This window comes from Rhizobium aureum (genome assembly GCF_030182495.1).
Lineage (GTDB): Bacteria > Pseudomonadota > Alphaproteobacteria > Rhizobiales > Rhizobiaceae > Rhizobium > Rhizobium tropici_C.
Window position 1 is genome coordinate 227,453 of the sequence record NZ_JAQJCI010000005.1, and the last position, 112,929, is coordinate 340,381.

Consider the following 112,929-nt stretch of genomic DNA (forward strand, 5'->3'; position numbering starts at 1 on the left):
ATCGTCAAGTCGGGCAATGCATTGCTGACCATCATCAACGACATTCTCGATTTTTCGCGCATCGACACCGGCGACATGCATCTGCGCAAGATGGCATTCGATCCCGCCGAAGCTGTCGAAGACATAGCGACGCTGCTGGCCGCCGCCGCATCGGAAAAGAATGTCGAGCTGATGGTGCACATCGCTCCCGGCGTGCCGGCGGCGATGCTCGGCGATGCCGGCCGCTTCCGCCAGATCGTGACCAATCTCGTCGGCAATGCGATCAAGTTCACTGAACGCGGCCATGTGCTGGTGGAGCTGAACAGCCAGCCTGCGCCGGACGACAACATATTGCTCGTGCTCCGCATCGAAGATACCGGGATCGGCATTCCCGCCGAGAAGCTCGATACGATCTTCGACAAATTTTCGCTGGCGGATTCTTCCTTTGCGCGGCGCCTTGAAGGATCAGGTTTGGGCCTTGCCATTACGGCAGGCCTCGTCGATCTTTTCGGTGGTTCGCTGTCGGTCGAGAGCGAATGGGGCAAGGGATCGGTTTTCACCGTCCATTTGCCCATGCCGCTGGTCGCCTTGCGCGGCAAGGCTCCGGAGCTGCCGGCCAACGTGAAGCGCGCCGGGATCCTGATCGTGGAAGATGATGAGATCCATCGGCGCATCTTGACGGAGCAATTGGTGCAATGGGGCTTCGACAGTCATGCGGCCGAGGACGGCAAGACCGCGCTTGCCATTCTGGATGCCGCGTTCAACATGGGCGTATCGGTCGACGCGATCATCGTCGACTACAGCATGCCCGGCATGAACGGTTATCAGATTGCGAGTGCGGTACACGCCGACGCACGTTTCGAATCGTTGCCGATCGTATTTCTGACATCGATGGGTGTCGCCAGTCGCGATAAGGATTTTACCGCCGTCAATGGTCAGGCGCATCTCATGAAACCCGTGCGTGCCAATGTCCTGCGCAACACGATCATTGATGTCGTGCGCGCGTCGCGACGGAAAAACGCGGGCGAACAGCCGGGCTCCACCGCCCGGCCGTTGCCGATTGAGGCGGAGGCCGCAGCCGCAATCGAAGCCGCCGACCGGATGACGCCGGCTATACCTGGCAACACCATCGACGTTCTCGTGGCCGAGGACAACGAGGTGAATCAGATTGTCTTCACGCAGATCCTGCAGGCGACGGGACTTCGCTTTCTCGTCGTGGAGAACGGCCAGGCGGCGGTGGACGCATGGCGTCAATTGCGGCCGTCGTTGATCCTGATGGATGTTTCCATGCCGGTCATGAACGGCCATCAGGCGACGCGCATGATCCGGCAATTCGAGGCACAAGCCGGGCAGGGATGGCACGTGCCGATCATCGGGGTAACGGCACAGGCATTGGACGTCGATCGCATCGCATGCATGCAGGCGGGCATGGACGACTGCCTGTCCAAACCGATCAGCCCGGAACTTCTCGAAGCGAAGATCCAGCGCTATCTCGGCGATGCCGTTTTCCAGGCCGATCGTTCCAACAGCTAGGGTTGAGATCGATGGACCCGGGAAGGTCGGCGAGCTTTCGGCCATTACGTTGGTCGGCGTTCTCAGCCATCGGTCGAAACGGTAATGGATCTCCATGCTTCGATCTCCTGTTTGAGACGCTCGATCCTGTCCGTCACAAGTCCAAGGGCGTCGCTGCCGAGCAGGAGCTGCGGCGGAGGCGCGTCGGATTCGATCAAGTCCAATACGGCGGCCGCGAGCTTGTCGGGATCGCCGAGCTGCTTGCCGCTTTTGGCCTGCCGCGCCTGGCGGATCGGGTCGAACAGCGCGTCGTAGTCGGCGATCGAGCGCTCGGTCCGGACCATCGAGCGGCCGGCCCAGTCTGTCCTGAAAGAGCCGGGGCATAGGGCGGTGACCCGAACGCCGAACGGGGCCATTTCCGCACGCATGACTTCGGAAATGCCTTGAAGGGCGAATTTGCTTCCACAGTAATAGGCGATGCCGGGCATGGTGATCATGCCGCCCATCGAAGTCACGTTGACGATGAAGCCGCTACGCCTTTCGCGGAAGCGCGGTAGGAAGGCCTTTGCGACCGCAACCGCGCCGAAGACGTTCACGTCGAACTGGCGCCGCATCTCCTCGATGGGCGACTCTTCAAGAATTCCCTCGTGGCCATAGCCGGCATTGTTGATCAGAACGTCGACTGGTCCATGGTCTTCTTCCACCTGTCGCACGACGTCGGCTATCCGGTCGAATTCCGTCACATCGCACAAAACGGACCGGGCTGCCGGCAAACGTTCTGCCAGATCTGCCCGCGACTGTTCCGAGCGGACGGTGCCGATAACCTTATGGCCGTTCCGGATCGCGGCGGCTGCGATTGCGAAGCCGAAGCCGGAATTCGCTCCGGTGATGAAGAAAGTCTTCTGTGACATGATAGATGTTCTCTTCTTGATTGGTTGATGCTTATGACTGATAATCTTCCAAATTGTTGTTAGCGATCGCGAAAACTATGACTATCTTGCCAAATCCTATGAATAAGAAGGACCAATGGTCGAGGCGTCGGGAGTTGGTGGAGCTGGCGGGCCTTCTTGCTCCTCGCCAGGGATACAACCCGACCGGGCTTGCCGGCGTGCGCCTTCTTAGAACCGAAGCGGTCCTTCATGACGTTCCCGTGCTCTACAAGCCGGGCGCGGTATTCGTGCTGCAGGGCCGAAAGCAGGGCATGCTTGAGGGCGAAGTCTATCTCTACGATGAGGAGCACTATCTGGCGATATCGGTACCCGTTCCGTTCCGCATGGAATCCTCGGCCAGCCCAGACCGTCCCTTGCTCGCGGTTTACGTCGAGTTCGATATGCTTCTGGCTGTAGAGATCGCCTCGGAAGTGGGGATGAGACGCTCCGAGCCGAAAGCCGGCAAGGTGCGAAGTCTGGTATCGAGCAGAATGGAGCCGGTTATCGAGGATGCCGTGCTGCGTATGCTGCGGGCGCTGTGTGATCCCGTCGAACTCGCGGTTCTTGGGGCAGGCATCTTGCGCGAGCTGCATTACCGGGTGCTCGTCGGCCCGCAGGGCGGCGCGATGATCTCGGCCCTGCAGCAGCGGGGCACATCCGGGAGGATCGTGCGAAGCCTGGTGCGGTTGCGCGAAACCTACGGTTCGGAGATTTCGGTCGCTGCGCTGGCGCATGAGGCGGGCATGAGCATTCCCTCCTACCACGTCCATTTCAAGGCCCTGACGGGCAGCAGCCCGATACAGTATCTAAAGGCCATGCGGCTCCACGAGGCGCGGTTGATGCTTGCGCGCCAGGACAAGACGATCGCCGAGGTCGCTACATCGGTCGGCTATGCCAGCCCCGCGCAGTTCAGCCGTGACTTCAAGCGACACTTTCGGCGGACGGCCTCGGAGGAGGCCAATTGGGTTCGCCAGCATCTGGGCGAACTGGCCTGAATGCTCGCGACAATCGTCTTCCGACCTCAGGCCGGCTTGACGCCGCAGAGCATTTCGCGCTTGCCGGCGAAGCCCTTGCGCCGCTCCACGATAAATCCTGCAGCCTGCAGGTTTCGCCTTACGAAACCGGCTGCTGCATAGGTGGCGAAGGTGCCGTTCGGAGCCGTCTTGTCATGGAGTGCCTGCATCAATTCCGGCGACCACATGTCGGCGTTGCGGGAGGGTGCGAAGCCATCGAGATACCAGGCATCAAAGCCCGGTTCGGCGCGACTGACGCCTTCGAGAGCCGGGCCGCAGACGACGCTGAGGCGCGTATTTGCATCTAGCCTCAGCGACACGACACCCTGCGGGTTGTTCGGCCATGCTGCGGCAAGAGCCTGGCGCTCCCTATCGATTTCAGGCCAGTGCGACAGCGCGCGGTCGATCTCCTCTGCTTTCATGGGATAGAGTTCGAACGACATGACGTGCAGTTGTGAGCCCGGGGCTGCCTGCTGCCGCCACTGGCGCCATGTCTCGCAGAAGTTCAGTCCGGTGCCGAAGCCGAGCTCGCCGATGAGGAAATCCTGCCGCCCCTGCCAGCGGGCGGGCAGGCCGTTGCCAGCCAGGAAGACGTGCCCGCATTCCAGGCGGCCGTCGGTCTGGCAATAAAAATGATCGCCAAAAGCCGTCGAATAGGGCATATCGCCGTCGCGCCATTCGAGCTCCGGGCTTGCCACAATGGTTTCGGACGTCTCAGTCCGATCGGAAACTGGATCTGTCATGGAAAGAGCCGATAATCCCACACGACCCGTCGGTCAATCATCTGTCGATCTGTTGATCGTCGGCGGCGGGATCATGGGCCTTTGGGCGGCCGTTCATGCCGAGCGTCTCGGCATTCGCGCCCTGCTCGTGGAAGCCGGCCATTTCGGGCAAGGGGCGAGCGGCGGTCTGCTCGGTGCGCTGATGCCGCACATGCCGAACAAATGGTCTGACAAGAAGCTGTTTCAGTTCGATGCGCTCGTCTCCCTGGAAGAGGAAATCGCAGTATTGGAGGCAGAAACCGGGCTTTCGGCCGGCTACCGTCGCGCCGGCCGGCTGATCCCGCTGCCGAAGCCGCATCTCAGGCAGATTGCGCTTGGGCATTCCCGAGATGCGGAAACGCATTGGCGCCAGGATGAACATGAATTTCACTGGCATGTGCTCGATGCGGCGCCCGTTTCAGGCTGGATCGACCCCGCCGCCGGCGAAAGCGGTTTCGTCTTCGATACGCTTGCGGCGCGGGTTGCTCCGCGGGCCTTGCTGAATGTGCTTCGGAGGTATCTTGCCGGAGCCACGCACGTGCAACTTGCCGAGGGTGTGACCGTCGAAAGCATCGATCCAGCCAGAGGACTGGCGACCTTGAGCGAAGGCGATATCCGCTTCGATCGCTGCATCCTTGCTGCCGGCCATTGGTCGTTTCCGATTCTCGACAGGTTGACGGAAGGCCGCAAATCCTCGCTTGGCCAACCGGTGAAGGGGCAGGCGGCCATGCTGAAGGCCGATGTCGACGGCAGCCTTCCGGTTATCTTCCGCGATGGCCTCTATATCGTTCCGCATGAGGACGGATTGGTCGCGGTCGGCAGCACGAGCGAGAATCACTTCGACGACCCGTTGTCGACCGATGGGCAGCTTGACGATCTTCTGGCGGCAGCGCGCATCATGGCGCCGGTGCTGGCCGGTGCGGAGGTGGTGGAACGCTGGGCCGGCCTGCGGCCGAAGGCGGTCGATCGCGATCCCATGGTGGGTGCGCATCCCGACCATCGGTCGTTGATTGCGTTGACGGGCGGCTTCAAGGTGAGTTTCGGATTGGCGCATCGGCTGGCCGAGGCGGCGGTGCGGCAGGCGGCGGATATGGCTTGTAGTTTCAAATTGCCGCAGAGTTTCACTTTAGCAAGTCATATTTCAGTCATATCACATAAAACGTGAAGTCACGCCCCTTTCGGGTCGTTAATCTGTCACGCAAATCACCTATCTCCTTGGCCATCGGTGCCGGTTCGGCCTGTTGGATGTTGCGCCCTGGAGGGAGATTTTATGCGCTATGCCATCTGCTTCACACCGTCTGCGAGCGATCCGCTGACGCTTGTGGCGGCGAATTGGCTCGGGCGCAATGTCTATTCCGGCGAGATGGTCGAGCCGCCTGCGGTCCGAGGGCTCGGTATTCATGAGATTGCCTTCTATACCGCCGTTCCCCGCCGCTATGGTTTCATGGGCTTGCTGAAGGCGCCCTTCCGGCTGGCGGACGATATGTCCGAGGCTGCGCTGTTGCGTGACCTCATGCGGTTTTCCGGCTCGGTCGCGCCTTTTGAAATTCCCCAGCTGGAGGTCGCGCGGCTCGGCGGAGCGCTGGGCCTGGTTCCGTCCACACCCAGCCAGCAGATGCATTTCCTGGCGGCATCCCTGGTTCAAGCCTTCGACCAGTATCGCGCGCCATTGACCGAGGCGGAGATCGAGCGGATCGATCCGGACGGCCTTTCGGCGACGCAATTCGCCAATCTGCACCGCTGGGGCCATCCGCACGTGATGGACGAATTCCGCTTCCAGATGATGTTGACGGGTACCGTCGGCCCGGCTGATCTGCAGCGCATGGAGCAGGCATTGCGCGACTTCTTCGAGCCGGTGCTTGCCGCACCGGTTCCCGTATCCAATATTGCGTTGATGATGGAAGATGGTTCCGGCGGTCCCTTCCGCGTGCATTCGCTGCATCCGATGGGAAAGATCAGTGCCCGGAAAATCGCGTAGGATAGCGCGGCGGCCCACCATTGAAGAGAAAGTGATTTTCCCACTTTCCGTCTCGACTTTCGCTGTGCGGATGCTACCGTCCGCTGATCAGAGAAGGTGCTTCAATGTCGGAAAACTATTCCCGCAATCTCATCGGCTACGGCCGTAACACGCCGGATCCAAAATGGCCCGGTGACGCCCGCATCGCGGTGCAGTTCGTGATCAACTACGAAGAGGGCGGAGAAAGCTGCATTCTCGACGGCGATCCGGCTTCCGAAAACCTGCTCTCCGAGATTGTTGGTGCGGCACCCTGGCCGAACCAGCGCAATCTCAACATGGAATCGATCTACGAATACGGCGCTCGTGCCGGTTTCTGGCGGCTGTGGCGCATGTTCACAGAGCTCAAGGTGCAGGCGACCGTCTATGGCGTGACGCTCGCCATGGCACGCAATCCGGAGGCGGTCGCCGCGATGAAGGAAGCAGGCTGGGAGATCGCCAGCCACGGCTATCGCTGGCTGGAATACAAGGATTTTTCCGAGGATCTGGAGCGTAAGCACATTCTCGAAGCCGTGCGGTTGCACACCGAACTGACCGGCGAGCGGCCCTACGGCATGTACCAGGGCAAGCCGTCGGACAATACGCTGCGGCTCGTCATGGAGGAGGGCGGCTTTCTCTATTCGTCGGATTCCTATGCCGATGATCTGCCCTACTGGGTCGACGGCTTGAATGGCAAACCATTTCTGATCATCCCCTATACGCTTGAGACCAATGACATGCGCTTTGCGACACCGCAGGGCTTCAATTCCGGCGACCAGTTCTTCATCTATCTCAAGGATGCCTTCGACACGCTCTATGAAGAAGGCAAGCATGGCAGCCCGAAGATGATGTCGGTTGGCCTGCATTGCCGCCTGGTCGGCCGCCCCGGCCGCGCTGCGGCTTTGCGGCGGTTCATCGAATATGTGCAGAAGCACGACAAGGTCTGGATTCCGAAGCGTATCGAGATCGCCCACCACTGGTATGAGAATCATATGCCCGGGGGAGAGCGCTAACATGATGTCGCGGGCCGATTTTGTCGGCCGCTTCGGCGGCGTCTTCGAGCATTCTCCCTTCATTGCCGAACGCGCCTACGATGCCGGTGCTATCTCCGAGCCTCTGACCTCGGGCGGCGTGCACGCCGCTTTAGCGCGGTTCTTCCGTGCCGCAAGCGAGACGGAGCGGCTTGGTGTGCTGCGGGCTCATCCGGACCTAGCGGGCCGGCTGGCGATTGCCGGCGAGTTGACGGAAGACAGCCGCAAGGAGCAGGCCGGCGCGGGGCTCGATCGGCTGAGCCCTGCGGAGCATGCGCGGTTCACCGAACTCAATGCCGGCTACGTGAGCAAGTTCGGCTTTCCCTTCATCATCGCGGTCAAGGGACTCGGCAAGGAGGATATCCTGACTGCCTTCGAAACGCGGATCGATAATGACCGGGATACGGAATTTGCGACGGCAACGGCCCAGGTGGAAAAGATCGCATTGCTGCGCCTGCAGGCCATGCTTCCCGAGGGCTGATAGCGCGCTGTTTCCCAAGCCGCTCATGATTGAGTATTTCACAAACTGAGGCTGTGTCATATGAGCCTGGATCGGCTAATCGCCCACCTTGATAACATGCAGCGGGCCGTGTCCGAGGCAGATCAGTTCCTTCGCGGAATTGATCAAGACGCGTTTTTCAAGAATGTCGAGAAGCAGCGCGCCGTCGGGATGACACTCCTGATGATCGGCGAGGCGGCCGCGCGCATTGGAGAGGAATATCCGGAATTTGTCGTTGACCATCCGGAGTTGCCTTGGCATGAGATGCACGACGTCAGAAGCAGAATTGCGCAGGGCTATTTCGACATCGAGGTGACGAACCTGTGGGACATCGCGCAAAAATCTCTTCCGAAATTGTTCTCTCAACTGGATTCCATTCGCCATTGGCGCGCGGAAGGCGAATGATCATCGAATGACACGGCATCTTGAAATTCTTCCACTGACGAAGGCCGCGTTCGCGCCTTTCGGCGATATGATCGAGGCCGATCCCGCAACGATGCGGTTCATCAATGGCGGTACGACGGAGCGTTTTCATGCGCTCTCCAGTGCCGAGGCCATCGGCGACGGTGCGCGGGTCATCCTGAACCTCTTTCGCGGCCAGCCGCGTGCCTTTCCTTTCACCATCGAGATGATGGAGCGCCATCCTTTCGGTAGTCAGTGTTTCGTGCCGCTGAAAGGCCGGCCGTTCCTCGTCGTCGTTGCGCAGGATGAGGGCGGCAGGCCCAGCAAGCCGCAGGTCTTCCTGGCACGTGGCGACCAGGGCGTGAACTATCGGGTCAATACCTGGCATTACCCGCTAATGGCGCTCGAAGAGCAGAGCGATTTCCTTGTTGTCGATCGCGACGGGCCTGGAAACAATCTGGAGGAATATTTCTTCGAAACGCCCTACATCATCGGAGCGCCGACGTTATGACCGGACTGACCACACATGTACTCGATACCGCTCTCGGCAAGCCGGCCGAAGGCCTGGTGATCGATCTCTTCAGGATCGAGGGCGATATCCGCACGCATCTGAAGACGGTAACGACCAATGCCGACGGGCGTGTGGATGGCGGCCCCATCCTGATCGGCGACGGCTTCGTTGCCGGCACCTACGAATTGCTGTTTCGGGCCGGAGATTATCTGAGGGCCAGCGGCGCCAAGCTGCCTGAGCCGGCTTTTCTCGATCTCGTGCCGATCCGCTTCGGTATCGCCGATACGACGGCGCATTACCACGTGCCGCTGCTGATCTCGCCTTACGGTTATTCCACCTATCGCGGGAGCTGAGGCATGCGATTTGCCGCCATAGCAGACATCCACGGCAATCACCTTGCGCTCGAGGCGGTGCTTGCCGATATCCGCAGGCAAGGCATTACCGAGATCGTCAATCTCGGCGATTGCTTCAGCGGGCCGCTTACGGCGGGCAAGACGGCCGATATGCTGCTGGAACTGAATGCGCCGACGGTGCGCGGCAATCACGATCGATATCTGATCGAACTGGCGCCCGAGGCGATGCATGTTTCAGATCGAGCAGCGCATTCTGAACTGACGGAACGCCACCTCGAATGGCTGCGCGCCTTGCCCATCAGTACAGTTTATCGGGATGAGACCTATCTTTGCCACGCGACACCAGCCGATGATAATGTCTATTGGCTCGAATCCGTCTCTTCGGACGGTCAGGTCTATCTGAAGCCGATCGAGGAGATCGAGGCACTTGCCGCCGGCATCGATTTTCCGCTGATCCTGTGCGGGCATACTCATATTCCGCGCGCCGTCCGGCTCCGCGATGGCCGCCTGATCGTCAATCCCGGCAGCGTCGGCTGCCCTGCCTATGACGATGACCTGCCTTATCATCACAAGGTGGAAGCGGGAAACCCCTTCGCCTCTTACGCTATTTTGGAAAAGACCGGCAACAGCTGGCTGCCGGTCTTCCGGCAGGTGGCTTATGATCACATGGCGATGGCGACGCTGGCGGCGCAGAATGGTCGCGAGGAGTGGGCGAGCGGTCTGGCGACGGGCTGGCTGCGCTAGAGCATGTCGCGCAGAAGTGTGCAGCGGTTTTGCGGTAACGGCATGCGCTTTTAAAGGTCAGCCAAGATCGACCGATCCACCGCCTTGATATCCTGCTTGCCGCAGAGTGCCATGGAAATATCCAGCTCCTTGCGGATGATCTCTAGCGCGAGCGTTACGCCTTCCTTGCCCATGGCGCCCAGACCATAGAGGAAAGGGCGGCCGATGTAGGTGCCTTTGGCGCCGAGTGCGACGGCTTTGAGCACGTCCTGGCCCGAGCGGATGCCGCCATCCATATGCACTTCAATCTTGTCGCCGACCGCGTCGACGATCCGCGGCAACATGCTGATGGAGGAGTGGGCGCCGTCGAGTTGGCGACCGCCATGATTGGAGACGATGATGGCGTCTGCGCCGGTATCGACGGCCGCCTTCGCATCCTCGACGTCAAGAATGCCCTTGATGATCAGCGGGCCGCCCCATTGCTCCTTGATCCAGGCGACATCGCTCCAGGAGAGCTTGGGGTCGAACTGCGAATGAGTCCAGTGCGACAGCGTCGTCATGTCGGAAATATCCTTGGCATGACCGATGATATTGCCGAAGGAATGGCGCTTGGTCTTCAGCATGCCCATGCACCAGCCCGGTCGCATCGCCATCTGCCAGAGGTTTTTTGCCGTCATTTTCGGCGGCGCGGACAATCCGTTGCGGATATCGTTATGGCGCTGGCCGAGGATCTGCAGGTCTGCCGTCAGCACCAGCGCCGCGCATTTTGCCGCCTTGGCGCGATGGATCAGGTTCAGGACGAAATCGCGATCCTTCATCACATAGAGCTGGAACCAGAAAGGCTGCTTCGTGACCGAAGCGATGTCCTCGATCGAGCAGATGCTCATGGTCGAGAGCGTGAAGGGGATGCCGAACTCTTCCGCCGCCCGCGCCGCCAGCATTTCGCCATCGGCGTGCTGCATGCCGGTCATCCCCGTCGGCGCCAGCGCCACCGGCATGGAGGCCTTCTGACCGACCATCGTGGTTGCGACCGACCGACCGGACATGTCGACGAGCACGCGCTGACGCAGCTTGATCTTGGCGAAATCCGCCTCGTTCGCCTGATAGGTCGATTCGGTCCAGGAGCCGGAATCGGCATATTGGAAGAACATTTTCGGCACGCGCCGCTGCGCAAGCGTTTTCAATTCGGCGATGGTCAGCGGCACGGTCATGGCTCTTTGCCTTCCGGAAGGTTATATGGAGGTGGGTTGGGATTGCCTCATTGCAGGATGGATTTCATCGGCTTTCCAGCAACATAGGTTTCGATGACCGCCCGGTCGTCGCCCATGGTCTGAAGCAGGAACAGCTCTTCGGTAAGGCTCTTCGTCACCTCCATCTTCAGCGCCATGGCCGGCGTCGCGGCCGCGTTGAGGACGATCAGGTCGGCTTCAGTGCCGGCATCGAGCGTGCCGATCTTGTCGACGAGGGAGAGGGACTCGGCATTGCCGCGCGTCATGTAATAATAGCTTTCCAGCGGGTTCAGTCGCTCGCCGAGCAGCTGCTGGATCTTGTAGGCCTCGTCCATCGTGCGCAGCATGGAATAGCTGGAGCCGCCGCCGATATCGGTGGCGACGCCGATGCGAACGGGCTTCTCGCGACGAGCGAGCGCCTTCAGCGGGAAGAGGCCGGAGCCGAGGAAGAGGTTCGAGGTCGGGCAATGCACCGCAACCGCACCGGCCTCGCTCATGGCATCGGCTTCGCGGTCGGAAAGGTGGATCGCATGGCCGAACAGGCTCTTGGGGCCGAGCAGTCCGTAGCGGGCATAGATATCGGTGTAGTCGATCGCGTCCGGATAGAGCTCGCAGGTAAAGGCGATCTCGTCGTGATTCTCGGAAAGATGCGTCTGGATATGCAGGTCCGGAAATTCGCCGGCAAGCGCGGCCGTTGCCTCCATCTGCGCCGGTGTGGAGGTGATCGCGAAGCGCGGCGTGATGGCAACGTGATTGCGGCCCTTGCCGTGCCAGTCCGATATCACCTGACGGGTTTCGTCATAGCCCATCTCGGGCGTATCAAGGAGGCCCTGCGGGGCGTTGCGATCCATCATCACCTTGCCGCCGACCATGCGCATGTTGCGACGGATGGCTTCGGCAAAATAGGCGTCGGCGGAGGTTTTATGGACCGAACAATAGGCAACGGCCGTCGTCGTGCCGTGGCGGATCATCTCGTCATAGAAATGCTTGGCGATACGCTCCGCATGTGCGCTTTCGACGAAACGGCATTCCTCGGGGAATGTATAGGTGTTCAGCCATTCCAGAAGGTTGGCGGCGTAGGAGGCGATCACCTGCATCTGCGGGAAATGCAGGTGCATGTCGATGAAGCCGGGCAGGATGAGATGCGGACGGTGGTCGATCTCGGTTATGCCTTTCGGGGCGTGCGCCTTGATATCGGCATAGGCCCCGGTCGCGACGATCAAGCCGTTTTCGATCAGCAGGCCGCCATCGCTTTCATAAACGTAGCTGTCGGTATCATCGAGGCTTTGCGGCAGGCGCTTGAAGGAAAGCAGGCGGCCGCGCAGAAGGGTGGTCATTGGCTCTTTTCTCCGATGGAGCTTTCGAACCAGGCGACCAGCAGCTTGCGCTCCTCCGGTGTGACGTCGGTGACGTTGCCGGGCGGCATGGCATGGCTGCGGCCGGCCTGGATATAGATCTCCCGGGCATGCATAGCGATTTCCGCGTCATTTTCCAGCGTTACGCCTTTCGGCGCACGCACAATCCCCTCATAGACAGGCTCGGCCGCATGGCACATGGAACAGCGCGCGGAGACCATTTGCTTGACCGCCGGGAAATGGGCGTCCGAGGCGAACTGCTGGAAGGCGGGGGCGATCGCGTTGGCTTCCTTCTCGCCGGTCAGCACCTTCGGAACGGTCGAAAGCCACATGATGATGATGAAGAGGACGATTGTGACAATCCAGGTCCAGGTCGGGCGGCCCTTGCGAGCATGCGTTGTGTTGAACCAGTGGCGGATGGTGACGCCCGTCAGGAACACCAGCGCCGCTATCACCCAATTATAGGCCGTGCCGAAGGCCAGCGGATAGTGGTTCGATAGCATGAAGAAAATGACGGGCAGCGTCAGATAGTTGTTGTGCAGCGAGCGCTGCTTGGCGATGCGGCCGTATTTTGGATCCGGTGTGCGGCCGGCAATGAGGTCGGCGACGACGATCTTCTGGTTGGGAATGATGATCATGAAGACGTTGGCTGACATGATCGTCGCGGTGAAGGCGCCGAGATGCAGGAAGGCGGCGCGGCCGGTGAAGAGTTGCGTATAGCCCCAGGCCATGAAGACCAGGACGGCGTAGAGCACGATCATCAGCCCCCAGGTATTGTTGCCGAGCGGCGATTTACAGAGCAGATCGTAGACGATCCAGCCGCCGGCAAGCGAGGCAAGCGAGATCAGGATGGCGACGGGGACGCTGACGTCGAGCACATGCCGGTCGATGAGGAAGAGATTGGCGCCGCCGTAATAGACGATGCACAGCATCAGAAAGCCGGAAAGCCAGGTGAAATAGCTTTCATATTTGAACCAGGTCAGATGCTCCGGCATCTGCGCGGGGGCGACGAGATATTTCTGGATATGATAGAAGCCGCCGCCGTGGACCTGCCATTCCTCGCCATAGGCGCCGGGCGGAAGATGCGGGCGCTTCACCAGCCCGAGATCGAGCGCGATGAAGTAGAAGGACGAACCGATCCAGGCAATGGCGGTTATGACGTGGAACCAGCGGGCAGCAAAGGCGAGCCACTCCCACGCTATGGCGTATTCATACATTCAGTTCCCCTTTTCTTCCTCCGACTCGACACCTTGCAAAATGTTGAGAGCGTATGGAAGAGGGGTGTTTGATATGTCGGTAAAAAGCCGCGGCCTTGTCTAGCGCCCAGGATGCATTAGATCAGATTGTGGCAGTTTTTTAATAAAATGCCTTCGGCTGCTTGGAGCGGGCCGTGTCCGCGGCGGCCACCTATTTTTTTCGACGGAGAATTGCCCATGCGAGGTATTCTGGCGTTCGTATTTTTTCTTCTCTCTACAGCCTTCGCCCTGGCGCATGAGGCGCCCTCCGGCTGGACTTACGACCCTTATTGCTGCAATGGCGACAGCAAGACAGGTGATTGCGAGATGATCCCGGCGCGCACCGTTACCATCGTGCCTGGCGGCTATCGAGTGACGCTCAATCCCGGCGACCATCGCTACGTAACGCACGCGCACATCTTTAATCTGCCACAGCAGAAAACGATGCGCTCGCCGGACGGAGCCTATCATCTCTGTCTGTTCCCGGATGAAAACACGCCGCGCTGCTTTTATGCCCCCGACATGGCTTACTAAGCACTGGAAAGTGGCGCAGCTATCTCGTTATTTCCGCTGGTTTTGGAGTGATAGCTGCTGCGCGGATTTCCTGGAATTACTCCAGCGGCATGCCGAATTCGCCGAGGATCCAATCCCGGAAGGCGCGGATGCGCGGCGTATGGCGCCTGTTTTCGGGGTAGGCGATCCAGTAGTCGGTATTGTCGGATGAAAGAATATCGAAGGGCTGGATCAGTCGGCCAGAAGCCAGATCATCCGCATAGAATTCCGGAGTGAGGATAGCGACACCCTGGCCGGCCAATGCGGCGCTCGCCTCGAAGGACTGGGCGCCGAGCCTGCTGCGCGGCCGGCCCTGAAGGCCGGGGTCGGGAACGCCGGCCTCCCTAAACCATTGGGCCCACCATGGATCGCCTGCGTCGATGATGCGAAGCTTCAGGAGATCTGCCGGCTCGTGAATGCCGCCAACCGTCTCAGCGAGCGCTGGACTCAGCATCGGCGTAAAATAGACCTTCATCAGCAGATGCGCGCGCAGTCCCGGCCACTGGCCACGCCCGGCACGGATGGCGATGTCGGAGGCCTCCCGGGCGAAGTCGATGAGCGAGGCTGAAGTGTCCAGCCGGACGGCGATATTCGGATGCTTGAGCTGAAACGATCCGACATGACGAGCCAGCCATTGCGAGGCGAAGGTGGGTGTCGAATGAATGCGCAGCGTCGTTTCGGCGTCGCCGCTGATGGAGGCCATCGCCTCCTGCAGCATAGCAAAGGCTTCCGCGACTTTCGGTGCGAGTTGTTCCCCGGCCTCGGTCAACAGGATCTGCCGCGGGCGGCGCAGAAATAGAGGCTCGCCCGTCGTCTCTTCAAGCAACTTAATCTGATAGCTGACCGCCGTCTGCGTCATGCCAAGCTCTTCGCCGGCGCGGGTGAAACTGCCGAGCCGGGCTGCGGCTTCGAAGACGCGCAAGGCATTCAGCGGGAAGCGCTTTGAGAGCTTCATGGATAAGTTCTCTTTATGTATCCAGACGATAGTTCGATTGGAATTTCAGCATTTTTCGCGCCAAACTGCAATTCATATCGCTGATCTGACTGAGGTGTTGTCATGGATTGCTATGTCGTGGAACAAGCAGAAACCGCAAGGCCCGGTATTCTGGCTCGTCTTCTGGAATCGTTGGCGCAGGCCCTCGTCAAGCATGCAGAGCCCTCGCTGCATCTGGATCTCGACGACATGCCGGACCGCCTAAAGCGCGACCTTGGATTTCTCGATGGGCGCGAGCCGCATTATGACGATAGGTCGCTGCTGTAAGTCATGAGTGGAGACCGTTGATATGTGGAGAGTGCGCACCCCCCTTCTCCCCAGCGGGGAGAAGGCGCCGCCAGGCGGATGAGGGGTGGCCGCCAAGACCACCAAAATTCATGAATTCAAATAGATAACCCCCTCATCCGACCCTTCGGGCCCCCTTCTCCCCAAGGGGAGAGGAGCTTATGGTGCTCGTCCGCCTCCATATGCGATAGCCCTGCCCACAAGGGGGAGATGTCAGAGGGGGCTGCGTCAAATGTAGCTCCCTCCTTTGGCGGGAGGACAATTACATCCCCTTCAGCCCCTCGACCGCCATCAGCACGCGCTCCGGCGTTGCAGGGGCATCGAGGCGCGGGCAGATGCGGTAATCCGCGACGCTGGCGACCGCCATCGATAGGGCCTCCAGCACGGATATGCTGAGCATGAAGGGCGGCTCACCTACGGCCTTGGAGCGGCCGATGGTCGCCTCCGCATTTTCGGACCATTCCGCCAGCCGGACGTTGAAGATCTTCGGCCGGTCGGAGGCGAGGGGGATTTTGTAGGTGGACGGCGCGTGCGTACGCAGCCGGCCCTTGGCATCCCACCAGAGCTCCTCGGTCGTCAGCCAGCCCATGCCTTGTACGAAAGCGCCTTCGACCTGGCCGATGTCGATCGCCGGGTTGAGGGAGCGGCCGACATCATGAAGGATGTCGGTGCGGTCGATCAGATATTCGCCTGTCAGCGTATCGATCGACACTTCCGAGCAGGCGGCGCCATAGGAGAAATAGTAGAAGGGCGTGCCGCGGCCGGCCTTGCGATCCCAATGGATCTTCGGCGTCTTGTAGAAGCCGGCAGCGGAAAGCTGAACGCGGGCGAAATAGGCCTGCTTGACGAACTCCGCGAAGGGAATTTCCACCTCGCCGACGCGCACGCGGTTGGGAAGGAACTGCACGTCTTCCGCGCCCACATCCCATTTCTCGATAGCGAAGGCGACGAGCCTTTCCTTGATTTGGCGAGCGGCATCGAAGGCGGCCATGCCGTTCAGATCCGAGCCGGATGAGGCGGCCGTCGCCGATGTATTCGGCACCTTGCCTGTTGTTGTCGCTGTGATCTTCACCCGGTCGATATCGACCTGGAAGCTGTCGGCCAGAACCTGCGCCACCTTCGTATAGAGGCCCTGGCCCATTTCGGTGCCGCCATGGTTCAGATGGATGGAGCCATCCTGATAGATGTGCACCAGAGCGCCGGCCTGGTTGAAAGCGGTCATGGTGAAGGAGATGCCGAATTTCACCGGCGTCAGCGCGATGCCCTTGCGGATGAAGCGGCTGGAGCGGTTGAACGCGATGATGGCGCTGCGGCGCGCCTGATAGTCGGATGTCTGTTCGAGCTCGTCGACGACGCGGTTGATGATGTTATCGGTGACCTCCTGGTGATAGGGGGTCAGCGTTCGGCCGGAGCCCGGCTGGCCATAGAAATTGGCGCGGCGGATTTCGAGCGGGTCCTTGCCCAGCGCATAGGCGATCTCCTCGATCATGCGCTCGCCGCCGACCATGCCCTGCGGGCCGCCAAAGCCACGGAAGGCGGTGTTGGAGACGGTATGCGTCTTGAGCGGTTTTGAGACCAAATGCACATGCGGGTAGAAATAGCTGGAATCCGCATGGAACAACGCGCGATCGGTGACTGGGCCGGAAAGATCGGAGGAGAAGCCGCAGCGCGCGGCGTAGGTGGCGTCGACGGCGTTGATGCGGCCGTCGTCGTCAAAGCCGACCTCGTAATCCACGAGGAAGTCGTGTCGCTTGCCGGTCGCGCTCATGTCCTCGTCGCGGTCGGGGCGGAATTTGACGGCGCGGCCAAGCTTCTTGGCGGCGACGGCGGCGAGCGCTGCGAACTGGTTGCCCTGTGTTTCCTTGCCGCCGAAGCCGCCGCCCATGCGGCGTACATTGACGGTGACGGCATTGGACGGGATCCCCAAGACATGGCCGACGATGTGCTGGATTTCGCTCGGATGCTGCGTCGACGACCAGACGGCGACTTCGTCGTCCTCGCCGGGGATCGCCATGGCGATGTGGCTTTCGAGATAGAAGTGCTCTTGGCCGCCGATGCGCATCTGCGCCTTGATGCGGTGCTTGGCGTTGGCCATCTCGGTTTCGGGTTCGCCGCGCTTCAGCGTCATCGGTTCGTAGACAAGCGGTGCGCCATTGACGAGCGCGCCGTCGATATCGCTCCAATGCGGCAGATCACGATAATCGATCTTGGCGAGGCGGGCGGCACGCCGGGCGGCATCTCTGGTTTCGGCGATGACGGCGAAGATCGGCTGCCCGTGGAATTCGACCTTGGTCTCGGCAAGCAGCGGTTCGTCATGCATGCCGTTGGAGCTGGTGTCATTGACGCCGGGAATATCGGCGCCCGTGAAGACCCAGACGACGCCCGGATATGCTTTGACAGCCGAGAGATCGATGCCGGCGATCTCGGCATGAGCACGGTCGGAAAGGCCGAGCGCGCCATGCAGCAGGCCGGCCGGTTCGGGAAGGTCATCGATATAATCGGCGGCTCCGGTGACATGCTTGTGGGCGGAATCATGGCGCAACGAGCCATGCATCGAACCGTTGATGACCTTACGCTCTTCGAAGGTGGATTTGTCCATGGCTCAGGCCTCCGCGGTTTCCCTTCTCCCCAGCGGGGAGAAGGTGGCCGGCAGGCCGGATGAGGGGGATGCATCGCAAAGCGATGCATGTGCCGAAACCAGATGAAAGGATGCTTGCTCTTTGCCGCGTAACCCCCTCATCCGCCCTTCGGGCCCCTTCTCTCCGAGGGGAGAAGGGGGAAGGAAGCGGCTGCCGTCGTCCGGCGAAAGGTGCCATGCCGTGTCCAGGAAATATGGTCGAATAAATTCGCAATTCGTCATCATGCCAGCACCTCGAAACGCTTCAATTCCTGCGGCGCGCCTGATGTCTCAAGATAGAAGCGGATGAGAAGGTTCTTGGCGGTCAGCTGGCGGTATTCAGCCGAGGCGCGCCAATCGGTCAGCGGCGTGTAATCGCTGTCGAAGGCATCGCGTGCGGCGGTAACCGTCGCCTCCGTCCAGGGCTTGCCGATCAATTCTGCCTCGACCGTGCGGGCGCGTTTCGGTGTGCCGGCCATGCCGCCGAAGGCGATACGGATATCTTCGACATTGCCGTCAGCATCCAATGACAGATGGAAGGCGCCGCAGGCGGCCGAAATATCCTCGTCGCGGCGCTTGGAGATCTTGTAGACGGCGAAATGCGCATCTTCGGCAGGATAGGGTACGAAGATATTCTCGACGAACTCGCCGGGATTGCGATCCTGCTTGCCGTAGTCGATGAAGAAATCTTCCAAGGGCAAGCTGCGCGTGCCGGCAGTCGAGCGCAGCGTCACCGTTGCACCGAGCGCGATCAGCGGCGGCGGCGTGTCGCCGATCGGCGAGCCGTTGGCGATATTGCCGCCGATAGTGCCCATGTTGCGCACCTGCTCGCCGCCGATGCGGTCGATGAGGTTGGCGAATGCCGGGATCTTTTCGCCGATCACAACAAAGGCGCGACTGTAGGTGACGCCGGCACCGATGGTCAGCCCTGCGTCTTCGACGACGATCTTCTGCAGATCGGTCAGATGATTGATGAAGACGACCGGGTTCAGCCGGCGCATCTGCTTGGTGACCCATAGGCCGACATCGGTCGAGCCGGCAACGACAGTTGCCGTCGGCTCGTCGGCAAGCACCTGCGCCAGTGCCGAGACGGAGCCGGGCACGATGAGGCGATCCTCGCCCTCGGAAATCTCGATGGTATCGCCGCCCTGCATGGCCCATAGACGGGCGATGATATCGGCTCTGGTCTTTTCGAGAGGATCGAAGAGCGCGCTCGGCCGCTTCTGGCTGACCTGCTCGGCCGCCTTGACGATCGGCTCGTAGCCCGTGCATCGACAGAGATTGCCCTGCAGCGATTTTTCGATCTGAGCCCGGCTCGGCTTTTCCGTCGTTAGCCAGAGGCCATAGAGCGACATGACGAAACCCGGCGTGCAGAAACCGCATTGCGAGCCGTGGCAATCGACCAGCGCCTGCTGCACCGGATGAAGCGTGCCGTTCCGGGCGGCGAGATGCTCAACAGTAACGACATGGGTCGCATGAAGCGAGCCGACGAAGCGGATGCAGGCATTGACGGATTCATAGTGCAGCCCACCATCGATCAGGCGTCCCACAAGCACCGTGCAGGCGCCGCAGTCGCCTTCCGCACATCCTTCCTTCGTTCCTGTCAGCCGCCGCTTGAGGCGCAGGAAGTCGAGCAGCGTCTCGGTGGGGCGCAGGCTGGATAGCGTGATATCCTCGCCGTTGAGGATAAAGCGGATGCTGTCGCTCATGTCGTTCCCGTTTATCATTCGTTTGTCGGGGCCGGATGCGCAGACGAATCCGGCCCTAACCGTCTATGGTTATTCCGCGGTCCAGCCACCGTCAATCGAGACGTGCGTGCCGGTCACCTGACGTGCCTCGTCGCTTGCAAGGTAGAGCGAGAGGGCGCCGATCTCTTCGGCCTTGACGAACTCGTGCGTCGGCTGGGCCTTGAGGATGACTTCGTTCTTGACCTGCTCCTCGGTCATGCCGCGGGCCTTGGCGGTATCCGGGATCTGCTTTTCGACAAGCGGGGTCAGCACGTAGCCGGGGCAAATGGCGTTCACCGTCACGCCGAATTCGGCGAGCTCGAGCGCTGCCGTCTTGGTCAGACCTAATATACCATGTTTTGCCGCGACATAGGCGGATTTGAAGGGCGAGGCGACCAGGCCATGCGCCGAAGCGATGTTGATGATGCGCCCGTATTTCTTCGCCTTCATCAGCGGAATGGCGGCGCGAATGGTGTGGAAGGAACTGGAGAGATTGATCGCGATGATCTGATCCCATTTCTCGATCGGGAAATCCTCGATCTTCTCGACATGCTGGATGCCGGCATTGTTGACGAGGACATCGACGCTGCTAAAGGTGGCGTTGGCGGTCGCGATCAGATCGGCGATCTCGGCAGGTTTCGTCATGTCGGCCGGATGATAGATCACCTTGCCGCCGCCGGAAGCTTCGAGCTTGGTCTTGATCGCGTTGATTTCCTCGGGCTTTCCGAAGCCGTTGATGACGACGTTATCGCCCTTGGCGGCGAAGGCGGCCGCGATGGCGAGGCCGATACCGCTTGTGGAACCGGTGACGACAACTGTTCTTGCCATGATCTTCTCCTTGGACAGCGCAGCTTCCTGCTGCAGTGCAAAACCGTTTCAGCCTAGTCCCAAACCCGCGGAGATGGCAATCGTAATGCTGCCGGCCCTTTGGCCACGATGCCGTGAACAGGAAAGCGCATATTTCAGCGAAAAATTTCGTTTTGCTTTCTTTTCACATTCGTTTTGCTCGCGTATCTGTTGTTTCGGGATGCAATAGGCGGGAGGAACGCATGAGCGGTTATGTCTTGGCGATCGATCAGGGAACGACGTCGACGCGGGCTATCGTTTTCGACGGCAAGATGAAGGTTGCCGGTGTCGGACAGAAGGAATTCACTCAGCATTATCCGAAGCCCGGCTGGGTGGAGCACGATCCGGAAGAAATCTGGTCCTCCGTTCTCGTCACCGTCCGCAAGGCCATTGAGGCTGCCGGCATCACCGCCAAGGACATTGCCGCCCTCGGCATCACCAATCAGCGCGAGACGGTCGTCGTCTGGGATCGCGAGACGGGCAAGCCGATCCATAATGCCATCGTCTGGCAGGACCGCCGCACGGCGGGCTATTGCGAGAAACTGAAGCGGCAGGACCTCGAAAAGCTCTTCACACGCCGCACCGGCCTGCTGCTCGATCCCTATTTTTCCGGCACCAAGCTATCCTGGCTGCTCTCCAATGTGAAGGGCGCGCGTGCCCTTGCCGCCAAAGGCAAGCTGTGCTTCGGCACCATCGATACCTTTCTGATCTGGCGGCTGACTGGCGGCAAGAGCTTCGTTACCGATGCGACCAATGCCTCGCGGACGCTGATGTACAATATCGGCGGAAACGAATGGGATGAGGAGCTACTGGAAATCCTACGCGTTCCCGCTGCCATCCTGCCCGAGGTGAAGGATTGTGCCGACGATTTCGGCGTGACCGATGCCACGCATTTCGGCGCGGAAATCCCGATCCTCGGCGTTGCCGGCGATCAACAGGCGGCGACGATTGGCCAGGCCTGCTTCGAACGCGGCATGATGAAGTCCACCTATGGCACCGGCTGCTTCGCGCTTCTCAATACGGGCGCGGACATGGTGCGGTCGAAAAACCGCTTGCTAACCACCATCGCCTACCGGCTGAACGGCGAGACGACCTATGCGCTCGAAGGTTCGATCTTCATCGCAGGGGCTGCCGTGCAATGGCTGCGCGACGGGCTGAAGGCCATTCAGCGCGCCTCGGATTCCGGCGAACTGGCGGCCAAGGCCGATCCGCTGCAGGAGGTTTATCTGGTGCCGGCCTTTACCGGCCTCGGCGCACCGCATTGGGATCCGGATGCACGCGGCGCGATCTTCGGGCTGACACGCAATACCGGACCTGAGGAAATCGTCCGGGCGGCGCTGGAGGCCGTCTGCTATCAGTCTCGCGATCTGCTGGATGCCATGCACAGGGATTGGCGCAACGGCAACGGACAGGAGACGGTACTGCGCGTCGACGGCGGCATGGTCGCTTCCGACTGGACGATGCAGCGGCTTGCCGATCTGCTCGATGCACCGGTCGACCGCCCTACGATCCTCGAAACGACCGCACTGGGTGCCGCCTGGCTTGCTGGCAGCCGCGCCGGGGTCTGGCCGGATCGCGCAGGCTTCGCCAAGGCCTGGGCGCGCGACCGGCGGTTCGAGCCCAGCATGGATGACAAGACCCGAAACGCGAAGCTCAAAGGCTGGAAGAATGCGGTGTCGCGCACCTTGAGTACACGGCAGGGGTGATCGGCCTTCATCGGCTGCTCACCCCAGGTTATATCGTGTAAGATTTCTTTATTTTGCTTATATAAGGGCACGCAGCGATACTTGTCTTGTTCGTGGCTCAGGGAGGATTCCAGGCCACATTTCGCCGGACCGCACTCCTCGAGGGCGGACGCCTTCTTAAGAGACGATAAAGCGAATAATGGCTGCTCAATTTTCTGAACTGAAGAAACATTACTACCGGCAGATCAAATATCATTTGACTCGGCCGAAGCCGCCAATGCTGGCCGAGCGGTTCGATGGGCCTGTTCTGGTCGTCGGCTCGGCGCCGGTTTCGAACAAGCCGGTGGATTTCGATGAAAGCTTCAAGGTCATCACTATTAATGGTTCACAGACGGTGACGAAGGGCTGGGGGATCGAGGCGCCCGATGTGACGCTCGTCCAGTTTAATCAGATCGAAGGTACGAACACCAATGCCGTCGAGGTGCGCCGCGTTCTGAACGGCGAACGGACCAAGATGCTCTACGTCCTGCTCTGGCGGAAAGAGCTTCAGCGGCTGGAAGAGGGGTTGCGGAGCTTCAATTACAGCTACGACAAGCTGGAGATCGTCAATCGCTACAAGCGTATGGCGCTGCTGGACCGGGTCGGCGGGGTAAAGTGCAGCGAGCTCGGCGCGGACGACAAATGCTCCAACGGCATCAACGCCGTGCTCTTCGCGCTCTATAATGGCGCGACCGAGGTCATCATCACCGGCATCAATCCCGATTCCGGCGGGCATGTCTACAATACGGAGAACCTGGCGCGGCTGCATGTGCGCAAGGACCGCGAGGTTCTCGAGCGGCTTCTCGAGCGCGGCTATCCGGTGTTCACCACAGATCCCGGCGTCTCGCAATCCGTCGGTCTGCCGCTATGGACGGGCAGGGGGAGGGCCGGTCGGACGGTGGATGCCGATGCCAAGGCCAAGCGGCCGGCACCGATAACGGCTGCGGCCGTCATCAACCCTTGAGCTAAGGGCTCGCCAACGGTCAATCTGTAGCTGACGCTGGTCGTGATTCCGTGCCAAGATCGCGGCTTAGAATCACTCGATTGCGCAGAGGTCAGTCCAATGCTGATGCCGCCGCCACTACGGCCGGGCGACAAAGTGCGCTTTGTGTCGCCCGCAAGTTCGCCCGACAGGGATATGGTTCTGAGGCATGCTGAAATCCTGAAAGGCTGGGGGCTTACGGTCGATTTCGGTGAACATGCCTTTCATAAACGAGACTATCTTGCCGGCACGGACGAGGAGCGGCTGTCGGATATCAATGGCGCTTTCCGTGACCCAGAGGTTCGGGCGGTTTTCACGACACGCGGCGGCAAGGGGTCGTATCGGATTGCCGATAAACTGGATTTCGCCGCTGTGCGGCGCGACCCGAAATTCGTCATCGGCTTCAGCGATATCACCGTATTGCATCTCAGCCTCTTGAAGAGTGGCCATCAGATCGGCATTCATGGAGCCTTCTTTTGCGGACCGAATGACGATGGTGTCAGCCCCTACACGCGTGAGGCATTATGCCGGACGATGATGACAACCGAAGATATCGTCATCGAAGCTCGTCCGCATGAACCGACGTTCGGTCTGACGACAGGCGGGACGGCCAGAGGGCGACTGATCGGCGGCAATCTGGATACGGTTGCGACTTCGGCCGGTTGGGCGCTGCCGGATTTGAATGGCGCGGTTCTTTTGCTAGAAGCCGTTCATATGTATCGCGGTCAGGTGGACCGCCAGATGACCATGCTGCGCAAGGCGGGGCATCTAAATGGTTTGGCAGGGGTCGCTATCGGCCAGTTTACTAACTTTGAATTCGACCGCCCTTATTCGGTGATCGATATCCTGCGCGAACATCTGGCCGAACTAAAGGTGCCGATCCTCGGCGGCTTGCCGCTCGGGCACGGCGATAGCCCGGCAAGCGTTTTTATCGGCGCTGTGGCGGAGCTTGATGCGAAGGCCGGTATCCTGGCGATCCGGCATGGGAACATCTGAGGTCATCTTCGATATTTTTTGACGTAGCCTGTCGGAGCAGGTGATATTCCTTCGTCTTTAAAGGGAGAAGGGAATCTCAATGCTTTACGCGATCCTATGCTACAACGACGAAGATACCGTGTTTGCCTGGTCCAAGGAACAGGAAGACGCGACGATGGCGCGGTTGATTGCCGTGCAGGAACCGCTCAGGGAGGCCGGCAAGCTTGGCCCGGTGGCACGCTTGATGCCGACGACGGCGGCTACGACCCTGCGCAAGGGCAAGAACGAACCGATCGTGATCGACGGCCCCTTTGCGGAAACGAAGGAGCAGTTGCTCGGTTTCTACGTCGTCGACTTCGAAACCCTTGACGAAGCCATTGGCTTTTCGAAGGAGCTTGCCGCGGCCAATCCCGGCGTCGGCTCCTATGAAATCCGTCCGCTTTACGTCTTCCGGCCGGGAGCTGTTGCAACATGACCGACATTGCCTGGATCGACATCGCGCTTACCAACGCCCGGCCACAGGTAATGGGCGCGCTTTTGCGCTACTTCCGCAATCTCGACACCGCCGAGGAGGCCTTTCAGGAGGCCTGCCTCAGGGCCTTGAAGACCTGGCCTGATAAGGGGCCGCCGCGCGATCCCATTGCCTGGCTGATCTTCGTCGGCCGCAATAGCGGCATCGATACGGTGCGCAAACAGGCCAGATTGCAAAGCCTGCCGGATGAAGAGGCGATCTCCGATACGAGTGATGTGGAGAGCGATCTGGCCGAACGGCTCGATGGCTCCGGATATCGCGATGATATCCTCCGGTTGCTGTTCATCTGCTGCCATCCGGATTTGCCGGCGACGCAACAGATCGCGCTGGCGCTGCGTATCGTTTCCGGCCTTTCGGTGCAGCAGATCGCCCGGGCCTTCCTCGTCAGCGAGAGCGCAATGGAGCAGCGCATAACCCGCGCGAAGGCGCGGGTCGCCGCCGCTGGAGTTGCTTTCGAGACGCCAGGTGCGGTCGAGCGCAGCGAACGTTTGGCACTCGTCAGTGCCATGATCTATCTCATCTATAACGAGGGCTATTCGGCCGGTGGAACGCATCGCGAGGCTGCCGCCTTCGCCGATGAGGCGATCCGGCTTGGCCGGCTTCTGTTGCGGATCTTTCCCTCGGAGCCGGAGACCATGGCGCTGCTGGCGCTGATGCTCCTGCAGCAATCGCGCAAGGATGCCCGGTTCGATGCCAATGGGCAGATCATCCTTCTGGAAGATCAGGATCGTTCGCTTTGGGATCGGACGCTGATCGACGAGGCGCTGGCGCTGCTCGACAAAGCGATCCGCCACCGCAAGCCCGGCCCCTATCAGGTGCAGGCGGCGATCGCAGCGCTGCATTCGCGGGCGAAGCGTGCCGAGGATACGGATTGGGAGCAGATCGACCTTCTCTACCAGATGCTGGAGCGGTTGACGCCGTCACCCGTCGTCACGCTCAATCGTTCGGTCGCGCTCTCCAAACTGAAGGGGCCGGAGGCGGCTCTGGCGCTGATCGCGACGCTGGAAGCACAGCTCGACAGCTATTTCTACTTTCATGGCGTCAGGGGTGGCCTGCTTGTGCAGCTCGGCCGCGCGCAAGAGGCGCGTGTCGCTTTTGACAGGGCGATTGCGCTCGCCCGTTCGCCTGCCGAGGCCGCCCATATCCGATATCAGCTCGACCGGCTGAGCGCGGATGCTCTTGCAGCTACAAAATAATCGAAAAATTTGCGTCTGTGCTGTCGGGAAACGGCAGGCTCGAACGTCATTCGTGTATGGGCCGAGCAGGCCGCGTCAAACAATAAAGAGGAGCAAGATATGACTGAACAGAGCCAACGCCACGAGCTTTCCCTGACCCGCGTCATCGACGCACCACGAGACAAGATCTTCCGTTGCTGGACCGAAGTGGAGCTTCTGAAGCAATGGTTCGCGCCACTGCCGTGGACGGTATCGGCAGCCAGTATCGACGCTCGATCCGGCGGCTCAAGCTCGATCACCATGCGCAGCCCCGAAGGCGAGGATTATCCGGGTAACGGCGTCTATCTGGAAGTCGTTCCCAATGAGCGGATCGTCTTCACCGACGCTTTCACCAGCGCCTGGGTGCCGTCGGCAAAGCCCTTCATGGTGGTGACGATCCAGCTCGACGATCTCGGTGGCGGCAAGACCCGTTATACCGCGACCGTCCTGCATTGGTCCGCGGAGGATCGCGAGGCGCATGAGAAGATGGGCTTCCATCAGGGATGGAGCCAGTGCGCCGATCAGCTCGCGGCACTGGCGGCCAAGATCTGAATTTCCGATTCAATTCCGGAGGATATGGCAATGTCTTATGTAGCTGATTCATCTTTGCCTTCGGTTACGCGCGCGCAGCGCGTGGCCGGTATGATCCTGAGCGGACTGGTCGTTGCCTTCCTGCTGTTCGATGGCGTGATCAAGCTCGTTCCGCTTCCGGTCGTCACCGAGACGATGGCGGGGCTCGGCTACTCTGCCGATCCGGCGCTGGCCCAGCTGCTTGGTATCATCACGCTCGGCTGCGCCATTCTCTATGCAATCCCGAGAACGTCGGTCCTTGGCGCCATCCTGCTGACGGGCCTGCTCGGTGGCGCAATCGCGACGCATTTGAGGGTCGGCAGCCCGATCTTTTCGCATCTGCTGTTCGGCGTCTATCTCGGCGTAATGGCCTGGGGCGGACTTTATCTTCGTTATGAAGCGGTTCGCAAAATGATTCCGTTCTTTGATCGAAGCTTTTGATTTCGGATTCGATTTGCTAAGGCTCGTCTCTCAATAAGTATGGAGCGCGCCATGCCACAGGTGATCATCGCGCCGGTCAAACAATCCGATGCGGACGAGCTGATCGCCGCCAATATCGCCAGCCGCGCCCATCATGTGCCCTGGGCCTATCCCTTCCTCGATCGCGATGGTTTCGACGCCTGGTTCGGCCAGACGGTGACGGGGCCGAACCTGGGTCTGGTGGCGCGCGATCCCGGCTCCGGCGCCATCGTTGGCGTCGTCAATATCAGCCAGATGGTTTGGGGAGGTTTTCGCAGCGCCTTTCTCGGCTATCACGGCATGGTAGGTTTCGCCGGCCAGGGGTTCATGACGGAGGCGGTTCGGCTGGCCGTGGCGCACGCATTCGATGCGGTGGGCCTGCATCGCGTGGAGGCCAATATCCAGCCGGGCAACCATCCGTCCATTGCGCTGGTCAAGCGGCTGGGCTTCCGGAAAGAGGGGTTCTCGCCGAAATATCTGAAGATCGGCGGCGTCTGGTGCGACCACGAGCGCTGGGCATTGTTGGCAGACGATCCGCGCTCCTGAGCTCTTTCGGAATTCGAAAGTCGCGCTATCTGGCAGAAAGCCCAAAAAGACATTGACTGCGCGAAGGGAAGGGGCGAAAGCGACCTTGAGCCTCTCGCCAAACCGCTGCTGAGAGAGCGAGAGTGCCGGAAGCCGTAAATGATCGTTTCGACCGAAGAAGAACTGACCAAGCTGAAAGATATCGGCCGCATCTGTGCCAATGCGTTGCAGGCCATGGCCGCGGCACTGGAGCCGGGCATCACCACGCTGGAGCTGGACGCGATCGGCCGAAAGGTGCTGGAGGATGCCGGTGCGCAATCGGCACCGGAATTGGTCTACAAGTTTCCCGGCGCGACCTGCATCAGCGTCAACGAGGAAGTGGCCCACGGCATCCCAGGAACGCGCGTGATCCAGGCGGGAGATCTGGTCAATCTCGATGTTTCCGCCGAGAAGGACGGCTTCTTTTCCGATACCGGCGCATCTTTTGCCGTGCCGCCGGTCAAGCCGAAGATCGAGCGCCTCTGCCGCGACGGCAAGAGGGCGCTATGGGTCGGCCTCAATCAGGTGAAGAGCGGTGCGCCGCTTGCGAAGATCGGGCAGGCCGTCGGCGCTTTCGCGCAGAAGAACCGCTATACGTTGATTGCCAATCTCGCCAGCCATGGCATCGGCCGCTCCCTGCATGAAGAGCCCGCCGAGGTTTCCACCTGGGCGGACCCTTCCGAGACGCGGATCATGGAGGATGGCCTGGTCTTCACCGTCGAGCCGTTTCTCTCGCTCGGCGCGAGCTGGGCGGAGGGAGGCGACGATGCGTGGACGCTCTATGCCGAACCGCAGGCGCCAACGGTCCAGTACGAACACACCATCATCGCCACCCGCAACGGGCCGATCATCCTGACATTGCCGGATAAGTGACGTCCTAAAGCGCATCGCGAATCCTTCAGATTCACTTCCCGCGCTTCAGGTCTTTGATTTTGCGCATGCCGTTGTCGCAAAACCGCTGCGCACTTTTGCGCGACATGCGTCGCTCAATCGTCAGCCTTCGGCTCGTCCTGGCCCTTCGTTTCGCCGCGGATGATATCGGCGGCGGCGCGCTCGAGGATTGCCGCGATGCGCGCGCCTTCAGCCTTGCTCCACGGGAATTTCGAACGAAGCGCGGAGCGCAGCAGATGGCGGGCGCGATGGACGTCACCGGCGCCGTGGCGATCGAACGGATTGTCGCGGCCGTCCTCGTCGTCACCGCCGAAAACCTCGCGGACGCGGGCCATCTTCTCGCCGATGGAGGTGAGCTTGGCGAGCGTTGCCTCGACCAGATCGCGATTGTCGTCGACGCGCTTCTGGCCGATTTCGGTGATGCGGTAGAGCTTCTTCGTGCCGCTCACCTCGACTTCAGCCTGCCCCGTCTCTTCGAGATAGGTGAGGGCGGGGTATATGACGCCCGGGCTCGGCACGTAGAAGCCGCCGGAGCGGTCCTCGAAGGTCTTGATCAGTTCATAGCCATGGCGCGGCTGTTCGGAAAGCAAAGCGAGGATGATGAGCTGCAGGTCGGCCGCATCGAACTTGCGGCCGGTGCGAAACCCGCCGCCGAACATGCCGCCCTTGAAGCCTCTCATGAAGTCTCTCCTGTGCTCGCCGCGCGATTCACGGCCTCGGCCATGTCGTAGGATATATGCCTCGACCATGTCAAAGCCATCTCCGAACATGCGATCTCTGAAGCCTCTCATATCGTTTCTCCTTGAAGGGTGAGAGTTTATATCGTTAGTCATGTCGTAAGATATATATCGTAAGATAGTTTTCTGCAAGGGGAGCTCAGTCAGAATAGAGGGTCCGAAAGGGAATGCGTTCCATATGGGGAAGGAATTCATCCAATAGGTGAAATTTCGCAGCTGAACAACTGCATCACGATCGTGGGATAAGCGATTACATCTACGTAAGAATAGGCCTCCGGCGGTTGCCGCTCCCGGCGAACTGTCCTAGGCTCGCCTCAAATTGACGTCATGTGTGGTTTTTAACCGCCCTCATAGGAAAGCTGCGCCTCCCGTGTTTCACTCGTTCTTCCCACAGCCGAAGCTGTTTTTCTCGTCCCTGCTGGTTTGGACCGTCGTTTGCCTTGCTATCTGGTATTTGTTTGGAGCGAATCTCGCGGCAAGCGTCGGCATCGTAACGCCGCCAGAGGGCAGTGAGCCGTATGACCTGACGTTTTTCTTGGTCGCCAGCAATGTGTGGTTCTACAGCTACTTCCTGCTTTGCGTGATCCTGTTCTGCGGAGCGTGGCACATTTTAGCCAGGAATCATCCCTGGAAGAACTGGTCGATCTGGGGCTCGGCGCTGATCGTTCTGGTAACTTATTTTCTGGTTCAGGCCGCAGTCGTTTTGAACAACTGGCGCCTGCCGTTCGGCAACACCTTGCAGAACGCACTCGCCAAGCAGGGCGCGACGACCGCATGGGATTTCTATAATCTGTTCATCCTGTTTGCGCAGTTGGCGTTTCTGAGGATGTTTCTTCTGGTGATGACGGATTTCTTCACCAGCCACTATATTTTCCGCTGGCGTACGGCGATGAACAATTTCTACATGTCGAAATGGGAAAAGCTCCGGCATATCGAGGGCGCTGCCCAGCGTGTTCAAGAAGACACGATGCGATTTTCGACAATTCTCGAGGGCTTGGGCAGCAGCCTGATCAATTCAGTGATGACGCTGATTGTCTTCCTGCCGATCCTTTTCGCGCTTTCGAGCTATGTCACGGATTTGCCAGTCATCGGCCAGATTCCGCATACGCTTTTTTGGCTGTCGCTGTTTTGGTCTGTCTTCGGCACGCTTTTGCTCGCAATTGTCGGTGTCAAACTGCCAGGGCTCAATTTCCGCAATCAGCGCGTCGAGGCCGCCTATCGCAAAGAGCTTGTCTACGGTGAGGATCATGCGGATCGCGCTCAACCCGCAACCGTCACGGAACTTTTTGCCAATGTGCGGCGCAACTATTTCCGATTGTACTTTCACTATCTGTATTTCAACATCGCCCGCTATTTCTATGTTCAGGCCGATGGCATCTTCCTGACCATCATGCTCGTGCCCACGATCGTGGCGGGAAAGATCACCTACGGCATCTATCAGCAGATACTGACGGCCTTCGGGCAGGTCAGCGATTCCTTCCAGTATCTCGTCAGTTCCTGGACCACGATCATCGAGCTGCTGTCGATCCACAAGCGTCTGAAAGCCTTCGAAGCTGCGATCGACGACGAGCCCCTGCCGAAGATCGATCAGACCTATCTGGAGCGTGAAGCGGGCGTCATCCACGCCGACGGCTGATGAAAAGGCTCCGTAGACTTTTCGTTGGTTAGAACATCCGGGCCATCCTCGCCCTTCGACAAGCTCAGGTGAGGATGGAGCGCGTTGTTGCGCGAAGCCAGTTCAATATCCAGCCTTGTGCAGGGGCGCCCTCATGGTGGGAAGGCCTGGAAGGCCGTCTCGAACCACGAGGGCTTAGCCCGACGGCTCCTCATCCTTGCTGGGACTTGCCTCTGGCGGCGATCAGCGGGATGGCTTCGGAATAGCTGACGCAGGCGACGTCCTGCTTGTGGCAGACGTCGCTGACGAAGCGGTCGAGCGCGCGCCAATAGGCGCCGTCGTTCATCTCGACGAAATGGAAGCCGAGCTGCAGCGGGATGCGCTCGCCCTCATATTGCTTGTTGAAGGCGGCTTCGAAGGCGTCGAAGGTGCGGTCCTCATAGGTCTTGGCGTTCGCTTTGTCCTCGGCGCCCTTCGAGTGGCGCACATAGAGATTGTAGTCCATGCCGATGACCGGACGGTGTTCCGGACCCTCTGGGATCAAGGGCAGGCCGAAGCGGTAGATGCCGTCGACCACCTGCGGCAGGGCAGGCCCTTTGGTGACGAGGCTTGCATCATACTGGAAGCCCGCCTCCTTCTCCGCCGGCACAAGGCCGTCGCTGGTGGAAAGGTAGGGCGCGCGGAATCCCCTAACGTCGTTCGTGGCGAAATCTTCCCAGCCCTGTGGTTCCTTGTCGGCAAGGCCGACATTCTTCCAGGCGTCGCGAAGAGCGATGCGCGCATCCATGAATTCTTGGCTCCAGTCGGCAGCACTCCAGCCTTTGCCGTCGAAATGGCCGCAGGCATGGCTGGAGATATCGTGGCCCTCCAGATGGGCGCCCCAGATGTTGGCGATGCGGGTGCGCACATCGTCCTCGCTCTTGGCGAAGCCGACATTCGATTTGCCTGGACGCTGTTTCGGCCCCTGATAGGCCTTGGCCTGCGCCTTGTTCATCAGGAAAGTGCAGGAAAGAAAGTAGGTGAAGTGCGCGCCGTTGCGCGAAGCGATTTCCCGGCTTCTGGTCCACAGCGCATTGTCGTGAGCGCCGTCGAAGGAAATCATGACGAGTTGCCTGGGCTTGCCGTCCGCATGGGCTGCGGCAGGAAGAACAAGAGAAAACGCAACGGAGAAACAGGTAACTAAGCGAAACATGGGCACCGAATATTGATTTGATGAGCACGGTTTTGCGAAGGTCGATCTACGATATCGATGGCGTGCTCCGGATGGCCTCCTTCCTTTCGCGCAAATGCGGCGAAGCTGCGGTGATGCTGGCATTTTTTTGCCACAGCCGATAAGGATGTCATTACAAGATCGTAGGGGGCTTCATTCATGGCATTGCTTATTCTTGGCATTGTTCTTTTTCTCGGCATCCATCTGATCCGCGTCGTTGCTCCAGGCTTGCGGAGCTCGATGATCGCAAGCATTGGCGAATCCGGCTGGAAGATCGCCTATTCGATCGCAAGCATCGTGACCCTGATCATCCTCATTTACGGCTTCGGCCAGGCGCGGGACATGACGCCGATCTGGTCGCCGCCTTTCTGGATGAGCCATATCACCATCCTGCTGATGCTATTCGCGATGATCTGTCTTGCCGCTTCGCTGCTGCCGGCGGGGCACATCGCCGTCAGGACGAAGCATCCGATGGTGCTGTCCGTGAAGATCTGGGCCTTGGCGCACCTGCTCTCCAATGGCGATGGTGCCGCGATGCTGCTCTTTGCCGCTTTCCTCGCCTGGGGCGTGATCCTTCGCATTTCGCTGAAGCGGCGCGAGCGCGCCGGCGAAACCACCCTGCGTCCGTTCGTCTCGGCGAAATACGATCTCTATGCCGTTGTCATCGGCGTCATTGCCTGGGCTTTGATCATTTGGAAGCTTCACGCGTGGATTATCGGGGTTTCGCCGCTCGTTATGTGACGATTTCTGCCGTTCCCCCTTACATCAGCCGCAAAATGGAGTAGAAGGCCCCACTAAACCTAAGCTTTGAACTATTTGGCCTGGGCCGGAGACGAGAATGGCATTCAATGACGATAGCTTCATCCGCGAGGTGAACGAGGAACTGCGTTCGGACCAGCTACGGTTCGTATGGCGCCGTTTTGGCAGGCTGATCATCGGCGGCGCCGTGCTCACCGTTCTCGGCACCGCGGCCTATAGCGGCTATCGCTATTGGGCGGGCAATCAGGCCGGCAGCGGCGGTGACCAGTTCATCGCAGCTCTGACGCTGGCCGACCAGAACAAGACTGACGAAGCGCTCGCCGCGCTGACGGCAATCGAAAAGAACGGCCCCGGCTCCTATCCGGTGCTGGCGCGGTTGCGCGCCGCGACGCTGCAGGCGCAGAAGGGCGACAAGGCAGCCGCCATCGCCGCTTTCTCCGCGATCGGCAAGCAAACGGATATCCCGGTCGTCGTCCGCGATGCGGCGCGTCTGCGTGCCGCCTATCTTCTTGTCGACACCGGCACTTACGATCAGGTTGCCGCCGAGGTGCAGGAACTGGCGGTGCCAGCCGACGCCTTCCGCCATTCGGCGCGCGACGTTCTTGGCCTTGCCGCCTATAAGGCCGGCGATTTCGCCAAGGCCCGGCAGTGGTTCCAGGCGATCGTCGACGATCCGCAGAGCCCGCGCAACGTCGCTAACCGCGCCCAGATGCTGCTCGATCTCATCACGGCATCCGGCAAGGCTCCGGTCGCAAAAGGCTGAAGGATCGTTAAATGAGCTTCACGGTCGCGATCGTCGGTCGCCCGAATGTCGGCAAGTCCACACTGTTTAACCGTCTGGTTGGCAAGAAGCTGGCGCTTGTCGACGATACGCCGGGCGTCACGCGTGACCGCCGCCCCGGTGACGCCAAACTGATCGATCTGCGCTTCCGTATCGTCGATACCGCCGGTCTTGAAGAGGCACAGGATGAATCACTTCAGGGTCGCATGCGCGCACAGACCGAGGCTGCGATCGACGAGGCGGATCTGACGCTCTTCGTCGTCGACGCCAAGATGGGCCTGACCCATATCGACAAGACGCTCGCCGAAATGCTGCGCAAGCGCGGCCGGCCTGTCGTGCTCGTTGCCAACAAATCCGAGGCGCGAGGCTCCGATAGCGGCTTCTATGACGCCTATACGCTCGGCCTTGGCGAGCCTTGTCCTATCTCGGCCGAGCACGGCCAAGGCATGATGGATCTGCGTGACGCGATCGTCGAGGCGATCGGGCCTGAGCGCGCCTTCCCGGAAGAGGAAGACGAAGCGGAGACGAATGTCAGCATTCCGCGTCCTGCCGTCGGCGAAGATGGCGAAGAGATCGACGAAGAGCCCGTCTATGACGAGACGCGGCCGCTGCGCGTTGCGATCGTCGGCCGTCCGAATGCCGGCAAGTCGACGCTCATCAACCGCTTCCTTGGCGAAGACAGGCTGCTGACCGGTCCCGAAGCCGGCATCACCCGCGATTCCATCTCCGTCGACTGGAGCTGGCGCGGTCGCACCATAAAGATGTTCGATACGGCCGGTATGCGCCGCAAGGCGAAGGTGACCGAGAAGCTGGAGAAGCTCTCGGTTGCCGATGCGTTGCGCGCCATTCGTTTTGCCGAAACCGTCGTCATCGTCTTCGATGCGACCATTCCCTTCGAGAAGCAGGACCTCCAGATCGTCGATCTCGTGATCCGCGAGGGACGTGCCGCCGTGCTCGCCTTCAACAAGTGGGACATGATCGAGGATCGCCAGGCCGTCCTTGCCGAGCTGCGCGAAAAGACCGACCGGCTGTTGCCGCAGGCACGCGGCATTCGCGCCATACCGATTGCCGGCCAGACGGGCGAAGGGTTGGACCGCCTGATGCAGGCGATCGTCGATACAGATAAGGTCTGGAACAAGCGCGTCTCGACTGCGCGTCTCAACCGCTGGCTCGAGACACAGCAGGTGCAGCATCCGCCACCGGCGGTCTCGGGCCGCCGCATCAAGCTGAAGTACATGACGCAAGTGAAGGCGCGGCCTCCGGCCTTCATGATTTCCTGCACCCGCTCGGATGCCCTGCCGGAATCCTATGTCCGTTATCTGATCAACGGTCTGCGAGAGGATTTCGCCATGCCCGGCGTGCCGATCCGCATTCATTTCCGTTCGTCGGAAAACCCCTACGAAAACAAGAAGAAGCGGTAATTTTCTCAAGCGGCGCCGGATGGATGGCCTTCGCTCAGGCTGCGTTCTTGCTGAGCGCCTCGCGCAGCATCGTGATTTCCGCCTTCAGACGTGTCAGTTCGTCAGGCGTTTGCTCCGTAGCATCCAGAATGCACGGGGGAACTGTTGCCGCCTTCTTTTTCAGCGCTTTGCCTTCGTCGGTAAGGTGGATCAGCACTTGTCGCTCATCTTCCTTGCTGCGGATGCGCTGAATGAAGCCGGCGGCTTCCAGGCGCTTCAAAAGCGGCGTCAGCGTGCTCGATTCCAGGAACAGCTTTTCGCCGATGCCACCGACGGTCTGGCCATCCTCTTCCCATAATGTCACCATGACGAGATATTGCGGATAGGTGAGATTGAGCGCATCAAGCATCGGCTTGTATAGCCGATTCATGGCGTGGTTGGCCGAATAGAGGGCGAAGCAGATGAAGTTATCCAGCTTTAACAGGTCGTCGGTCATCTCAAGTCCTCCCTGAGAAGTCTTATGTAGATCGTGCGATAAATAATTGTACACCTAAAAAGGCGCTGGAGCTACGGATTTCTTCGGGATTTGAAAAGCCGGCTTCGGATGGCGGCGCACTTCCAGCCCGGCAGCCACATCCACCCCTATGGCAGGTGCAACGAGATCCGCTGGCCAGACGCTCGGGCTTGCGATCACGGGTGGGCGCTCTCGGTTATCTGGCGCAGGATGACAAAGGATTCAATATCGAACCCAAATGAAGTGGGGGCTCAATGCTTATGAGCCCGACCCCGGTGGTTGGCGATCCGGACGTTGCCGATGAACTGTGTGGTGGCGGCTTCCCAGGAATAGCTGAGCGCCAGGGAACGGGCCGCCTCGCGCGAGCAGGAGAGGGCGGCAAGGCAGGCCGTTGCCAGATCGGCATCCACGACGCCGGCTGCCCTGTCGCCGGCGAGAATATCCGCAGGCCCGGTGACGGGATAGGCTGCAACCGGGACGCCGCTTGCCAGCGCTTCCAGAATGGCATTGCCGAACGTGTCGGTCTTCGACGGAAAGACAAAGACGTCGGCTTGGGAATAGGCATGCGCCAGTTCCTCGCCGAATTTGGCTCCCAGAAAATGCACATCGGGATAGAGCTTCTGCAGGTCCGCCCGCGCGGGACCGTCGCCGACCACTACTTTCGATCCGGGCAGGTCGAGATCGAGAAAGGCCGGCAGGTTTTTTTCAAGCGCCACGCGGCCGACGGTCATGAAGATCGGGCGGGGCAGACCGAAGGGATTGTCTTCCTGGGGCTGCGGTCGAAACAGCGAGGAGTCGATGCCACGGCTCCATGGCAGCAGATTATGAATGCCGCGCTGCCTGAGCTCGTTTGCAAGACTTGGTGTCGCCACCATGCAGCCGTAGCCGGCGTTGTGAAACCATTTGACGAAAGCATAGAGCCAGCTTTGCGGTATCGGCAGGCGGGCGGCCACATACTCGGGAAAGCGGGTATGATAGCTCGTGGAAAAGGGCATGCCGTTTCGCAGACACCAGCGCCGCGCTGTCAGCCCAAGCGGGCCTTCCGTGGCAATGTGCACATAGGTCGGCCGCATCGCCTCTATTCTCGAAGCGACCTTGCGATAGCTGGCGATCGAAAGCCGGATTTCTGGATAGGTGGGGCAAGGGATATTGCGAAAGCCGTCCGGCGTAATCATGGAGACTTCGATCCCCATGCGGGTCAGTTCGCGATTGGTGTTCTCGATCGAACGGACGACGCCGTTGACCTGCGGATGCCAGGCATCGCTGACAATAAGCAGGCGTTCGGGTACTGCGACAGGTGTCGCCGCCTGGGTCCAGGTGGTTTGATCGATGTCCGACAAGCGTTGCAACATGCCCAAAACAGTCCATCCGCACCGCATCCTCGTGATGACGGTGCCAGCGATTGCGGTGTTTCAAACATGATTCCCGCGCCCACTCTATTGTGAGGCGTGTCCATGATGGAAATATTACAGTGTCTATTTGGCGACTTTCAGCTTCTGCGGAGAAACGAGCGCGCCGTATTCCCGAATGACCTTCGCCGCGATTTCGGCGGCGAAGCCGGCGGCGGCAACCGCATCCTGATGCTGCAGATAATGCGCCAGAAATGCGCCGTTGAAACTGTCGCCGGCGCTGGTGGTATCGATGACCTTGGCGACCTTGACCGCGGGAACGAGTGTCTCGTCGATGCCATCGCCGATGGTCGCACCTTCAGCGCCATTCTTGACGACGACCATGTTGGCGCCGTACTGCCGGTAACGGCGAATGGTGGTGGCAATGGAATCGTCGCCGAAATGCACAGCCTCGTCGTCAAAGCTCGGCATGACGAGTGTTGCCGCGCGTGCGCCTTCCGCGATCATGGTGTGCATGGCATCCAGGCTCGACCATAGGCGCGGACGCAGGTTCGGATCGAAGGCGACGAGCTTGCCGGCCGCCTTGGCGCGGCGCAGTTCCGCCAGCAGGGTGAAAGCGTCTTCGCGCGACAGGATCGCCAGCGTGATACCGGAGAAATAGAGGACGTCGGATGCCTCGATTGCAGTGCGCAAGGCGTCGCCGTCGGCGGCGAGCTGGCGGGCGGCGGAGCTGTCGCGCCAATAGCTGAAAGAGCGTTCCCCGTCCTTCAGATTGATCATGTAGAGGCCGGGCGTCTTGCCGCGAAGGCGGCGGATACTTGCTGTGCCGATGCCGGCGCCGGCCATGAAGGCGATCATTTCGTCGGACATGGCGTCGTCGCCGAGTGCGGTGAAATAGTCGATCGACCAGTCTGCCGGCAGGCAGGCGCGGGCATACCAGGCGGTGTTGAACGTGTCGCCGGCAAAGCCCTTGCGCAGGTGTCCGTCATCGGCTTGCGACAGTTCCACCATGCATTCGCCAATCGATAGAAAACGCCCGCCCAAGACTGCCTCCCGCATTTTTGCCTTGGTGCTGCATACGCGCAAGCGGCGGCGGGGGCAAGGTGGACGGCGGCTGCCGCCGCCCACTTTTGCTGGATCTGCTTTACGGCCGGTCCATGTGATAGCAGGCCGCCGTCTGGCCTGGGCGCACGTGCTCGGTCGGTGGCATCTTCGTGCGGCAGATATCCGTCGCCTTCCAGCAGCGGGGCGAGAAGACGCAGCCCGGCGGCGGATTGAGCGGCGAGGGCGGGTCGCCCTGCAGGCGGATGCGCTCGCGGCCGCGCGCCAGCTTTGGATCCGGAATAGGTGCGGCGGAGAACAGCGCCTGCGTATACGGGTGGGCCGGATGATCGAAGACCGTCGCGGCTTCGCCCGCTTCCACCACCTTGCCGAGATAGAGCACCAGCACGTCGTCCGAGATCAGGCGCACGACCGAGAGGTCATGGCTGATGAAGATCAGGGTGAGGCCGAACTCCTTGCGCAGGCGGCGCAGAAGCGTGATGACCTGTCCCTGGATCGAGACATCGAGGGCTGAAACCGGTTCGTCGCAGATGATGAGCTTCGGCCGGGTGATGACGGCACGGGCGATGCCGATGCGCTGCGCCTGTCCGCCCGAGAACTCATGCGGGTAGCGGTTGATCATCTCGGGAACGAGGCCGACCGCCGCCATGATTTCGCGGACGCGATCCTGCCGCTGCGCCCGGGTCAATTTCGGTTCGAAGACGGTCAGCGGCTCGGCGATGATGTCGCCGACGGTCATGCGCGGATCGAGCGAGGCGATCGGGTCCTGGAAGATGATCTGCATGTCACGGCGTGCGGCGCGCATCTCTTCGTCGGTGAGATCGAGAAGGTTGCTGCCCTGCCAGAGGATGCGGCCCTTCTGCGCCTTGATCAGCCGCAGGATGGAGCGGCCGAGCGTGGACTTGCCGCAGCCGGATTCACCGACGATGCCGAGCGTCCGGCCGGTCTTCAGCTCGAAGCTGACATCGTTGACCGCAGTCAGGATCATCGGCGGTTTGAAGAGGGATTTCGATGGCAACTCGAATTCGGTCGTCAGATGCTCGACCTTCAGAAGCGTTTGCTCAGCCATGGACGAGGCTCCGTTCCTGATTAGCCGAAAGGGGATGGAAGCAGGCCGCGCAACGGCGTGGCGCCAGCGGATCGAGCGGCGGCGCCGCATCCAGACAGTCGTCCTGCACATGCGCGCAGCGTGGCGAGAAGGCACAGCCGCGCGGCAGGTGCATCAGGTTCGGCGGCCGTCCAGGGATGACGGTGAGATCGTCGACATCCTGGTCGGGCCTCGGGATCGCCGAGTGAAGCGCCGCCGTATAGGGATGAGCCGGACTTTCGAACAGCTCCTCCACCGGCGCTTCCTCGACGATACGGCCGGCATACATGACGGCAACGCGATCGGCGAGGCCGGCGACGACACCGAGGTCATGGGTGATCATGACGAGCGCCGTGTGCATTTCCGCCGTCAGCTCATTGAAGAGATCGAGGATCTGCGCCTGGATCGTCACGTCGAGCGCGGTCGTCGGCTCGTCGGCGATGAGCAGCTTCGGCTTGGTGAGCAGCGCCATGGCGATGACGATGCGCTGGCGCATGCCGCCCGAAAGCTCGTGCGGATAGAGGTTGAAGCGACGGGTCGGGTCGGGGATGCCGACACGCTTCAGCATGTCGAGTGCTGCTGCCGAGGCTGCGCGCGCCGTCAGGCCGCCATGGACCTCGAGCTGCTCCGTCAATTGCCGCGATATGCGCAGCGACGGGTTAAGCGCGGTCATCGGGTCCTGGAAGACCATGGCCATATCCTTGCCGCGCACATGGTCGAGTTCGCGCGGCTTCAGCGTCAGCAGATCCTTGCCGTCGAGCAGCGCCTGGCCGCTGGTGCGGCCGTTCTTGGCGAGCAGGCCCATCAGGCCGAGGAAGGTCTGGCTCTTGCCGGAGCCGGATTCACCGACGATGGCGATGCGCTCGCCGCGGCCGATCTTGAGGTTCATCTTCGAGACCGCCGCCACTTCGCCTTCAGGCGTGCGGAAGGTGATGGAATAGTCTTTGAGTTCGAGAAGGGTGTCTGTCATGTCAGCGATCCTTCGGATCGAATGCGTCGCGCAGACCGTCGCCGATGAAGAGCAGGCTCATCAGCAGCGCGACCAGGAAACCGGCCGGGAAGAACAGCAGCCAGGGCGTCGTCTCCATGCCCGCAGAGCCTTCAGCAATCAATGTGCCGAGAGACGTCAGCGGCTCCTGAACGCCGAAGCCGAGATAGGAGAGGAAGCTCTCGGTCGCGATGATTTCGGGAATGGTGAGCGTCGCGTAGATGACGACCGGACCGACGAGGTTCGGCACGATGTGTTTTAGGATGATCTTGAACGACCGCTGGCCTGAAGCGCGTGCGGCCTCGATGAATTCCCGCTGCTTGATCGACAGCGTCTGGCCGCGCACGATACGGGCCATGGTGAGCCACTCCAGTGCACCGATCGCCGCAAACAGGAGATAGACGTTACGGCCGAAGATCACCATCAGCAGGATGACGAAGAGGACGTAGGGCAGGGCGTACATGATATCGACGAAGCGCATCATGATCGCGTCGACGCGACCACCGAAATAGCCGGCGACGGCGCCGTAAAGCACGCCGATGACGACCGAGACGAGGGTCGCAACAAGTGCGACCGTTAGCGAGACGCGCGTGCCGTAGAGTGTGCGCGCCAGCAGATCGCGGCCATTGCCGTCCGTGCCGAAATAGTGGCCAGCGGCGAAGTCCGGAGCGCCGCGGAACGACGTCCAGTCCGGATCCTCATAATTGAAGGGCAGGAAATACGGGCCGAATATAGCGACCAGAACCAGCACGGCCAGTATGACCAGCGAAAGTGCTGCCGCCTTGTTGCGCAGGAGACGACGCATCGCATCGCCGGTGAGGGAACGCCCCTTGGGTGCTAGCCCCTCTGCCGAAAGCAATTCCGCTTCCAGCAATTCTCTCTTGGCGGAATTGAGGATCATCGCATTCTCACTTTCGGGTCGAGCCAGGCATAGGCGATGTCGACCAGCAGATTGAGGACCACGATCAGGACCATGTAGAAAATGACCGTGCCGAGGACCATGCCGTAGTCGCGGTTCAGCGCCGCGCCGACGAAGTAGCGGCCGACGCCGGGGAGGCCGAAGATGCTTTCGACCACCAGCGAGCCGGTGAGGAGATAGCTTGCCGCGGGTCCGAGATAGGAGACGACGGGCATCATGGCCGGCTTCAGCGCGTGGCGCATGATCGTCAGTCGCGGGCCGATGCCTTTGGCCTTGGCGGTGCGGATGAAGTTCTGGCCCATCACCTCGATCATCGAGCCGCGCATCAGGCGGGAGATGCGGGCCGCGTGCGGCAGCGTCAGGACGATAATGGGCAGGATCAGGAACTTGATCGAGCCGTCGCCCCAGCCGCCGACCGGCAGCCAGCCGAGCGTGTTGCCGAAGATGAGCTGCAGGATGGGAGCGATGAGGAAGCTCGGCATGACCAGGCCAATGAGGAGACCGCCGCCCAGCCAGTAATCGGCCGCGCGGTTTTGATAGAGCGCCCCAAGACAGCCTATGAAGATGCCGACGATGGTCGCGAGCACGAAAGCGGCGCCGCCGATGGTCAGCGTATAGGGGAAGCCGGACATGATCTGCTGGGTGACGGTGAAGTCCTGATTGGCGAAGGAGGGGCCAAGATCGCCCTTCATGACGTCGCCGACATAGATCAGGTATTGCTCAACCAGGGGCTTGTCGAGGTTGTAGTGAGCCGCGAGGTTGGCTTTGACTTCCGGCGGCAATGGCCTTTCGCCATCGAAGGGGCCGCCGGGAGCGAGGCGCAGAATGAAAAAACACACTGTCACGGCAATCCACAAGACGGGGATTGTCGACAGCAAACGACGGAGAGCATAGCCAAACATGATCTTAAACGGCCCCTCCCGATTGTGTCCGGGAGGGGCCTGTTCCCAATTATTCTTTGATCGACAGCCAGCGCGTGCGGTGGATGTCCTGGATATTGTCGACGAAGCCCTGGACCTTCGGGGCGACGATGTTCTGGGAAACGTAGTAGTAGATCGGGATCGCGGCGCTGTCGTCGAGGGCCAGTTGCTCGGCCTTCTTGTAGATTTCGGCGCGCTTCTTGAGATCGGTTTCTTCATTGCCCTGCTTGATCAGAGCATCGTAGTCCTTGTTGCTCCAGCGGCCGTAGTTCATTTCGACGCCGGTGGAGAGCAGGTTCAGGAAGTTGATCGGGTCGTTGTAGTCGGCGAGCCAGCCGGCACGGCCGATCTGCACCTCACCGCGCTGCATTTCATCGTAATGCACCTTGGTTTCGGTGTTGTAGAGCTCGATATCGACGCCGAGCGGCTTCCACATGGCGGCGATCGCAACTGCGATGCGCTTGTGGTTGTCGTTGGTGTTGTAGCGCAGCTGAGCCTTCAGCGGATGATCGGGGCCGAAGCCTGCTTCCTTCAAGAGCTTCTTGGCCTCTTCGACCTTCTGCTTGTAGGGCTCGTCCTTCCAGCTGACATAAGCCGGCGTGCCGTAATTGGCGGTGCCCGGCGGTACCCAGGAATACATCGGCAGTTCGCCTGTGCCGAGGATCTTCGGGCCGATGACTTCGCGGTTGACGGCCATGGAGAGAGCCTGACGGACGCGCTTGTCGTTGAAGGGCGGCTTGGTGGCGTTCACGACGTAATAGTAGGTGCCAAGGAACGGCACCACATGCGCCTGGCCGGGAAGGTTCTTCTGGATCCAGTCATACTGGTCGGCCGGGAAGGAGGTCAGAATATCGAATTCGCCGGCGCGATAGCGCTTCAGGGCGGCGGCCTGGTCTTCCAGCGTATAGTAGTTGACGTTGTCGATCTTGATGTCCTTGGCGCCGTAATACTGGTCGCTCTTGACCATGCTGACATGCGAACCAGGCACCCATTCGGTGGGCTTGTATGGGCCGTTGGTGACGATATTGCCGATCTTGACCCATTGGTCGCCCTTGGCTTCCACAACGTGCTTCGGCAGCGGATAGGCTGTGTAGTGCATCAAGGCGTTGAGGAAGTAGGGTGTCGGGTTTTCAAGCGTGATTTCCAGCGTCTTGTCGTCGATCGCCTTCACGCCGAGCTGGGTCGGATCCTTGATTTCACCCTTGTTGATCTTTTCCGCATTCAGGATGGTGTATTGCAGATAGGCGTATTGGGCCGCGGTCTTCGGATCCATCAGGCGCTGGAAGGCAAAGACGAAGTCCTGAGCCGTCACCGGTTGGCCATCCGACCATTTGATGCCGTCGCGAAGCTTGAAGGTATACACCTTCTGATCGGGAGAAATAGTCCAGCTTGCAGCCTGGCCGGGAATTGGGTTGTCCTTAGGATCTTCGGTCACCAGCCCTTCGAAGATATCGCCGTCGATGCGGTTCTCCCAATCGCCGGAAATTTTTTGCGGATCGAGCGAAGTCGGGTCGCCGCCGTTGTGGATATTGAGGGTCGCGGCATGCGCCGAAACGCTCAATATCGTGCTGACGAAAGCCGCAGCGATAAATTTTCTGGTGATATGCGCCATATGTTTTCCCACCTTTCTGGAGTTCTTGTCCTTGTTTTACAAGGGTGTTTTTGATCCGCAGGTGACCTGTACGTGCAGGTCAATGCGCGAAGTTATCGAAAGCGACGTCGCTTTCAAGCCCAAAAGAGTAAGGCTTGCTTAGTGTGTGAATTTTCATATTGGTAATTCTTTAAAATTGATACTGCGAATTTACCCGCCCAGGTAGCCGAGTTTGGCACGCGGCGGATTGCAGCTTGCCGCTTGCGGCGGAGTGTGCAAACTGAGGGGCCGATGCGATATCGAGGCCATTTGATGAAATCGACGAATAAAGCGGCGGGAGCCGATTGGTGGCGCGGGGCCGTGATCTATCAGGTCTACCCGCGGTCGTTTCAGGATACGGATGCCAATGGGCTCGGCGACATCAAGGGAATTACCCGCCGCCTGCCTCATATTGCCGCATTGGGTGTCGATGCGATCTGGCTGGCACCGTTCTTCACCTCGCCGATGGCCGATATGGGCTATGACGTCGCCGATTATTGCGACGTCGATCCGATCTTCGGCACGCTTGCCGACTTCGACGAGATGATGGCTGCGGCGCATGAACTCGGCCTCAAGGTCATCATCGACCAGGTCATTTCGCATACATCGGACCGGCATCCCTGGTTCGTGGAGAGCCGGGCAAGCCGCGACAATCCCAAGGCGGACTGGTATGTCTGGGCCGATCCGAAGCCGGACGGCACGGCACCCAACAACTGGCTGTCGATCTTCGGCGGCCCCGGCTGGGAATGGGACGGCGTGCGCCGGCAATATTACCAGCACAATTTCCTCACCTCGCAGCCTGACCTGAATTTCCACAATCCGGAGGTTCAGGATGCGGTGCTGGCGGCGGTGAAATTCTGGCTCGACCGCGGCGTCGACGGCTTCCGCCTGGATACGGTCAACTACTATTTCTGCGATAGGAAGTTGCGGGACAATCCGCCGGCGCTTGTCGCAACGGGCGGGCTCGATGCCCCCGAGAGCAACCCTTACGGGATGCAGAACCATCTCTACGACAAGACGCAGCCGGAGAATATCGGCTTCCTGAAGCGGTTCCGGGCCTTGCTCGACCAATATGAGGATCGCGCGACCGTCGGCGAAGTGGGGGATGGCGCGCGCTCGCTGCAGACCGTAGCCGCCTATACCAGCGGCGGCGACAAGCTGCATATGTGCTATACCTTCGATCTGCTGGGGCCGGATTTCACTCCGGCGCATTTCCGCCGTTGCGTCGGCGATTTTCAGGATAATGTCGCCGATGGCTGGGTCTGCTGGGCTTTCTCCAACCATGACGTCAAACGCCATGTCAGCCGCTTTGCGGAGACGGAGGAAGAGCAGCCGCGCGTCGCGAAGCTCGCGATTTCACTGCTATCAACCCTGCGCGGCTCGATCTGCCTCTATCAGGGAGAAGAGCTCGGCTTGCCCGAAGCGGAGCTTGCCTTCGAGGATCTGCGCGATCCCTACGGCATTCGCTTCTGGCCGGCCTTCAAGGGGCGCGACGGCTGCCGCACGCCGATGCCCTGGGAAGCCAGCCGCGCCCATGCCGGCTTCACCACCGCCGACAAATCCTGGCTGCCGGTTCCCTACCAGCACGCAGCGCTTGCGGTCGACAAGCAGGAGGCGGACGAAGATTCCGTGCTGCATCATTACCGGCAGACGCTGGCCTTCCGCGCAGAGTACGCCGCCCTGCGTGACGGCGATATGACCTTTCTCGATACCGAGGAACATGTCCTTGCCTTCACACGTTCCAAGGGCGGCGAGACGCTGCTGTTCGTTTTCAATCTCTCGCGCACGCCGGTGAAGGTCGCTTTGCCCGAGGATGTCAAGCTCGGTAAAACTATCGTCGTGCCGGGGTTCGGTACGGCGGATGCAGGATCGGCGGTGGCGCTTGCCGCATTGGACGTCTATTGCTGCAAGCTCACCTGATCAGCCGATCAATATGAACTTGTCGACATCGACCAGGCCTTTATCCGATATCTTCAGATGCGGGATGACGGGCAGGGGTAGGAAGGCGAGCTGCAGGAAGGGCTCTTCCAGCGTCGCGCCAAGGGCATAGGCTGCCTGGCGCAGATGGTGCAGCGTATCGCGCACGCTTTCATAAGGCTCGAGGCTCATCAGGCCGGCGACGGGCAGGGCGATTTCACCGGTCACGACGCCATCCTCGACGACGACGAAGCCGCCATTGATATCGCTGAGGCGGTTGGCGGCGAACGCCATGTCATCTTCATTGACGCCGACGACGCAGATATTGTGGCTGTCATGGCCTACGGTGGAGGCGATCGCGCCTTTCTTCAAGCCGAAACCCTGGACGAAACCGTTTGCGTGGTTGCCGTTCTTGCCGTGCCGCTCGATGACGGCGACCTTGATGATATCGTTGCCGAGGTCGATATCGGTCTGGTTGCCCTTGGCCGGCAGGCGATAGCGGCGATGTTGGGTGATAATCTTGCCAGGCGTCACGCCGATGACCGAGGTTTCGCCTTCCGTTACCGGCACGCCGAAATCGGCGGCGTTGATCGGGCGGGCCTTGACGCTGTCGAGGCCGACGGGGGCGACGGAATTACGGGTCGCGAAGAGTTCGGGGGCAACGCGGCGGCCTGCGGAGAAGACGATCTCGGCCTTGCAGCTTTCCAGGCTGTCGATGACGACAAGATCCGCGCGCCAGCCGGGCGCCACCAAGCCGCGATCGCGCAGACCAAAGGCGCGCGCGGCTGAGATCGAGGCGGCGCGGTAGATCGCCAGGGGCTCGACGCCGTGGGCAATCGCCGTGCGGATCATGTAATCGAGGTGACCCTGTTCGGCGATGTCGAGCGGGTTGCGGTCGTCGGTGCAGAGCGCCAGATGAGGCGACAGGCGCTCGGTTATAATAGGCATCAGCGCGTGCAGATCCTTGGAGACGGAGCCCTCACGCACGAGGATATGCATGCCCTTGCGGATCTTTTCCAGCGCCTCTTCTGCCGTGGTCGATTCATGCTCGGTGCGGATGCCGGCCGCGAGATAGCCGTTGAGATCGTTGCCGCGCAGCAGGGGAGCATGGCCGTCGATATGGCCATCCTGGAAGGCTTCGAGCTTCGCCATGCAGACGGGATCCTTGTGGATCACGCCGGGGAAGTTCATGAATTCGGCAAGGCCGATCACCTTCGGGTGGTTGCGGAAGGGCAGGAGCGTCTCGATCGGCAGATCGGCGCCCGAGGTCTCCAGATGCGTTGCCGGCACGCATGAGGAAAGCTGGACGCGGATATCCATGATGGTTTCCAGCGAACAGTCGAGGAAGTAGCGTATGCCTTCGGTGCCGAGCACATTGGCGATCTCATGCGGATCGCAGATGGCGGTGGTCACGCCATAGGGGAGGACGCAGCGGTCGAATTCGAGCGGGGTCACCAGCGAGGATTCGATGTGAAGATGGGTGTCGATGAAGCCTGGTACGACGATGCGGCCGGCGATATCGATTTCCTCACGACCGGGATAATCGCCGCAGGTCCCGACGATACGGTCACCGCAGATGGCGATGTCCGAGGCCACCAGCTCTCCCGTCACCAGATCGAAGAAACGTCCGTTCTTGAGAACAATGTCCGCAGGCTCCCGGCCAACGCCCTGGTCGATATAGCGTTCGAGTTTGGTGGTCATGGTGTTTTTCCTGCATTTGCCGTGATTCCGGATAGCCCCTCACCGTAGCCCTCTCCCCGTTGCACGGGGAGAGGGAACTCTTCGAGTTCGCCGATCGTATCGTGATCTATGAAAAGCGACCTAGATATTATTCTGTAAGATCTCGCGGAGCTTGCCGAACAGCTCGTCGATATGATGTTTTTCGATGATCAGCGGCGGGGAGAGCGCGATGATGTCGCCGGTGGTACGGATCAGCAGGCCCTTTTCGTAGGCCTTCAGGAAAGCGGTGAAGGCGCGCTTGGTCGGCTCGCCGGCGATGGGGTCGAGCTCGATGGCGCCGATCAGGCCGGTGTTTCTGATGTCGATGACGTTTGGGCAGTCCTTCAGGGAATGCAGGGCATCGGCCCAGTAATCGGAAAGTTCGGCCGCGCGCGTGAGCAGCCCTTCTTCCTTGTAGGTGTCGAGCGTCGCAAGCGCTGCGGCCGAGGCGATCGGATTGCCGGAGTAGGTGTAGCCGTGGAAGAACTCGATCATATGCTCGGGTCCCTGCATGAAGGCGTCATGGATCTCCGAGGTCACGAAGACCGCGCCCATCGGGATGACGCCATTGGTCAGGCCCTTGGCTGTCGTGATGATATCCGGCTTCACATCGTAATATTGGGCGGCAAAAGGAGTGCCGAGGCGGCCGAAACCGGTGATAACCTCGTCGAAGATCAAGAGGATGCCGTGCTTTGTGCAGATGTCGCGCAGCTTCTGCAGGTAGCCCTTTGGCGGAATGAGGACGCCGGTGGAGCCGGCCACCGGCTCGACGATGACGGCTGCGATGGTCGATGCATCATGCAGCGTAACGATGCGTTCCAGTTCGCTGGCGATATCGCCGCCATGCTCCGGCTCGCCGCGGGTGAAGCTGTTCTTGCCGGGGAGATGCGTGTGCGGCATGTGATCGACGCCAGTCAGCAGCGTGCCGAACATCTTGCGGTTGGTGACGATGCCGCCGACGGAAATACCGCCGAAATTGACGCCGTGGTAGCCGCGCTCGCGGCCGATAAGGCGGAAGCGCGAGCCGTTGCCCTTCACGCGGTGATAGGCAAGGGCGACCTTCAGGGCCGTCTCGACCGATTCAGAGCCGGAATTGGTATAGAGGACATGATCCAGGCCGTCAGGCGCGATATCGACCAAGCGGTTCGCCAGCTCGAAAGCCTTGGGATGGCCGAGCTGAAAGGCGGGGGCATAATCGAGCTCGCCGGCCTGCTGGCGGATCGCCTCGGTGATCTTTGGGCGGCAGTGTCCGGCATTTACGCACCACAGGCCGGCGGTTCCATCCAGAACCTGGCGGCCGTCATGGGTGGTGTAATACATATCCTTGGCGCTGACGAACAGGCGCGGTTCCTTCTTGAACTGCCGGTTGGCGGTAAACGGCATCCAGAAGGCGCGCAAATCATTAGGGGTGGCATTCAAACGGTCCGACATGCTGTTCTCCAACGGCCATTCGGGGGCCATTTTCCCGATCGCGGCGCTGCGCCACGTGATTATATTTACTGCCTGGTCAAATTATCAGCCGGCCTTTTTGCGTCAAGGCAAAGATGGGGCCCCAAAGAGGGAGGCTCTGGATCGATGGTACCAAGGCGGAGCCTGTTCGACAGGCTGAAGCGCGCTTGCGCGGCTACCTTGGTGCAAACATGAAAAAAGCTGGCAAGTCCGAGGACTTGCCAGCTAAAAATGGTAAAACACCTGGTAATGAAAGCAAGTCGATCTTTCGGGGTCTTTAAATGTCCCCACGGATCGTTCGTCGGCAGACGCAGAGCCCTTGAAAGCTCTTAAGCAGCCGATCTACTTTTTTCCGGCTCACAATAAATGTCTTCCAGCGTTTCAAGAACCCGGATGACGGATTCCGATGTGCTGGAGTAGTAAATCGTTTGAGCATCACGGCGTGTCTTCACCAGCTTTTGGGCGCGCAGCTTCGAAAGATGCTGGGAGAGCGCTGACTGGCTTAGTCCGACCTGATTGGCCAAAACGCCAACGGGAACTTCGCCTTTAACAAGACTGCAAAGGATCAAAAGACGCTTTGGGTTCGCCATTGCTGATAGTAATGCTGCCGCAACATTGGAGTGTTCGGCCAAATTTCTTGTCTTCATGTGTTAATCTTCCCAATGCGGAGCGTACATCAGAAATTGTGCTGTTTCTAAACCGGCACCTAACCGATATCTAACAATACCAAGACGGGTCGAAGATTGTATATACCTAAATTTAAGGTATCGAGTATGCTATTTTAGGTATGTATGTATGACGTCGCGGCAATAGCGTAAACGGCGCCTGATGTGCCCTTCACGGACTGAATGCGCCCAAAATAGGTCGATTATGAGCGCTCCCGACCGCAAATATGCCGATTTTGGTCACGAAGGGGTTGCATTCTACCAATAATGGTCGATGCCGCCCGGAGCTGCCTGCCTACTAATTCTCGCACTATTGTATGATTTTTTGCCGACCGATTTTGCTTTCGGCTCAAGGCATCAACAGGTCCTTTGAGGACAAAATATACGCCTTTCCGAAGCCTCCGTTGAGGCTGGCGTCAAGCGGAACGAGACGGAAGAAGCAGAAATCCGGAAAGTCGATATAGAGCTTGGATTTCGGGTGACGATCGAGGAAGCGGTCGCGAATGCGTTCATGCGCTTCGCTTTGGCGGTCGATGCGCTTAGCGTCGCATCGCACGGTCAAGCGAGGATGGGCGAGGGGATCTCCCCTGCCGGGTTCACCGAAAAGCACCGAAGCCCGCGGGTCCTTTGCCAGAGCCTTGGTATGCGAGGAGAGACCGGAGACCAGAATGACGGGAACGCCGTCGGTATCCATCGCAATGAGAACGCGGCTCACCGAAGGAAAGCCGTTCTCAGGGTCGATGACGGCAAGCGCCGCATGCGCGGCCGTATGCATGAGGTCGCGCGCCTGATTGCGCGCTTCCTCGTCCGTTTCCCTGATCACCGATGGCTTGTTGCTCATGAACTGCTCCGTGGATCGAGGAGCAGCCGTGAACGGGCTACTCCTTGCGCCGATGGCTGGTGAGGCCGGCCACCACATCTTGCGCCGAGATCGTTCCGATAATCGTGCCGTTGTCAACGACGCCGATATTGCCCGGCTGGCGCGTCAGAGCATCGAGAATATCGACGAGCGGCGTAGCAGCGGTTGCCGTGGCGGTGACGGAGCCGGCGTTGGCGGAATGGCCGACGCCCTGCTGCATGACGTCGCGTGCCGTCAGCATGCTGATCGGATTCATGTGCTGCACGAAATCGGCAACATACTGATCCGCCGGATTCTTGACGATCTCCTGCGGCGTTCCGCACTGGATGATGTGGCCGCTTTCCATGATGGCGATGCGGTTGCCGATGCGGAATGCCTCGTCCAGATCGTGGCTGACGAAGAGGATGGTGCGCTTCAGGCGGCGCTGGAATTCCAGAAGCTCGTCCTGCAGGCGGGTGCGGATCAAGGGATCGAGCGCGGAGAACGGCTCGTCCATCAACAGGATCGGCGCGCCGGTCGCAAAGGCGCGGGCGAGGCCGACGCGCTGCTGCATACCGCCCGAGAGCTCATTGACCTTGCGATTGGCCCATTGGGTGAGATTGACGAGCTGAAGCTGCTCGTCGACGCGCTTCTTGCGCTCAGCGTCCGGCACACCGGCAAGCTCGAGCCCGAAGCCGACATTGTCGGCGACCGTGCGCCAGGGCAGCAGCGCGAACTGCTGGAACACCATGGAGACGGTATGCATGCGCAGATCACGCAACGCCTTGGGGCTGCAGGTGTAAGGGTTGATCGGGCCGTTCTTGGTGTTGACGACGACATCGCCGCGCACGACCGGCGCAAGGCCGTTGACGGCACGCAGCAGTGTCGATTTCCCCGAGCCCGAGAGACCCATGAGCACGAGGATTTCACCTTCCTCGATCTCCAGCGAGGCATTGGCGACGCCGAGCACCATGCCTGTGGTCTTGCCGATTTCATCGCGCGATTTGCCCGCGTCGACGAGTTTCAACGCGGCATCTGGGCGATCGCCGAAGATGATGCTGACATTCTTGAAGCCGACAGCGACGGTCATGAGCGATCTCCTTCGCCGGGGGCACGGAACATGCGGTCGAGAATAATCGCCAGAATGACGATGCAGGCGCCGGAATCGAAGCTCTTGGCGACGTTGACGCTGTTCAGCGCGCGCAGAACCGGCACGCCAAGGCCCGGCGCGCCGACGAGGGCGGCGATAGACACCATCGAGAGCGACAGCATGATCGTCTGGGTCAGGCCTGCCATGATCTGCGGCGTGGCGAAGGGCAGCTCGACCTTGCGAAGCACCTGCCGCGGCGTCGCACCGAAGGATTCAGCCGCTTCCACCAGCGAAGGCGGTGTGGAAATGATGCCGAGGCGTGTCATGCGGATCGGAGCGGGAATGGCAAAGACGACGGTGGCGACCAGACCCGGCACCATGCCGAGGCCGAGCAGGATCATGGCCGGCACCAGATAGACGAAGGTCGGAATGGTCTGCATCAGGTCAAGGATCGGCCGCATGAAGGCATAAAGCCAGGGGCGCCGCGCTGCCGCGATGCCGAGAGGCACACCGACGAGCATGCTGACAAAGGTGGAGGCCAGCACCAGCGCGAGCGTTTCGGTCGTTTCCTTCCAGTAACCCTGGTTGATGGTAATGAGCAGGCCGATGAATGTCAGGGCCGTGACCGCAACGCTGCGGCGCATCCAATAGGCAATGGCGGCGAAGACGACGACGACGATCAGCGGGTGCGGTTTCTGCAGGAGGAAAAGCAGTGCGTTAATCACATGCGCGACGACGAACGAAAGACCGTCGAAGAACCATGTGACGTTGGTCGTCAGCCAATCGACGACGGCTTTGGCCCACGGCCCGATGGGAATGCGGTAATCGGTTAACCAGTTCACGTCTTTGCCCACGATTGGGGGCGGCGTTTCCGATTGTTTCTTATGATGCCGGAGGTGCCGCCGAATAACGGTCTGTCACGCCACACGGCCGTTGTCCGGGCGGTGGCGGGACGCGAAAGCAAGCAGTCCATGCGCGGAAGAGAAAGGGGCGGTTCAGCCGCCCCTTCATCCACCTATGTTACAAGCCAAGCTTGGCCTTGACCGCCGCCAGGCCGTCGCCACCGTCCTTGGTGGTGACGCCGGCAAGCCAGGGTGTGACCGCCGACGGATTGGCCTTCAGCCATTCCGTGGCAGCCGCTTCCGGCTCCTTGCCGTCGTTCAGGATCTTGCCCATGATTTCGTTTTCCATCGGCAGCGAGAAGACGAGATTCTTCACGAAGGCGCCGACGTTCGGGCATTCCTGCAGGTAGCCGGCCCGGACGTTCGTGTAGACCGTTGCGCCGCCGAAGTTCGGTCCGAAGACGTCGTCACCGCCGGTGAGATAGGTCATCTTGTAAGTGGTGTTCATCGGATGCGGGGCCCAGCCGAGGAAGATGATCGGCTTGCCTTCCTTGTCGGCGCGGGACACCTGGGCAAGCATGCCCTGCTCGGAGGATTCGACCACTTCGAAGCCCTTGAGGCCGAAGGAGTTCTTGTCGACCATATCGATGACCAGGCGGTTGCCGTCATTGCCCGGCTCGATGCCGTAGATCTTGCCGTCGAGATCGTCCTTATGGGCGGCGATGTCCTTGAAGTCCTTAATGCCGAGTGCAGCGCCCTTTTCGTTGGTCGCCAGCGTGTATTTGGCGCCTTCCAGATTGGCGCGGACGGTTTCGACCGACTTGTCCTCGGCGAACGGCTTGATGTTCTCGGCCATGGAGGGCATCCAGTTGCCGAGGAAGACATCGATGTCCTTGTTCTTTAGCGACTGGTAGGTCACCGGCACGGCGAGCACCTTGACGTCGGTGTCGTAGCCGAGAGCCTTCAGGAGGATGGAGGCGGTCGCCGTGGTGGAGGTGATGTCGGTCCAGCCCACATCGGCGAAATGTACGGTGCTACAGCTTGCCGGCTCGGCGGCGGAGGCGGCCGTGGCGCCGAGTGTCAGTGCGGAAAGAGCTGATGCGAAAGCGAATACAGTAAGGGTCTTTTTTATCATTGCGTGACTCCCAGTCTAACGTTCCCAAGCAACCATCAATAACCGACATTTTCAAGCGACCACAGTGTATTTGCGGCGGTTTAAGGGGGCTGATTGCGACGCCTGCATTTTTCAGCGCGATCGTTTTCAGCGCATTCTTAGCAAACCTATAGATCCTGAATCCTGTGGTTTTTGCCGTGGATATCTTTCCTTATCATCTCGCAGCACCCATGAAGCATTCAAGGAGAATGTCATGGCCAAGCTCTATTTCCATTATTCGACGATGAATGCCGGCAAATCGACCATGCTGCTGCAGGCGGCCTATAACTATCAGGAGCGCGGCATGCGCACCGCCGCCTTCATCGCAGCTCTCGACGATCGCGCCGGCCGCGGCACGATCGCCTCCCGCATCGGCCTTACGATGGATGCCATACCGTTCGAGATCGGCGATGATCTCTATGTCATGGTCGAAGACATGCATGCGAGCGAGCCCCTGAACTGCGTCTTTGTCGATGAGGCTCAGTTCCTGACGCGCGAGCAGGTGTGGCAGCTCGCCCATGTCGTCGATCGTCTCGGCCTGCCGGTGATGGCCTACGGCTTGCGCACGGACTTCCACGGACACTTGTTTCCGGGATCGCAGGAGCTGCTGACCATCGCGGACGAATTGCGTGAGGTGCGGACGATCTGCCATTGCGGCCGCAAGGCGACGATGGTCGTGCGGCTGGATGCCGCCGGCGAGGTCGTGCGCGAAGGCGCGCAGATCGAGATCGGCGGCAGCGACAAATATGTCTCGCTCTGCCGCCGTCACTGGGAAGAGGCGATCGTCTGCGAGTGACGGCATGTGGCCGGCGTGACGCGGCAGGAATTTAATCGAGGGGACGATGAAACTGCTTTGCCTGGCGCCGGCCGTCATCATGCTTGCCGCGGCGTCTTCGGCGCTTGCTGATGGAGATGCGGTTGCGGGTGCCATCGTTTTCAGGAAATGCGGCGCCTGCCATACGGCGACGGTGCCGGAAAACCGCGTCGGACCCTCATTAATGGGCGTTGTCGGCCGGCCCGTCGCAAGCGTGCCAGACTATGCCTATTCGCGGGCGATGAAGGCCTTCGGTGCCGATGGCAAGGTTTGGGACGAGGCCTTGTTGCGCGAATACCTGCCGGGGCCGCAATTCCTGGTCAAGGGCACCAGAATGACGTTTCTGGGCCTCAAGAGCGAGAGGGATCTCGACAATCTGATCGCCTATCTGAAGAATCCGGCGGCGGCGCAATAGTCCTTTCGAGCATTTTCCTCGCCGGCGGTACGCTCTGTGCGCTTCAAGCTCTCGGTTTTTCGCATGTTGTTACCGCAAAACCGCTACACACTTTTGCGCGACGTGCTTTAGTCTCACTCCTCGGGTAGGGAGAGATGCTTTCATGGTCAGACCTCATTCCTTCGACGGCATGCTCGACAAGGCAAGCGCGGCACTTGATGACGCCATCAACAGCGCAAACGCGGCCGTCGCGACGCTGGCCGGCCATGCCAGGGGCGAGGGACGCAGCGGCGCCATCAACTTTCCCATGGAGGAAGTGCTGGTGCGCGAGGCTGTCGAGCTGCTCGAGCGCTGGAAATCGCTCGCTTCATCGCTGGTGAAGGAGCTCGATCGCGCAACGCAAGAGGCCGATCTGCAGCATCGGCGGTTGTTCGACGAGAAGATCGGCCTTGAAGATGCGAGCCTGCTCGGCAGGAAGCTGGCGCGCGGGCCTTCGAAGCCTCAGACGATCATCACCGAGCTCGAAGTGGTTCTTGATGTTTCGGCCGAACTCGATCTCCTGTTCAAACAGGCAAGGCCCGCCTTGTCGCGCTGCTTTCATGATTGCGAGCGCCATCTCGAAGGCGTGATCGAGCATCGGCGGAAACTCGATTTCGATATAGAGGAGGTGCAGCGTCGGGCCAATGTCCTGACGGAGAAACTCATGTACCAGCGGCGCAATCGTCCTTCCTCGCGCCACGCCGATTTGCAATCCGGCTTGGAGGCGGATTATGGCGATCTGCTTGCCGAGCAGGACGATATTCGGCGGCAGGAGGCCGGGCTTCAGTCGCGCCGAACGGCCGGGCAGCGCCTGATCGATATCTATGAGGGCCTGGCGGCATCCCTGAATGTTCAGGTTGCCGCCGTCAGCGCCATGGCAGCCAAATCGGCTGTTGATATCGAGCAACGGATCGCCTTGCTCAAGGCGTTGGCGTCAAACGCGAATAGCCACACCCCCGAGGCTGCGCGAACGGCCGCGGTCGAAGACTTGATCCGGGCCTTCGAGGCAAACATACTGGCCGGGCAGGATCTGGCTGCGCGCAAGGCGCATGTCGATGCCGTGTTCAAGAGGCGGCTGGAGCCTCACCTGCCGCCCGTGTCCGAAGATGCGGGTGAAACCGCCGGCGATGCGCAACCGGAGGGATGATTCTGTCCGGCATCGAAAATTCGGCGCAGACGGTTGTTGTTTTTCTCAAGAACACATATTTGCTGAAACGCGAATGGCGATAAGGCCTATCCTATGAAAATCGAAAGGGATTTTCGGAAGGGCCGGTGTGCAGGTTCAGTGTGGTGCGTCCTTCGCGTATAGGCAGGACGCGCGGTTGCGGTTTTGGAGGCGTTGGTCCATGCTTGACTCGATCACAGCGTTCTTGAAGCGGATCTGGGCCGCCATTGCACGATGGTTGGGCTTGGTTTTCGTCGGGCTCGCATGGCCGTTTCTTGCCGCGCGCGGCTGGTATCGCCACAGCAACTGGCTGATCAAGCTGCCCATCGTCGCTTTCGTGACGCTGCTTGCTGTGCTTTACATCTATTTCATCTGGCAGACGCAGATCTGGTCCGGGTTCAATCCGGCCTATCCCGACGTCTACAAATTCTCCGAACGCAAATTCTCCGCCGGAGAGGAGTTGCCGGCGCAGGCTGCGGCTGCGGCGCCGAAGTCGTGCCAAACCTCGGCAGTCGTGGATGTCGCTGCCGATCTTACCGATTTCAACGTCAACCAGAATGCCTGGATCTCCTCGATGCTGCTCTACAAGCTCGGGTTCTTCGGCGTTTCATGGGATGACACGCCTTTCCTCGACAACAAGGCATCCTTCCAGAGAGGCGTAAACTCGGTGGTCCGCCGCACCTCGGCAGAATTGGTCGACACGCTCGGCCGTGTGCGCGGGACGTCCGGGATCAACGGCGATCTGCAAAAGGCGCGCGGCAACCTGCAGTTCGACGAATCGAGCTGGTATTTCGGCCTGCATCCGTTCGGACCGAAGACGCCAACCCCAAGCTATTATCGCGCCGCGATCACTAACCTGCGCAACTTCAATACCGATCTCAGCAACTGCAAGGTGGTTTTCGACGGACGCGCGGATAATCTTCTGCAGTTTCTCGATCATGTCGCCGGCGACCTTGGCAGCACGGCAAATATCCTGGCGGACCGATCGCAAAACTACAGCTATGGATGGTTCGACACGCGCGCGGACGATCGGTTCTGGTTTGCCTATGGCCAGCTTTATGCCAATTACGGCATTCTGAGCGCGGCCGGCGCGGATTTTCAGCAGGTGATCGCGGAACGCAACATCGGCAGGCTCTGGAACGATACGCTCGGGATGCTGCAGACGGCGCTCCGCATTCAGCCGATGATCATTTCCAACGGCCGCGAAGACAGCTCGTTCATGCCAAGCCACCTCGCGACGATGGGCTTCCACATCCTCCGGGTGCGTTCAAACCTCGTCGAAATCCGAACGGTGCTTGGAGGCCGCTAAGGGCGAGGCGGATATTGAGCGGAGCATTTCGAGAGCGGAGCCGTCTTCGGTCCGGACTGCCTAAAATAAAAAGATGAAACGTCGGCGCGATCTGAAGAAAGCAAAAAGTTGCTTAGCTGATCAACTTGAGGCGGATGGCCTTGGCGACGAGCTGCGTGCGATTAACGCAATCGAGCTTCTTGATAGCGTTCATCATATAGGCATTGACCGTATGGTCGGAGAGGGAAAGGATCTGGCCGATTTCGACCGAGGTCTTGCCCTGGGCCGTCCAGCGGACCACTTCGAGTTCGCGGGCCGAGAGCGAATGCGGCACGGCGCTATCGCTGCGCTTCAGACAATTATAGGAATCCAGCGCCTGCAGCATGATCAGCGTGAGTTCATTGATTTCGCTTTGACCGAGGCTGTTGCGATTGCCCATGAACCAGAAGAGAAGACGCTGCCCATCCGGTGAATTGACCGGAACGATCACGCTCATTGGGCAATTGTAGTTGATCAAAAGCATATGGAGCTCGCGCGGAAGATCGCTGTCGAGTTCGAGGTCTTTTTCCAACAGATGCCAGGAGCGCGGCAGCACCGAGTCCCGCGTGCGCAGCAACATCGGGCAGCGCCGCACCAGCTGTTGACGATCGAAATCACGCACGAACTGCGCCGGCACGGTACCTTCGATCAGCAGCGGCGTCATCATGGTATCGTCAGGAACCGGGGCATTCATGAATGCCATGTAGCTGAAGCCAAAAGCTAACCCCGCCTGCTCCAGCGCCAGCGCAAACGCTGCTTGTGTCCGAGCAGCAGCGAGCTCGGCAGAAAGCAGCAATTGTCTCTCGGCGGTGATGATATAGGACATATAGGTTGAAGCGCCCACAGCGTGTTATCGTTATCAAATACCGGATTTATGAGTGAATGCTAGACGCAAAAATATCACAGGACCAGAAATAATTTCATTTTCATATATTTTAATATTCGGACGTGTGTATTTACATAAATCTTCGCCCAGAAAGGGCATTAAACGCAAAAAAATGCTGTTTCGCTGATCTTATAACGACGGCGCTGTACAGATGCCGGTGTTGCGGTGTCAAGGACGGACGACCGAAGAGCGTCTCGGAATAGCGAAAATCTATCTGAAACGACCCTTCAAATGCCACGACGGCGACCGCCTGAAGGTCGCAATTTGATACAGGAGGGGGCGTCCTGCATCGCGATATTTGCCGCCTAAGTGTTGCGACGAATGGAAGAAAAGGTCGAGGTGGTGCCTGCGCAGTGTGCATGCATGGCCGTCTGCTTCCATCTTGCAGCCGTTCTCCGTCTGGCAGTTTTCGACGCCCCTGGGCCAGCCGTTTTCGCAAATGATGCGCCATTGCGCCGGCATGCCTTGCGAAGGCCCAAAGCGGTTGCTATCGGTCTTGGCAAAGCAATCGCTTCCAGGCGTATATCTCATGAATTTTCGTTTTTTCCCGCAGCTTGCGATGCGGTGCTGCCGAACGGCGTTGCGGATTGTCACGGCCGTTTCGCTTCTGCTCGTTGCGCCAGCCTTTGCCGAAGCGGCGGATGGCACCGGCGGCACGCCGATGCGCTTCCTGCTCGTCCACGGCGAGATGGGCCAATGCCGCGCCGACAATACGTGTCCGGACTGGATCTCCGCCGAGGGACAGATCATGTCCGACACGCCGAGGAAGCTGCAGAAATTCCTGAAGCAGCTTGGCAGTCGGCGATTGCCCATCGTGGTCAGTTCGCCGGGGGGCGATGTCAAGGCGGCGATGGAGATGGCGCGCACCATCCGCAAACAGAAGCTTTCGATCGCCGTCGGCCGCACCCGCTCGCGGGCATGTCCCTATGCCGAGCCGATCTGCCCGGCAGCCTTTGCCGAGGACGGTTCGATCAAGGGACAGGCCTTTTCCGCAGACGCGATCTGCTTTTCGGCATGCCCGCTGTTTTTCGCAGGCGGCGTCCAGCGTGTTTCCAGCCCCTTCGCATTGTTGGGCGTCCACCAGATCACCACGACCTATAGCGAGGTGCGCGTCCAATACCGCACTGAATATGAAATGGTGGATGGCAAGCGCAAGGTGCTTTCCAAGAAGGAGATCGGGCGGAAATTCGTCGGCAAATACGACACGACGAAGCTCGACAAGGCCCAGCGGACGCGGTTGGTCCGCTTCCTCGACACGATGGGTGTCGACAAGGGACTTGTCGATGTGATGCTTGGAACCGAGCCGAGCGGGATCCATCTGATGTCGCAGATGGAGGCGCTAAGGCTGAAATTGACGACGGAACTTGCCGATGCGGACGCGCTGGTTTCCGCGCGCAACTGCAAGGACGGGCAATCGATCTCCGATTGCGCCGCACCCCCACCGCCGATGAGCAGCGCTTCGGCTATGGCCGGCAAATAGCCGATTTTGGCGTCAAGCGTCCTTGGCTTTGCTTTTCGCCATGATCCTTTCCAGAAGGCCCAGCAGTACCGCCGAAACGACGAAGGCGAGATGGATGATCGTGAACCACATCAGCTTGGCGTTGTCGTATTGAGTAGCGTTCAGGAAGATCTGCAGCAGGTGGATCGAGGAAATGGCGACGATCGAAGAGGCGACCTTGATCTTGAGGCTGCCTGAATCAAGCTTGCCGAGGAAGGAAACCTCACCTTCGGCTTCGTCGAAACGACTGACGAAATTTTCATAACCGGAAATCATCACCATGACGATCAGGCTCGCCACCAGGGCGGCGTCGATAAGGCCGAGGATCGCCAGGATCATGTCGGCTTCTTCATAGACGAGTGCGTTGATCGCGACCTTGTAGAACTTATAGGCGAACGAGACGGCGTAGACGGCGAGCGAGGCGGCAAGACCGAGATAGAAGATCACCAGAAGCCAGCGACTGGAGAGAATGATGCGCTCGACCAGCAATTCCAGGGATTTCATATCTTTTCCTTCTTTCTCGGTTGCATTTGGAAGCCGAAAATAGGCATGTCCCTGTCCCGCGACAAGGCGGCCTCTTTCGCAGAGGACAGTATGCCGTTGCTATTCACACTTGATACGTATTGGTTTATCCCGACAGGGAAATGACCGTATATTTGGGGCGAATATAATGGCGGCGGTGGCATCGGATATCGAAATCGCTCGTGCGGCGAAGAAACTGCCGATTATCGAGATTGGTGCCAAGCTCGGCATTCCCGCGGAAGATCTCGCGCCCTACGGCTACGACAAGGCAAAAATCGGCGCCGGGTTCATCGCATCGCTAGCCGACAAGAAGGATGGCAAGCTGATCCTCGTTACGGCGATCAACCCGACGCCGGCGGGCGAGGGCAAGACCACGACGACGGTCGGCCTCGGCGATGGCCTGAACCGCATCGGCAAGAAGGCCGTCGTGTGCGTGCGCGAGGCATCGCTCGGCCCCTGCTTCGGCGTGAAGGGCGGAGCGGCCGGCGGCGGTTACGCGCAGGTCATTCCGATGGAAGACATCAACCTTCATTTCACCGGCGATTTCCATGCGATCACCTCGGCCCATAATCTGCTTGCGGCGCTGATCGACAACCACATCTATTGGGGTAACGAGCAGAATATCGATATCCGGCGCATCACCTGGCGTCGCGCGATGGATATGAACGACCGCGCATTGCGCGATATCGTGTCGTCGCTCGGCGGCGTCGCCAACGGTTTTCCGCGCGAGGGCGGCTTCGATATCACCGTCGCCTCCGAGGTCATGGCGATCCTCTGTCTGGCATCCGACCTCAGGGATCTGGAAAAGCGGCTCGGCAATATCATCATCGGCTATCGCCGCGACCGCACGCCCGTCTATGCCCGCGATCTGAAGGCCGACGGTGCGATGGCGGTGCTTCTGAAGGATGCGATGCAGCCGAACCTCGTCCAGACTCTGGAGAACAATCCGGCGCTCGTGCATGGCGGCCCTTTTGCCAATATCGCCCATGGCTGCAATTCGGTGATCGCCACGCGCACGGCGTTGAAACTTGCCGATTATGTGGTGACGGAAGCCGGCTTTGGTGCCGATCTCGGCGCCGAGAAATTCTTCGACATCAAATGCCGCAAGGCCGGCCTTTCACCGGATGCGGCCGTTATCGTTGCGACCGTGCGGGCGCTGAAGATGAACGGCGGCATCAAGAAGGACGATCTCGGCAAGGAGAATGTCGATGCCCTCGTCAAGGGCTGTGCCAATCTCGGCCGGCATGTCGCCAATGTCCGCAAGTTCGGCGTGCCTGTCGTCGTGGCCATCAATCATTTCGTTTCGGACACGGAAGCCGAAATCGAGGCGCTGAAGAATTATGTCGCGCGGCTCGGGGCCGAGGCGATCCTCTGCCGGCATTGGGCCGAGGGCTCGGCGGGGATCGTCGATCTCGCGCATAAGGTGGTCGAACTCGCCGAATCCGGCCAGGCAAAATTCCAGCCGCTCTATCCGGACAATCTGCCGCTCTTTGAGAAGATAGAGATCGTCGCCTCGAAAATCTACCATGCCGGCGAGGTGACGGCCGACAAGGCAGTGCGCGATCAGCTTCGGTCCTGGGAGGACCAGGGCTATGGACACCTGCCGGTCTGCATGGCGAAGACGCAATATTCCTTTACCACCGATCCGAACGTTCGCGGCGCGCCAGAGGGGCACATTGTGCCCGTTCGTGAAGTGCGCCTCTCGGCCGGCGCGGGTTTCGTCGTCGTCATCACCGGCGAGATCATGACCATGCCCGGCCTGCCGAAATCACCTTCGGCCGAAAGAATTTTCCTCAATGATCATGGCTATATAGAGGGGCTGTTTTAAGTTCAGAATCTGATTCAACCGGGGTCGTTTGAACTCAGGAACTTTGCCGGTCCGACATCACCTGCAGCAGAATGCGATGCGATTGAAGGGAGAAAAACCGCGCGTTCGCTTGACGCCACCGGCAGCAGGATCGACAACGGACATCGGCATCACCGGATGGAAGAGCGGAGGCAGATCATGACTGCAGACAGCCGTGCCAGCTTGGCCGATATACGTGCCTTCCATGCGAAAATGATGGCCGCCGCCGGCAACTCGGCGGATGAAAGGCTGGAACAGGCCTTCCGCCAGGTGCCGCGTGAAGCCTTCATGGGGCCGGGACCCTGGCAGATCGTGGTCAAGGGACGCTATCTCGAAACGCCAAGCAGCGATCCCGCCTTTCTCTATCAAAATGTTCTGGTCTCCCTGGATAGATCGAAGGGCATCAACAATGGCGAGCCGTTTCTCCATGCCGCCTTCCTGGGTGCCGTCGCGCCCAAGCCTGGCGAAACCGTCGTTCAGATCGGCACGGGGACGGGATACTACACCGCCATTCTCTCAACGCTGGTGACACCGGGCGGACATGTCCATGCCATCGAGATCGATGAGGCACTGGCCGGCCGCACGCGAGACAATCTCGCCTCCTATAAAGACGTTTCCGTCATCTGTACCGATGCGACTTCGTTCGAGCTTCCGGATACGGATCTGATCTATGTGAGTGCCGGCGTGGTGGCACCGCCGAAGTCATGGCTGCAGGCGTTGCGACCCGGAGGGCGGCTCATCGTGCCCTGGCAGGCGAATGAGAAGGTCGGGCTTGCCGTGGTCATTACGCGAGAGGATATCGGTTTCAGCGCTCGTGCTTTGATGCCTGCTTATTTCATTCCATGCATCGGCGCATCGGATCCGGCCCAATCCATTAAAATTCCAAATGGTGGTGAGGCTCGGTCCATCCAGTCTATCTGGCTGACCGAGGAGCGCGCGCCCGATGAAACGGCGGTTGCGATCTACCGGGATGTCTGGTTCTCAAATGCCGGCATCCGAGCTTGATCGAGCCGGTATTTTGACAATGTCGAACCATCGATTGATCGGCGTGCTTTTCAAGCCATTCCAGGAAAAACGCGTAGTGGTTTTTGTCCTCTAGTGGCAGTAGCGAAAGCCGCCATTCCTTTCGATGACATCGAGATGGAAATGCGTTTCGTGGGCAGCGTCGCTTTCCGGGTCGAGGACAGTGGTGAAATAAAGGCAGGCAGAGGCGCTGGCTGCACGCTGGAACGCGCCTGTCAGCGTCGGATCTTCGCGGCGCGGCTCAATCGCGATGGTCTTGCCGTTTTCGAAGGTGAAGCTCGCGACATCGATGGCGTTGCCACGGGCATGTTCCGAGATCTTGCCGGTCGAGGCATTGTTGCGTAGGCGGCAGATATAGGTCGAGGCCTGATTGATGGCGACGATCTTGCCGTTGTCCAATGCGGCGGCTGATGGGAGCACGCTCTCCTTCATCCATTGGGCCAGTGCCAACGCCGCTTCGCAGCGCATCGTTCCTTGAGGTTTGAATTCGATCCCCGGCAGCGGCGAAGAAAGCGAGATCGGCTTGTCGATGCCGCAGCCGTTGCCGTCGTCAATGCGGGGAATTTCCTTGAAGATTGCTCCCATCGCGGTCAGTTCCTTCAGGCACGCCTGGTGTTCCTCGTCCGGCTCGGAGGCGACGGTCGGGGGCGGGCGAGGGGGACCTTGCATCTCGCCCGTCGTCTGCTCCTCAGGCGGAGTTGCCGGCTTGTCCTCTGGTTGGGCATCCGGCTTTTCCGGCGGAACGACAGGTTTGTCAGGAGATGCTGCCGGCTTCTCCGCCGGGATCGGCGGCGTGCCGCTCGGCTGAGCCCGTTGCTGATCCGGCTTTTGTTCTGGGAGCGGACCGGTCTGGGGAAGAGAAGCGGCCATAAGTAAAATGACGGCAGAGGTTAGTGAAATGCTTCTAAACAACATCAAGTAAATCAGCCAATTCTAATGATGATGTCATCAGAACGCTTGAGGTCGCCATTTCGTTGCAATTCAGCAACGTTCGTCTTCCGTCTTTAAACATGATAATTCTATTCATGATTATATGGATGAGATATATTGACAATAATAGTCATGTTTTTTATGCGGCAGAAAGAAGGCGAAATATTGCCGTCTCATCAACAAAACTGACCTAGCCAGCCCCTTGCCTGCATTCGACGCAGCAACCAGCCAGCCCGGTGAAGCAATTCGAAAGGAATGGTTATGGTTGTCCGGCGCTCACGCTCGGTCCTCTTGGCATGCACCGCGTTTCTGGCCCTTGGGCTGACGACGACATCTTTTGCGCAAACAGCCGCTCAAAATGAAGACGCGGCGGGTGAAGCCGCCACGGGGGATCGAGTCACCAATCTGAAGCCGATCGTCGTGAAGGGCAAAGGCAAAGCGAACAAGGATGTGCTCGCCGACTCTCCGACCACAAGCGAGACGACGGCCAAGGACATCGACGACAAGCAAATCACACGTATCGAGGACCTCGGCCGCAGCACCGAAGTCGGCGTCGGCTTCAACCGCGCTACCGGCGGCGTCAATATTCGTGGCCTCGGCGACGACCGCGTGCTGACCACCGTCGACGGCATCCAGATTCCTTTTCTTCTCGATGCCTCCCGCGAATCCGACGGTGGCATCAACAGCTTCGATTTCAACGCGCTTTCCAGCGTCGATGTCGTGCGAGGCGCCGATTCCAGCCGTGCCGGTTCGGGTGCTCTTGGCGGCGCCTTCGTGCTGCGCACGCTGGAGCCGGAAGATCTGATTGCGCCCGGCTTTACCTGGGGCGGAGTCTTCAAGTTCGGCTATAATGGTGACGATCGGAGTGTCGGCGGTGCCGCAGCCGTTGCCAAACGCATCGACAATACCGCCGTTCTCTTCCAGGGCGGCTACACGCATGGTCATGAGCTTGAGAACAACGGCGATGTCGGCGGCTATTCGACCAAACGTACCGAGGCTAACCCGGCCGACTACAATCAGAGAAGCGGCCTGTTCAAGATCCGTCAATATACCGACGCCGGTACCTTCGGCATCACGGCCGAGCACTACAACAAGGATAAAACCACCGATCTGATGACCCTGCAGAGCCCGACCGGAAACTTCCGGCCTGGCAATTACAACGGGACAGACAATGTCGAGCGCAATCGCGTGTCGCTCGATTACAAATATGAAGCCGATAGCGCTGATTCACTGCTTGATACCGCCAATGCCGTCTTCTACTGGCAGAATCTTGTGCGTGAAACCGGTACTGCGGGCTATCGGTACACGTCCGTTATCGGCGACTATTCCCGCCTCAATGAAATGGACGACCGCAGTATCGGCTTTAGCGGCAACGCGGCGAAATCTTTCGACACCGGTAACCTGCATCACCAGCTCACTTTCGGTCTCGATGTCGCCTTCGACAAGGTTCACCAGTATTCGGCCGGCAAGGATAGCTGCGCCAACCCGCGCTGGCGCGCGACTTGCGCCTTCCTCCACACCAACCAGTCCGACATGCCCGATGTCGATGGCAAGCGCGTCGGCGCCTTCATCGACGACAAGATCGAGCTGGGATCCAGCAACTTCTATCTGACGCCGGGTCTGCGCTTCGATTGGTATGATTACTCGCCGAAGAACACGGCTGCTTATCGTGACAGCGCCAACTATGATGGCCTGCCCTCTGGGCAATCCGACAGCCGCTTCTCGCCAAAGCTGCGCGCCTCCTATCAGCCGCAGGACAATGTCGAACTTTACGCGCAGTGGGCAATGGCCTTCCGCGCGCCTAATGTCAGCGAACTCTATGTGAACTACGGCGTGCCTGGCGGATACGTCAACATCGGCAATCCGAACCTGAAGCCTGAGACCAGCAACGGCATCGAAATCGGCACCAATCTCGGCGATGACGATTTCGGCGGCCATATCGGCGCCTTCTACAACAAATACAAGAACTTCATCGACACGTTGAATTATCGCGATCCCACGGGCACCTATCCGCTCGGGATTACCGAATACTTCAATCGCGCCAACGTCCGCATGTTCGGTGTCGAGGTCAACGCGCACAAGACGTTCGACAACGGCATCCACGTCAAGGGCTCGCTTGCCTATGTGAACGGCAAGGATTCCGATACCGGCCAGTGGATCAATTCCGTCGCCCCGGCCAAGGCTGCCTTCACCGTCGGCTATGCGGCCGATGTCTGGGGAACGGACCTGACCTTCATCACCGCGGCGCGCGAGGCGAAGAAGACAGGCGATACGCTGCAGACCCCTGCCTACGGCATCTTCGATCTCACAGCCTGGTGGGAACCGGAGCAGGTGAAGGGCCTCAGCATTCGTGGCGGCGTCTACAACATCTTCAACAAGACCTACTACGACGCTCTCAACGCACCGTCCTACAGCGGCACGCTGACCCAGCCTGCTTCCTATTATTCTGAGCCCGGTCGGACCTTCAAGCTGACGCTGACGCAAAGGTTCTAAGCGGTTACATCGATGCAGCAAACTTGAATCCGGCGAATTTGGGCGATGCTTCGGCATCGCCTCTTTTTTGCTCTCTCGCGTGGCATCGGGCGATCTGCGCAATTGTAAATGGCAGCGTTCGATGCTATTCGAACAATGCAGTCTTTAACCGTCGAGAAAAGAGAGGAGGACCGTATGACCAAGATAGTCTGGCATATTCGCCAGTTCGGTCCGACTCGTGCCCTGCAGATGCGTTTGCAGGGCTGATCAGAGGCTGTTTCTCACTCATTCCTTCTGGTCTGCCCTTGGGGCGACGCGAGCCTGCGCAACCGCGCGGCTGCGTCATGACATGTTTTCGAGCATTGGCCTGTTTGGGCCATCGGCATTGGCGTAGCGCGGCAAAAGGAGCCGCCGGCGATGTCTTGAGATGCTCGATCGAGACCGGAAAAGACCATGACTCTGATCAATCTTCGCAATCTGGGCGTCACCATGAGTGCGCCGTTGTTTTCCAATCTCAACTTCACTGTGGATGCCGGCGATCGCGTCGGCATCGTTGCTGCGAATGGACGCGGGAAGACCACGCTGCTCAACTGCATCACGGGCAGGCAAGAGCCGACCACGGGCGAGATCACCCGCGCCCGGGGCTTGCGCGTCGGCTATGTCGAACAGAATGTGCCGGCGAACCTGCTGGATGTCTCCTTCTATGAGGCAGTCCTGCGCGCTTTGCCCAAGGAGCAGGTCGCGAGCGAGGGCTGGCGTGTCGACGTCACTCTCGATTCACTCGATGTGCCTGATGCGATGCGGGAGAGGACGTTGGCTCAGCTCAGCGGGGGCTGGCAGCGGCTTGCCATGCTTGCACGCGTATGGGTAACCGAGCCCGACGTGCTGCTGCTGGATGAACCGACCAACCATCTCGATCTCGCCAAGATCGCGCTGCTGGAGGATTGGTTGAATGCCTTGCCGCGCGACGTGCCCGTCATCATCGCCAGCCACGACCGCGCCTTCCTCGATGCCGTCTGCGATCGCACTTTGTTCCTGCGTCAGGATCAGTCGCAAACCTATGCGCTGCCCTATAGCCGGGCGCGTGCGGCGCTGGACGAAGTCGATGCCTCGGATGAGCGGCGTTACCAGAAGGAGATGAAGACGGCGCAGCAACTGCGCAAGCAGGCGGCCAAGCTCTATAATCTCGGTGTCAATTCCGGCAGCGATCTCCTGACGGTGAAGACGAAACAGCTGAAGGCGCGGGCGGAGAAGCTGGAGGACAGCGCCAGACCGGGCTACCGCGAGCGTTCCTCCGGCTCGATCAAGCTCGTCAATCGAGGCATCCATGCCAAGGTGCTGCTGACGCTGGAGGATGTCGCGGTGACCACGCCCGACGGTACGCTGCTGTTCAAGACGGGCCAGCAGTGGATTTGTCAGGGTGATCGCATCGTGCTGCTCGGGCAGAATGGCGCCGGCAAGACGCGGTTCGTGGAGATGATCCGCAGGGCGATCGCCGATCCGTCTGTCGGTGGCGCAATCAAGCCGACGCCGTCTCTGGTGCTGGGTTACAGCGATCAGGCGCTCTCCAATCTCGGCCAGAAGGACACGCCGCTCGGCATGATCACACGCCTGTTCGAGCTCGGCGAGCAGCGTGCCCGCACGCTGCTGGTCGGCGTCGGAATCAACATCGACATGCAGGGCAAAGAGATCGGCCGTCTGTCCGGCGGGCAGAAGGCACGGCTTGCCATGCTGGCGCTGCGGTTGACCAATCCCAACTTCTACCTGCTCGACGAGCCGACCAACCATCTGGATATCGACGGCCAGGAGGCGTTGGAGGGCGAGCTGACGGCGAATGAGGCGAGCTGCCTTCTCGTCTCGCATGACCGTAGTTTCGTGCGATCGGTCGGCAACCGGTTCTGGCTGATCGACCGGAAGCGGTTGGTCGAAGTGGATGGCCCGGAGGAGTTCTTCGAGGCGGCGAGAGTGCAGGAATGAGAGAAGGATGGGCGGAGGCGAAAAATCGTTTCTGCCCATTCTCCAAGATTGCGGCTTGCGTATCCCCTCATCTCACGCTAACAATTCCCGCCATGACCACGTCCTTGAACAACATTGCAGTTTGGTGGTGGGCACGCTGAGGCGGCCTCGACCAATCGTGTTCAAAGACGACGAGTGAGCCGCCCGAGATTTCGAGGCGGCTTTTTTGTTATATTGGCCGCCTGTCATCCGGGCCCGACAACGGAGTGAGGAACAATGGTAACGATCCTTCGGGATGATGGTGCGGAAATCTACGAGACGAAGGGCGGCATCACCGTCACCCGGCAGCGCCGGCCGACGCCCTATGCGGATGCCGTATCGTCTTACATCGATAAGCTCGATGAGCGCCGCGGCGCGGTATTTTCGTCGAACTACGAATATCCCGGCCGCTATACACGCTGGGATACCGCCATCGTCGACCCGCCGCTCGGCCTGTCCTGCAACGGGCGCGATGTCTGGATCGAAGCCTATAACGAGCGCGGCGAAGTCATCCTCGGCTTTATCGCTGAGAAGCTGAAGACCGTTTCCGAAGTGGTGCTTGGCACCTCGACGCCGCGCCGGCTCGATCTCACGGTCAAGACGCCGGATCGCGTTTTCACCGAGGAAGAGCGCTCGAAGATGCCGACGGTCTTCACCGTGCTGCGCGCCGTGACCGATCTATTCTATTCCCAGGCCGATGCCAGCATCGGCTTCTACGGCGCCTTCGGCTATGATCTCGCCTTCCAGTTCGACGCGATCGATCTGAAGCTCAAGCGCCCGGACGACCAGCGCGACATGGTGCTCTACCTGCCGGACGAAATCCTGGTGGTGGATAACTATTCCGCCAAGGCCTGGATCGATCGCTACGACTTCGCCAAAGGCGACGTATCGACGGAAGGCAAGTCGGGCGAGATTGCGCCAGAGCCGTTCCGGCACACCGATGCCATTCCGCCGAAGAGCGATCATCGCCCCGGCGAATATGCCGAACTGGTGGTCAAGGCGAAGGAGAGCTTCCGCAAGGGCGACCTCTTCGAAGTGGTGCCCGGCCAGAAGTTCATGGAGCGCTGTGAGAGCAAGCCATCCGATATTTCCAAACGCCTGAAGGCGATCAATCCGTCGCCCTATTCCTTCTTCATCAATCTCGGCAATCAGGAATATCTCGTCGGCGCTTCGCCTGAAATGTTCGTGCGCGTATCCGGCCGCCGCATTGAGACCTGCCCGATTTCGGGAACGATCAAGCGCGGCGACGATCCGATCGCCGACAGCGAGCAGATCCTGAAACTGCTGAATTCCAAGAAGGACGAGTCGGAACTCACCATGTGCTCCGACGTCGACCGCAACGACAAGAGCCGCGTCTGCGAGCCGGGTTCGGTCAAGGTCATCGGCCGCCGGCAGATCGAGATGTATTCGCGCCTCATCCACACGGTCGACCATATCGAGGGCCGTCTGCGTGACGATATGGACGCCTTCGACGGCTTCCTCAGCCACGCCTGGGCCGTCACCGTCACCGGCGCGCCGAAGCTCTGGGCCATGCGCTTCATCGAGAGCCACGAGAAGAGCCCGCGCGCCTGGTACGGCGGCGCGATCGGCATGGTGGGCTTCAATGGCGACATGAACACCGGTCTGACGCTACGCACCGTTCGCATCAGGGACGGCATTGCCGAGGTGCGGGCCGGCGCGACGCTGCTCAACGACTCGATCCCCGAGGAAGAAGAAGCCGAAACCGAACTGAAGGCCTCCGCCATGCTTTCCGCCATCCGTGATGCCAAGACCGGCAATTCCGGCAAACAGCAACGCGACGTCGCTTCCGTCGGCAAGGGCGTGAAGATCCTGCTCGTCGATCACGAGGACAGCTTCGTCCATACGCTCGCCAATTATTTCCGCCAGACGGGCGCGACGGTGTCTACCGTGCGTACGCCGGTGCCGGAAGAAGTCTTCGACCGGCTCGATCCGGATCTCATCGTGCTGTCGCCAGGACCTGGCAATCCGAAGGATTTCGATTGCAAGGCGACCATCAAGAAGGCGAGGGCGCGCAACCTGCCGATCTTCGGCGTCTGCCTGGGCCTGCAGGCGCTGGCCGAAGCCTATGGCGGCGAGCTGCGTCATCTGGCGATCCCGATGCACGGCAAGCCTTCGCGCATCCGCGTGCTGGAGCCGGGTCTCGTCTTCTCCGGTCTTGGCCGCGAAGTGACGGTCGGTCGCTACCACTCGATCTTTGCCGATCCGTCGAGCCTGCCGCGCGACTTCATGATCACGGCCGAGAGCGAAGACGGCACGATCATGGGCATCGAGCATGTGAAGGAGCCGATCGCGGCCGTGCAGTTCCACCCGGAATCGATCATGACGCTCGGCGGCGATGCCGGCATGCGGATGATCGAGAATGTCGTGGCGCATCTGGCGCGGCGGGCGAAGACGAAGGCCGCCTGAGGCCAGCGTTTAGAGCGCAGAATTTGCTAGCCCCATGCACTCGGAAAAAGTGCATGGGGCTATTTTTATGCCTTGAAAGAGCCAACAAACCGCTGAAGAAATTCAGTATTGCAGGGGGCTTTCAGTCGGTGATCTCAAGAATATTCAAGGGCGTTTTCTTCTCCGTTCTTGCCGTCGTGCTCCTTGTCGGTCTCGGCATCGTCGCGCCGCGTCCGCTCTGGTATGACCAACCGGGTGCGCGCAGCGAGCGCTCACAACAAATCCTCGTGCTCAGCAACCCCATCCATACGGATATTGCCATTCCCGTTGATGGCGATCTTCTCACGCGTTTCGCCTTCCTGCGGTCGGCCGGGCTGGATCTCGGCAATCCCAACCTGCGCTATCTCATTTTCGGCTGGGGCGGCCGAAGCTTCTATACGGAAACGCGCACATGGGCCGATTTGAAGGCGGGTCCCGTCTTGAAGAGCTTTGCGTTCGACCGTTCCGTCATTCATGCGGAGCTGGCGGGCGATATCCCGCTGGACGCGCCTGCTGTGACGGTCATCGACATCGATGCCGAAGGTCTTGAGCGGCTCAAGCAATTCGTTCTCGCCAGCTTTGATCGCTCCGATAGCAATCCGATACCCCTGCCTGGCAGCAACTATGGGCCAAACGATGCGTTCTTCGAAGCGCGGGGTTATTTCAACGCGCTGATGGGATGCAATACCTGGACGGCTGCCGCGCTGAGGCAGGCGGGCTTGACCTCCGGTCTCTGGACGTCATTGCCTTGGATGCTGCGAATGTCCTTGCGGCTGCATAATGACGACGAACGCTTTGCGGCAAGCCATACTTTGCCTTTGAGGCGGTTTGACTTGCTTCAGGTTGTATCCTAGTCTTTTCGTCGTTCCTGTGGGGCACATCGGCATCGGGCCGAAAGGGCTAGGCCTGCCCGCTGATATCACTCAGCAGGAGTCTGTCCATGCCAACCCTCGATACCTACCGTAAACAAGCCAAGCTGTTGATGCGCTGGCACCGAGAGCGCGACTATTCCATTGGTGGAAGAGTGCGAATGCTCGATCGTTTCAAGGCGCTGACGGATCGCGAGATCCTGGCGATGAAATTCCCCTTATCGTTAGCGCAGGAGATCGTCGCGGTCGAAGCGGGCCACAGGAGCTGGGCGGAATTGAAGTCCGTTGCAGCGGACGCCCCGAAGATGCCGGCTGCTGCAGCGGAGCCGCCGGTTTTCAAGAGCATCGTTCCCATCCTTTTCGTGCGGGATGTGGCTGCGAGTGCGGCCTTCTTCAGGGAGAAGCTGGGCTTCTTCGAGGACTTCCTGCATGGGTCGCCGCCGTTCTATGGGGCGGTGTCGCGCGACGGCATCTGCATCCACTTGCGGCTTGTCTATGAGCCCTATTTTGCTGCGGCGGCGGCAAAGGAGGGGGCACTCATTCTGGCTTCTATCGAAGTTTCGAATGTCCAGGGATTGTTCGAAGAGTTCAAGGCTAGGGGCGTTGATTTCGCGCAGCCGCTGACCAAGCAGGCATGGGGTGGCACCGATTTTCATGTGCGCGATCCGGATGGCAACGTGTTCTCGTTTGTCGCGTTCCGATCGTAACGCTTTGAGCCGTCGAGGGTTGCCGCGGAGCGGCGGCCCTCACATGTCCTCGCAATTCTGCCAGCCTTCCTCGAAGACAAGCTTGTCGAGCGGCAGGCGATCACGCCATCCCTTCACGGCGAGTTCCGGCATGTCATAGAGTTCGTCGACATAGCCGACGCAGAGCCAGGCGACGATCTTCACATGCTCGGGAATGCCGAGGATCACCTTGATGGCATCCTCATGGAAGATGCTGACCCAGCCGATACCGACGCCCTCGGCCCTTGCGGCAAGCCAGAGATTCTGGACGGCGCAGACGGTCGAATAGACATCGGTGTCCGGATTATGCGTGCGTCCGAGCACGACGGGGCCGCCGCGCCTGGTGTCGCAGGTGATGCAGATGCTGAGCGGCGCCTTGCGGATGCCTTCCAGTTTCAGTCGCTGATACTGCGCGCGACGATCACCCTCGAACATCGCGCAGGCTTCCTCATTGGCCTGATGGAAGGCCTGCCATACGCGCTCGCGCGTTTCTGGCTGACGGATCAGGATGAAGTTCCATGGCTGCATGAATCCGACCGACGGTGCCGAATGGGCAGCCTGGAGCAAGCGCCTGACGAGATCGTCAGGAAGGGGATCGGGCCGGAACTGGTCGCGCACGTCGCGCCGCGTCTCGATGGCACGATAAACGGCGCTGCGCTCCTCTTCAGAGAATGCGCCGGCTGCAACCAGATGCTCCGAAGCGCTGGCATGGATGTCAGCAGTGAGAGGTGAGGCGTCGGCAGCGTTTTCAATGGAGGGCATATTCAACCATGGTTTCATAAGGAGCGACGGTTCATCGGCGGTACCGGAACCTTGCACATCAGGCTGAGGCCCAGCTTAGTGCGCAATCGCGGACGAAATTACCAGCATGATTTTCCACAGGCGAGCGTGTAATCGGCTTCCTGTTGTCACGGAACGGCGGCTTGCGCCAAATCTTGCTCATGCTTCGGCCTGCATTACAAGAGCGCGCTTCGTTCCAGTCGTGCGGTGGGGGCGAATTGTCGTGCGGAAAATGGCGACCACCTTTGACAAACTCGGCATTGTGTCGCATATGGACCGTCAATAAGCCGCCTGCGCGAAATTCGCGCGGGCGGTTTTGCATTTCAACGGCGCCTTTCTTGCAATTCATTCGCATGAGCAGGCGTGGGGACATTTGGAGACGGGCATGAACAGTCAGGGAAACGATACGATCAGGCGGCTCGCCCTCTGGGGTATCCCGCTGTCGCTCGGCGTCATGGGACTGAAGATGCTGGCCTGGTGGCTGACAGGCTCGGTGGCGCTCCTGTCCGACGGGCTTGAATCGCTCGTCAACGTCGTCGCTGCCTTCATCGCCTTCTTCGTCATCCGCTACGCGCAGAAGCCGGCAGACCACGATCATCCCTTCGGGCATCACAAGGCGGAATATCTCTCTGCCGTTACCGAAGGGGTGATGATCGTCGTTGCGGCGCTGATGATCGTGCAGGAAGCGGTCGGGCATCTCGGCAATCCGCAGCCGATGCAGGCGCCTGTGCTCGGTCTCGCCATCAACTTCGTCGCCGGCGTCATTAACGGCGCCTGGGCCCTGACCTTGATCCGAGCCGGAAGGACGCACCGCTCGCCGGCATTGACGGCGGACGGCCAGCACATCATGTCCGATGTCTATACCTCCATCGGCGTGCTGATCGGCCTGTTGCTGGCACTCGGCACCGGTCAGCCGATCTTCGACCCTGTGCTTGCCATTCTCGTCGCCATCAACATTCTCTACCAGGGCTGGAAGGTCATCTCCAGTTCCATCGATGGACTTATGGACAAGGCCGTGCTGCCGGAGGAAGAGGAGATCATCAAGGATGCGATCGCCAAGAATGCCGAGGGGTCGCTCGGCGTTCATGATCTCAAGACGCGCAGGGCAGGGGCCGTGACCTTCGTCGATTTCCACATGGTCGTGCCCGCCGCCATGCCGGTGCGGGAGGCGCATCGAATCTGCGATCGCCTTGAAGATGCCATACGGGCGATCCATGCGGGCGCCGAAATAGCCATTCATGTGGAGCCGGAGGGCGAGAAGGCCCATGGTATCCGCGTTAAAGTGATCAAGGAGACTTAAAGATGCCCAAGACCGATGTGTCCGGCCTGTCGATGCTCGGCAATCAGACGGAAACCGCCAGCAATCCGGAAGAGGCCGTTCTGGAGAAGGTGCCGTCCGGCCATGCCGGCACCGATTACGTCGTGCGCTTCACCGCGCCCGAATTCACCTCGCTTTGCCCGATGACGGGACAGCCCGATTTTGCCCATATCGTCATCGACTACATTCCGAACGAATGGCTGGTGGAATCGAAGTCGCTGAAGCTTTTCCTGCATTCCTTCCGCAATCACGGCGCGTTCCACGAGGATTGCTCGATCTATATCGCCAAGCGCCTGGTGGATCTGCTGCAGCCGAAGTGGCTGCGCATCGGCGCCTACTGGTATCCGCGCGGCGGCATTCCGATCGACGTCTTCTGGCAGACAGGCAAGCCGCCGGAGGGCGTCTGGTTGCCGGATCAGGGTGTGCAGCCATATCGCGGCCGAGGCTGAATGAAAAAGCCGTCATCCGGGGATGGCGGCTTTTCTGCTAGATTCGATGAGGCTGCGGCTCAGGCGAATGAGTTGTCGTCGCCATCGTCATAGGACGAGTCATCATAATCATCGTCCTGAGCGTCTTGGGCAGCGTCCTGGGCGTAATCGGCCGCGCTCTGATCATTCTGATCGCTATTGTCGTCATTGCCGAAATAGTTGTTGTTGATGATCGTTTCCTGCACCGGCTGTTCGGCCGCATTGGCCGCCGTGCCGCCGAAGAGACCGCTGCCGGCATTGCCGCCAAAGAGGCCGCCGCCAGTCCCGCCCAGATGCGGGCTGAAGAGGCTGGAGAGCGATTCCGCCAGCATTACGCCACCCGCGACGCCGGCTGCCGTGCCAAGCGCACCGCGCAGGAAGCTGCCGCCAGCCGAAGGCGCGGCTGCCTGCTGGCTCCACGGGCCTGACGGCTGTGGTTGCGGCTGGCCAGCCCAAGGGCCGGACTGAGGCGCATTGCGGGCATAATCGTCATAGAGGCGGCCCTGCTGCTGCGGATTGCCGCCCTGTGGAGCTACGGCGCGCTGCTGCTGGCCGCCGCCGAAGAGCGAGCCGATCCCGCCGAGGAAACCGCCGCTCTGGCCCTGCGGGTGATTGTCGGCGCCCTGCTGCTCGAGTTCATGCACACGGGCCTCGAGCTGCTGGATGCGGTCAGCCGCAGCCTTCATGCCCTGTTCCTGCATGATGACGGCCTGCGCCAGGAAATAGGGCGCATAGGGCTGGTCGCGGACCGCCTGGTTGATAAAGGCCTCCGCGTCGGCGTCGCGCTGCGTGCTGGCCGCACCGCGCACGCGATCGAAGAGAGAGGCAAGCAATTGACGTTCTTCTGGCGACATGATGGCCTCCTTGGCTATCCGTGCTGTAAATTCGGGGCGCGATCTCTAACCGCGCTGACCTGACGTAGGATCAAATCTCGGCTTTTCAAAGCCATTCAAGTTACATTTCGGTAATCCGCAACCATAACACCATGTTGTCAGCCGCTATTCCCGCCTTGTCTTTTTCCGGCATTGTTTTACGCATTGAGTCGCACTATGTGCGGTGAACGACGCATCATGCTGGAGAGTTGAATGAACGACGAAGACGAACAGGAAGACAAGAAGACCGAGCAGCCCTTGGGCAAGGACGCGGAGGCGAATCTTTTCAAGTCGCGTTCGATCTTCATCTATGGCGGCATCACGCAGGAACTGGCGCAGAAGGTCTGCTCCCAGCTCGTGGCGCTTTCCGCTGCCAGCGACGATGATATCCGCATCTATGTGAACTCGCCCGGCGGCCACGTCGAGTCAGGCGATTCCATCCACGACATGATCAAGTTCATCAAGCCGAAGGTCTGGATGATCGGTACGGGCTGGGTCGCCTCTGCCGGAGCGCTGATTTACGTCTCCGCTCCCAAGGAGCGCCGTATTTGCCTGCCGAACACGCGCTTCCTGCTGCACCAACCGTCCGGTGGCACGCGCGGCATGGCCTCCGACATCGAGATCCAGGCACGCGAAATCATCAAGATGAACGAGCGCCTGAACAAGATCTTCTCGGAAGCCACCGGCCAGCCGATCGAAAAGATCGCCAAGGACACGGACCGCGACTACTGGCTCTCCGCCGAGGAAGCCAAGGCTTATGGCCTGGTCTCGCGCATCGTGACCTCGCAGGCAGAAATCTGATCTAGCGGGTTTTGCTCGATTGAATTGAGCGCCCTCGCTAGCCGGAAGGCTGGCGGGGGCTTTGTTTTGAGGTGGCGGGATTGCGTTCGCTTCGACCGAAGAGAAAGAGCTGGCAGCGAGAGAGCCGCCGCCAGCCTTCGCCACCAGGAGATTGCAACGTTTCCAGGGGCGGCGAATTGGAGTGCTTGAGCTGCGAACCCTGCGGAATTGGCCGACCACTGCCTAAGCGGTGATCTCGACCGGCGTTCCGTCCGGCATCGCGATGACGGCCTCGTAGAAGCCGTCTCCTGTCATGCGGGGCGCGGATTTCAGACAGCCGTCCGTCCGGCATCGCTCGGCCAATGCATCGACGAATGTCCGATCTCCAAGCGACACGGCGATATGATCCCAGCCGATGCGCTCATCCGGCCTACCGGCAGCAAGCCAGGGACCGGTCATCAGCTCGATCTGATCGCCCCTTCCGGGTAGATGGACGAAACGGGAGACGAAGCCAGGCCGTCGCTGGCTTCGATAGGGTTCGCCGACGGTTGCACCGAAATAGGTTTCCCAGAAATTCGCGGCGGCATCGAGATCATGCGTCCATAGAGCGGTATGAGCGATCCGCATCTGTCTCTCCCTGTGCCTGTTCGTGATTGCGGGTAACGATGCCGGCGCAAAGCGGGGTGACGCAGAGCAATAGAGCGAGCATCCAGAAGGCACCGTGCAGGCCAAGATGATCCGCCGCGAAACCGACGCCGGCGGGGCCGACGAGCACGCCCGCATATCCCGTCATGGTGATGGCCGCGACGGCAAGGCCCGGCGGCATGATCTTTTGCGCGCCGCCCATGCGGAAGAGCACCGGAACGATGTTGGAGGCGCCAAGACCGATCAGCAGGAAACCGCTCATGGCGAGGATCGCGATCGGGCTGAGGAGGAGGATGACAAAGCCCACTACCGCGACGATGCCGCCCCATAGCATGATTGCCCTGTCTCCGACCCGTGCGGTAATGGCGTCGCCGCTCAGGCGGCCCGCCGTCATCGCAATCGCAAACAGCATGTAGCCAAGGCCGCCATGACTCGTATCGACCTGGCCCTGCGTGGTGAGAAGCAGAGCACTCCAATCGAGGATCGCGCCTTCGACGAGGAAGGTGATTGCTGCCAGCGCGGCCAGCAGCAGCACGACGCCGCGTGGCATGACGAAAAGCGGCGCGTCCTCCGCGGGGACGGTTCGCAGCAGTCGGGGCCATGCGACAATCATGGCGATCACCATAACTGCCGAGCTGAGAAACGTTGCGGCAAGAGGACCGGCCTTGGCGGAGAGGAGCAGGGTGACGAGCAGGGAACCTATGAAGCCGCCGATGCTGAACAAGGCATGGAAGCCGGACATCAGCGGCCGGTCCGCGCCTTTCTCCACTTCGACGGCGTGAATGTTCATGGCGACATCAAGCGATCCAAGGCAGGCGCCGAAAGCCGCCAGCGCAAGGCCGAGTGTAAACGGCGTGCCGGCCATGGCCAAGGTCGGCAAGAGAAGTGCGAGACCAAGACCGCCCGCGATGATGATCGGCTTGCTGCCATATCGCGCGCTCAACATGCCGGTCGCAAGCATTGCCGCGACCGAACCGAGGCCAAGGCAAAGCAGCAGCATGCCCAGCACGCCGTCATCGACCCCGAGACGAGCCTTGGCGAAGGGGACGAGGGGAGCCCAGCAGGCGAGCGCGAAGCCCCCAACCAGAAAAGCAAGTCGTGTTGCCAGCCGGGTTTCCGGCCGATCCGTGGATTGCATGGTCATTTCTTATCTTTCAAAATCAGGAGGATGACGTGACTTCGCTTGCCTTCACGAGCGAGAAGCCGGCGTCGGCGACCGCCTTTTCATCAGCGACAGGCAGGTCATCCTCGACAACAAGCCAATCGATATCGTCAGCGCCGCCGATGCGGTGCGGCGCGCGTTCGTGAAACTTCTCCGAGGTGATCAACGCGATTCGTGCTGCGCTTCTCTTGAGCAGCGTCCGTTTGAAGATCGCATCTGCATGTTCGTACACGCTGATGCCGTTTCTTGCCGAAACGGCGCAGACACCCAGGAAGCAGCGATCGATGTTCATGGCTTCGATGGCTGCTACCGCGGATGCATCGACGCTGCCGCCGACAACAGGATCGACCGCGCCACCGATCAGGACGAGCGGGATATCGCCGCGCTTCATGACGGCGCTGGCGATATCGATGGAGTTCGTCGCGATCGTCACGTCCAGGTTCTTCGGCAAAAGATCGACCATTGCGAGATTGGTGCTGCCGCTGTCGATGAACAGGAATTCGCCAGGTTCGATCATTGCGACCGCGGCCTTGGCCAAGGCTCTCTTGCGGCCGGATTCCTGCCCGACGCGTACGGCCATGGGCTGCGAGGGCGTTAGCAAGGGAAGCGCGCCGCCATAGACGCGGCGACATTTGCCCTCTGCGGCAAGTGCCCGCAGATCGCGGCGGACGGCGTCCTCGGACACGTTGAACTCGGCGGCCAGAGATGCGGCGATGATCTGCCGGCCTTCTGCAAGCCGTGCTTCGATGACGTCCCGGCGAGACAATGGGAGTGAATTGTTCATAAATTTGCATTAACGTGCATAAATAAGAGAGTCAATATGCGCGTTTATACACGATGTGACTCGTCGACGATATATTCCGCGAGCGATTTTGCTTACCGACACTGTCATTTTGCGCGAAAACAGCACTTGCACGCCCGATGCTTGTGATGCTCCATGCGCTTCAGTTGATCCTTCTGCGCTCCTCGAGTCTCCATCGCCATGCTCAAAGATTTTTCCGTTCAAAGCCTGTTCATGGGATGCCTCACGGCCTTCGTCGGCTTTGCCAGTTCCTTCGCTGTCGTCTTTCATGGCCTGCAGGTGGTGGGCGCCTCGGATGTGCAGGCAGCGTCCGGTCTGACGGCGCTTTCGGTTGCGATGGGCGTTTGCGCAATCGTGCTCAGCATGGCGACGAGGCTGCCGATCAGCATTGCCTGGTCCACACCGGGAGCCGCATTGCTCGCAAGTGCGGGGGCGATCGAAGGCGGCTTCCCGGTGGCTGTCGGTGCGTTTTTCATTTGCGGCATATTGATCGTCATTGCCGGCCTTTTTCGGCCTTTTGGCAGGGCGGTCGCCTCCATACCGGCGCCGCTTGCCAATGCCATGCTGGCGGGTGTCCTGCTCGGCCTTTGTTTCGCGCCCGTGAAGGCGATCGCCTTCAATCCGGCCTTCGGCTTGCCGATCATCCTTGCCTGGATCGTGGTCGGCTCGTTCAAGCGGCTTTGGGCCGTTCCGGCAGCGCTTGCGGCCTTTGCCCTGGTGCTGGCCTTTGGCGTGAAGATACCGGATGGTGCCTTCGCCTCGCTCGAGCATTCGTTGTTGCCTACCGTCGAATTCGTGAAGCCGGTCTTTACGCTTGCCGGTATCGTGTCCATCGCGCTGCCGCTGTTCATCGTGACCATGGCGTCACAGAACATTCCAGGCATCGCGGTGCTGAAGGTGCATGATTACGAGCCGAAACCCGGCCCGCTGTTTGCCGTGACCGGCGTGTTCTCGCTGCTTGCCGTTCCCTTCGGCGGCCATGCCGTCAATCTCGCGGCGATCACGGCCGCCATGTGCGCCGGACAGGACGCTCATGCCGATCCCAAGCGGCGTTATTGGGCAGCGATTGTCGCCGGTATCGGCTATGTGATCCTCGGATTGCTGGCGAGCGCGGTTACGGCTTTCGTGGCGCTCGCGCCGCCGATCCTCATCGAGGCTGTGGCCGGCCTGGCCCTTGTCGGGGCGCTTTCCAATTCCGCCTTGAACGCCTTCCAGCAGCCGGAATCACGCGAAGCCGCCGCCATCACGTTTTTGGTGACGGCATCGGGCGTTTCCTTCGGCGGCATCTCCGGCGCCTTCTGGGGGCTGGTCGCCGGTGGGCTGATGCTGGCCCTGTCGCGTGGGGTGCAGATGCTGAAGAAGTGAGCAGGGGGTTGCTTCTTTTTGATCCGGCGGCTATAAGCGCGGCCATGAAGTTGACTGGCGCAAAGATTTCCGAACAGATTGCACGTGGGCGCGTTGCCCTGCGTGACAATACGCGCGCCCTTACCTCGCTTCTCCTCCTCGGCCTTACGCGCGGTTGCCGGGTCCTTTGAGGAGCGCCCGGCGGCCGAAAGCCCGCTGGCCATCGCTCCTCGCGACTTACCCTAAAATCGACAGCTTACCCGCAAAGGGTCCGCATTTGTCATCGCCAAGCCGCATCCGATCGGCTAAGACGCGGGATAAAATGACGGGAAAGGAAGAGACGAGACCATGGACGCGAACAGCCATTCCCCCAAAGGCATGCCCGAAGCAGCGGTGAAATACCGCGCCTATCCCCAGATCAACATTCCCGACCGGACCTGGCCGTCCAAGACCATTACCAAGGCGCCGATCTGGTGCTCGGTCGATCTGCGCGACGGTAACCAGGCGCTTGTCGATCCGATGGGTCACGACCGCAAGGCGCGCATGTTCCAGCTGTTGCTGGATATGGGATTCAAGGAAATCGAGATCGGCTTCCCCTCGGCTTCGCAGACCGATTTCGATTTCGCCCGCTGGTGCATCGAACAGGGCAATGTGCCCGCTGATGTGTCGCTGCAGGTTCTCGTCCAATGCCGTCCGGAATTGATCACCCGCACCTTCGAGGCCCTGGAAGGCGCCAACAAGCCGATCGTGCATTTCTACAATTCCACCAGCGAATTGCAGCGCCGCGTGGTATTTGCCAAGGACGTGCAGGGCATCAAGCAGATCGCCGTCGATGCGGCCAAGATGATCACCGATATGGCGGCGAAGGCAGGCGGCGGCTATCGCTTCGAATATTCGCCGGAGAGCTTCACCGGCACCGAGCTGGACGTGGCTTTGGAGATCTGCAACGCCGTTATCGATGTCGTGAAGCCGACGCCTGACAACAAGCTGATCATCAATCTGCCGTCGACCGTCGAAATGGCGACGCCGAACATCTATGCCGACCAGATCGAATGGATGTGCCGCAATCTCGATAACAGAGAGAACCTGATCATTTCGCTGCATCCGCACAATGACCGCGGCACGGGCATCGCCGCCGCCGAGCTGGCCTTGATGGCCGGCGCCGATCGTGTCGAAGGCACGCTGTTCGGCAATGGCGAGCGTACTGGCAATGTCGATGTCGTGACCATGGCATTGAACATGTTCACGCAGGGCGTCGATCCGGAGCTGGATTGCTCCAACATCGAGCGCATGAAAGAAGTTTATGAATATTCCAACCAGATGGCGATCGGCGAGCGTCACCCTTACGTCGGCGAGCTGGTCTATACGGCCTTTTCCGGTTCGCATCAGGATGCGATCAATAAGGGCATGAAGGCCGCCAAGGTCGCCAACGACCCGGTGTGGGAAGTGCCTTACCTGCCAATCGATCCGCAGGATGTCGGCCGCACTTATGAGGCAATCATCCGCATCAACTCGCAGTCCGGCAAGGGCGGCATTGCCTATATCATGCAGCAGGACTACGGCTTGAACCTGCCGCGCAATCTCCAGGTGGAATATCGCGAGGAGATCCAGCGCATCACCGACGAGGAAGGCAAGGAATTGCCGTCCAAGCGCATCTACGAGCATTTCATCGAACGCTATGTGACGCAGCCCGAAGCGCCGCTCCGCTTCGTCGACCACCACACCTTCGCCGATCCCGAGCACAAGGGGCAGCGTATCGTTGCGGCCGAAATCACCGACAAGGGCGAAGTGAAGCGCATCGAGGGCAGGGGTAACGGCCCGATCGACGGCTTCATCAATGCGCTCTCGATCTATCTCGGCATCCCGATGTCCGTCGAGGATTACTCCGAGCACTCGTTACAGCACGGCTCCAATGCTGCGGCGATCTCCTATGTCGAAGTCTCCTATCCGGGCGGCAAGCTCTTCGGTGCCGGCATCAACACCAATATCGTCGCAGCGTCCCTCGAGGCGATCGTATCGGCGGCGAACCGCGTGCTCGCCATCAAGTCGGCGTAAGGCTCTGGCAGGATTACAGTTGATTTGAGAAGCCCCCTCGTTGTAGAGGGGGCCTTTTGTTGCGTATCAGTCGGCTGCCGACTCGTCGCCCTCGATGAAGCCGCCGGATTGGTGCGACCACAGCGTTGCGTAGATACCGTTTTGGGCGATCAGCTCCGCATGCGTGCCGTCCTCGACGATGCGGCCTTGGTCGAGCACGACGATGCGGTCCATGCGCGCGATGGTCGACAGGCGATGCGCGATGGCGATCACGGTCTTGTCTTCCATGATCCCATAGAGCGTATCCTGGATTTCGGCTTCGACTTCGGAATCGAGGGCAGATGTTGCCTCGTCCAGCACCAGGATCGGGGCGTCCTTGAGGATGGCGCGGGCAATTGCGACCCGTTGCCTCTGACCGCCCGACAGCTGGACGCCGCGTTCGCCGGCATGGGCATCGAAGCCGGTTCTTCCCTCCTGATCCCGCAGGCCCGCGATGAAATCGCTGGCAGCGGCCTTCTCGGCCGCAGCGAGAACCACATCCTCCGAAAAGTGGGGATTGCCATGGGCGATGTTATCGCGAATGGAGCGGTGAAGGAGCGATGCCTCCTGGCCGACCACGGCAATCTGCCGGCGAAGGCTATCCTGCGTTACCTGCCGAATATCCTGCCCATCGATCTCGATGATGCCTGATTCCGGATCGAAGAAGCGCAACAACAGGTTGACCAGGGTCGATTTGCCGGTGCCGGAGCGACCGACAAGGCCGACCTTCTGGCCCGCCGCAATTCGAAGCGAAACGCCGTCGAGCCCGCCATCTCCCTTGCCGTAGTGATGCGTGATTTGCCGGAAGACGATCTCACCCTTGGTGACGGCAAGCGGCTTGGCGTCCGGCATATCGGCAATCGCAAGCGGCTGCGAGACGGTCAGCAGTGATTGCCGCATGGCGCCGAGATGGGCAAAAAGCGACGACACCGCGTCCAGCATCCATTCGGCCATGCCGGTTATGCGGAAGCTTAAGGCGAGCGATGCCGCGATCAGTCCTAGCGGTGCGCCGCCGGACTGCCACAGCACGACCGCATAGCCGACGAGCGCGACGATGAGGAAGCTGCCGAGAAACAGCATGCTCGAATTGACAAGCACTTCCAGCCTCTGCACCCGGACGAATGTTTCTCGCGTTTGAGAGAAACGACGACGGGCTTCCTTGTCTTCCGCCATGGCATCGGCAAAAAGCTTGATGAGGTCGATATTGGCATAGCTGTCGACCAGCATGCCCGTCAGCTGGGCATAGGCTCCCTGGTACTGTGCGGAAGCCTTCTGCAGGCGAGGGATGACATAGGCCATCAGTCCGAGATAGCAGAGGAGCCAGATGGCGAGGGGCCAGATCAGGCGCGGGTCGATCGAGGCCATCAGCCAGAGCGAGCCGGCCACATAGATCGTGACGAAAGACAGCGTGTGCAGCACGGCATAGGCGGCGCCTGTTGCCGCCGTACCGATGTCACGCACCTGGCTGGCGATCCGCCCGGAAAAATCCTGACGAAACCAGCCGACGGATTGCCGAAGGACGTGGCTATGGGCGCGCCAACGAAACAAGGTCTCGGCATTCGGCCGAAATGCGATGTCATCCAGGCTTTCGCGGAGATAGCCGGCAAGCGGCCGTCCGATCAGCACAAGTGCGGCCGCAGCAAGCAGGCCCCACCCTTCGGACGTCCAGAAATCCTCCCGGCGAGCGGCGGCCAGATTGTCCACCAGCCGGCTGGAATAGCCGATAAGCCAGATCTCGATGACAGCGCCGATGACAGTCAGGCCGAGGCTCATCGCCATGACTGTGCGAAACGGGCGAAGGTTGGTTAGGAGATAGCGCCAGGCCTTGGATGATGGTTGCGGCTCATCATGATCCTGGAACGGATCGACAAGCTCTTCGAAGCGACGAAACATGAGGGCCCTCCGCGGGCGAACATAGCAATCTGATGGTCGGGCCAATAAAGCAGCCCTTCACGGCACTGCTTTTCAGCGGTGGTTTCCTGTGCCGTGGTTTTTCATCAGAGTGCTCTCCTCATTGATCGCTACAACCTACATAGCGTGTATTGGCGCCGATGTCAGCAGCAATTGTATCATGATCGCTCGACACGGCTCGCGTCGAAGTCGTCCGAGGATATGTGCTTCAATGGCGTATTTTGTTCAAGGCCTGCCCTTGGCAAGCTCTTCGCGCTGCTTCGTCAGGCGCTCGAGTTCTTCTTCCTGTTCGGCAATCCGCTCCGACGTCCGTTCTTCGTCGGCTGCGCCGGAGAAGGCGGCGGCTTGCTCGATCAGTTCGCGAAGATTGTCTCTTATCACCGCAATGCGCCTGTCGATTTCCGGAATGGTCAGCAGAACGTCGGACATGTGGAAACTCCAGTAAGAATATCGGCCTCATGCGATTGCCGCAGGGTCATTATCCATCCGCGAGCGTTCGGCTGCAAGCTGCAAAGAAAGAGAGGGGGCGGTCAGATCTCCGACGATACCCTATTGGCGATCTGGTCGAGCATCGCATCCGAGGACGGGCCGACGACGGCGTAGGTCGCGCCATCGCGATGCCAGGACACGATGCTGATATCGTCCTTGATGGTCTCGTTGAAATCGTTGTCGTTGGCGGCGCCGTCAGTCTTGGTGAAACAGACGGCGACGACATCGCCGTCGAGATTCTTATAGATCAGCTGGCCAACGGGCTTGCCGCCGGCGATGAACATCCGCGCGCCCTGGAAGACAAGGCCGTCGGCAGCCAGATCCGGGAAATTGAACTTGACGCCGACCGTGCTGCCCAGCCACTTGCTGATTTCGTCCAGTTCGCTTGCCTGCAGTTCGACCATATGGCGCGGCTGGCGCGAATAGATGCGATGATAGGCGGCTATGTCATCCAGCCAGTTTCGTGTCGCGGCCTGGGCCGGGGTGACGGGTGCCGCCTCCGGCGCATTGGCGGGTTGTGCGCCCAGGAGATATCCTATGCCGCCGCCGACCGCGAAGAGGATCAGGGCTGCCGCCAGCGACTGCCTGCCGTTCGGCGCCAATTTCAGGGATGGCCTGGCGAGACGGGGAGAAGGGTCGCGAGTCTTCGGGGGCTGGGCGCTCTTGATGGAACGGACGAGTGCAAGCGGGACAGGCTCTTTCAAAACCTCGTCGAAAGCCTTGCGGCCGACATCGGAACCATGCTTCAGCTCATCGAATATGCGCTGCGCATTCGGATCGGAAGCGATGAGCTTTTCCAGCTCTTCCTTTTCTTCCCGGGTCGTCTCGCCATCCATGAAGGCGGACAAGCGGACTTCGAGCGGCGTTTTTTTCATGTCCTGCAATGCTTAAAACCTTCGAGGCGAGCGGCTATGACCTTGAGAGGCAAGGTAAAGGCGTGCGCTGGAGAGTCGCGACATCACTGCCGACAGCGGAATGCCGAGGATATCGGCCGCCTGCTTGTAGCTGTGTCCTTCGACATCGACCAGCAGGAAGACACTGGCAAGTCCTTCGGGCAAAGATGTGACGAGGCGATGCGCTTCCCCCGCTTCAACCGGATTTAAATGTGTTCCGGATGCCGGGTCGCCCTCTTCCAGAGCATTGCCCTTGCCGGCAGGGCGCAACTTGTGGCGCCGCGCCTCGTCGATCCATTGATGCCGAGCCATGGTGTAGAGCCAGCTCTCCAATTTGCCGCCGCTGTTCCACAGATGGAATTTGGCGATGCCGCGCTGACAGACGCTCTGCACAAGCTCATCCGCCTCGGCCAGATCGCCGGTCAGCGTTACCGCGAAGCGCCGAAGCTTCGGAAGAAGGCCGACCAGATCGCGTCTGATATCGATGGCTGCTACCGGCGTTGGCATGGTCTTTCCAAAGAAGCGTTGGAGGTTGTCACATGGGCGACGTGCTTCCGCAAAGAGTGATCTTTCCCTTGGAAAAGGTGATGCGAGCAGAATGTTCGTCCTGTGTTGGTATGAACCATTTCCGTGCCGTTTCGCAAGCCTTCAAAACACTCGCACTTAACTGTCCTTCTCCGGGCGGCGGTCTGTGCATGCGCTGACCCATGCTGTCTCAATAGGTGACATGGCCCTTCAGCGATTGCAGTAGTGAGCGGTAAGCCCAGCTATTTTCGCCGCCGCGATCGCGGATCTCTACCAGCTGCACGCGGGCGCCCTGAACATCGCCCTGCTCGAGAAGGGCCTGTCCCATATAGGAGCGCGCAAGGATATAATTCTCGTCGCGTTGCAGCGCCTTGCGATAGTAGCTCATGCCGAGCTCCATGCGGCCTGCTTTGCGATTGGCGTAACCAAGGTAGTTGAGGATGCGGGGGTCGTCCTGGTTCCTCGCCAGCTTCAGGACGGTGATGGCGTTATCATACTGCCCCGCATAGGCGAATTCGCGCGCTGCCTGGAACAGTTGATCGTCATTGAAGGCGCTTTGCTTCGGCTTCACGCATTGCTTCTTATCCTTGTCCCAAACCTTGCCATCGGTGCATTGGGTGGTCGTCTTGCTCTTTGGCGGCGGGGCCGTTTCGTCATTTTCGGAGCCGGCGGCGATGGCCTGGAGGCTGGCGGCAGCCAAGAATCCGGCGGCGACCGCCACAGTTGAAAAGCTTTTCATCACCGCCTTGAAACCCATCCTATCCTCCCGGGATTCCGATGGTCCGATTGTAGCTCCGTATCTTAGAAAACGCTACCGAAACGATGCGCGCGACGTTCTAAAATGCGGATCATGTCGCCAGGATATCGATGCCTTCCGGATCGACGCCATTGCCGTTGTCGTTGAGGCTGTAGCGTTCGGCCTTCAACTCCCAGGCGCCGGGACGACCGGCGATCGTAAAGAGATTGTAGGCGGCGCGCGGCTTCAGGCCACCGACCCCTTGCGAGGCGGAAGCGATCCCGACGATCGGCACGGGACCCATATGGCCGCGCAGCCAATGCAAGGTGTTGAGATGCGTGTGCCCGTGCAGGACCAGTTCGGCCCCGCCCGTCGAGAGGACCGCCGCAAAGCGGCGGATGCCGATCATGCGCTTGTAGAAGCTGGTCGCGCCGCGAATCGGCGGGTGATGGATCATGACGACACGAAAGAGCCCGGCATCGCCGGCAGCGCGCAGGATATTGACCGTCTCGCGCGCCTGGCGGGCGGAGTAGAAGCCGCTGGCGGCAAAGGGCGGCGTGGCGACTGCGGTCGAGCAGCCGATCAGCGCCACTTGATCCCGGATGCGCAGATAGGGAAAAATGCGCTGGTCTTCCTGCCATTCGGCGGGAGCGTGATCGCCGCTCACATAGGGATACCAGGCACGCATGGCCTTTTCGTAGGCACCGGGCACATAGGCATCGTGATTGCCCGGCACGACTGACGTGCGCAGCGGATCGCCGACCGTCTTCAGCCATGCTGCTGCGGTCTGGATCTCCATGCCGCTCGCAAGATTGACGAGATCGCCGGTTACGGCCAGATGATCGGCCTGCTTTGCCCTTATGTCGTCAAGAAGGAGATCAAGCGTACCGCCAAAAAGGTGCTTGCGCCGGTTTCGGTGCCAGTTCACAAATCCGGTAATGCGTTTGGAGGCGAGCTCTCTGATCGAAAGGCGTGGCAGCGGACCAAGGTGAACATCGGAAATATGCGCGAGCTTGAACATGGGATGAGACATAGCCCACTCTATTGTCAAAACAAATACATGCCCAACCTCAATGCGGATCGGGACATCGGGTTTCACGCATGAGCGACGATATTTCGAGGGACGAAAAGCAGAGTTTGGCAGTGCGGTTGTTCGGCCGGGCGCTGCATGTCTATTTCGGCCTGACTCGCAGCATGACGCTTGGCGTGCGCGCCGCCTGCTTCGATCGGGAGGGGCGAGTGTTCCTGGTGCGCCACTCCTATATCGCCGGCTGGCATATGCCCGGCGGCGGCGTCGAACGTCATGAGACGGTGGAGGAAGCACTTGCGAAGGAGCTGCGGGAGGAGGGCAATCTGGTGATCTCGGGCCGGCCGCAGCTCTTCCACGTCTATTTCAACAATCGCATCAGCAAAAGAGACCACGTCGTTTTCTACCGTGTCGAGGTCACGCAGACCGCGCCGCGCAAGCCGGATCGCGAAATCGTCGAAAGCGGTTTCTTCGCGCTCGATGCGCTGCCGCCCGGAACGACGAAGGCAACCTATCGCAGGCTGAAGGAATTGGAAGGAGCGGAAGCCCCTTCCAATCACTGGTAGCCACCGGCATTCAAATCACGCGGCTTTTGCCAGTCGCTCGCGGCCGTGCGGGCGATCAAAGTCCAGATCGGGGCCGACCGGCACGATGCCTGTCGGATTGATCGTCTTGTGGCTGCGATAATAGTGGTTCTTGATATGCGTCAGGTTCACCGTCTCGGCAACGCCGGCGATCTGATAGAGATCCCGCAGATAGGCCGAGAGGTTGGCATAATCGGCGATGCGGCGGATGTTGCATTTGAAATGGCCGACATAAACGGCATCGAAGCGGATGAGCGTCGTGAACAGGCGCCAGTCGGCTTCCGTCAGCCGGTCTCCGAACAGATAGCGCTTCGTCGCCAGCCGCTTGTCCAGCATATCGAGGGTTTCGAAGAGGCGAAGTGCGTTTTCCTGGTAGGCTTCCTGCGTCGTTGCAAAGCCGGCCTTGTAGACGCCGTTGTTGACGGTATCGTAGACGCGCTCGTTCAATGCATCGATATCGGCGCTGAGATCGGCGGGATAGAAATCCGCCTTGGAGCCGGTGAGGCCATCGAAGGCGGTATTGAACATGCGAATGATTTCGGCCGATTCGTTGTTAACGATCGTGCCGGTCTGCTTGTCCCATAGAACGGGAACGGTCACCCGGCCGGAATAATGCGGATCGGCCTTGATATAGACCTCCCAGAGCTTCGTCGCGCCGAAGAGATGGTCGACGGTGCCGCCGTCTGTGCCTTTGAACTCCCAGCCATTTTCCAGCATCAGCGGATCGACGATCGAGACCGAGATCAGCTCCTCCAGCTTCTTCAGCTTGCGGAAGATCAGGGTCCGATGTGCCCAGGGGCAGGCGAGCGAGACGTAGAGATGGTAGCGCCCGGCTTCAGCCTTGAAGCCGCCGGTGCCTGTCGGCCCAGCGCTGCCATCCGCGGTCACCCAGTTTCGGAACTGCGACGCGGCGCGCTTGAAATGGCCCTTCGTTTCTTTGGTATCGTACCAGACGTCATGCCAGACGCCGTCCACCAACATGCCCATTGCTTGATCCTTTCGGGAAACTGCCGAAACTATATATCAAGAGATACGGCATGCACGCCGGATTTCGAGACGGCAAATGATGAACACTGCGTCGCATGCATGGCTGAGAGGCTTCGGGCACCGGCGTTATGCGTGAAGGCCAGGATGTGGGCACGATGCCGCATTAAAAAATGGCACCATGTATTTTGCATTGGACGCGCCGGATATTTCCTGCTATCCGGCTTTTCACAATTTAAGGACCCTTGTCATGAAAGTAGCCAGAAGCCTGCGACGACGCCGATGATCTTGAACGCTCCACGAGCGCTTCCGGAAACAATATCGTTCGTCTATCTGGTTTCACTGGTCTAATGTACAAGCACGATCTGGTCTACCTCACTGAGGATGCGTCGCACGACGCCGTCATCGAAATCATCAACGAAGAAGCGTTCGGTCCTGGCCGGTTTACGCGCGCTGCCGCTCGCATTCGCGAACAGGGGCCGCATGACCGGTCGCTGTCCTTCATCTGCGCCGACGATGGCGAGACGATCGCCTCCGTGCGGATGACGCCGGTGCTGGCCGGATCGGTCAAGGGCCATCTGCTCGGCCCGCTTGCCGTGCGCCCCTCCCACAAGAACAAGGGCATCGGCCGCGAGCTCGTGCGCATCGCCGTCGAGGCCGCCAAGCGCAAGGGCTCGGAAGCCGTCATCCTCGTCGGCGATCCACCCTATTATGGTCCGCTCGGTTTCGAGAAGGTCGCCTACAACGCATTGACCTTCCCGGGGCCTGTCGATCCCAACCGGGTGCTGGTCGTGCCGATCGCCGCCGACACGCATGCGCGGTTGCACGGTTCGATCGCCTGGCGCGATGATTCCACTGCGGCTACGGAAGCCGAAGACGACGATCTGGATGAAGTCGTGCAGTTCACGGCGATCGCTGTCTAAGGCGCTATCGATAAAAATCGCCCTGCTTGGTGTCAGCGGGGCGACAACGTCTTCTTCAGAAAGAATCGGCTGCGACCAGCCGGGAAATCCGGCAGTTCGCCGAAGATCGTATAGCCCTGCCGCTGATAGGCTTTCAGCGCCTGCGGATTGAACGTATCGATCCACGCTCCGAAACAGCCGCGCGCGCTTGCCTCCGCTTCCGCTGCCTCTAGCAACTTTCCGGCCATGCCCTGGCCGCGCAGACTTTCGGGCACGAAGAGCCATTGCGTGAACAGCCACCCCCAGGCGGTATAGCCGGAAATGCCGCCGATGGTCCTGCCGGCATCGTCGCGGATAAGGACCGCCAGGGGACGGCGCTTCGAGGGGCCGACATCGGCAGCATTGAAGGCCGTCAATCCCTCGCTGATGGCTGCGAGTTCGCTTTCGCTTGGGGCATCGGTCACGTCAATTTTCATCGCGGTCACCGTCCTTCGCGCCACCATGTGGCGGAGAAGGCAAAGAGGAGGGCGGCAAGACCGGCAAAGCCCGCAAACAGCGGCAGTGTATTGATGCCCTTCAACACGGTTTCGTCGGTCATGCGGATGGTCAGGCGCTGGTTGTCGGCGACGCGCACGGCGCCGCGCACGGGAAGGACCTGGGGCACTGTCACGCTGCCATTGACGCCGGCAACCCGGGTGACGAGACCCTTTGTTTTCTGCGACAGCGGCTTCAGCGTCTCGGTGGTCGAGATCATCGCCCGGAATTCCGGGGCATCGATGGCGCCGATATGGACGAGCGTCGACAGATTGCCATTGGCAATCTGATAGAGCCCGATCTCGTCCATATGTTTTTCGGCCTGATAGAGACCCGGCTGCGTCTGTTTCAGCGGCAATGTCTGTGACCTGCCGGATGGCGATTTGATCGTGGCGGGGCCGGGATCGTCGCCGATGGTCTGGCGCGTCACCTGCAGCGTGCGGCCGGCGGCGTTCGCAGTCAGCGCTTCTTCCTCCAGCGCCGGCTCCTTCAACAGCCAGTGGGCGATGCGGCGATAGAGGGACACGTGCGGGCCGCCGCCTTCGAAGCCGCGCGCCCAGAGCCAGCCTTCGTCGGAGAGCAGCATGGCGACACGGCCTTGGCCGACGCGGTTCAGCACCAGCAAGGGGCTGTTATTCGCGCCGACCATCACGGTCTGTCCCTGCGGCCGTTCGACATCGACGCTGCGGAACCAGCGGCCCCAATGCGGCGGCTCGGCGTCGGATCCATCCAGACCGCGTGTCACGGGATGTTTGCGGCCCTGATCCGACAGACGCGGATAGAAGGCCTTCTCGATCATCTGGCCCGTCGGCTCGGCCGGCAGCACGGAAGCTAGCGGCGTCAGCGCGATCGAACTGCCGCCGGCATGTTCCGGACCGGCGGCCACGAGCAGGGCGCCGCCGTTTTCGACATATTGCGCCATATAATCATAATAGATCGTCGGCAGGACGTTCTGGCGATCCTGGTAGCGATCGAAAATGATCAGGTCGAAAGAATTGATCTTGTCGACGAAAAGCTCGCGCGTCGGGAAGGCGATCAGCGACAATTCGTTGATCGGGGTACCGTCCTGCTTGTCCGGCGGACGCAGGATGGTGAAGTGCACGAGATCGACCGAGGCGTCCGATTTCAAAAGGTTGCGCCAAGCGCGCTCGCCGGCATGCGGTTCACCCGAGACGAGCAGAACGCGCATGTTCTGGCGGATGCCTTCGATCAGCTGGACGGTGCGATTGTTGATCGCCGTAACCTCGCCAGGCACCTCGGCGACGGCGAATTCGAGGACATTGTTGCCGGCGCGGGGCACCTTGAAGCTGAAGGGCGTGTCCTGGCCGGGTGTAGCCTGCAGCGTGGCGATTTCGTCGCCGTTCATCTTGACGGTCACTGCCGCCGTGACGCCAGGGCTCTTGCCATCGTCAATGACACGAAAGACGAGCTGCTGCTCGTCGTTGACGATGCCGAAACGAGGGGCGCGTACGATTTCGATGCGGCGATCGAATTCGTCCGGCTTGCCTGTGATTAGCCCGTGGATGGGTGCGTCGAAGCCGAGTTGCTGGTTGATGCCGGGGATGTCATGGATCTGGCCGTCCGTGAGGAAGATGGCGCCGCCGATGCGGGCGGGCGGCACGTCCGCGATCGCCGAGGACAGCGCCGAGAAAAGCCGCGTCGAGGGCGATTCTGCTTCCGCCGGATCGCGCACCTCGACGATGCGTGGCTCCATGCGCGGGAATTGCGCCAGCCGGTCCTTGAGCATCGCCAGAGCGTCATCCGTCATCTTGGAGCGTTCCGGTGTCTGCTGGCTGAGACTGCGGTCGACCACGATCGGGACGATGGTCGTCAGCTGCTCGCGATCCTCCTGCATCAGCACCGGGTTGGCGAGCGCAGCCAGGAGAGCAATGCCCGCCAGAGCACGGATCCAGCCGCCGCGAAGGCGCCTGAAGATCGCAAGCGCCGCGATGGCAAGCGTCAGCACCGCCAGAGCGGTCAGGATAGGCCAGGGGAGGAATGGGGCGAAACCGATATTCATATTACTGCCCCAAGCGCTGCAAGATATCCGGAACGTGGACCTGATCGGATTTATAGTTTCCGGTCAGCATGTACATCATGATGTTGACGCCGGTGCGATAGGCGTATTCGCGCTGGGTTTCGTCCGGCGGCACGGTCGGCAGCAGCGGCGAACCGTTTTCATCGATGGCCCAGGCGCCAGCCAGATCATTGCCCGTTATGATGATCGGCGTCACACCGTCGGAGGTTGCGACCGCATTTGCGTCGCGGCGCACATCCTGCCGCGCCTCCACCCAAAGCGGACTATCGGCATAGCGGCCGGGGAAGCTCGACAGAAGATAGAAGGATTTGGTCAGCACGTGTCCTGCCGGTACCGGCTCCAGGGGCGGAATATCGAGATTGGCGAGGATCTGCTGCAAGCGCTGGCCGTTCGGGCTTGGCGTCGAGGTATCGCCCATCGTGTCGATGGCGTCACGGGTGTCGAACAGTACGGTGCCGCCATTGCGCATATAGGCGTCGATGCGGTTGATGGCGTCATTGGAAGGCATCGGCGCGGTCGCTGAAACCGGCCAGTAGATCAGGGGGTAAAAGGCCAACTCGTCCTTGGTCAGGTCCAGCCCGACCGGAGGGCCGGGCTCGAGCGTCGTGCGATAGGTGAGATAGTCGGAGAGGCCGGCAAGGCCGCGCTCCGAGATATGATCGACCTCCGACTCGCCCGTGACGACATAGGCAAGATGGGTCTTATCCAGCCGCGAAAAGATGGTGTCGTCGCCGGGTTTTGAATCGTCGGCCAATGCGATTGCCGGATGCAGGAAGATGGCAAGCGAGGCGGCCAGCAGCAGCATCGCTGCGCCACCCGCCATCGTCTTTGCCGATCTGCCGAGGCGCGGGAAGGCGCCATTCATGAACAATACGATGATGCTGTCGGCCAGCAGGATCAGGAAGGCGAGGGTGAAGAGGATCGGCTTTGCCGACCAGGCTTCTCCGCCGATGAGGCCCTCCCGTGCGACCGCGCCCAAAGCCGAGGCATCCAGCGGTTTTAGTTGCGTGCCGCTCGAAAGCGTATTCAGTGCGACAAAGCCTTCTTCGGAGCCGTAGAGGCCGGGCGGATTGTCGAAACTTGCAATCGACGCTCCCTTGCTGTTCGGTTCCAGCGGGCGCGCGCTGCCGATTTCGCTGGTCAACACGCCCTTTGCGGTCAGGAGCCGGTAAGGCGGCATCGCTTCGCTTCCCTTGGCAGCGGCGCCTTCCGCCGGAGTGACGCCGCCGGCATGGGACAGTTGCACGATCCGGCGCAGCATTTCGACAAAATCGCCTGAGATCGGCAGGTCGGACCATTGCGGCTCGGCGCTGACGTGGAAGAGAACGATGCGGCCAGCCTGCATCTGCTTTTCGGTGACCAGCGGAGTGCCGTCGGCAAGGCTTGCCCAGGTGCGCTCGGCCAGATCCGGCGTCGGCTCGGCCAGGACCTGCCGCTTGATGAGCACATCCTTGGGCTTCGGCATGCCGGCGAAGGGGCCGAAGGCCGGGAAATCGGAAAGTGGCTGCGGCTCTGCCCAGGAAAGTGCGCCGCCGAATGTGCGCTCGCCCTGCCGCAGCGTCACGGGCACGAGCGGATCGTCGGCGGGTGCCGCGGCAAGGCGCGGGCCGGCGAAGCGGACGAGCGTGCCGCCATTCTGGATCCACTTCTGCAGCGGCGCATAGGTTTCCTGCGGCAGGCGGCCGACATCGGCCATGATGATGACCGAGGGATTGCCGGTGAGCAGCTCCGGGATCGATTTGGCGAGATCGGCGCTGTTCGGCTGGATCAGGTCGGCATAGGGCTGGAGGGCGCGCTGGATATAATAGAGTGGCGACAGGATCGGCTGGAATTCGTCGGCTGCCTGACCGGAAAGAAGCGCCACGCGCCGGCGCCGGAAACCATCATCGAGCAGATAGACGCTTCCGGCGCTCGCTTGCCGGTCGAGGCTTATGCGGGCGAAATCATTGCGCATCTCGAAAGGAGCGGCAATGGAGCCGGTGGCGACGGTCTGGCCGCCGGCGAAATCAAGCGAACCGGCGGCGATCGGCCGCCCCTGATTGTCCTGTGCGGTCAGCCCGAGGCGCATCGGGGCGGTACCATTCAGCCGCGTCGCGGTGACGGTCATGTTGTTGGCGGTATTGGCCGCGCCGGTGATTGCAATGATATTTTGACCGTCGCCTTCGATCAGCCGCAGCTCGCCTGGCTGCAGCGCGGCGAGCCGGCTGACGATGTCGTCCTTATCCCTGCTCTCGACGCCATCGGAGATGAAGGCGATCGTGCCGGGCTTGCTGCCGTTGAGCGCGGCCTTAACGGCGTCGGCAGCGCGCTCGCGATCAGGCACCAGCGGCCTTGGATTCATGGCATGCAGCTTGTCACGCGCCGATGTCGCAGCTCCCGGCGTCGCATCATTGCTCTGCTCTGCGGTGAAGGCGATCGATACGGGAATGCTCTTGGCATCCGCATCGTCGATCAGCGCGTCAGCCGTGCGTACGCGGCGTTCCCAGTCGGAGACGCTCGCCCAGCTATTGTCGATCATCAGCACCAGCGGCCCGCCGCTCGATAGCGTATTGGTGCGCGGATTGAACATCGGGTTGGCGATGGCGAGGATGACGAGGGCGGCCAGCAGCATGCGCAGTAGCGTCAGCCACCAGGGGCTGCGCGCCGGCGTTTCCTCGCGCTTGAGGATGGCGGCCAGAATGCGGAGCGGCGGGAACACTTCGGTGCGCGGTTGCGGCGGCGTCAGGCGCAGCAACCACCAGATCGCAGGGAGCAGGATAAGAGCCGCGAGGATGGCGGGCGAGGCGAATGCAAAGGAGAGACCGCTCATGGGTGCCCTCCGGAAGCTACTCTGGCGGGCATGCCGGAAAGATACATATGCACGGTGACCAGCGCTTCGGAGGCCAGCCGGTCCGTGCGGTGGCTGACGAAGGTCCAGCCGAGATGACGCAGCGATTGGCCAAGGTTTTCACGGCGAGCGAGATAGGCGCGCTGATAATCGTCTCGCAGGTTTTCTGCGCGGCCGGCAATCAGCTTCGAGCCCGTTTCGGGATCGCTGAATTCGGTCCGTCCGCTATAGGGAAAGAGCTCTTCGGCGGGATCGGCAACCTCGATCACATGGCCTCGCAAGCCCCGGCGCGCCAAGGGGCCGATCCTGCCCATGACGCTATCGGCATCGTCGAGAAAATCGCCGATCAGCACGATATCGCTCCAGCCACGGATCATTGATGTCTGCGGAAGACCGCCTTCGAGCGGGGTATGCATCAGGGCTGCGGCCAGACGCTCGGCAGCGTTGCGGGTCGAAACCGGCTCCATGATGCCGGGGCAGCCGATACGCTCGCCAGAGCGGGAAAGAATTTCCGCCAGGGCCAGCATCAGGACGAGCGCGCGACCCTCCTTGGACACATGGCCATAGGTCGACTTATACATCATGGACGGCGACAGATCGGCCCAGAGCCAGATCGTATGCGCGGCTTCCCATTCATGATCGCGGATATAGGTATGATCGTCGCGGGCCGAGCGCCGCCAGTCGATGCGCGAAAGGCTTTCACCTTCGGTATAGGGGCGGAACTGCCAGAAATTCTCGCCGATCCCGCGCTTGCGCCGGCCGTGCCAGCCGGCGATCACGGTATTGGCGATGCGCTTGGCTTCGACGAGGCAATCAGGCACGAGGGCGGCACGGCTGCGGGCTCGGGAGAGGGCATCGTTGCCTGAGGTCGGTCTGACGATCTGTCCGATGGATGCCACGCGCTATACTCTCCTCGACATCCGGGTCACGATTTCGACTTGACCAGCCCTGCAATGACATCGCGCACGGACATACCTTCTGCGCGGGCGGCAAAAGTCAGCGCCATGCGGTGTTCCAATACGGGTTCGGCCAGTGCATGAATGTCGTCGATCGACGGCGCAAGCCGGCCTTCGTAAAGGGCGCGGGCGCGGGCGCAGAGCATCATTGCCTGGCCGGCGCGTGGGCCGGGACCCCAGGCGACATGCTTGTCCGTCGAGGCATTGCCCTGGCCCGGACGAGCCGAGCGCACCAGCGACAGGATCGCATCGACCACGCCGTCGCTGACCGGCATCTGCCGGATCAGCTGCTGGATTTCCAAGAGGCGCTCGGCATCGATGACTGCCTGCGGCGTCGCTTCGCTCAAGCCCGTCGTTTCCAGCAGGATGCGGCGCTCGTCGGCAAGCTCGGGATAATCGACGTCGACCTGCAGCAGGAAACGGTCGAGCTGGGCTTCCGGCAGCGGATAGGTGCCTTCCTGTTCCAAAGGATTCTGTGTTGCGAGAACGTGGAAGGGAGCGGGAAGGTCGTAGCGCTGGCCGGCGATGGTGACGTGGTATTCCTGCATGGACTGCAGCAGGGCCGACTGCGTGCGCGGCGAGGCGCGGTTGATTTCGTCGGCCATCAGCAATTGCGCGAAGACCGGTCCCTTGACGAAACGGAAGGAGCGGCGGCCGCTCTCGTCCTGATCCATCACTTCGGAGCCGAGAATATCCGACGGCATCAGGTCGGGGGTGAACTGCACGCGATTGGAGGCAAGGCCGAGCACGGCGCCGAGTGTCGTCACGAGCTTCGTCTTTGCAAGGCCAGGTACGCCGACGAGCAGGGCGTGACCGCCGGCGAGCACGGCGAGCAGCGTGTTTTCCACGACGCTTTCCTGGCCGAAAATGACCTTCGACACCTCTTCGCGGATGCGGGCAATATCGCCAAGCGCCTTTTCGGCTGAGGCGATGATGGCCTGTTCATCGAGGCTCGTTTCGGTCGATTTGATCATGCCCATTTGCGTCTCCAATGGCAGAAAAACGGTGTGCGTGATTCGCAGACGTTACACATTTGCCTCATAATCAATACAACTTATCGCCACCAAGACGGCTGACAAGCACGTTTCAAATGACTATCTCGTGAGAACTGTCATATTCCTGACTAACGACCAACCGGGACAGAAGAATGGCAATCGAGGAAATCAGGACAACGGGCGATGCCGCAAGCCTCGCGGCGCTGATTTCGCGCGCGGCCGGTGATAGCGGCGGCCGTAAGAAGGGGCTGCCGCCCGTCGATCGCTGGAATCCGCCGTTCTGCGGCGATATCGACATGGAAATCAGGGCCGACGGCACCTGGTTTTATCTGGGCACGCCGATCGGCCGCGCGCCGTTGGTTCGGCTGTTTTCCACCGTCCTTCGCAAGGATGCCGATGGGAAGACCTATCTCGTCACGCCTGTGGAAAAGGTCGGCATCCGCGTCATCGATGCGCCTTTCGTGGCTGTCGAGATGAGCGTAACGGAGCGCGACGGCAAGCGCGTGTTGACCTTCCGCACGAATGTCGGCGATGTCGTCGAGGCTGGCAGGGACCATCCGATCCGTTTCGTCATCAGCGGTGAGAACGATGAATTGAAGCCTTACCTGCATGTCCGGGGGCGTCTTGAAGCGCTGGTGACGCGGGCAGTCATGTACGACCTCGTCGAACTCGGCGAACCCGTCGAAATTGCCGGGCGCGAGATGTTCTGCGTGCGCTCAGGGGGCACGATCTTCCCTGTCATGCCGGTTGCGGAACTGGATGCGCTGACTCGATGAGCGAATTCCCTCTTTATTCCGCGGATGAATTCCGGCGTCGCGCCCTCAATCAGAGCGGTGGCCCGATCGATCTCGCCTGGCGCGATCATGGCGATCATCTGCTTAATCCGGAGACCATAGCGCAGGTCGCGGACCTGAAGCTGAAGGATGCTGCCGTACTCGTACCGGTCGTCGACAGCGGCGACGATGCCAAGGTCATCTTCACGCTGAGGACATCCACCCTGCGCAAGCATTCCGGCCAGATCGCCTTTCCGGGCGGTGCTATCGACCCGGAAGATGCCTCGCCGGAAATGGCGGCAGTGCGCGAGGCGGGCGAGGAGATCGGGCTGGCCGACATCTTCATCGAGCCGGTGGCGCGGCTGCCGCATTATCTGGCGGCGACCGGCTTTCGCATCACGCCGATTCTCGCCGTGGTGAAGCCGGGCTTTCATCTGGCTCTCAATCCGACGGAAGTAGAGGATGCCTTCGAGGTGCCGCTCTCCTTCTTGATGGACCCCGACCACCACGTGACCGACACGATGCTCTGGCAGGGAACTGAACGCCATTTCTACCGCATGCCTTATGGGCAGCGCATGATATGGGGCATTACCGCCGGTATCGTCCGCACGCTTTATGAAAGGCTCTATACATGACGTCCGTTGCCGATGAGGCCTGGTTTCGCGATGAGGCATTGCAGCGGGTGCTGTCGTTGCTCGATGCCGAGGGTGGCGAGGGGCGCGTCGTCGGCGGGGCGGTGCGCAACAGCCTGATGGGATTGCCGGTCGCCGATATAGATATAGCGACCACCCTGTTGCCGGAGGCCGTTGTCGAAAGAGCCGAGGCGGCGGGGATCAAGGCGGTGCCAACGGGCATCGCGCATGGCACCGTGACCTTGGTCATTGATGGAAAACCGTTCGAAATCACCACCTTGCGGCGCGATGTGGAGACGGATGGACGCCGCGCCGTGGTTGCTTTCAGCCAGGATTGGCAGGCCGACGCCGAGCGGCGCGACTTGACCATCAATGCGCTCTATGCGTCTGCCGACGGCGAGGTCGTGGATCTTGTCGGCGGGCTGGCCGATCTGGAGCGCCGCAATATCCGCTTCATCGGCGACGCGGCGACACGGATCGCCGAGGATTACTTGCGTATCCTGCGGTTCTTCCGCTTCTTCGCCCACTACGGCAGCGGCCGGCCGGATGCGGACGGGCTTCGCGCCTGCGCCGCTGCGAAGTCGAAGATATCGACGCTCTCGGCCGAGCGCGTCTGGTCGGAAATGAAAAAGCTTCTGGCGGCTCAGGATCCGGGCAGGGCGCTGCTCTGGATGCGCCAGATCGGCATATTGACCGAAGTGCTGCCGGAAACCGAGAAATGGGGCATTGACGCCATTCCGGGGCTTGTCGCCGCCGAGCAGGCGCTCGGCTGGCCGGCGGAGCCGTTGCTGCGGCTCGCCGCGATCGTGCCGCCGGATGCAGCGAGACTTGCAAAACTTGCCGAGCGGTTGCGTCTTTCAAAAGCCGAAGGCGCCTATCTCCAGGCATGGGCGAATGCGCCTGTCGTCAAGGACGATATTTCGGAAGCGGCCTTCGACCGCCTGCTTTATCGCCATGACCCATCGGGCATCCTGGTTCGCCTGAAGCTGGCGCTTGTGACGGCGCGGAGCAAGGCGGAGAGCGATTTCGAGGAAATGGGACGTGCCGCGCGGCTGGGCAAGCTGCTCGAACGAGCGGCAAAATGGAACAGACCCGCTTTCCCGCTCAGCGGTGCGGATGCACTGGCTGCGGGTGTCGCCGCCGGGCCGCGCGTCGGCGAGCTTCTTGGCAAGCTCGAGCAGGAATGGCTCGACGGAAACTTCAAGATGAACCGGGCGAGCCTTCTCGCCCGACTGAAAGAGTTGGCTGCCGCGTGATATCGAGACCCGTTGCCGGCGCCTAATCAGGCCGCATTGGCTTCGTCGCGAATGCGTGCCTTGATATTGTCGACCATGTTTTCCCGAATGATCGTCTCACCATGCGCATCGCGCATGTGCTCGACGGCACGGCGAACCACTTCGGCATCGTCCTGGGCGCGAGTATGCCAGGAGCAGCCCGGCACCAACGTCCCACACTCGAACAGTCGCATATCTTCCTCCTCATCTCTCCAATCGTTCCGGTCCCTCCATGCCAAAGGCGTAGGGCTGAACGACATGGGGCTAAACGCGGTCGGTGGAAAAAAGTTTCTGCCGGCGCCAAGCCTCCCGCTTGCCGCCGGCTGTCTCCCGGATTCAATCCGGCATTGCCCAGGATCTGAAGCAGTCCGATGACTGATACTTCGTAACCGGTGGCTGTCTTGCCGAGCGATCAGCCGCGAAGCGGGCGATGTCGTTCGGTGATTTACCCGCCAGCTGCATCCTCACCTGTTCGATGAAGCAGGATAGCGGCAGGTCGGATCCGCTACGGATCCGCATATCTTCGGCCAGTCGGACGATAAACTCGGGACTATCGACCGTGCGTGAAAGTTTCTGCTCTTTCGAAGCTTCGGTGACGTGTTTCTCTGCTGCCATTTACAACCTCCTCCGATTGAAACGAGCATTAGGTCACTTAGTCACTCCTCCCGCCGATTTCAGGGCATTATCCGATCAACTCCGTCGGATATCTAAAGCGTATCGCGATCTTTCACACTCGCCCATTACACTCCGCATTGCCTGCTTTTGCATGTCGTTATCGCAAAACGCCGCCACACTTGCGCGACATGCATCAGGGCCAACGCACCACCGGCGGCAGGGACGAAAGAATGGACTCCACATTGCCGCCAGTCTTTAGTCCGAATATTGTACCCCTATCGTACAGCAAATTGAACTCCACATAGCGCCCGCGGCGAATTAATTGCTCGTCACGGTCCTCTTCCGTCCATGTTTCGTTGAAATTGGAGCGGACGATGCGCGGGTAGACCATCGTGAAGGCGCGGCCGACGTCGCGGGTGAAGGCAAAATCGGCATTCCAGCCGCCGGCTTCTTCCGAAGAATGCAGCCAGTCGAAGAAGATGCCGCCGATACCGCGCGGCTCGTTGCGGTGCTTCAGGAAGAAATATTCGTCGCACCAGTTCTTGTAGTGCTGATAGTCCGCGACGGCGTGACGGTCGCAGACGATCTGCATGGCGCGATGGAAGAGGGCGCTGTCGGCATCTTCCTGCGTGCGCCGGCGCTCGAGCATCGGCGTCAGGTCAGCGCCGCCGCCGAACCACTGGCTCGTCGTCACCACCATGCGGGTGTTCATGTGCACGGTCGGCACGTTCGGATTGACGGGATGGGCAATCAGCGACAGTCCCGAAGCCCAGAAGCGCGGATCTTCCTCGGCGCCCGGAATCTGGCTGCGGAAATCGGGAGAGAATTCGCCATAGACCGTCGAGGTGTGGACGCCGACCTTTTCGAAGACGCGGCCTTCCATCATCGACATGCGGCCGCCGCCGCCCTGGCCCTTGTCTCTCTGCCAGTCCTTGGCGACGAAGCGGCCGGGCTCCTGGTCGGAAAGGGGGCCGGTCAGCTCGTTCTCCAGCTGCTCGAACTCCGCGCAGATCGTGTCGCGCAGGCTTTCGAACCAATGTCGTGCTGCTTCTTTCTTCTCTTCAATATCCTCGGGTAATCCTTTGGGAAGATTGGGTCGTTCCATTCATGCTCTCCGACGGCGCGAGCAGCCGGCGGCCCGCGATTCGCGCTGTATGTATCGTGAGTTGGAATATCAGCAAGATTGCGGCGCAGCCAGTGCAGCAACGTCGCAGGAGAATCGACTCGCAAATTTCACAATGCGGTATTATGTTCCCTCTCTCAAAGGCGAGGTTTTATCATGAGGATACCTGGACCGCCGCCCCTTGATGGGTTGAGACGCAGAATATTCCGTTACCGGCAGGACCATCCCGCCGGTGGAAAGAGTGAATTCGTTCGCGAGACCTTTTGTCTCAGTCGCCCCGAAGCGCGTGAAAAGGCGCGTGAATGGTTCACCGAATTCCCGAAAGCTGCCTACTGGACCGAAGTCGAAAGCTGGCGTCAGGTCGACGGCGATCGCATCGAATTCACCATGCGGCGCTTGCCATCGGCGGACTGAAACCGCACGACATGGCGCCTGCATGACGGGTGATGGCTCCCGAAGCGTGCTCCCGTTTCTCCGAGGCGGGCTGGCGATGTGTCGCGAGCTCAATGCGGCATGGGCGGTGGCGGATCATCCGATGGACCGAACGCGGGCGGCTGAGCGCTTGGCATGGGCCACGGGGAGAAAGCTTTCTTGACCTTCTCGATCCCAGTCGTGTTGCCACTGGCTGGAGCCGGAGGTGAGGGAGGCTTTGTCTCTGGTATTGCCGCCGGTTCGGTCGCGGCACCGAGCGTTGCAGCTTGGTGTTCTCCAGCTTTCCGATCTTCGGCGACGGGCGATGCCGCAAGAATTTCCATCAGCGTAATGGTCACCGGCAGGTGGCCGCTCAAATCGGTGTTCGTGTGATGCCATGCATGTGCGACGCGCTGATCGGCGCGGATGAACCGTCGGGAATTGATCTCGCCGAACCAGTCCCACTCGCCCATGACATCGACGACATCGGTGAATGCCGACGGCATCGCGATGCGCGTACCGATCGTCACGATCTTGGTATGCTGCGCCAGCTCCGCAACCCGCCCCTCATCCTGCTTCGAGAGGTTATGCAGGGCGGCAGAGAGGACCAGATTGCCTTTGGAGTGGCCCGCCAGCAGAGGGAAGGAGAGGCGGGGATCGGCAAGAAGCGCCTGCACCGTTCTGGTGTCCAGGCTGGTGCGGGCAGCAGTTCCATCGCGCTGCGCTCCAACCTTGGGCCGGCCGGCAAGATCATCCAGGCTTTCAAGCAGCGGCCGCAGCCCCCTCAAATGACCGAAGAAAAACGATCCGCCGAAGGCTTCCGTGATGGCATCGGCTATGCCGTAGCCTGAGACGACGACCGCGACCGGTGCGTCGATCGCATCTGCCACGTTGCGGGCAAAGGCGGCCGCGCCGAGCGCGGAGCCGCCGATGCCGGCGACTGCGAGCGCCCGGGCATTACCGCCGCCGCGCAAGACGAATTCATCGATGGTTTCGCAGAGGGTGAGCGCCCCAAGACCGCTCGGCGGCACGATCAGGATCGCGCCTTCGGCGGCGAGCGAGTCGCTGATATAGAAGGCTTCCTCGGGTGTGATGACCTTGACGTCGTAAAACAGCGCATCGAGAACGAAGTTGCGCTGGCGAAGGCCCTCAAGCGCGAGGTTGCGCAAGGGGGAGTGCTGGAGCCGCTCGGGAAGGCTCAATGTACGTGCGAACTGCGTAAGGGAAAGCGTGAATGCCGTCTGGAACATGGGTCACCTCGTCAAGGCTGCCTGAGTTAGAGCATTCCAGAGCGAAGCTTCTCACACTTTATCCGGCGTGCCAACGCCTATTCGGGTGCGACATTCAGGCCAGGTGCGGCCCCGGTGCGGTCAGCGGCGGCCATTGCGTTTGCCGCAAGGCTTCCCCCGATATCATGGCGGCTGACATCGCAACATTGATGGAGCGTTGGCCCTCGACCATGGGGATCAGCACGCGGCCATCGGCCTTTTCATGCACATGCTCCGGCACGCCGGCGCTTTCGCGGCCGAAGAGGAGAATATCGTCGTCGCGGTAAGCAAAATCCGTGTAGCGCTGGGCCGCCTTCGTTGAGGCCAGCACCAGCCGCCGTCCGCTTTCCTGCCTCCATGCCTCGAAGCGCTCCCAATTGACGTGTCTGGTCAGGGTGACAGTGGCAAGATAATCCATGCCGGCGCGCTTCAGATTGCGGTCCGATATGTCGAAGCCGGCCGGCTCGATAATGTCGACGCCGAGGCCGAGGCAGGCGGCGAGCCGCAGGATCGTGCCGGTGTTGCCGGGAATGTCGGGTTGGTAAAGGGCGATGCGCAGTTTTGTCATATGCTGCAACTAGCGAAATCGCCTGGATTTGTCTCAGATTTTTCGCGCACCCTTCATTTCCGTGATCTCTCCCATAAAGAGAATTGAAGGATTCAGCCCATTTTTCAGGCATATTTCGCTTTTCAAACAGGAAAAGTCGCGCTAAAAGACGGGCGCTCTACAACTTGCGAAAGAAGGAGGCACAGATGGATATCTTGTTTGTGATAATGCGCCTCCAGGCCGTGAACACACGGATTTGACTGGCGCTACAAGGCGCGTATTCGCAAGTACCCCCTTTCTTTAAGTCATTGCGCGGCCGGCATGGCCTCGTTGTTTTATCTTCCGGCCACCATATGAGTCTGCGATCTTTCAGCGCAGTGGGTGGTCGAAGGGTCGAGTCTCTGGAGCATTTCAATGTTTAGCTGGTTCGAACGCCGACTAAATCCATTCCCGAGCGAAGTGCCGGATACGCCGCCGCGCGGCCTCTTCGCCTTCTGCTGGCATTATTCCAAGCCGGCGCTGCCGTGGCTCATCGCCATGAGCATTCTCACCATGTCGATCGCTATAGGCGAGGTGGCGCTGTTCCAGTTCCTCGGCGATATTGTCGACTGGTTGACGAAGGCGGACAAGGCGACCTTCCTGCAAACGGAATGGCCCAAGCTGTTCTGGATGGGGGCGATGGTGCTGATCGGCTTGCCGGCTGCGGCGATCCTCGACAGCTTCATCATGCACCAGGTGCTGCTCGGCAACTATCCGATGATTGCGCGCTGGCAGATGCATCGCTTCCTGCTGCGCCACAGCATGACCTTCTTCGCCAACGAGTTTGCGGGCCGCGTCGCCACCAAGGTGATGCAGACCTCGCTTGCCGTGCGCGAAACGGTCATGAAGATCCTCGACGTCTTCGTCTACGTCTTCACCTATTTCCTGTCGATGATCCTCGTCATCGCGGCAGCCGACTGGCGGCTGATGATTCCGATCCTGCTCTGGCTCGGCGTCTATGTCGCCATCGTCGCTTACTTTGTGCCGGTGCTGCGCAAGATCGCAGCGCAACAGGCCGATGCGCGATCGATGATGACGGGCCGTGTGGTCGACAGCTACACGAATATCGCCACGGTGAAGCTGTTTTCGCATGCGGGCCGCGAGGAGACCTATGCCAGGGCCGGCATGGAGGAATTCCTCGATACCGTGCACAAGCAGATGCGCAAGGTGACGCTGTTCCACGCCTCGGTCTATTTCAACAACTGCGCGGCGCTGTTCATCGTCTCGGCTCTTTCGATCTGGTTCTGGCTCAACGGCTCGATCTCCGTCGGCTCCATCGCCATTGCCATCGGCCTTGCCATGCGCGTCAACGGCATGTCGCAGTGGGTGATGTGGGAGGTTTCGGCGCTCTTCGAAAATATCGGCACCGTCTATGACGGCATGGAGATGATGACGAAGCCGCACGATATCGTCGACAAGCCGGCGGCATCGCCAATCGTGGCCAAGCAGGGTGCGATCCGCTTCGACCACATTCGCTTCCATTACGGCAAGGCGAAGGGTGTCATGGAAGACCTGACCCTCGATATCCGCGCGGGCGAAAAGGTCGGTCTTGTCGGCCGTTCCGGTGCCGGCAAGACGACGCTGATGAACTTGCTGCTGCGCTTCTACGATCTGGAGGGCGGCCGCATCACCATCGACGGCTACGATATTGCCGGGGTAACGCAGGACAGCCTTCGCTCGATGATCGGCGTGGTGACGCAGGATACATCGCTGCTGCACCGCTCCATCCGCGACAACATCGCCTACGGCCGTCCGGACGCGACCGACGAGGACATCATCCAGGCGGCCAAGCGCGCCAATGCCTGGGACTTCATCGAAGGTCTGGTGGATATGCATGGCCGCACCGGGCTCGACGCGCAGGTCGGCGAGCGCGGCGTCAAGCTTTCCGGTGGCCAGCGCCAGCGTATCGCGATCGCCCGCGTCTTCCTCAAGGATGCGCCGATCCTGGTGCTCGACGAGGCAACCTCGGCGCTCGATTCCGAAGTGGAAGCGGCGATCCAGGAAAACCTCTTCGCGCTGATGCACGGCAAGACGGTGATCGCCATCGCCCACCGCCTGTCGACGCTGACCGAGATGGACCGCCTCGTCGTCCTCGACAAGGGCCGGATCATCGAGATGGGCACGCATCAGGAACTCGTTCAGGAGGGCGGCATCTATGCCGAACTCTGGAGCCGGCAATCGGGTGGCTTCCTCGCCGACCACGAAGAGGTCGAGGCGGCTGCGGAGTGATGAAGGGAACATTGGGGCGCTTCGGCGCCCCATCATTGTTTCAACGATCTTCTCGTCCGTGCCATATGCGCAGAATGAAAACAGTCGAGCCTGCAATTTCATAGCGCATTTCATAAGCGCCTACCAGGATGCGCCCGACGTCGCGAGGCTCGAATTCTTCAAGTCTTTCCCCGATGCGCGGATGCTGAAGGAGCTGCAGCGGAGCGGATGAAAGAGTTTGTGCGGCTCTGATTGCCGCAGGCCTGTTGACCGGTGCCAGAAAGTCGTAGACGCGGATCAAATCGGATTGTGCTTTCGCAGTCCACTTGATTTCGATCAACGGGATTGAGCCTCGTCTTCCGACGTGCCCAAGCTGCGCACCCAATCCCCAATAAGCTGATGGTCGACAACATTCCCGGCATCCACATCGGCCAGTGCTTCAAGTGTCAGCCTTTGACGCTCTTCCTGCAGAGCGACCCAATCATTGAGTGCTTGCTTCACGATCCATCCCCGGGAGCGCTCCAGCCGAGCGGCTATCTGGTCAACTTTTTCCGCCAACGACAGCGGAACATGTGTCGTCAGAACTTTCGTATCGGCCGTCTTGTTGTTCATTTCGATCGCGTCCTATCCCTTGCTATAAAATAGGCGAATGACGGATTTTGTATAGATTTTATCGGATTCAATCTTTCTGATTAAGGTTGATTAAATCAGCTATGACGAACGGAACTCAAGTGCGCGGCTGAACATGAAGAAAATATAAGCCTTTCTGCGGCACGCCATGAGTTTGCGCGTGTCTCAAAATTCCCTATATCGCTGGCATGCTCATCCGCTCCGTATATCGTCTCTTCGAGACCTGGATTGATCCCTATTACCGCAGCGGCGATCTCCGGCCGCCGCGGTCGCTCGGCGCGTTCATCTGGTATTATGTCAGCCAGGCCAAGGGGCCTTTCCTGGCGATGGCGGCGCTCGGCGGGGCCGTCGCCATGCTCGAAGCGGCGCTGTTCTGGTTCGTCGGCCATCTCGTTGATATCCTTGACAAGGTGAAGCCGGGCGAGGGGTGGAGCGGGCTGCTTGCCGGCCACGGCGCGACGCTGCTCGGCATGGTTTTCGTCGTCCTTGTCGTGCGTTTCGTGGTGGTCAGCCTCGGTGCATTGGTCGAGGAGCAGGTGGTCGTGCCGGGGTTTCTCAACCTCGTGCGCTGGCAGGCCTACCGGCATGTGGCGAGACAATCCGTCGAGTTCTTCCAGAACGATTTTTCCGGCCGCGTCGTCACCAAGGTCTGGTCGGCAGGGCAGGCGACGGGCGATCTCGTTGTCTCGCTGCTGCAGGTCGTCTGGTTCATCATCATCTATGCGGCATCGACCATCGCGCTGGTCGGCGGACTGGATTGGCGGCTTGCGCTTGTGATTGCGGTCTGGATCGGTGTCTTCTCCATGCTTGCGCGCTATTTCGTACCGCGCATCCGCAGGCATGCGCGCAATGCGGCCGAAGCGTCATCGATGCTGAACGGCCGCATGGTCGATGCCTATGCCAACATTCAGACGCTGAAGCTCTTCGGCCGCGAAGAACAGAACGACTATTACATCCGCAATGGCTTCGACCGCTTTCAGGCGGCCGTCATGCCGTTTACGCGATTGCTGACCGGCGTGCGTTCGTCGCTTGCGCTGCTCTCCGGCGTCATGATCACCACCATTGGCGCGCTGGCTGTCCATCTCTGGCTATCGGGCGAAATTTCGACCGGCGGCGTCGCCTTCACACTCAGCATGGTGCTGCGGTTGAACATGCTCTTCGGCCGCATGATGGCGCAATTCAACGCCATCATGCGCAACCTCGGCACGATCCAGAATTCGGCCGAAATGATCTCCGAACCGATTGGCCTTGTCGACCGGGCAGATGCCAGGGACCTGACGATCACGGGCCCCGAAATCCGTTTCGACAATGTGACTTTTCACTATGGGCGCGGCGGGGGTGTCATCGACAATTTTTCCCTCAACGTCGCCGCCGGCGAGAAGGTCGGCATCGTCGGCCGCTCGGGTGCGGGCAAGACGACGCTCGTCAATCTGCTGCTGCGCTTCTATGATCTCGAGGGCGGCCATATCCTGATCGACGGCCAGGACATCGCCGCGGTGCGGCAGGAATCTCTGCGCGGCGCGATCGGCATGGTGACGCAGGATACGGCGCTGCTCAATCGCTCCATTCGCGACAACATCCTTTTCGGCCGTCCCGATGCCACAGACGAGCAGATGGTGGAAGCGGCGCGGCAGGCCGAGGCGGATCGTTTCATCACCGCTCTGGAGGATCAGAAGGGGCGCACCGCCTATGCCGCCCATGTCGGCGAGCGCGGCGTCAAGCTTTCAGGCGGCCAACGCCAGCGCATCGCGATCGCGCGCGTCATGCTGAAGGACGCGCCGATTCTGGTGCTCGACGAGGCGACATCGGCGCTGGATTCGGAGGCCGAGGCCGTGCTGCAGTCCAACCTCGATGTGCTGATGAAGGGCAAGACGGTTCTCGCCATCGCGCACCGGCTCTCGACCATCGCCAAGCTCGACCGGTTGATCGTCATCGACAAGGGCAAGATCATCGAAGAGGGGACGCATGACGAGCTGATTGCCCGCGGCGGCCTCTATTCCGAGCTCTGGGCCCGTCAATCCGGCGGCTTCATCGCGGCGGATGCCGATTGACAAGCATCGGGCCTAATTGATCGCGGCGTCGTTTGAACGACCGCTGCGAGGCACGCTGAAGTCCGTCATCAAGCCAAAATGGTTCGAGCCCATAGCGTCGCGAATCTGCTTGACCGATATCAGCCTCAGTGGCGCGCGGGCGAAGACGTGATCGATGCTGACGCCATAGGCACCTAAAGCGATCGGCCAGGTCGCAGGTTCGGGGAAGGCATGGCGAAGGCCCGTCGCGGCCAGGAACTCGCGCACGTCGGGAGCGATGACCGACGCGTTGAAATCTCCTGCGAGAATCAACGGCCCTTTCACGTCGTTAAGGGCCGGAGCGAGGAGGCCGAGTTCGATCTGGTGGAATGCATCGAAATAGGGTTTGCTCAGATGCACCGAGGCGAAATTCACGGGCTGGCCGTCCATGTCGATGGCGGCCAGAATGAAGCGATTGTCCCAGAGGCTGCCGAGGCTGCGCATCAGCTGACTTTGGAACGGCCTTTTCGACAGCAGCAGGGAGTCGCAATCGGTGGTCATTACGCCGCAACCGATGCGGTAAGGATAGACCTTGGTGATGCGGTCCATCTCGGAAAGGATTGGCCCCGCCTCAAAAATTTCGACGACATCGGCTTTCGAGGTGATAACGAAATCGGCGATGCGGGCGCCGTTTTCGAAATTGCTATCCTCGATGTTGAAGGATAGGAGTCTGAAATTTTTGCCACCTGCCTCTGCCGACGCAACGAGGGAAGACGCCGCGTATTCCTGGCGCATGAGGAGCGAATGGACCAGCAGCACGGTTCCGGCCGCCGTCAGGAACAGCGCGTACCAGTGACGCTTGAAGACGAATGCGATCAAGGCAAGCAGGATCGCAAAGAGGCTTAAGTGGGTCTGCAGGCTTTCGAAGAAGGCCAGCAACCAGGAATCGGCGATATAGCGCGCCGCAAGGATTCCCAGCGCCAGCGTGGCGAGAACGCACAGAACGCAATAAATCGTGTGTCTCATGGCAAGTTCTCGTGCTTCATGTTCCGATGTTTTGACGGCACAAGGCAACAGTGACAATCGTCCACAAATCGCAAGACAAATCTATTTGGTTTTAAGAGGTAAAGGCTCATGCTGACGATGGACAAAGCTGCGATGATCACGCGGACTTTTGCGCTGCAGCATTGAAATTATTGCTTATTTTGCGATGCGGCAGGAAGGAATACTATATGAATCCACTGTTTTTTCATGCGCTTAACCTTCACGCTGCCGGGAGGGGGAGCTTGAGCTTCGAACCTGCGACGCAATAGCGCGATTTTGCCGCGACATTGTGCCCTCTCCCCTTGCCAAGACTGGACATAATTTGCGATCAAGCTTAGAACGCAGCGGGTTACGGAGGAATCTATGGCGGAATTATGGTCGCATTGATTCGCCGTTAGTGAGAGGGGTACCGCGGTTTTGCCGTGGTTTGCGGGAAGAGGATGTGCAGCCTTGAGCGAGCATAGTACGACAGTTGATTCCACCGGCGAGCCGACTCGTCGCGATTTCCTTTATTTGACGACAGGCATGGCCGGCGCGGTGGGTGCAGCTGCCGTCGCATGGCCGTTTATCGACCAGATGCGGCCGGACGCATCGACACTCGCTCTTGCATCCATCGAAGTCGACGTGTCGAGCCTGGAGCCTGGCATGTCCCTGACCGTGAAGTGGCGGGGCAAGCCCGTCTTCATCCGCAACCGCACGCAGAAAGAAATCGACGATGCCAAGGGCACGCAGCTTTCGGATCTGAAGGATCCGATCGCTCGCAACGCCAATCTTCCGTCCGATGCACAGGCAACCGACGTTGCCCGTTCGGCCGGCGAGGGCAAGGAAAACTGGCTCGTCATGATCGGCGTCTGCACCCATCTGGGTTGCATCCCGCTCGGCCAGGCAGGTGAATATGGCGGGTGGTTCTGTCCCTGCCATGGTTCGGTCTACGATACCGCCGGTCGCATCCGCCATGGGCCTGCGCCGCAGAACCTCTTCATACCGCAATATGCGTTTACGTCGGAAAAGAAGATCAAGGTCGGTTGAGGGGGAGCTGAATCATGAGTGGTCATTCGTCTTACGAGCCATCCACAGGGCTCGAAAAATGGGTCGACGCGCGGCTTCCGCTGCCGCGTATGGTCTATGATAGTTTCATCGCCTATCCGGTCCCGCGCAATCTGAACTATGCCTATACGTTCGGCGCCATGCTCTCCGTCATGCTGCTTTTGCAGATCCTGACCGGTGTCGTTCTTGCCATGCATTATGCGGCCAATACGGCGATCGCCTTCAATTCGGTCGAAAAGATCGTCCGCGACGTCAACCACGGCTGGCTTCTGCGCTACATGCATGCCAACGGCGCGTCCTTCTTCTTCGTGGCCGTCTATCTCCATATCGCCCGCGGTCTCTACTACGGCTCCTACAAGGCGCCGCGCGAAATCCTCTGGATTCTCGGCGTGATCATCTACCTGCTGATGATGGCGACTGCCTTCATGGGCTACGTACTGCCCTGGGGTCAGATGTCCTTCTGGGGTGCGACTGTTATCACCGGTTTCTTCTCGGCCTTTCCATGGGTCGGCGACTGGATCCAGACCTTCCTGCTCGGCGGCTTTGCCGTCGACGATCCGACGCTCAATCGCTTCTTCTCGCTGCACTACCTGCTGCCGTTCATGATTGCTGGTGTTGTCATCCTGCACATCTGGGCGCTGCATGTGACCGGCCAGACGAACCCCACCGGCGTCGAAGTCAAGCTGAAGACGGATACAGTGGCCTTCACGCCCTATGCGACGCTGAAGGATGCACTCGGCGTCTCCATCTTCCTGCTGGTCTTCGCCTATTTCGTCTTCTACCTGCCGAACTTCCTCGGCCACGCTGACAACTACATTGCGGCCAATCCGCTGAAGACGCCGGCCCACATCGTTCCGGAGTGGTACTTCCTGCCGTTCTACGCGATGCTGCGCTCGATCACCTTCAACATCGGGCCGATCGATTCCAAGCTCGGCGGTGTCTTGACGATGTTCGGCGCGATCATCGTGCTGTTCTTCCTGCCGTGGCTCGATACGTCGAAGGTTCGTTCGGCCGTCTATCGCCCGTGGTACAAGCTGTTCTTCTGGCTGTTCATTGCCGACGCCGTCCTGCTCGGCTGGCTTGGCTCGCAGCCGGCGGAAGGCATCTACACCACGGCCGCGCAGTTCGCGACGCTGTTCTACTTCCTGTTCTTCCTCGTCGTCATGCCGGTGCTTGGCATAGTCGAGACACCGAGGCGCATTCCGAATTCGATTACGGAGGCGGTTCTTGAAAAGCAGGGCGTCAATAAAAAAGACGCCGTCGCGATGAGCGCCTGAGCGGTTGGAAGGAAGAAAACGATGAAAAAGATTGTTGCCGGCCTTCTCTCGCTTGCCCTGATCGGCGGCTCCATGACGATAGCCGCCATGGCGGCGGAGACGAAACCAGCCGCAGAGAACGAAACGCCGCATTATCCGCTGAAGGAGCCGCGCGAGCAGCATTGGACCTTCGCCGGCCCGTTCGGCTATTACGACAAGGCCCAGCTGCAGCGTGGTCTCAAGGTCTATACTGAAGTCTGTTCCGCCTGCCATTCGATGAAGCTGGTGGCTTACCGCACGCTGGAAGATCTCGGCTATACGGAAGCCCAGGTGAAGGCCTTTGCCGCCAATTACGAAG

The 112,929-nt window shown here is 60.3% G+C and carries 108 protein-coding genes (2 of these 108 only partly in view); 54 read left to right on the forward strand and 54 right to left on the reverse strand.

Annotation, left to right across the window (positions count from 1 at the left end; translation table 11 throughout):
* Nucleotides 1-1,512: the 3' end of a response regulator gene (locus tag PH552_RS15210; protein ID WP_183762930.1), read on the forward strand. Its footprint begins 1,737 nt before the window's first position; only the last 1,512 of its 3,249 coding nucleotides appear in the window; the start codon falls outside the window, past its left edge; the stop codon is at nucleotides 1,510-1,512.
* A gap of 62 nt (nucleotides 1,513-1,574) precedes the next feature.
* On the opposite strand, the gene PH552_RS15215 is transcribed toward PH552_RS15210, so the two are convergent.
* The gene (locus tag PH552_RS15215) at nucleotides 1,575-2,402 is read right to left on the reverse strand and encodes an oxidoreductase (RefSeq protein ID WP_112340601.1); all 828 of its coding nucleotides are present in this window, start codon (nucleotides 2,400-2,402) and stop codon (nucleotides 1,575-1,577) included.
* A gap of 83 nt (nucleotides 2,403-2,485) precedes the next feature.
* Here PH552_RS15215 and PH552_RS15220 point away from each other — a divergent pair, with 83 nt between their 5' ends.
* Nucleotides 2,486-3,415, forward strand: a complete 930-nt coding sequence (locus tag PH552_RS15220) for an AraC family transcriptional regulator (RefSeq protein WP_113251146.1) — start codon at nucleotides 2,486-2,488, stop codon at nucleotides 3,413-3,415.
* Nucleotides 3,416-3,441: 26 nt separating this feature from the next.
* Here the strand turns inward: PH552_RS15220 and mnmC2 are convergent, their stop codons facing one another.
* Nucleotides 3,442-4,176, reverse strand: coding sequence for a tRNA (5-methylaminomethyl-2-thiouridine)(34)-methyltransferase MnmC2 (gene mnmC2 / locus PH552_RS15225; RefSeq protein ID WP_112340602.1), 735 nt, complete (start codon nucleotides 4,174-4,176; stop codon nucleotides 3,442-3,444).
* Here mnmC2 and PH552_RS15230 point away from each other — a divergent pair.
* From PH552_RS15230 to PH552_RS15265, 8 genes are all read left to right on the forward strand, one after another.
* The gene (locus tag PH552_RS15230; RefSeq protein WP_285166081.1) at nucleotides 4,175-5,359 is read left to right on the forward strand and encodes an NAD(P)/FAD-dependent oxidoreductase; all 1,185 of its coding nucleotides are present in this window, start codon (nucleotides 4,175-4,177) and stop codon (nucleotides 5,357-5,359) included. The genes mnmC2 and PH552_RS15230 overlap by 2 nt on opposite strands.
* Before the next feature lie 105 nt (nucleotides 5,360-5,464).
* Complete coding sequence (locus PH552_RS15235; protein WP_112340604.1) at nucleotides 5,465-6,172, forward strand: DUF1045 domain-containing protein; 708 nt, start codon at nucleotides 5,465-5,467, stop codon at nucleotides 6,170-6,172.
* 104 nt (nucleotides 6,173-6,276) lie between these two features.
* Nucleotides 6,277-7,200, forward strand: coding sequence for an allantoinase PuuE (puuE, locus tag PH552_RS15240; protein WP_112340605.1), 924 nt, complete (start codon nucleotides 6,277-6,279; stop codon nucleotides 7,198-7,200).
* A 1-nt stretch (nucleotide 7,201) separates the two neighbouring features.
* A complete protein-coding gene (gene uraD, locus PH552_RS15245) occupies nucleotides 7,202-7,699 on the forward strand; it encodes a 2-oxo-4-hydroxy-4-carboxy-5-ureidoimidazoline decarboxylase (RefSeq protein WP_112340606.1) in 498 nt (165 codons plus the stop codon).
* 60 nt (nucleotides 7,700-7,759) lie between these two features.
* Nucleotides 7,760-8,122 (forward strand): HepT-like ribonuclease domain-containing protein, encoded by a 363-nt coding sequence (locus PH552_RS15250; RefSeq protein ID WP_112340607.1) that lies wholly within the window; start codon nucleotides 7,760-7,762, stop codon nucleotides 8,120-8,122.
* A 7-nt stretch (nucleotides 8,123-8,129) separates the two neighbouring features.
* Nucleotides 8,130-8,630, forward strand: a complete 501-nt coding sequence (locus PH552_RS15255; RefSeq protein ID WP_112340608.1) for an ureidoglycolate lyase — start codon at nucleotides 8,130-8,132, stop codon at nucleotides 8,628-8,630.
* Complete coding sequence (gene uraH / locus PH552_RS15260; RefSeq protein ID WP_112340609.1) at nucleotides 8,627-8,983, forward strand: hydroxyisourate hydrolase; 357 nt, start codon at nucleotides 8,627-8,629, stop codon at nucleotides 8,981-8,983. Before PH552_RS15255 ends, uraH begins: the two co-directional genes overlap by 4 nt.
* 3 nt (nucleotides 8,984-8,986) lie before the next feature.
* Nucleotides 8,987-9,727 (forward strand): metallophosphoesterase family protein, encoded by a 741-nt coding sequence (locus tag PH552_RS15265; protein WP_112340610.1) that lies wholly within the window; start codon nucleotides 8,987-8,989, stop codon nucleotides 9,725-9,727.
* 50 nt (nucleotides 9,728-9,777) lie between these two features.
* Here PH552_RS15265 and PH552_RS15270 read toward each other — a convergent pair whose 3' ends face one another.
* Genes PH552_RS15270 through puuD form a run of 3 tightly spaced genes read right to left on the reverse strand, consistent with a single transcriptional unit; the run spans nucleotide 9,778 to nucleotide 13,507 of the window.
* Complete coding sequence (locus PH552_RS15270) at nucleotides 9,778-10,917, reverse strand: alpha-hydroxy acid oxidase (protein ID WP_112340611.1); 1,140 nt, start codon at nucleotides 10,915-10,917, stop codon at nucleotides 9,778-9,780.
* 47 nt (nucleotides 10,918-10,964) lie between these two features.
* Nucleotides 10,965-12,272 carry a guanine deaminase gene (gene guaD, locus PH552_RS15275; protein ID WP_112340612.1) on the reverse strand — a complete coding sequence of 436 codons (1,308 nt, stop codon included), beginning with the start codon at nucleotides 12,270-12,272 and terminating at the stop codon, nucleotides 10,965-10,967.
* Nucleotides 12,269-13,507 (reverse strand): urate hydroxylase PuuD, encoded by a 1,239-nt coding sequence (puuD, locus tag PH552_RS15280; protein ID WP_112340613.1) that lies wholly within the window; start codon nucleotides 13,505-13,507, stop codon nucleotides 12,269-12,271. The genes guaD and puuD overlap by 4 nt, the downstream gene beginning before the upstream one ends.
* 216 nt (nucleotides 13,508-13,723) lie before the next feature.
* Between puuD and PH552_RS15285 the strand changes: the two genes are divergently transcribed.
* On the forward strand, nucleotides 13,724-14,059 hold the full coding sequence (locus PH552_RS15285) for a hypothetical protein (protein WP_112340614.1): 336 nt from the start codon (nucleotides 13,724-13,726) through the stop codon (nucleotides 14,057-14,059).
* Between the two features lie 76 nt (nucleotides 14,060-14,135).
* Here the strand turns inward: PH552_RS15285 and PH552_RS15290 are convergent, their stop codons facing one another.
* Complete coding sequence (locus PH552_RS15290; protein ID WP_113251073.1) at nucleotides 14,136-15,032, reverse strand: LysR substrate-binding domain-containing protein; 897 nt, start codon at nucleotides 15,030-15,032, stop codon at nucleotides 14,136-14,138.
* A gap of 102 nt (nucleotides 15,033-15,134) precedes the next feature.
* On the opposite strand from PH552_RS15290, the gene PH552_RS15295 reads away from it, so the two are divergent.
* Nucleotides 15,135-15,338: a hypothetical protein gene (locus PH552_RS15295; protein ID WP_112340616.1), complete on the forward strand. Its 204-nt coding sequence runs from the start codon at nucleotides 15,135-15,137 to the stop codon at nucleotides 15,336-15,338.
* A 280-nt stretch (nucleotides 15,339-15,618) separates the two neighbouring features.
* On the opposite strand, the gene xdhB is transcribed toward PH552_RS15295, so the two are convergent.
* The 3 genes from xdhB to PH552_RS15310 all read right to left on the reverse strand — a co-directional run bounded on the left by xdhB (nucleotide 15,619) and on the right by PH552_RS15310 (nucleotide 20,528).
* Entirely contained in the window at nucleotides 15,619-17,955 is a 2,337-nt protein-coding gene (xdhB, locus tag PH552_RS15300) for a xanthine dehydrogenase molybdopterin binding subunit (RefSeq protein ID WP_112340617.1), read from the reverse strand.
* Nucleotides 17,956-18,215: 260 nt separating this feature from the next.
* Nucleotides 18,216-19,682 carry a xanthine dehydrogenase small subunit gene (xdhA, locus tag PH552_RS15305; protein ID WP_112340618.1) on the reverse strand — a complete coding sequence of 489 codons (1,467 nt, stop codon included), beginning with the start codon at nucleotides 19,680-19,682 and terminating at the stop codon, nucleotides 18,216-18,218.
* A gap of 69 nt (nucleotides 19,683-19,751) precedes the next feature.
* On the reverse strand, nucleotides 19,752-20,528 hold the full coding sequence (locus tag PH552_RS15310) for a 3-hydroxybutyrate dehydrogenase (RefSeq protein WP_112340619.1): 777 nt from the start codon (nucleotides 20,526-20,528) through the stop codon (nucleotides 19,752-19,754).
* Between the two features lie 221 nt (nucleotides 20,529-20,749).
* Here PH552_RS15310 and glpK point away from each other — a divergent pair, with 221 nt between their 5' ends.
* The 9 genes from glpK to map all read left to right on the forward strand — a co-directional run bounded on the left by glpK (nucleotide 20,750) and on the right by map (nucleotide 28,439).
* Complete coding sequence (gene glpK / locus PH552_RS15315) at nucleotides 20,750-22,252, forward strand: glycerol kinase GlpK (protein ID WP_112340620.1); 1,503 nt, start codon at nucleotides 20,750-20,752, stop codon at nucleotides 22,250-22,252.
* Between the two features lie 178 nt (nucleotides 22,253-22,430).
* A complete protein-coding gene (locus PH552_RS15320; RefSeq protein ID WP_112340621.1) occupies nucleotides 22,431-23,234 on the forward strand; it encodes a membrane-anchored protein in 804 nt (267 codons plus the stop codon).
* A gap of 105 nt (nucleotides 23,235-23,339) precedes the next feature.
* Entirely contained in the window at nucleotides 23,340-24,248 is a 909-nt protein-coding gene (locus tag PH552_RS15325; protein ID WP_112340725.1) for a S66 peptidase family protein, read from the forward strand.
* A 79-nt stretch (nucleotides 24,249-24,327) separates the two neighbouring features.
* On the forward strand, nucleotides 24,328-24,702 hold the full coding sequence (locus tag PH552_RS15330) for a YciI family protein (RefSeq protein WP_112340622.1): 375 nt from the start codon (nucleotides 24,328-24,330) through the stop codon (nucleotides 24,700-24,702).
* Entirely contained in the window at nucleotides 24,699-25,955 is a 1,257-nt protein-coding gene (locus PH552_RS15335) for an RNA polymerase sigma factor (protein ID WP_112340623.1), read from the forward strand. Before PH552_RS15330 ends, PH552_RS15335 begins: the two co-directional genes overlap by 4 nt.
* A 99-nt stretch (nucleotides 25,956-26,054) precedes the next feature.
* Nucleotides 26,055-26,525, forward strand: coding sequence for an SRPBCC family protein (locus PH552_RS15340; RefSeq protein ID WP_113251075.1), 471 nt, complete (start codon nucleotides 26,055-26,057; stop codon nucleotides 26,523-26,525).
* A 30-nt stretch (nucleotides 26,526-26,555) separates the two neighbouring features.
* Nucleotides 26,556-26,984, forward strand: a complete 429-nt coding sequence (locus PH552_RS15345; RefSeq protein ID WP_112340625.1) for a DoxX family protein — start codon at nucleotides 26,556-26,558, stop codon at nucleotides 26,982-26,984.
* 51 nt (nucleotides 26,985-27,035) lie between these two features.
* A complete protein-coding gene (locus tag PH552_RS15350; RefSeq protein WP_112340626.1) occupies nucleotides 27,036-27,548 on the forward strand; it encodes a GNAT family N-acetyltransferase in 513 nt (170 codons plus the stop codon).
* Nucleotides 27,549-27,686: 138 nt separating this feature from the next.
* Nucleotides 27,687-28,439 carry a type I methionyl aminopeptidase gene (map, locus tag PH552_RS15355; protein ID WP_112340627.1) on the forward strand — a complete coding sequence of 251 codons (753 nt, stop codon included), beginning with the start codon at nucleotides 27,687-27,689 and terminating at the stop codon, nucleotides 28,437-28,439.
* A 113-nt stretch (nucleotides 28,440-28,552) separates the two neighbouring features.
* On the opposite strand, the gene PH552_RS15360 is transcribed toward map, so the two are convergent.
* Nucleotides 28,553-29,137 carry a PadR family transcriptional regulator gene (locus PH552_RS15360; RefSeq protein WP_112340726.1) on the reverse strand — a complete coding sequence of 195 codons (585 nt, stop codon included), beginning with the start codon at nucleotides 29,135-29,137 and terminating at the stop codon, nucleotides 28,553-28,555.
* A gap of 427 nt (nucleotides 29,138-29,564) precedes the next feature.
* Here PH552_RS15360 and sbmA point away from each other — a divergent pair, with 427 nt between their 5' ends.
* A complete protein-coding gene (gene sbmA, locus PH552_RS15365) occupies nucleotides 29,565-30,830 on the forward strand; it encodes a peptide antibiotic transporter SbmA (protein ID WP_112340628.1) in 1,266 nt (421 codons plus the stop codon).
* Nucleotides 30,831-31,020: 190 nt separating this feature from the next.
* Here sbmA and PH552_RS15370 read toward each other — a convergent pair whose 3' ends face one another.
* The gene (locus PH552_RS15370) at nucleotides 31,021-32,001 is read right to left on the reverse strand and encodes a polysaccharide deacetylase family protein (RefSeq protein ID WP_112340629.1); all 981 of its coding nucleotides are present in this window, start codon (nucleotides 31,999-32,001) and stop codon (nucleotides 31,021-31,023) included.
* 177 nt (nucleotides 32,002-32,178) lie between these two features.
* Here PH552_RS15370 and PH552_RS15375 point away from each other — a divergent pair, with 177 nt between their 5' ends.
* The 3 genes from PH552_RS15375 (at nucleotide 32,179) to der (ending at nucleotide 34,980) form a co-directional block, all read left to right on the forward strand.
* On the forward strand, nucleotides 32,179-32,760 hold the full coding sequence (locus PH552_RS15375; RefSeq protein WP_112340630.1) for an NnrU family protein: 582 nt from the start codon (nucleotides 32,179-32,181) through the stop codon (nucleotides 32,758-32,760).
* Nucleotides 32,761-32,857: 97 nt separating this feature from the next.
* Nucleotides 32,858-33,541, forward strand: a complete 684-nt coding sequence (locus tag PH552_RS15380) for a tetratricopeptide repeat protein (RefSeq protein ID WP_183762939.1) — start codon at nucleotides 32,858-32,860, stop codon at nucleotides 33,539-33,541.
* An 11-nt stretch (nucleotides 33,542-33,552) separates the two neighbouring features.
* Nucleotides 33,553-34,980: a ribosome biogenesis GTPase Der gene (gene der, locus PH552_RS15385; protein ID WP_112340632.1), complete on the forward strand. Its 1,428-nt coding sequence runs from the start codon at nucleotides 33,553-33,555 to the stop codon at nucleotides 34,978-34,980.
* Nucleotides 34,981-35,014: 34 nt separating this feature from the next.
* On the opposite strand, the gene PH552_RS15390 is transcribed toward der, so the two are convergent.
* The 8 genes from PH552_RS15390 to PH552_RS15425 form a co-directional block, all read right to left on the reverse strand.
* Nucleotides 35,015-35,455 (reverse strand): MarR family winged helix-turn-helix transcriptional regulator, encoded by a 441-nt coding sequence (locus tag PH552_RS15390; protein ID WP_112340633.1) that lies wholly within the window; start codon nucleotides 35,453-35,455, stop codon nucleotides 35,015-35,017.
* A gap of 269 nt (nucleotides 35,456-35,724) precedes the next feature.
* Nucleotides 35,725-36,825 carry a glycosyltransferase family 4 protein gene (locus PH552_RS15395; RefSeq protein ID WP_112340634.1) on the reverse strand — a complete coding sequence of 367 codons (1,101 nt, stop codon included), beginning with the start codon at nucleotides 36,823-36,825 and terminating at the stop codon, nucleotides 35,725-35,727.
* 123 nt (nucleotides 36,826-36,948) lie between these two features.
* Nucleotides 36,949-37,866: a sugar kinase gene (locus PH552_RS15400; RefSeq protein WP_112340635.1), complete on the reverse strand. Its 918-nt coding sequence runs from the start codon at nucleotides 37,864-37,866 to the stop codon at nucleotides 36,949-36,951.
* Between the two features lie 100 nt (nucleotides 37,867-37,966).
* A complete protein-coding gene (locus PH552_RS15405) occupies nucleotides 37,967-38,953 on the reverse strand; it encodes an ABC transporter ATP-binding protein (protein ID WP_112340636.1) in 987 nt (328 codons plus the stop codon).
* Complete coding sequence (locus PH552_RS15410) at nucleotides 38,946-39,941, reverse strand: ABC transporter ATP-binding protein (protein ID WP_112340637.1); 996 nt, start codon at nucleotides 39,939-39,941, stop codon at nucleotides 38,946-38,948. Before PH552_RS15410 ends, PH552_RS15405 begins: the two co-directional genes overlap by 8 nt.
* A gap of 1 nt (nucleotide 39,942) precedes the next feature.
* Nucleotides 39,943-40,860 (reverse strand): ABC transporter permease subunit, encoded by a 918-nt coding sequence (locus tag PH552_RS15415; RefSeq protein ID WP_069612725.1) that lies wholly within the window; start codon nucleotides 40,858-40,860, stop codon nucleotides 39,943-39,945.
* A complete protein-coding gene (locus tag PH552_RS15420; RefSeq protein WP_112340638.1) occupies nucleotides 40,857-41,780 on the reverse strand; it encodes an ABC transporter permease subunit in 924 nt (307 codons plus the stop codon). Before PH552_RS15420 ends, PH552_RS15415 begins: the two co-directional genes overlap by 4 nt.
* A gap of 49 nt (nucleotides 41,781-41,829) precedes the next feature.
* On the reverse strand, nucleotides 41,830-43,410 hold the full coding sequence (locus tag PH552_RS15425) for a peptide ABC transporter substrate-binding protein (protein ID WP_112340639.1): 1,581 nt from the start codon (nucleotides 43,408-43,410) through the stop codon (nucleotides 41,830-41,832).
* 291 nt (nucleotides 43,411-43,701) lie between these two features.
* On the opposite strand from PH552_RS15425, the gene bglA reads away from it, so the two are divergent.
* On the forward strand, nucleotides 43,702-45,348 hold the full coding sequence (bglA, locus tag PH552_RS15430) for a beta-galactosidase BglA (RefSeq protein WP_112340640.1): 1,647 nt from the start codon (nucleotides 43,702-43,704) through the stop codon (nucleotides 45,346-45,348).
* On the opposite strand, the gene ade is transcribed toward bglA, so the two are convergent.
* The 7 genes from ade to PH552_RS15465 all read right to left on the reverse strand — a co-directional run bounded on the left by ade (nucleotide 45,349) and on the right by PH552_RS15465 (nucleotide 53,083).
* Nucleotides 45,349-47,046: an adenine deaminase gene (gene ade / locus PH552_RS15435; protein WP_112340641.1), complete on the reverse strand. Its 1,698-nt coding sequence runs from the start codon at nucleotides 47,044-47,046 to the stop codon at nucleotides 45,349-45,351.
* A gap of 120 nt (nucleotides 47,047-47,166) precedes the next feature.
* Nucleotides 47,167-48,495, reverse strand: coding sequence for an omega-aminotransferase AptA (aptA, locus tag PH552_RS15440; RefSeq protein WP_112340642.1), 1,329 nt, complete (start codon nucleotides 48,493-48,495; stop codon nucleotides 47,167-47,169).
* Nucleotides 48,496-48,842: 347 nt separating this feature from the next.
* Complete coding sequence (locus PH552_RS15445; RefSeq protein WP_004116664.1) at nucleotides 48,843-49,160, reverse strand: ArsR/SmtB family transcription factor; 318 nt, start codon at nucleotides 49,158-49,160, stop codon at nucleotides 48,843-48,845.
* 367 nt (nucleotides 49,161-49,527) lie between these two features.
* The gene (locus tag PH552_RS15450) at nucleotides 49,528-50,019 is read right to left on the reverse strand and encodes a HugZ family pyridoxamine 5'-phosphate oxidase (protein ID WP_112340643.1); all 492 of its coding nucleotides are present in this window, start codon (nucleotides 50,017-50,019) and stop codon (nucleotides 49,528-49,530) included.
* Nucleotides 50,020-50,056: 37 nt separating this feature from the next.
* Nucleotides 50,057-51,106, reverse strand: a complete 1,050-nt coding sequence (gene choV, locus PH552_RS15455; RefSeq protein ID WP_112340644.1) for a choline ABC transporter ATP-binding protein — start codon at nucleotides 51,104-51,106, stop codon at nucleotides 50,057-50,059.
* Nucleotides 51,103-51,948, reverse strand: a complete 846-nt coding sequence (gene choW / locus PH552_RS15460) for a choline ABC transporter permease subunit (RefSeq protein WP_112340727.1) — start codon at nucleotides 51,946-51,948, stop codon at nucleotides 51,103-51,105. The genes choV and choW overlap by 4 nt, the downstream gene beginning before the upstream one ends.
* A 178-nt stretch (nucleotides 51,949-52,126) precedes the next feature.
* Entirely contained in the window at nucleotides 52,127-53,083 is a 957-nt protein-coding gene (locus tag PH552_RS15465; RefSeq protein WP_112340645.1) for a choline ABC transporter substrate-binding protein, read from the reverse strand.
* Nucleotides 53,084-53,315: 232 nt separating this feature from the next.
* Here PH552_RS15465 and PH552_RS15470 point away from each other — a divergent pair, with 232 nt between their 5' ends.
* The 4 genes from PH552_RS15470 to PH552_RS15485 all read left to right on the forward strand — a co-directional run bounded on the left by PH552_RS15470 (nucleotide 53,316) and on the right by PH552_RS15485 (nucleotide 56,822).
* Complete coding sequence (locus PH552_RS15470) at nucleotides 53,316-53,897, forward strand: thymidine kinase (protein WP_112340646.1); 582 nt, start codon at nucleotides 53,316-53,318, stop codon at nucleotides 53,895-53,897.
* A 46-nt stretch (nucleotides 53,898-53,943) separates the two neighbouring features.
* Complete coding sequence (locus tag PH552_RS15475; protein ID WP_112340647.1) at nucleotides 53,944-54,330, forward strand: c-type cytochrome; 387 nt, start codon at nucleotides 53,944-53,946, stop codon at nucleotides 54,328-54,330.
* Between the two features lie 142 nt (nucleotides 54,331-54,472).
* Complete coding sequence (locus PH552_RS15480) at nucleotides 54,473-55,495, forward strand: hypothetical protein (protein WP_112340648.1); 1,023 nt, start codon at nucleotides 54,473-54,475, stop codon at nucleotides 55,493-55,495.
* Between the two features lie 199 nt (nucleotides 55,496-55,694).
* Entirely contained in the window at nucleotides 55,695-56,822 is a 1,128-nt protein-coding gene (locus PH552_RS15485; RefSeq protein WP_112340649.1) for a DUF2333 family protein, read from the forward strand.
* 112 nt (nucleotides 56,823-56,934) lie between these two features.
* Here PH552_RS15485 and PH552_RS15490 read toward each other — a convergent pair whose 3' ends face one another.
* Entirely contained in the window at nucleotides 56,935-57,666 is a 732-nt protein-coding gene (locus tag PH552_RS15490; RefSeq protein WP_112340650.1) for a helix-turn-helix transcriptional regulator, read from the reverse strand.
* A gap of 589 nt (nucleotides 57,667-58,255) precedes the next feature.
* Between PH552_RS15490 and PH552_RS15495 the strand changes: the two genes are divergently transcribed.
* Complete coding sequence (locus PH552_RS15495) at nucleotides 58,256-59,206, forward strand: COG3904 family protein (RefSeq protein ID WP_112340728.1); 951 nt, start codon at nucleotides 58,256-58,258, stop codon at nucleotides 59,204-59,206.
* A gap of 12 nt (nucleotides 59,207-59,218) precedes the next feature.
* On the opposite strand, the gene PH552_RS15500 is transcribed toward PH552_RS15495, so the two are convergent.
* A complete protein-coding gene (locus PH552_RS15500; protein ID WP_112340651.1) occupies nucleotides 59,219-59,728 on the reverse strand; it encodes a TIGR00645 family protein in 510 nt (169 codons plus the stop codon).
* Between the two features lie 166 nt (nucleotides 59,729-59,894).
* Between PH552_RS15500 and PH552_RS15505 the strand changes: the two genes are divergently transcribed.
* Together PH552_RS15505 and PH552_RS15510 are read left to right on the forward strand one after the other, a co-directional pair.
* Nucleotides 59,895-61,574 (forward strand): formate--tetrahydrofolate ligase, encoded by a 1,680-nt coding sequence (locus tag PH552_RS15505; protein WP_112340652.1) that lies wholly within the window; start codon nucleotides 59,895-59,897, stop codon nucleotides 61,572-61,574.
* Nucleotides 61,575-61,751: 177 nt separating this feature from the next.
* Complete coding sequence (locus tag PH552_RS15510; RefSeq protein WP_112340653.1) at nucleotides 61,752-62,597, forward strand: protein-L-isoaspartate O-methyltransferase family protein; 846 nt, start codon at nucleotides 61,752-61,754, stop codon at nucleotides 62,595-62,597.
* 90 nt (nucleotides 62,598-62,687) lie between these two features.
* On the opposite strand, the gene PH552_RS15515 is transcribed toward PH552_RS15510, so the two are convergent.
* Nucleotides 62,688-63,485: an extensin family protein gene (locus PH552_RS15515; protein ID WP_245430256.1), complete on the reverse strand. Its 798-nt coding sequence runs from the start codon at nucleotides 63,483-63,485 to the stop codon at nucleotides 62,688-62,690.
* Nucleotides 63,486-63,806: 321 nt separating this feature from the next.
* Here PH552_RS15515 and PH552_RS15520 point away from each other — a divergent pair, with 321 nt between their 5' ends.
* The 5 genes from PH552_RS15520 (at nucleotide 63,807) to PH552_RS15540 (ending at nucleotide 72,033) form a co-directional block, all read left to right on the forward strand.
* A complete protein-coding gene (locus tag PH552_RS15520) occupies nucleotides 63,807-66,038 on the forward strand; it encodes a TonB-dependent hemoglobin/transferrin/lactoferrin family receptor (protein ID WP_112340655.1) in 2,232 nt (743 codons plus the stop codon).
* A 432-nt stretch (nucleotides 66,039-66,470) separates the two neighbouring features.
* Nucleotides 66,471-67,994, forward strand: a complete 1,524-nt coding sequence (locus tag PH552_RS15525; protein ID WP_112340656.1) for an ABC-F family ATP-binding cassette domain-containing protein — start codon at nucleotides 66,471-66,473, stop codon at nucleotides 67,992-67,994.
* 255 nt (nucleotides 67,995-68,249) lie between these two features.
* On the forward strand, nucleotides 68,250-70,439 hold the full coding sequence (locus PH552_RS15530; protein ID WP_112340657.1) for an anthranilate synthase: 2,190 nt from the start codon (nucleotides 68,250-68,252) through the stop codon (nucleotides 70,437-70,439).
* A 128-nt stretch (nucleotides 70,440-70,567) separates the two neighbouring features.
* Nucleotides 70,568-71,311, forward strand: a complete 744-nt coding sequence (locus tag PH552_RS15535; RefSeq protein WP_285166082.1) for a TIGR02117 family protein — start codon at nucleotides 70,568-70,570, stop codon at nucleotides 71,309-71,311.
* 86 nt (nucleotides 71,312-71,397) lie between these two features.
* Nucleotides 71,398-72,033 carry a glyoxalase superfamily protein gene (locus tag PH552_RS15540; protein ID WP_112340659.1) on the forward strand — a complete coding sequence of 212 codons (636 nt, stop codon included), beginning with the start codon at nucleotides 71,398-71,400 and terminating at the stop codon, nucleotides 72,031-72,033.
* A 39-nt stretch (nucleotides 72,034-72,072) separates the two neighbouring features.
* Here PH552_RS15540 and bluB read toward each other — a convergent pair whose 3' ends face one another.
* Entirely contained in the window at nucleotides 72,073-72,813 is a 741-nt protein-coding gene (gene bluB / locus PH552_RS15545; RefSeq protein ID WP_245430258.1) for a 5,6-dimethylbenzimidazole synthase, read from the reverse strand.
* 403 nt (nucleotides 72,814-73,216) lie between these two features.
* Between bluB and PH552_RS15550 the strand changes: the two genes are divergently transcribed.
* Together PH552_RS15550 and queF are read left to right on the forward strand one after the other, a co-directional pair.
* Nucleotides 73,217-74,131, forward strand: a complete 915-nt coding sequence (locus tag PH552_RS15550) for a cation diffusion facilitator family transporter (RefSeq protein WP_112340660.1) — start codon at nucleotides 73,217-73,219, stop codon at nucleotides 74,129-74,131.
* Between the two features lie 2 nt (nucleotides 74,132-74,133).
* The gene (queF, locus tag PH552_RS15555) at nucleotides 74,134-74,598 is read left to right on the forward strand and encodes a preQ(1) synthase (RefSeq protein WP_015340658.1); all 465 of its coding nucleotides are present in this window, start codon (nucleotides 74,134-74,136) and stop codon (nucleotides 74,596-74,598) included.
* A gap of 59 nt (nucleotides 74,599-74,657) precedes the next feature.
* Here queF and PH552_RS15560 read toward each other — a convergent pair whose 3' ends face one another.
* Entirely contained in the window at nucleotides 74,658-75,470 is an 813-nt protein-coding gene (locus tag PH552_RS15560; RefSeq protein WP_112340661.1) for a DUF2076 domain-containing protein, read from the reverse strand.
* A 231-nt stretch (nucleotides 75,471-75,701) separates the two neighbouring features.
* On the opposite strand from PH552_RS15560, the gene PH552_RS15565 reads away from it, so the two are divergent.
* Nucleotides 75,702-76,289: an ATP-dependent Clp protease proteolytic subunit gene (locus tag PH552_RS15565; RefSeq protein ID WP_112340662.1), complete on the forward strand. Its 588-nt coding sequence runs from the start codon at nucleotides 75,702-75,704 to the stop codon at nucleotides 76,287-76,289.
* Between the two features lie 222 nt (nucleotides 76,290-76,511).
* Here PH552_RS15565 and PH552_RS15570 read toward each other — a convergent pair whose 3' ends face one another.
* The 3 genes from PH552_RS15570 to PH552_RS15580 are packed head-to-tail and all read right to left on the reverse strand — an operon-like array spanning nucleotide 76,512 to nucleotide 78,859.
* Nucleotides 76,512-76,895, reverse strand: a complete 384-nt coding sequence (locus PH552_RS15570) for a VOC family protein (RefSeq protein WP_112340663.1) — start codon at nucleotides 76,893-76,895, stop codon at nucleotides 76,512-76,514.
* A complete protein-coding gene (locus tag PH552_RS15575) occupies nucleotides 76,861-78,051 on the reverse strand; it encodes an MFS transporter (RefSeq protein WP_112340730.1) in 1,191 nt (396 codons plus the stop codon). Before PH552_RS15575 ends, PH552_RS15570 begins: the two co-directional genes overlap by 35 nt.
* Before the next feature lie 22 nt (nucleotides 78,052-78,073).
* The gene (locus PH552_RS15580; protein WP_113251079.1) at nucleotides 78,074-78,859 is read right to left on the reverse strand and encodes a DeoR/GlpR family DNA-binding transcription regulator; all 786 of its coding nucleotides are present in this window, start codon (nucleotides 78,857-78,859) and stop codon (nucleotides 78,074-78,076) included.
* 198 nt (nucleotides 78,860-79,057) lie between these two features.
* Between PH552_RS15580 and PH552_RS15585 the strand changes: the two genes are divergently transcribed.
* On the forward strand, nucleotides 79,058-80,242 hold the full coding sequence (locus tag PH552_RS15585) for a benzoate/H(+) symporter BenE family transporter (RefSeq protein ID WP_113251080.1): 1,185 nt from the start codon (nucleotides 79,058-79,060) through the stop codon (nucleotides 80,240-80,242).
* Between the two features lie 327 nt (nucleotides 80,243-80,569).
* A complete protein-coding gene (gene leuA / locus PH552_RS15590; RefSeq protein WP_113251081.1) occupies nucleotides 80,570-82,276 on the forward strand; it encodes a 2-isopropylmalate synthase in 1,707 nt (568 codons plus the stop codon).
* 66 nt (nucleotides 82,277-82,342) lie between these two features.
* On the opposite strand, the gene PH552_RS15595 is transcribed toward leuA, so the two are convergent.
* From PH552_RS15595 to PH552_RS15620, 6 genes are all read right to left on the reverse strand, one after another.
* A complete protein-coding gene (locus PH552_RS15595) occupies nucleotides 82,343-84,187 on the reverse strand; it encodes an ABC transporter ATP-binding protein (protein ID WP_113251082.1) in 1,845 nt (614 codons plus the stop codon).
* 243 nt (nucleotides 84,188-84,430) lie between these two features.
* Complete coding sequence (locus PH552_RS15600; RefSeq protein ID WP_112340668.1) at nucleotides 84,431-84,634, reverse strand: hypothetical protein; 204 nt, start codon at nucleotides 84,632-84,634, stop codon at nucleotides 84,431-84,433.
* A gap of 101 nt (nucleotides 84,635-84,735) precedes the next feature.
* Nucleotides 84,736-85,578: an anti-sigma factor gene (locus PH552_RS15605; RefSeq protein ID WP_183762942.1), complete on the reverse strand. Its 843-nt coding sequence runs from the start codon at nucleotides 85,576-85,578 to the stop codon at nucleotides 84,736-84,738.
* 3 nt (nucleotides 85,579-85,581) lie between these two features.
* The gene (locus tag PH552_RS15610; RefSeq protein WP_113251084.1) at nucleotides 85,582-86,094 is read right to left on the reverse strand and encodes an RNA polymerase sigma factor; all 513 of its coding nucleotides are present in this window, start codon (nucleotides 86,092-86,094) and stop codon (nucleotides 85,582-85,584) included.
* 208 nt (nucleotides 86,095-86,302) lie between these two features.
* Entirely contained in the window at nucleotides 86,303-86,851 is a 549-nt protein-coding gene (locus PH552_RS15615; RefSeq protein ID WP_483315496.1) for a tetratricopeptide repeat protein, read from the reverse strand.
* Nucleotides 86,852-86,960: 109 nt separating this feature from the next.
* A complete protein-coding gene (locus PH552_RS15620) occupies nucleotides 86,961-87,899 on the reverse strand; it encodes a metallophosphoesterase family protein (protein ID WP_285166084.1) in 939 nt (312 codons plus the stop codon).
* A gap of 50 nt (nucleotides 87,900-87,949) precedes the next feature.
* On the opposite strand from PH552_RS15620, the gene PH552_RS15625 reads away from it, so the two are divergent.
* Nucleotides 87,950-88,441, forward strand: a complete 492-nt coding sequence (locus PH552_RS15625) for an NUDIX domain-containing protein (RefSeq protein ID WP_113251086.1) — start codon at nucleotides 87,950-87,952, stop codon at nucleotides 88,439-88,441.
* A gap of 15 nt (nucleotides 88,442-88,456) precedes the next feature.
* On the opposite strand, the gene PH552_RS15630 is transcribed toward PH552_RS15625, so the two are convergent.
* Nucleotides 88,457-89,446: a glutathione S-transferase family protein gene (locus PH552_RS15630; RefSeq protein ID WP_285166085.1), complete on the reverse strand. Its 990-nt coding sequence runs from the start codon at nucleotides 89,444-89,446 to the stop codon at nucleotides 88,457-88,459.
* A 347-nt stretch (nucleotides 89,447-89,793) separates the two neighbouring features.
* Here PH552_RS15630 and PH552_RS15635 point away from each other — a divergent pair, with 347 nt between their 5' ends.
* Complete coding sequence (locus PH552_RS15635) at nucleotides 89,794-90,366, forward strand: GNAT family N-acetyltransferase (protein WP_285166087.1); 573 nt, start codon at nucleotides 89,794-89,796, stop codon at nucleotides 90,364-90,366.
* A 32-nt stretch (nucleotides 90,367-90,398) separates the two neighbouring features.
* On the opposite strand, the gene PH552_RS15640 is transcribed toward PH552_RS15635, so the two are convergent.
* Genes PH552_RS15640 through PH552_RS15660 form a run of 5 tightly spaced genes read right to left on the reverse strand, consistent with a single transcriptional unit; the run spans nucleotide 90,399 to nucleotide 97,680 of the window.
* Nucleotides 90,399-90,821, reverse strand: coding sequence for a GNAT family N-acetyltransferase (locus PH552_RS15640; RefSeq protein ID WP_285166088.1), 423 nt, complete (start codon nucleotides 90,819-90,821; stop codon nucleotides 90,399-90,401).
* Between the two features lie 5 nt (nucleotides 90,822-90,826).
* Nucleotides 90,827-92,899 carry a hypothetical protein gene (locus PH552_RS15645; RefSeq protein ID WP_285166089.1) on the reverse strand — a complete coding sequence of 691 codons (2,073 nt, stop codon included), beginning with the start codon at nucleotides 92,897-92,899 and terminating at the stop codon, nucleotides 90,827-90,829.
* Between the two features lies 1 nt (nucleotide 92,900).
* Complete coding sequence (locus PH552_RS15650) at nucleotides 92,901-95,726, reverse strand: DUF4159 domain-containing protein (protein WP_285166091.1); 2,826 nt, start codon at nucleotides 95,724-95,726, stop codon at nucleotides 92,901-92,903.
* Nucleotides 95,723-96,643: a DUF58 domain-containing protein gene (locus tag PH552_RS15655; RefSeq protein ID WP_285166093.1), complete on the reverse strand. Its 921-nt coding sequence runs from the start codon at nucleotides 96,641-96,643 to the stop codon at nucleotides 95,723-95,725. The genes PH552_RS15650 and PH552_RS15655 overlap by 4 nt, the downstream gene beginning before the upstream one ends.
* A 26-nt stretch (nucleotides 96,644-96,669) precedes the next feature.
* Complete coding sequence (locus PH552_RS15660; RefSeq protein ID WP_285166094.1) at nucleotides 96,670-97,680, reverse strand: AAA family ATPase; 1,011 nt, start codon at nucleotides 97,678-97,680, stop codon at nucleotides 96,670-96,672.
* A 167-nt stretch (nucleotides 97,681-97,847) separates the two neighbouring features.
* Between PH552_RS15660 and PH552_RS15665 the strand changes: the two genes are divergently transcribed.
* From PH552_RS15665 to PH552_RS15675, 3 genes are read left to right on the forward strand one after another with little or no spacing between them, the layout of a single operon-like run.
* Complete coding sequence (locus PH552_RS15665; protein ID WP_285166095.1) at nucleotides 97,848-98,471, forward strand: DUF1285 domain-containing protein; 624 nt, start codon at nucleotides 97,848-97,850, stop codon at nucleotides 98,469-98,471.
* The gene (locus tag PH552_RS15670; RefSeq protein WP_285166096.1) at nucleotides 98,468-99,103 is read left to right on the forward strand and encodes an NUDIX hydrolase; all 636 of its coding nucleotides are present in this window, start codon (nucleotides 98,468-98,470) and stop codon (nucleotides 99,101-99,103) included. Before PH552_RS15665 ends, PH552_RS15670 begins: the two co-directional genes overlap by 4 nt.
* On the forward strand, nucleotides 99,100-100,356 hold the full coding sequence (locus PH552_RS15675) for a CCA tRNA nucleotidyltransferase (protein ID WP_285166097.1): 1,257 nt from the start codon (nucleotides 99,100-99,102) through the stop codon (nucleotides 100,354-100,356). Before PH552_RS15670 ends, PH552_RS15675 begins: the two co-directional genes overlap by 4 nt.
* A 26-nt stretch (nucleotides 100,357-100,382) precedes the next feature.
* On the opposite strand, the gene PH552_RS15680 is transcribed toward PH552_RS15675, so the two are convergent.
* From PH552_RS15680 to hemF, 3 genes are all read right to left on the reverse strand, one after another.
* Entirely contained in the window at nucleotides 100,383-100,568 is a 186-nt protein-coding gene (locus PH552_RS15680; protein WP_112340683.1) for a DUF1059 domain-containing protein, read from the reverse strand.
* Nucleotides 100,569-100,710: 142 nt separating this feature from the next.
* Nucleotides 100,711-100,989: a hypothetical protein gene (locus PH552_RS15685; RefSeq protein WP_112340684.1), complete on the reverse strand. Its 279-nt coding sequence runs from the start codon at nucleotides 100,987-100,989 to the stop codon at nucleotides 100,711-100,713.
* Nucleotides 100,990-101,182: 193 nt separating this feature from the next.
* Nucleotides 101,183-102,094 (reverse strand): oxygen-dependent coproporphyrinogen oxidase, encoded by a 912-nt coding sequence (hemF, locus tag PH552_RS15690; protein ID WP_285166098.1) that lies wholly within the window; start codon nucleotides 102,092-102,094, stop codon nucleotides 101,183-101,185.
* Nucleotides 102,095-102,268: 174 nt separating this feature from the next.
* Between hemF and PH552_RS15695 the strand changes: the two genes are divergently transcribed.
* The gene (locus tag PH552_RS15695) at nucleotides 102,269-102,526 is read left to right on the forward strand and encodes a hypothetical protein (protein ID WP_095435419.1); all 258 of its coding nucleotides are present in this window, start codon (nucleotides 102,269-102,271) and stop codon (nucleotides 102,524-102,526) included.
* A gap of 89 nt (nucleotides 102,527-102,615) precedes the next feature.
* Here the strand turns inward: PH552_RS15695 and PH552_RS15700 are convergent, their stop codons facing one another.
* Both PH552_RS15700 and PH552_RS15705 read right to left on the reverse strand, forming a co-directional pair.
* On the reverse strand, nucleotides 102,616-103,773 hold the full coding sequence (locus PH552_RS15700; RefSeq protein WP_285166099.1) for a hypothetical protein: 1,158 nt from the start codon (nucleotides 103,771-103,773) through the stop codon (nucleotides 102,616-102,618).
* A 94-nt stretch (nucleotides 103,774-103,867) separates the two neighbouring features.
* Nucleotides 103,868-104,359 (reverse strand): tRNA (cytidine(34)-2'-O)-methyltransferase, encoded by a 492-nt coding sequence (locus PH552_RS15705; RefSeq protein WP_112340687.1) that lies wholly within the window; start codon nucleotides 104,357-104,359, stop codon nucleotides 103,868-103,870.
* Nucleotides 104,360-104,752: 393 nt separating this feature from the next.
* Between PH552_RS15705 and PH552_RS15710 the strand changes: the two genes are divergently transcribed.
* Nucleotides 104,753-106,606, forward strand: coding sequence for an ABC transporter ATP-binding protein (locus PH552_RS15710; RefSeq protein ID WP_285166101.1), 1,854 nt, complete (start codon nucleotides 104,753-104,755; stop codon nucleotides 106,604-106,606).
* A gap of 40 nt (nucleotides 106,607-106,646) precedes the next feature.
* Here PH552_RS15710 and PH552_RS15715 read toward each other — a convergent pair whose 3' ends face one another.
* Together PH552_RS15715 and PH552_RS15720 are read right to left on the reverse strand one after the other, a co-directional pair.
* On the reverse strand, nucleotides 106,647-106,922 hold the full coding sequence (locus tag PH552_RS15715; RefSeq protein WP_285166173.1) for a type II toxin-antitoxin system RelE/ParE family toxin: 276 nt from the start codon (nucleotides 106,920-106,922) through the stop codon (nucleotides 106,647-106,649).
* Nucleotides 106,922-107,197 carry a CopG family ribbon-helix-helix protein gene (locus tag PH552_RS15720; RefSeq protein WP_285166103.1) on the reverse strand — a complete coding sequence of 92 codons (276 nt, stop codon included), beginning with the start codon at nucleotides 107,195-107,197 and terminating at the stop codon, nucleotides 106,922-106,924. Before PH552_RS15720 ends, PH552_RS15715 begins: the two co-directional genes overlap by 1 nt.
* A 206-nt stretch (nucleotides 107,198-107,403) precedes the next feature.
* Here PH552_RS15720 and PH552_RS15725 point away from each other — a divergent pair, with 206 nt between their 5' ends.
* A complete protein-coding gene (locus tag PH552_RS15725; protein WP_285166104.1) occupies nucleotides 107,404-109,266 on the forward strand; it encodes an ABC transporter ATP-binding protein in 1,863 nt (620 codons plus the stop codon).
* 12 nt (nucleotides 109,267-109,278) lie between these two features.
* Here the strand turns inward: PH552_RS15725 and PH552_RS15730 are convergent, their stop codons facing one another.
* Nucleotides 109,279-110,250 (reverse strand): endonuclease/exonuclease/phosphatase family protein, encoded by a 972-nt coding sequence (locus PH552_RS15730; RefSeq protein WP_285166105.1) that lies wholly within the window; start codon nucleotides 110,248-110,250, stop codon nucleotides 109,279-109,281.
* Between the two features lie 468 nt (nucleotides 110,251-110,718).
* Here PH552_RS15730 and petA point away from each other — a divergent pair, with 468 nt between their 5' ends.
* The 3 genes in view from petA to PH552_RS15745 are tightly spaced (at most 21 nt apart) and all read left to right on the forward strand, a layout consistent with a single transcriptional unit that may run on beyond the window.
* Nucleotides 110,719-111,297, forward strand: coding sequence for a ubiquinol-cytochrome c reductase iron-sulfur subunit (gene petA / locus PH552_RS15735; RefSeq protein WP_112340691.1), 579 nt, complete (start codon nucleotides 110,719-110,721; stop codon nucleotides 111,295-111,297).
* A gap of 14 nt (nucleotides 111,298-111,311) precedes the next feature.
* Nucleotides 111,312-112,592, forward strand: a complete 1,281-nt coding sequence (locus PH552_RS15740) for a cytochrome b (protein WP_112340692.1) — start codon at nucleotides 111,312-111,314, stop codon at nucleotides 112,590-112,592.
* A 21-nt stretch (nucleotides 112,593-112,613) separates the two neighbouring features.
* Nucleotides 112,614-112,929, forward strand: partial view of a cytochrome c1 gene (locus tag PH552_RS15745; RefSeq protein WP_285166106.1) — the 5' portion only. It continues 551 nt past the right edge of the window; 316 of the gene's 867 nt are visible here — the first part of the coding sequence; it begins with the start codon at nucleotides 112,614-112,616; its stop codon lies beyond the right edge, outside the window.

Bases quoted from the DNA above. Each gene is read 5' to 3' on its own strand.
- mnmC2 (WP_112340602.1), bottom strand. From the start codon at position 4,176: ATGACAGATCCAGTTTCCGATCGGACTGAGACGTCCGAAACCATTGTG.
- PH552_RS15540 (WP_112340659.1), top strand. From the start codon at position 71,398: ATGCCAACCCTCGATACCTACCGTAAACAAGCCAAGCTGTTGATGCGC.
- map (WP_112340627.1), top strand. From the start codon at position 27,687: ATGATCGTTTCGACCGAAGAAGAACTGACCAAGCTGAAAGATATCGGC.
- uraD (WP_112340606.1), top strand. From the start codon at position 7,202: ATGATGTCGCGGGCCGATTTTGTCGGCCGCTTCGGCGGCGTCTTCGAG.
- PH552_RS15420 (WP_112340638.1), bottom strand. From the start codon at position 41,780: ATGTTTGGCTATGCTCTCCGTCGTTTGCTGTCGACAATCCCCGTCTTG.
- bluB (WP_245430258.1), bottom strand. From the start codon at position 72,813: ATGCCCTCCATTGAAAACGCTGCCGACGCCTCACCTCTCACTGCTGAC.
- PH552_RS15550 (WP_112340660.1), top strand. From the start codon at position 73,217: ATGAACAGTCAGGGAAACGATACGATCAGGCGGCTCGCCCTCTGGGGT.
- PH552_RS15570 (WP_112340663.1), bottom strand. From the start codon at position 76,895: ATGCGGATCGCTCATACCGCTCTATGGACGCATGATCTCGATGCCGCC.
- hemF (WP_285166098.1), bottom strand. From the start codon at position 102,094: ATGGAACGACCCAATCTTCCCAAAGGATTACCCGAGGATATTGAAGAG.
- PH552_RS15700 (WP_285166099.1), bottom strand. From the start codon at position 103,773: ATGTTCCAGACGGCATTCACGCTTTCCCTTACGCAGTTCGCACGTACA.
- PH552_RS15390 (WP_112340633.1), bottom strand. From the start codon at position 35,455: ATGACCGACGACCTGTTAAAGCTGGATAACTTCATCTGCTTCGCCCTC.
- PH552_RS15575 (WP_112340730.1), bottom strand. From the start codon at position 78,051: ATGCAATCCACGGATCGGCCGGAAACCCGGCTGGCAACACGACTTGCT.
- PH552_RS15565 (WP_112340662.1), top strand. From the start codon at position 75,702: ATGAACGACGAAGACGAACAGGAAGACAAGAAGACCGAGCAGCCCTTG.
- bglA (WP_112340640.1), top strand. From the start codon at position 43,702: ATGAAATCGACGAATAAAGCGGCGGGAGCCGATTGGTGGCGCGGGGCC.
- PH552_RS15405 (WP_112340636.1), bottom strand. From the start codon at position 38,953: ATGGCTGAGCAAACGCTTCTGAAGGTCGAGCATCTGACGACCGAATTC.
- puuD (WP_112340613.1), bottom strand. From the start codon at position 13,507: ATGTATGAATACGCCATAGCGTGGGAGTGGCTCGCCTTTGCTGCCCGC.
- PH552_RS15580 (WP_113251079.1), bottom strand. From the start codon at position 78,859: ATGAACAATTCACTCCCATTGTCTCGCCGGGACGTCATCGAAGCACGG.
- PH552_RS15630 (WP_285166085.1), bottom strand. From the start codon at position 89,446: ATGGGCATGTTGGTGGACGGCGTCTGGCATGACGTCTGGTACGATACC.
- PH552_RS15725 (WP_285166104.1), top strand. From the start codon at position 107,404: ATGCTCATCCGCTCCGTATATCGTCTCTTCGAGACCTGGATTGATCCC.
- PH552_RS15560 (WP_112340661.1), bottom strand. From the start codon at position 75,470: ATGTCGCCAGAAGAACGTCAATTGCTTGCCTCTCTCTTCGATCGCGTG.
- PH552_RS15740 (WP_112340692.1), top strand. From the start codon at position 111,312: ATGAGTGGTCATTCGTCTTACGAGCCATCCACAGGGCTCGAAAAATGG.
- der (WP_112340632.1), top strand. From the start codon at position 33,553: ATGAGCTTCACGGTCGCGATCGTCGGTCGCCCGAATGTCGGCAAGTCC.
- PH552_RS15645 (WP_285166089.1), bottom strand. From the start codon at position 92,899: ATGAATATCGGTTTCGCCCCATTCCTCCCCTGGCCTATCCTGACCGCT.
- PH552_RS15295 (WP_112340616.1), top strand. From the start codon at position 15,135: ATGGATTGCTATGTCGTGGAACAAGCAGAAACCGCAAGGCCCGGTATT.
- PH552_RS15465 (WP_112340645.1), bottom strand. From the start codon at position 53,083: ATGATAAAAAAGACCCTTACTGTATTCGCTTTCGCATCAGCTCTTTCC.
- PH552_RS15360 (WP_112340726.1), bottom strand. From the start codon at position 29,137: ATGAGAGGCTTCAAGGGCGGCATGTTCGGCGGCGGGTTTCGCACCGGC.
- PH552_RS15270 (WP_112340611.1), bottom strand. From the start codon at position 10,917: ATGACCGTGCCGCTGACCATCGCCGAATTGAAAACGCTTGCGCAGCGG.
- PH552_RS15635 (WP_285166087.1), top strand. From the start codon at position 89,794: ATGTACAAGCACGATCTGGTCTACCTCACTGAGGATGCGTCGCACGAC.
- PH552_RS15495 (WP_112340728.1), top strand. From the start codon at position 58,256: ATGAATTTTCGTTTTTTCCCGCAGCTTGCGATGCGGTGCTGCCGAACG.
- PH552_RS15685 (WP_112340684.1), bottom strand. From the start codon at position 100,989: ATGGCAGCAGAGAAACACGTCACCGAAGCTTCGAAAGAGCAGAAACTT.
- PH552_RS15485 (WP_112340649.1), top strand. From the start codon at position 55,695: ATGCTTGACTCGATCACAGCGTTCTTGAAGCGGATCTGGGCCGCCATT.
- PH552_RS15290 (WP_113251073.1), bottom strand. From the start codon at position 15,032: ATGAAGCTCTCAAAGCGCTTCCCGCTGAATGCCTTGCGCGTCTTCGAA.
- aptA (WP_112340642.1), bottom strand. From the start codon at position 48,495: ATGTCGGACCGTTTGAATGCCACCCCTAATGATTTGCGCGCCTTCTGG.
- ade (WP_112340641.1), bottom strand. From the start codon at position 47,046: ATGACCACCAAACTCGAACGCTATATCGACCAGGGCGTTGGCCGGGAG.
- queF (WP_015340658.1), top strand. From the start codon at position 74,134: ATGCCCAAGACCGATGTGTCCGGCCTGTCGATGCTCGGCAATCAGACG.
- PH552_RS15660 (WP_285166094.1), bottom strand. From the start codon at position 97,680: ATGGGCATGATCAAATCGACCGAAACGAGCCTCGATGAACAGGCCATC.
- PH552_RS15650 (WP_285166091.1), bottom strand. From the start codon at position 95,726: ATGAGCGGTCTCTCCTTTGCATTCGCCTCGCCCGCCATCCTCGCGGCT.
- glpK (WP_112340620.1), top strand. From the start codon at position 20,750: ATGAGCGGTTATGTCTTGGCGATCGATCAGGGAACGACGTCGACGCGG.
- PH552_RS15520 (WP_112340655.1), top strand. From the start codon at position 63,807: ATGGTTGTCCGGCGCTCACGCTCGGTCCTCTTGGCATGCACCGCGTTT.
- PH552_RS15410 (WP_112340637.1), bottom strand. From the start codon at position 39,941: ATGACAGACACCCTTCTCGAACTCAAAGACTATTCCATCACCTTCCGC.
- PH552_RS15255 (WP_112340608.1), top strand. From the start codon at position 8,130: ATGACACGGCATCTTGAAATTCTTCCACTGACGAAGGCCGCGTTCGCG.
- xdhA (WP_112340618.1), bottom strand. From the start codon at position 19,682: ATGAGCGACAGCATCCGCTTTATCCTCAACGGCGAGGATATCACGCTA.
- PH552_RS15450 (WP_112340643.1), bottom strand. From the start codon at position 50,019: ATGAGCAACAAGCCATCGGTGATCAGGGAAACGGACGAGGAAGCGCGC.
- PH552_RS15670 (WP_285166096.1), top strand. From the start codon at position 98,468: ATGAGCGAATTCCCTCTTTATTCCGCGGATGAATTCCGGCGTCGCGCC.
- PH552_RS15445 (WP_004116664.1), bottom strand. From the start codon at position 49,160: ATGAAGACAAGAAATTTGGCCGAACACTCCAATGTTGCGGCAGCATTA.
- guaD (WP_112340612.1), bottom strand. From the start codon at position 12,272: ATGACCACCCTTCTGCGCGGCCGCCTGCTTTCCTTCAAGCGCCTGCCG.
- PH552_RS15640 (WP_285166088.1), bottom strand. From the start codon at position 90,821: ATGAAAATTGACGTGACCGATGCCCCAAGCGAAAGCGAACTCGCAGCC.
- puuE (WP_112340605.1), top strand. From the start codon at position 6,277: ATGTCGGAAAACTATTCCCGCAATCTCATCGGCTACGGCCGTAACACG.
- PH552_RS15530 (WP_112340657.1), top strand. From the start codon at position 68,250: ATGGTAACGATCCTTCGGGATGATGGTGCGGAAATCTACGAGACGAAG.
- PH552_RS15340 (WP_113251075.1), top strand. From the start codon at position 26,055: ATGACTGAACAGAGCCAACGCCACGAGCTTTCCCTGACCCGCGTCATC.
- leuA (WP_113251081.1), top strand. From the start codon at position 80,570: ATGGACGCGAACAGCCATTCCCCCAAAGGCATGCCCGAAGCAGCGGTG.
- PH552_RS15720 (WP_285166103.1), bottom strand. From the start codon at position 107,197: ATGAACAACAAGACGGCCGATACGAAAGTTCTGACGACACATGTTCCG.
- PH552_RS15370 (WP_112340629.1), bottom strand. From the start codon at position 32,001: ATGTTTCGCTTAGTTACCTGTTTCTCCGTTGCGTTTTCTCTTGTTCTT.
- PH552_RS15600 (WP_112340668.1), bottom strand. From the start codon at position 84,634: ATGTCCGACGTTCTGCTGACCATTCCGGAAATCGACAGGCGCATTGCG.
- PH552_RS15480 (WP_112340648.1), top strand. From the start codon at position 54,473: ATGGTCAGACCTCATTCCTTCGACGGCATGCTCGACAAGGCAAGCGCG.
- PH552_RS15680 (WP_112340683.1), bottom strand. From the start codon at position 100,568: ATGCGACTGTTCGAGTGTGGGACGTTGGTGCCGGGCTGCTCCTGGCAT.
- PH552_RS15250 (WP_112340607.1), top strand. From the start codon at position 7,760: ATGAGCCTGGATCGGCTAATCGCCCACCTTGATAACATGCAGCGGGCC.
- uraH (WP_112340609.1), top strand. From the start codon at position 8,627: ATGACCGGACTGACCACACATGTACTCGATACCGCTCTCGGCAAGCCG.
- PH552_RS15230 (WP_285166081.1), top strand. From the start codon at position 4,175: ATGGAAAGAGCCGATAATCCCACACGACCCGTCGGTCAATCATCTGTC.
- PH552_RS15705 (WP_112340687.1), bottom strand. From the start codon at position 104,359: ATGACAAAACTGCGCATCGCCCTTTACCAACCCGACATTCCCGGCAAC.
- xdhB (WP_112340617.1), bottom strand. From the start codon at position 17,955: ATGGACAAATCCACCTTCGAAGAGCGTAAGGTCATCAACGGTTCGATG.
- PH552_RS15730 (WP_285166105.1), bottom strand. From the start codon at position 110,250: ATGAGACACACGATTTATTGCGTTCTGTGCGTTCTCGCCACGCTGGCG.
- PH552_RS15475 (WP_112340647.1), top strand. From the start codon at position 53,944: ATGAAACTGCTTTGCCTGGCGCCGGCCGTCATCATGCTTGCCGCGGCG.
- PH552_RS15350 (WP_112340626.1), top strand. From the start codon at position 27,036: ATGCCACAGGTGATCATCGCGCCGGTCAAACAATCCGATGCGGACGAG.
- choV (WP_112340644.1), bottom strand. From the start codon at position 51,106: ATGACCGTCGCTGTCGGCTTCAAGAATGTCAGCATCATCTTCGGCGAT.
- PH552_RS15625 (WP_113251086.1), top strand. From the start codon at position 87,950: ATGAGCGACGATATTTCGAGGGACGAAAAGCAGAGTTTGGCAGTGCGG.
- PH552_RS15595 (WP_113251082.1), bottom strand. From the start codon at position 84,187: ATGTTTCGTCGCTTCGAAGAGCTTGTCGATCCGTTCCAGGATCATGAT.
- PH552_RS15320 (WP_112340621.1), top strand. From the start codon at position 22,431: ATGGCTGCTCAATTTTCTGAACTGAAGAAACATTACTACCGGCAGATC.
- PH552_RS15425 (WP_112340639.1), bottom strand. From the start codon at position 43,410: ATGGCGCATATCACCAGAAAATTTATCGCTGCGGCTTTCGTCAGCACG.
- PH552_RS15585 (WP_113251080.1), top strand. From the start codon at position 79,058: ATGCTCAAAGATTTTTCCGTTCAAAGCCTGTTCATGGGATGCCTCACG.
- PH552_RS15695 (WP_095435419.1), top strand. From the start codon at position 102,269: ATGAGGATACCTGGACCGCCGCCCCTTGATGGGTTGAGACGCAGAATA.
- PH552_RS15345 (WP_112340625.1), top strand. From the start codon at position 26,556: ATGTCTTATGTAGCTGATTCATCTTTGCCTTCGGTTACGCGCGCGCAG.
- PH552_RS15505 (WP_112340652.1), top strand. From the start codon at position 59,895: ATGGCGGCGGTGGCATCGGATATCGAAATCGCTCGTGCGGCGAAGAAA.
- PH552_RS15675 (WP_285166097.1), top strand. From the start codon at position 99,100: ATGACGTCCGTTGCCGATGAGGCCTGGTTTCGCGATGAGGCATTGCAG.
- PH552_RS15710 (WP_285166101.1), top strand. From the start codon at position 104,753: ATGTTTAGCTGGTTCGAACGCCGACTAAATCCATTCCCGAGCGAAGTG.
- PH552_RS15330 (WP_112340622.1), top strand. From the start codon at position 24,328: ATGCTTTACGCGATCCTATGCTACAACGACGAAGATACCGTGTTTGCC.
- PH552_RS15490 (WP_112340650.1), bottom strand. From the start codon at position 57,666: ATGTCCTATATCATCACCGCCGAGAGACAATTGCTGCTTTCTGCCGAG.
- PH552_RS15470 (WP_112340646.1), top strand. From the start codon at position 53,316: ATGGCCAAGCTCTATTTCCATTATTCGACGATGAATGCCGGCAAATCG.
- PH552_RS15500 (WP_112340651.1), bottom strand. From the start codon at position 59,728: ATGAAATCCCTGGAATTGCTGGTCGAGCGCATCATTCTCTCCAGTCGC.
- PH552_RS15215 (WP_112340601.1), bottom strand. From the start codon at position 2,402: ATGTCACAGAAGACTTTCTTCATCACCGGAGCGAATTCCGGCTTCGGC.
- PH552_RS15415 (WP_069612725.1), bottom strand. From the start codon at position 40,860: ATGATCCTCAATTCCGCCAAGAGAGAATTGCTGGAAGCGGAATTGCTT.
- PH552_RS15235 (WP_112340604.1), top strand. From the start codon at position 5,465: ATGCGCTATGCCATCTGCTTCACACCGTCTGCGAGCGATCCGCTGACG.
- PH552_RS15610 (WP_113251084.1), bottom strand. From the start codon at position 86,094: ATGCCAACGCCGGTAGCAGCCATCGATATCAGACGCGATCTGGTCGGC.
- PH552_RS15310 (WP_112340619.1), bottom strand. From the start codon at position 20,528: ATGGCAAGAACAGTTGTCGTCACCGGTTCCACAAGCGGTATCGGCCTC.
- PH552_RS15395 (WP_112340634.1), bottom strand. From the start codon at position 36,825: ATGTTGCAACGCTTGTCGGACATCGATCAAACCACCTGGACCCAGGCG.
- PH552_RS15665 (WP_285166095.1), top strand. From the start codon at position 97,848: ATGGCAATCGAGGAAATCAGGACAACGGGCGATGCCGCAAGCCTCGCG.
- PH552_RS15375 (WP_112340630.1), top strand. From the start codon at position 32,179: ATGGCATTGCTTATTCTTGGCATTGTTCTTTTTCTCGGCATCCATCTG.
- PH552_RS15510 (WP_112340653.1), top strand. From the start codon at position 61,752: ATGACTGCAGACAGCCGTGCCAGCTTGGCCGATATACGTGCCTTCCAT.
- PH552_RS15325 (WP_112340725.1), top strand. From the start codon at position 23,340: ATGCCGCCGCCACTACGGCCGGGCGACAAAGTGCGCTTTGTGTCGCCC.
- PH552_RS15335 (WP_112340623.1), top strand. From the start codon at position 24,699: ATGACCGACATTGCCTGGATCGACATCGCGCTTACCAACGCCCGGCCA.
- PH552_RS15525 (WP_112340656.1), top strand. From the start codon at position 66,471: ATGACTCTGATCAATCTTCGCAATCTGGGCGTCACCATGAGTGCGCCG.
- PH552_RS15265 (WP_112340610.1), top strand. From the start codon at position 8,987: ATGCGATTTGCCGCCATAGCAGACATCCACGGCAATCACCTTGCGCTC.
- PH552_RS15285 (WP_112340614.1), top strand. From the start codon at position 13,724: ATGCGAGGTATTCTGGCGTTCGTATTTTTTCTTCTCTCTACAGCCTTC.
- PH552_RS15380 (WP_183762939.1), top strand. From the start codon at position 32,858: ATGGCATTCAATGACGATAGCTTCATCCGCGAGGTGAACGAGGAACTG.
- PH552_RS15615 (WP_483315496.1), bottom strand. From the start codon at position 86,851: ATGAAAAGCTTTTCAACTGTGGCGGTCGCCGCCGGATTCTTGGCTGCC.
- PH552_RS15515 (WP_245430256.1), bottom strand. From the start codon at position 63,485: ATGGCCGCTTCTCTTCCCCAGACCGGTCCGCTCCCAGAACAAAAGCCG.